Source organism: Streptomyces sp. CNZ301 (assembly GCF_004217425.1).
Window position 1 is genome coordinate 56,054 of record NZ_SHLG01000001.1, and the last position, 114,736, is coordinate 170,789.

General features: G+C 69.0%; 100 protein-coding genes, 5 pseudogenes and 1 riboswitch (1 of these 106 only partly in view). Of the genes and pseudogenes, 61 read left to right on the forward strand and 44 right to left on the reverse strand.

Annotated elements, in window-relative coordinates; genetic code table 11:
* Positions 1–10: 10 nt before the first annotated feature.
* The 4 genes from EV375_RS29480 (at position 11) to EV375_RS00285 (ending at position 3,038) form a co-directional block, all read left to right on the forward strand.
* Positions 11–88: a 50S ribosomal protein bL37 gene (locus EV375_RS29480; RefSeq protein WP_484600488.1), complete on the forward strand. Its 78-nt coding sequence runs from the start codon at positions 11–13 to the stop codon at positions 86–88.
* Between the two features lie 202 nt (positions 89–290).
* Positions 291–2,123 carry a glycoside hydrolase family 43 protein gene (locus EV375_RS00275; protein ID WP_207227954.1) on the forward strand — a complete coding sequence of 611 codons (1,833 nt, stop codon included), beginning with the start codon at positions 291–293 and terminating at the stop codon, positions 2,121–2,123.
* A gap of 163 nt (positions 2,124–2,286) precedes the next feature.
* A complete protein-coding gene (locus EV375_RS00280) occupies positions 2,287–2,691 on the forward strand; it encodes an alpha/beta fold hydrolase domain-containing protein (protein ID WP_130297630.1) in 405 nt (134 codons plus the stop codon).
* A gap of 161 nt (positions 2,692–2,852) precedes the next feature.
* Positions 2,853–3,038: a hypothetical protein gene (locus EV375_RS00285; RefSeq protein WP_130297631.1), complete on the forward strand. Its 186-nt coding sequence runs from the start codon at positions 2,853–2,855 to the stop codon at positions 3,036–3,038.
* Between the two features lie 35 nt (positions 3,039–3,073).
* Here EV375_RS00285 and EV375_RS00290 read toward each other — a convergent pair whose 3' ends face one another.
* From EV375_RS00290 to EV375_RS00295, 3 genes are read right to left on the reverse strand one after another with little or no spacing between them, the layout of a single operon-like run.
* Positions 3,074–4,408 (reverse strand): glycosyltransferase family 2 protein, encoded by a 1,335-nt coding sequence (locus EV375_RS00290; protein ID WP_130297632.1) that lies wholly within the window; start codon positions 4,406–4,408, stop codon positions 3,074–3,076.
* 4 nt (positions 4,409–4,412) lie between these two features.
* Positions 4,413–4,583 (reverse strand): hypothetical protein, encoded by a 171-nt coding sequence (locus EV375_RS28985; RefSeq protein WP_165434659.1) that lies wholly within the window; start codon positions 4,581–4,583, stop codon positions 4,413–4,415.
* Positions 4,584–4,618: 35 nt separating this feature from the next.
* Positions 4,619–5,872, reverse strand: a complete 1,254-nt coding sequence (locus EV375_RS00295; protein WP_130297633.1) for a nucleotide sugar dehydrogenase — start codon at positions 5,870–5,872, stop codon at positions 4,619–4,621.
* A gap of 813 nt (positions 5,873–6,685) precedes the next feature.
* On the opposite strand from EV375_RS00295, the gene EV375_RS00305 reads away from it, so the two are divergent.
* The 3 genes from EV375_RS00305 to EV375_RS00315 all read left to right on the forward strand — a co-directional run bounded on the left by EV375_RS00305 (position 6,686) and on the right by EV375_RS00315 (position 9,429).
* Positions 6,686–7,138 carry an SRPBCC family protein gene (locus tag EV375_RS00305; RefSeq protein WP_130301503.1) on the forward strand — a complete coding sequence of 151 codons (453 nt, stop codon included), beginning with the start codon at positions 6,686–6,688 and terminating at the stop codon, positions 7,136–7,138.
* 40 nt (positions 7,139–7,178) lie between these two features.
* Positions 7,179–7,987, forward strand: a protein-coding gene (locus tag EV375_RS00310) for an IS5 family transposase (RefSeq protein WP_207227955.1) whose coding sequence is annotated in 2 segments (ribosomal slippage) — positions 7,179–7,526 and positions 7,529–7,987 — 807 coding nt in all. Because the reading frame shifts where the segments join, the coding sequence is not laid out codon by codon here.
* 431 nt (positions 7,988–8,418) lie between these two features.
* Positions 8,419–9,429 (forward strand): NAD-dependent epimerase/dehydratase family protein, encoded by a 1,011-nt coding sequence (locus EV375_RS00315; protein WP_130297634.1) that lies wholly within the window; start codon positions 8,419–8,421, stop codon positions 9,427–9,429.
* Between the two features lie 15 nt (positions 9,430–9,444).
* On the opposite strand, the gene EV375_RS00320 is transcribed toward EV375_RS00315, so the two are convergent.
* Both EV375_RS00320 and EV375_RS00325 read right to left on the reverse strand, forming a co-directional pair.
* A protein-coding gene (locus tag EV375_RS00320) for an IS5 family transposase (RefSeq protein WP_207227955.1) occupies positions 9,445–10,253 on the reverse strand; the annotation gives its coding sequence in 2 pieces (ribosomal slippage) (positions 9,445–9,903 and positions 9,906–10,253; 807 coding nt in all).
* 289 nt (positions 10,254–10,542) lie between these two features.
* Complete coding sequence (locus EV375_RS00325; protein ID WP_130297635.1) at positions 10,543–11,160, reverse strand: methyltransferase domain-containing protein; 618 nt, start codon at positions 11,158–11,160, stop codon at positions 10,543–10,545.
* 46 nt (positions 11,161–11,206) lie between these two features.
* Between EV375_RS00325 and EV375_RS00330 the strand changes: the two genes are divergently transcribed.
* The 12 genes from EV375_RS00330 to EV375_RS00390 all read left to right on the forward strand — a co-directional run bounded on the left by EV375_RS00330 (position 11,207) and on the right by EV375_RS00390 (position 26,115).
* Positions 11,207–11,719: a MerR family transcriptional regulator gene (locus EV375_RS00330; RefSeq protein ID WP_130297636.1), complete on the forward strand. Its 513-nt coding sequence runs from the start codon at positions 11,207–11,209 to the stop codon at positions 11,717–11,719.
* Positions 11,712–13,322 (forward strand): FAD-dependent oxidoreductase, encoded by a 1,611-nt coding sequence (locus EV375_RS00335; RefSeq protein WP_130297637.1) that lies wholly within the window; start codon positions 11,712–11,714, stop codon positions 13,320–13,322. The genes EV375_RS00330 and EV375_RS00335 overlap by 8 nt, the downstream gene beginning before the upstream one ends.
* 79 nt (positions 13,323–13,401) lie before the next feature.
* Positions 13,402–13,500: riboswitch (TPP riboswitch) on the forward strand.
* Between the two features lie 1,499 nt (positions 13,501–14,999).
* Positions 15,000–15,323 carry a hypothetical protein gene (locus tag EV375_RS00340; RefSeq protein WP_130297638.1) on the forward strand — a complete coding sequence of 108 codons (324 nt, stop codon included), beginning with the start codon at positions 15,000–15,002 and terminating at the stop codon, positions 15,321–15,323.
* A 485-nt stretch (positions 15,324–15,808) separates the two neighbouring features.
* Positions 15,809–15,988, forward strand: a complete 180-nt coding sequence (locus EV375_RS00350; protein ID WP_130297639.1) for a hypothetical protein — start codon at positions 15,809–15,811, stop codon at positions 15,986–15,988.
* 34 nt (positions 15,989–16,022) lie between these two features.
* On the forward strand, positions 16,023–16,334 hold the full coding sequence (locus tag EV375_RS00355; protein ID WP_130297640.1) for a hypothetical protein: 312 nt from the start codon (positions 16,023–16,025) through the stop codon (positions 16,332–16,334).
* A gap of 354 nt (positions 16,335–16,688) precedes the next feature.
* On the forward strand, positions 16,689–17,141 hold the full coding sequence (locus tag EV375_RS00360; protein ID WP_130297641.1) for a lamin tail domain-containing protein: 453 nt from the start codon (positions 16,689–16,691) through the stop codon (positions 17,139–17,141).
* Positions 17,142–17,418: 277 nt separating this feature from the next.
* Positions 17,419–18,627 (forward strand): TerD family protein, encoded by a 1,209-nt coding sequence (locus tag EV375_RS00365; RefSeq protein WP_486588200.1) that lies wholly within the window; start codon positions 17,419–17,421, stop codon positions 18,625–18,627.
* A 799-nt stretch (positions 18,628–19,426) separates the two neighbouring features.
* Positions 19,427–20,764, forward strand: a complete 1,338-nt coding sequence (locus tag EV375_RS00370; protein WP_486588201.1) for a TerD family protein — start codon at positions 19,427–19,429, stop codon at positions 20,762–20,764.
* A gap of 167 nt (positions 20,765–20,931) precedes the next feature.
* On the forward strand, positions 20,932–21,372 hold the full coding sequence (locus tag EV375_RS00375) for a hypothetical protein (RefSeq protein ID WP_130297644.1): 441 nt from the start codon (positions 20,932–20,934) through the stop codon (positions 21,370–21,372).
* 127 nt (positions 21,373–21,499) lie between these two features.
* On the forward strand, positions 21,500–21,892 hold the full coding sequence (locus tag EV375_RS00380) for a hypothetical protein (RefSeq protein ID WP_130297645.1): 393 nt from the start codon (positions 21,500–21,502) through the stop codon (positions 21,890–21,892).
* Positions 21,893–21,909: 17 nt separating this feature from the next.
* Positions 21,910–22,392, forward strand: coding sequence for a protein NO VEIN domain-containing protein (locus EV375_RS00385; RefSeq protein ID WP_130297646.1), 483 nt, complete (start codon positions 21,910–21,912; stop codon positions 22,390–22,392).
* 201 nt (positions 22,393–22,593) lie between these two features.
* The gene (locus EV375_RS00390; RefSeq protein WP_130297647.1) at positions 22,594–26,115 is read left to right on the forward strand and encodes a PDDEXK family nuclease; all 3,522 of its coding nucleotides are present in this window, start codon (positions 22,594–22,596) and stop codon (positions 26,113–26,115) included.
* A 425-nt stretch (positions 26,116–26,540) separates the two neighbouring features.
* On the opposite strand, the gene EV375_RS00395 is transcribed toward EV375_RS00390, so the two are convergent.
* The 13 genes and pseudogenes from EV375_RS00395 to EV375_RS00460 form a co-directional block, all read right to left on the reverse strand.
* Positions 26,541–27,299: an ATP-binding protein gene (locus EV375_RS00395; protein ID WP_130297648.1), complete on the reverse strand. Its 759-nt coding sequence runs from the start codon at positions 27,297–27,299 to the stop codon at positions 26,541–26,543.
* Positions 27,296–28,858 carry a Mu transposase C-terminal domain-containing protein gene (locus tag EV375_RS00400; protein ID WP_130297649.1) on the reverse strand — a complete coding sequence of 521 codons (1,563 nt, stop codon included), beginning with the start codon at positions 28,856–28,858 and terminating at the stop codon, positions 27,296–27,298. Before EV375_RS00400 ends, EV375_RS00395 begins: the two co-directional genes overlap by 4 nt.
* A gap of 22 nt (positions 28,859–28,880) precedes the next feature.
* Positions 28,881–29,537 carry a type I-E CRISPR-associated protein Cas6/Cse3/CasE gene (cas6e, locus tag EV375_RS00405; RefSeq protein WP_130297650.1) on the reverse strand — a complete coding sequence of 219 codons (657 nt, stop codon included), beginning with the start codon at positions 29,535–29,537 and terminating at the stop codon, positions 28,881–28,883.
* Entirely contained in the window at positions 29,531–30,328 is a 798-nt protein-coding gene (cas5e, locus tag EV375_RS00410; protein WP_130297651.1) for a type I-E CRISPR-associated protein Cas5/CasD, read from the reverse strand. Before cas5e ends, cas6e begins: the two co-directional genes overlap by 7 nt.
* A complete protein-coding gene (gene cas7e, locus EV375_RS00415) occupies positions 30,325–31,587 on the reverse strand; it encodes a type I-E CRISPR-associated protein Cas7/Cse4/CasC (RefSeq protein WP_130297652.1) in 1,263 nt (420 codons plus the stop codon). The genes cas5e and cas7e overlap by 4 nt, the downstream gene beginning before the upstream one ends.
* Positions 31,584–32,168, reverse strand: coding sequence for a type I-E CRISPR-associated protein Cse2/CasB (locus EV375_RS00420; RefSeq protein WP_165434661.1), 585 nt, complete (start codon positions 32,166–32,168; stop codon positions 31,584–31,586). Before EV375_RS00420 ends, cas7e begins: the two co-directional genes overlap by 4 nt.
* A complete protein-coding gene (gene casA, locus EV375_RS00425; protein WP_130297654.1) occupies positions 32,165–33,745 on the reverse strand; it encodes a type I-E CRISPR-associated protein Cse1/CasA in 1,581 nt (526 codons plus the stop codon). Before casA ends, EV375_RS00420 begins: the two co-directional genes overlap by 4 nt.
* A gap of 1,342 nt (positions 33,746–35,087) precedes the next feature.
* Complete coding sequence (locus EV375_RS00430) at positions 35,088–37,961, reverse strand: HD domain-containing protein (protein ID WP_130297655.1); 2,874 nt, start codon at positions 37,959–37,961, stop codon at positions 35,088–35,090.
* A gap of 455 nt (positions 37,962–38,416) precedes the next feature.
* Positions 38,417–39,556, reverse strand: coding sequence for a hypothetical protein (locus tag EV375_RS00435; protein WP_130297656.1), 1,140 nt, complete (start codon positions 39,554–39,556; stop codon positions 38,417–38,419).
* Between the two features lie 378 nt (positions 39,557–39,934).
* Positions 39,935–41,172, reverse strand: a pseudogene (locus EV375_RS00440) (IS256 family transposase).
* Positions 41,173–41,228: 56 nt separating this feature from the next.
* Positions 41,229–41,808, reverse strand: a pseudogene (locus tag EV375_RS00445) (transposase); the annotation flags it as partial.
* A 737-nt stretch (positions 41,809–42,545) separates the two neighbouring features.
* A complete protein-coding gene (locus tag EV375_RS00450) occupies positions 42,546–44,531 on the reverse strand; it encodes a DnaB-like helicase C-terminal domain-containing protein (protein ID WP_130297657.1) in 1,986 nt (661 codons plus the stop codon).
* Between the two features lie 859 nt (positions 44,532–45,390).
* Complete coding sequence (locus EV375_RS00460) at positions 45,391–45,870, reverse strand: Lrp/AsnC family transcriptional regulator (protein WP_130297658.1); 480 nt, start codon at positions 45,868–45,870, stop codon at positions 45,391–45,393.
* 246 nt (positions 45,871–46,116) lie between these two features.
* Here EV375_RS00460 and EV375_RS00465 point away from each other — a divergent pair, with 246 nt between their 5' ends.
* The 5 genes and pseudogenes from EV375_RS00465 (at position 46,117) to EV375_RS00490 (ending at position 54,815) form a co-directional block, all read left to right on the forward strand.
* Positions 46,117–46,593, forward strand: coding sequence for an SRPBCC family protein (locus tag EV375_RS00465; protein WP_486588202.1), 477 nt, complete (start codon positions 46,117–46,119; stop codon positions 46,591–46,593).
* A gap of 973 nt (positions 46,594–47,566) precedes the next feature.
* A pseudogene (locus tag EV375_RS00470) lies at positions 47,567–49,181 on the forward strand (FAD-dependent oxidoreductase).
* Between the two features lie 312 nt (positions 49,182–49,493).
* On the forward strand, positions 49,494–50,762 hold the full coding sequence (locus EV375_RS00475; protein WP_130297660.1) for a C15 family peptidase: 1,269 nt from the start codon (positions 49,494–49,496) through the stop codon (positions 50,760–50,762).
* Between the two features lie 235 nt (positions 50,763–50,997).
* Positions 50,998–53,355: a transketolase-like TK C-terminal-containing protein gene (locus EV375_RS00480; protein ID WP_486588203.1), complete on the forward strand. Its 2,358-nt coding sequence runs from the start codon at positions 50,998–51,000 to the stop codon at positions 53,353–53,355.
* 491 nt (positions 53,356–53,846) lie between these two features.
* Positions 53,847–54,815, forward strand: coding sequence for an IS481 family transposase (locus EV375_RS00490; protein WP_130297661.1), 969 nt, complete (start codon positions 53,847–53,849; stop codon positions 54,813–54,815).
* Here the strand turns inward: EV375_RS00490 and EV375_RS00495 are convergent.
* Complete coding sequence (locus EV375_RS00495; protein WP_130297662.1) at positions 54,812–55,351, reverse strand: flavoprotein; 540 nt, start codon at positions 55,349–55,351, stop codon at positions 54,812–54,814. The genes EV375_RS00490 and EV375_RS00495 overlap by 4 nt on opposite strands.
* Positions 55,352–55,642: 291 nt before the next feature.
* On the opposite strand from EV375_RS00495, the gene EV375_RS00500 reads away from it, so the two are divergent.
* The gene (locus tag EV375_RS00500) at positions 55,643–57,025 is read left to right on the forward strand and encodes an FAD-binding oxidoreductase (protein WP_130297663.1); all 1,383 of its coding nucleotides are present in this window, start codon (positions 55,643–55,645) and stop codon (positions 57,023–57,025) included.
* Between the two features lie 50 nt (positions 57,026–57,075).
* Here EV375_RS00500 and EV375_RS00505 read toward each other — a convergent pair whose 3' ends face one another.
* Positions 57,076–57,846 (reverse strand): FadR/GntR family transcriptional regulator, encoded by a 771-nt coding sequence (locus EV375_RS00505; RefSeq protein WP_130297664.1) that lies wholly within the window; start codon positions 57,844–57,846, stop codon positions 57,076–57,078.
* 180 nt (positions 57,847–58,026) lie between these two features.
* On the opposite strand from EV375_RS00505, the gene EV375_RS00510 reads away from it, so the two are divergent.
* The 6 genes from EV375_RS00510 (at position 58,027) to EV375_RS00535 (ending at position 65,202) form a co-directional block, all read left to right on the forward strand.
* Entirely contained in the window at positions 58,027–59,295 is a 1,269-nt protein-coding gene (locus EV375_RS00510; RefSeq protein WP_130297665.1) for a M20 family metallopeptidase, read from the forward strand.
* A complete protein-coding gene (locus tag EV375_RS00515; protein WP_486588204.1) occupies positions 59,292–60,776 on the forward strand; it encodes an aldehyde dehydrogenase family protein in 1,485 nt (494 codons plus the stop codon). The genes EV375_RS00510 and EV375_RS00515 overlap by 4 nt, the downstream gene beginning before the upstream one ends.
* Positions 60,777–60,808: 32 nt before the next feature.
* Positions 60,809–61,609, forward strand: coding sequence for an SDR family oxidoreductase (locus EV375_RS00520; protein WP_130297666.1), 801 nt, complete (start codon positions 60,809–60,811; stop codon positions 61,607–61,609).
* 67 nt (positions 61,610–61,676) lie between these two features.
* The gene (locus EV375_RS00525) at positions 61,677–62,048 is read left to right on the forward strand and encodes a DUF3311 domain-containing protein (protein ID WP_130297667.1); all 372 of its coding nucleotides are present in this window, start codon (positions 61,677–61,679) and stop codon (positions 62,046–62,048) included.
* Positions 62,045–63,580 (forward strand): sodium:solute symporter family protein, encoded by a 1,536-nt coding sequence (locus EV375_RS00530; RefSeq protein WP_130297668.1) that lies wholly within the window; start codon positions 62,045–62,047, stop codon positions 63,578–63,580. The genes EV375_RS00525 and EV375_RS00530 overlap by 4 nt, the downstream gene beginning before the upstream one ends.
* Complete coding sequence (locus EV375_RS00535) at positions 63,577–65,202, forward strand: amidohydrolase (RefSeq protein WP_130297669.1); 1,626 nt, start codon at positions 63,577–63,579, stop codon at positions 65,200–65,202. The genes EV375_RS00530 and EV375_RS00535 overlap by 4 nt, the downstream gene beginning before the upstream one ends.
* Before the next feature lie 94 nt (positions 65,203–65,296).
* Here EV375_RS00535 and EV375_RS00540 read toward each other — a convergent pair whose 3' ends face one another.
* From EV375_RS00540 to EV375_RS00560, 5 genes are all read right to left on the reverse strand, one after another.
* Positions 65,297–65,506 carry a hypothetical protein gene (locus EV375_RS00540; protein WP_130297670.1) on the reverse strand — a complete coding sequence of 70 codons (210 nt, stop codon included), beginning with the start codon at positions 65,504–65,506 and terminating at the stop codon, positions 65,297–65,299.
* A 201-nt stretch (positions 65,507–65,707) separates the two neighbouring features.
* Complete coding sequence (locus tag EV375_RS00545) at positions 65,708–66,826, reverse strand: LacI family DNA-binding transcriptional regulator (RefSeq protein ID WP_130297671.1); 1,119 nt, start codon at positions 66,824–66,826, stop codon at positions 65,708–65,710.
* Between the two features lie 107 nt (positions 66,827–66,933).
* Positions 66,934–67,380, reverse strand: coding sequence for an SRPBCC family protein (locus tag EV375_RS00550; protein WP_130297672.1), 447 nt, complete (start codon positions 67,378–67,380; stop codon positions 66,934–66,936).
* A 43-nt stretch (positions 67,381–67,423) separates the two neighbouring features.
* A complete protein-coding gene (locus tag EV375_RS00555; protein WP_130301506.1) occupies positions 67,424–67,960 on the reverse strand; it encodes a Dps family protein in 537 nt (178 codons plus the stop codon).
* Between the two features lie 216 nt (positions 67,961–68,176).
* Positions 68,177–69,331 (reverse strand): polyprenyl synthetase family protein, encoded by a 1,155-nt coding sequence (locus tag EV375_RS00560; RefSeq protein WP_130297673.1) that lies wholly within the window; start codon positions 69,329–69,331, stop codon positions 68,177–68,179.
* A gap of 507 nt (positions 69,332–69,838) precedes the next feature.
* Here EV375_RS00560 and EV375_RS00565 point away from each other — a divergent pair.
* Both EV375_RS00565 and EV375_RS00570 read left to right on the forward strand, forming a co-directional pair.
* Positions 69,839–70,183, forward strand: a complete 345-nt coding sequence (locus EV375_RS00565) for a DUF3140 domain-containing protein (protein ID WP_130297674.1) — start codon at positions 69,839–69,841, stop codon at positions 70,181–70,183.
* A gap of 92 nt (positions 70,184–70,275) precedes the next feature.
* The gene (locus tag EV375_RS00570; protein ID WP_130297675.1) at positions 70,276–71,811 is read left to right on the forward strand and encodes an ATP-dependent DNA ligase; all 1,536 of its coding nucleotides are present in this window, start codon (positions 70,276–70,278) and stop codon (positions 71,809–71,811) included.
* Positions 71,812–71,900: 89 nt separating this feature from the next.
* Here EV375_RS00570 and EV375_RS00575 read toward each other — a convergent pair whose 3' ends face one another.
* Together EV375_RS00575 and EV375_RS00580 are read right to left on the reverse strand one after the other, a co-directional pair.
* Positions 71,901–72,953 carry a phosphatidylinositol-specific phospholipase C domain-containing protein gene (locus tag EV375_RS00575; protein ID WP_130297676.1) on the reverse strand — a complete coding sequence of 351 codons (1,053 nt, stop codon included), beginning with the start codon at positions 72,951–72,953 and terminating at the stop codon, positions 71,901–71,903.
* Positions 72,954–73,136: 183 nt separating this feature from the next.
* Positions 73,137–73,403 carry a GlsB/YeaQ/YmgE family stress response membrane protein gene (locus EV375_RS00580; RefSeq protein WP_130297677.1) on the reverse strand — a complete coding sequence of 89 codons (267 nt, stop codon included), beginning with the start codon at positions 73,401–73,403 and terminating at the stop codon, positions 73,137–73,139.
* Positions 73,404–73,621: 218 nt separating this feature from the next.
* On the opposite strand from EV375_RS00580, the gene EV375_RS00585 reads away from it, so the two are divergent.
* Positions 73,622–74,278 (forward strand): alpha-ketoglutarate-dependent dioxygenase AlkB, encoded by a 657-nt coding sequence (locus EV375_RS00585; protein ID WP_130297678.1) that lies wholly within the window; start codon positions 73,622–73,624, stop codon positions 74,276–74,278.
* Positions 74,279–74,356: 78 nt separating this feature from the next.
* Positions 74,357–74,587 (forward strand): DUF6480 family protein, encoded by a 231-nt coding sequence (locus tag EV375_RS00590; protein ID WP_130297679.1) that lies wholly within the window; start codon positions 74,357–74,359, stop codon positions 74,585–74,587.
* A 577-nt stretch (positions 74,588–75,164) separates the two neighbouring features.
* Here the strand turns inward: EV375_RS00590 and gndA are convergent.
* From gndA to EV375_RS00620, 5 genes are all read right to left on the reverse strand, one after another.
* A complete protein-coding gene (gene gndA / locus EV375_RS00600; RefSeq protein WP_130297680.1) occupies positions 75,165–76,607 on the reverse strand; it encodes an NADP-dependent phosphogluconate dehydrogenase in 1,443 nt (480 codons plus the stop codon).
* Positions 76,608–76,703: 96 nt separating this feature from the next.
* Positions 76,704–77,291, reverse strand: a complete 588-nt coding sequence (locus tag EV375_RS00605) for a pyridoxamine 5'-phosphate oxidase family protein (RefSeq protein WP_130297681.1) — start codon at positions 77,289–77,291, stop codon at positions 76,704–76,706.
* A gap of 138 nt (positions 77,292–77,429) precedes the next feature.
* Positions 77,430–78,230 (reverse strand): DUF427 domain-containing protein, encoded by an 801-nt coding sequence (locus EV375_RS00610; protein WP_130297682.1) that lies wholly within the window; start codon positions 78,228–78,230, stop codon positions 77,430–77,432.
* A 131-nt stretch (positions 78,231–78,361) separates the two neighbouring features.
* On the reverse strand, positions 78,362–79,270 hold the full coding sequence (locus tag EV375_RS00615; protein ID WP_486588205.1) for an aminoglycoside phosphotransferase family protein: 909 nt from the start codon (positions 79,268–79,270) through the stop codon (positions 78,362–78,364).
* A gap of 142 nt (positions 79,271–79,412) precedes the next feature.
* Positions 79,413–80,006 (reverse strand): TetR family transcriptional regulator, encoded by a 594-nt coding sequence (locus tag EV375_RS00620; protein ID WP_130297683.1) that lies wholly within the window; start codon positions 80,004–80,006, stop codon positions 79,413–79,415.
* A 144-nt stretch (positions 80,007–80,150) separates the two neighbouring features.
* Between EV375_RS00620 and EV375_RS00625 the strand changes: the two genes are divergently transcribed.
* The 3 genes from EV375_RS00625 (at position 80,151) to EV375_RS00635 (ending at position 81,882) form a co-directional block, all read left to right on the forward strand.
* Positions 80,151–80,528: a dihydrofolate reductase family protein gene (locus EV375_RS00625; RefSeq protein ID WP_486588206.1), complete on the forward strand. Its 378-nt coding sequence runs from the start codon at positions 80,151–80,153 to the stop codon at positions 80,526–80,528.
* A 275-nt stretch (positions 80,529–80,803) separates the two neighbouring features.
* Positions 80,804–81,403, forward strand: a complete 600-nt coding sequence (locus EV375_RS00630; protein ID WP_207227956.1) for a hypothetical protein — start codon at positions 80,804–80,806, stop codon at positions 81,401–81,403.
* Complete coding sequence (locus tag EV375_RS00635) at positions 81,400–81,882, forward strand: GNAT family N-acetyltransferase (protein WP_130297684.1); 483 nt, start codon at positions 81,400–81,402, stop codon at positions 81,880–81,882. The genes EV375_RS00630 and EV375_RS00635 overlap by 4 nt, the downstream gene beginning before the upstream one ends.
* Positions 81,883–82,126: 244 nt before the next feature.
* Here EV375_RS00635 and EV375_RS00640 read toward each other — a convergent pair whose 3' ends face one another.
* Positions 82,127–83,359 (reverse strand): acyl-CoA dehydrogenase family protein, encoded by a 1,233-nt coding sequence (locus EV375_RS00640; protein WP_130297685.1) that lies wholly within the window; start codon positions 83,357–83,359, stop codon positions 82,127–82,129.
* A gap of 154 nt (positions 83,360–83,513) precedes the next feature.
* On the opposite strand from EV375_RS00640, the gene EV375_RS00645 reads away from it, so the two are divergent.
* The 6 genes from EV375_RS00645 (at position 83,514) to EV375_RS00665 (ending at position 88,525) form a co-directional block, all read left to right on the forward strand.
* Positions 83,514–84,161, forward strand: coding sequence for a TetR/AcrR family transcriptional regulator (locus EV375_RS00645; RefSeq protein ID WP_130297686.1), 648 nt, complete (start codon positions 83,514–83,516; stop codon positions 84,159–84,161).
* A 181-nt stretch (positions 84,162–84,342) separates the two neighbouring features.
* Entirely contained in the window at positions 84,343–85,581 is a 1,239-nt protein-coding gene (locus EV375_RS00650; protein WP_130297687.1) for a MurT ligase domain-containing protein, read from the forward strand.
* Positions 85,582–85,612: 31 nt separating this feature from the next.
* Positions 85,613–86,341, forward strand: coding sequence for a type 1 glutamine amidotransferase (locus tag EV375_RS00655; protein ID WP_055488971.1), 729 nt, complete (start codon positions 85,613–85,615; stop codon positions 86,339–86,341).
* Between the two features lie 146 nt (positions 86,342–86,487).
* Positions 86,488–87,438, forward strand: coding sequence for a cytochrome c oxidase assembly protein (locus EV375_RS00660; RefSeq protein ID WP_130297688.1), 951 nt, complete (start codon positions 86,488–86,490; stop codon positions 87,436–87,438).
* Between the two features lie 109 nt (positions 87,439–87,547).
* Positions 87,548–87,709, forward strand: a complete 162-nt coding sequence (locus EV375_RS28990) for a hypothetical protein (protein WP_165434643.1) — start codon at positions 87,548–87,550, stop codon at positions 87,707–87,709.
* Positions 87,710–87,793: 84 nt separating this feature from the next.
* On the forward strand, positions 87,794–88,525 hold the full coding sequence (locus EV375_RS00665) for a lysophospholipid acyltransferase family protein (protein WP_130297689.1): 732 nt from the start codon (positions 87,794–87,796) through the stop codon (positions 88,523–88,525).
* Between the two features lie 105 nt (positions 88,526–88,630).
* On the opposite strand, the gene EV375_RS00670 is transcribed toward EV375_RS00665, so the two are convergent.
* Together EV375_RS00670 and EV375_RS00675 are read right to left on the reverse strand one after the other, a co-directional pair.
* The gene (locus EV375_RS00670; RefSeq protein WP_486588680.1) at positions 88,631–90,277 is read right to left on the reverse strand and encodes an alpha/beta hydrolase; all 1,647 of its coding nucleotides are present in this window, start codon (positions 90,275–90,277) and stop codon (positions 88,631–88,633) included.
* Between the two features lie 249 nt (positions 90,278–90,526).
* Positions 90,527–91,168, reverse strand: a complete 642-nt coding sequence (locus EV375_RS00675; RefSeq protein WP_130297690.1) for a TetR/AcrR family transcriptional regulator — start codon at positions 91,166–91,168, stop codon at positions 90,527–90,529.
* Positions 91,169–91,277: 109 nt separating this feature from the next.
* Here EV375_RS00675 and EV375_RS00680 point away from each other — a divergent pair, with 109 nt between their 5' ends.
* Both EV375_RS00680 and EV375_RS00685 read left to right on the forward strand, forming a co-directional pair.
* A complete protein-coding gene (locus tag EV375_RS00680) occupies positions 91,278–92,294 on the forward strand; it encodes an ABC transporter permease (protein WP_130297691.1) in 1,017 nt (338 codons plus the stop codon).
* Between the two features lie 239 nt (positions 92,295–92,533).
* On the forward strand, positions 92,534–93,484 hold the full coding sequence (locus tag EV375_RS00685; RefSeq protein ID WP_486588207.1) for a M28 family metallopeptidase: 951 nt from the start codon (positions 92,534–92,536) through the stop codon (positions 93,482–93,484).
* 54 nt (positions 93,485–93,538) lie between these two features.
* Here EV375_RS00685 and EV375_RS00690 read toward each other — a convergent pair whose 3' ends face one another.
* Positions 93,539–93,841, reverse strand: coding sequence for a type II toxin-antitoxin system Phd/YefM family antitoxin (locus EV375_RS00690; protein ID WP_130297693.1), 303 nt, complete (start codon positions 93,839–93,841; stop codon positions 93,539–93,541).
* A gap of 73 nt (positions 93,842–93,914) precedes the next feature.
* Between EV375_RS00690 and EV375_RS00695 the strand changes: the two genes are divergently transcribed.
* Both EV375_RS00695 and EV375_RS00700 read left to right on the forward strand, forming a co-directional pair.
* Positions 93,915–94,559: an ATP-dependent Clp protease proteolytic subunit gene (locus EV375_RS00695; protein ID WP_130297694.1), complete on the forward strand. Its 645-nt coding sequence runs from the start codon at positions 93,915–93,917 to the stop codon at positions 94,557–94,559.
* A gap of 6 nt (positions 94,560–94,565) precedes the next feature.
* Positions 94,566–94,892: a hypothetical protein gene (locus tag EV375_RS00700; RefSeq protein ID WP_130297695.1), complete on the forward strand. Its 327-nt coding sequence runs from the start codon at positions 94,566–94,568 to the stop codon at positions 94,890–94,892.
* A 69-nt stretch (positions 94,893–94,961) separates the two neighbouring features.
* On the opposite strand, the gene EV375_RS00705 is transcribed toward EV375_RS00700, so the two are convergent.
* Complete coding sequence (locus EV375_RS00705) at positions 94,962–96,185, reverse strand: 8-amino-7-oxononanoate synthase (protein ID WP_130297696.1); 1,224 nt, start codon at positions 96,183–96,185, stop codon at positions 94,962–94,964.
* 269 nt (positions 96,186–96,454) lie between these two features.
* Here EV375_RS00705 and bioB point away from each other — a divergent pair, with 269 nt between their 5' ends.
* From bioB to bioD, 3 genes are read left to right on the forward strand one after another with little or no spacing between them, the layout of a single operon-like run.
* Positions 96,455–97,537, forward strand: coding sequence for a biotin synthase BioB (bioB, locus tag EV375_RS00710; protein ID WP_130297697.1), 1,083 nt, complete (start codon positions 96,455–96,457; stop codon positions 97,535–97,537).
* Positions 97,530–98,876 (forward strand): adenosylmethionine--8-amino-7-oxononanoate transaminase, encoded by a 1,347-nt coding sequence (locus tag EV375_RS00715; protein WP_130297698.1) that lies wholly within the window; start codon positions 97,530–97,532, stop codon positions 98,874–98,876. The genes bioB and EV375_RS00715 overlap by 8 nt, the downstream gene beginning before the upstream one ends.
* Positions 98,877–98,880: 4 nt before the next feature.
* Positions 98,881–99,579, forward strand: coding sequence for a dethiobiotin synthase (gene bioD, locus EV375_RS00720; protein ID WP_130297699.1), 699 nt, complete (start codon positions 98,881–98,883; stop codon positions 99,577–99,579).
* A 136-nt stretch (positions 99,580–99,715) separates the two neighbouring features.
* Here the strand turns inward: bioD and EV375_RS00725 are convergent, their stop codons facing one another.
* Both EV375_RS00725 and EV375_RS00730 read right to left on the reverse strand, forming a co-directional pair.
* A complete protein-coding gene (locus EV375_RS00725; RefSeq protein WP_130297700.1) occupies positions 99,716–100,087 on the reverse strand; it encodes a fic family toxin-antitoxin system, toxin component in 372 nt (123 codons plus the stop codon).
* Positions 100,084–100,329, reverse strand: coding sequence for a toxin-antitoxin system HicB family antitoxin (locus tag EV375_RS00730; protein ID WP_028437302.1), 246 nt, complete (start codon positions 100,327–100,329; stop codon positions 100,084–100,086). The genes EV375_RS00725 and EV375_RS00730 overlap by 4 nt, the downstream gene beginning before the upstream one ends.
* Before the next feature lie 155 nt (positions 100,330–100,484).
* Here EV375_RS00730 and EV375_RS00735 point away from each other — a divergent pair, with 155 nt between their 5' ends.
* The 7 genes and pseudogenes from EV375_RS00735 to EV375_RS29485 form a co-directional block, all read left to right on the forward strand.
* A complete protein-coding gene (locus EV375_RS00735) occupies positions 100,485–100,865 on the forward strand; it encodes a hypothetical protein (RefSeq protein WP_130297701.1) in 381 nt (126 codons plus the stop codon).
* Positions 100,866–100,944: 79 nt separating this feature from the next.
* The gene (locus EV375_RS00740; protein WP_130297702.1) at positions 100,945–101,367 is read left to right on the forward strand and encodes a GNAT family N-acetyltransferase; all 423 of its coding nucleotides are present in this window, start codon (positions 100,945–100,947) and stop codon (positions 101,365–101,367) included.
* A gap of 267 nt (positions 101,368–101,634) precedes the next feature.
* Positions 101,635–102,999: a hemolysin family protein gene (locus EV375_RS00745; RefSeq protein WP_130297703.1), complete on the forward strand. Its 1,365-nt coding sequence runs from the start codon at positions 101,635–101,637 to the stop codon at positions 102,997–102,999.
* A complete protein-coding gene (locus tag EV375_RS00750; RefSeq protein WP_130297704.1) occupies positions 102,996–104,042 on the forward strand; it encodes a hemolysin family protein in 1,047 nt (348 codons plus the stop codon). The genes EV375_RS00745 and EV375_RS00750 overlap by 4 nt, the downstream gene beginning before the upstream one ends.
* 119 nt (positions 104,043–104,161) lie before the next feature.
* Positions 104,162–104,928: pseudogene (locus EV375_RS00755) on the forward strand (SGNH/GDSL hydrolase family protein).
* Positions 104,929–104,961: 33 nt separating this feature from the next.
* Entirely contained in the window at positions 104,962–106,392 is a 1,431-nt protein-coding gene (gene purB / locus EV375_RS00760; RefSeq protein ID WP_130297705.1) for an adenylosuccinate lyase, read from the forward strand.
* A gap of 50 nt (positions 106,393–106,442) precedes the next feature.
* Positions 106,443–106,586: pseudogene (locus tag EV375_RS29485) on the forward strand (mismatch-specific DNA-glycosylase); the annotation flags it as partial.
* A 223-nt stretch (positions 106,587–106,809) separates the two neighbouring features.
* Here EV375_RS29485 and EV375_RS00770 read toward each other — a convergent pair.
* Positions 106,810–107,250 carry a hypothetical protein gene (locus EV375_RS00770; RefSeq protein ID WP_130297706.1) on the reverse strand — a complete coding sequence of 147 codons (441 nt, stop codon included), beginning with the start codon at positions 107,248–107,250 and terminating at the stop codon, positions 106,810–106,812.
* A 183-nt stretch (positions 107,251–107,433) separates the two neighbouring features.
* On the opposite strand from EV375_RS00770, the gene EV375_RS00775 reads away from it, so the two are divergent.
* Complete coding sequence (locus EV375_RS00775) at positions 107,434–108,597, forward strand: ROK family protein (protein ID WP_130297707.1); 1,164 nt, start codon at positions 107,434–107,436, stop codon at positions 108,595–108,597.
* On the opposite strand, the gene EV375_RS00780 is transcribed toward EV375_RS00775, so the two are convergent.
* Positions 108,584–109,396: a GntR family transcriptional regulator gene (locus tag EV375_RS00780; RefSeq protein WP_130297708.1), complete on the reverse strand. Its 813-nt coding sequence runs from the start codon at positions 109,394–109,396 to the stop codon at positions 108,584–108,586. The two genes, EV375_RS00775 and EV375_RS00780, sit on opposite strands and share 14 nt — an antisense overlap.
* A 207-nt stretch (positions 109,397–109,603) precedes the next feature.
* Here EV375_RS00780 and EV375_RS00785 point away from each other — a divergent pair, with 207 nt between their 5' ends.
* Entirely contained in the window at positions 109,604–110,359 is a 756-nt protein-coding gene (locus EV375_RS00785; RefSeq protein ID WP_130297709.1) for an SDR family oxidoreductase, read from the forward strand.
* Positions 110,360–110,394: 35 nt separating this feature from the next.
* On the opposite strand, the gene EV375_RS00790 is transcribed toward EV375_RS00785, so the two are convergent.
* Complete coding sequence (locus EV375_RS00790) at positions 110,395–111,288, reverse strand: RNA polymerase sigma-70 factor (protein ID WP_130297710.1); 894 nt, start codon at positions 111,286–111,288, stop codon at positions 110,395–110,397.
* Between the two features lie 181 nt (positions 111,289–111,469).
* Here EV375_RS00790 and EV375_RS00795 point away from each other — a divergent pair, with 181 nt between their 5' ends.
* Positions 111,470–112,342, forward strand: a complete 873-nt coding sequence (locus EV375_RS00795) for an alpha/beta fold hydrolase (RefSeq protein ID WP_130297711.1) — start codon at positions 111,470–111,472, stop codon at positions 112,340–112,342.
* 69 nt (positions 112,343–112,411) lie between these two features.
* Here EV375_RS00795 and EV375_RS00800 read toward each other — a convergent pair whose 3' ends face one another.
* Positions 112,412–113,467, reverse strand: a complete 1,056-nt coding sequence (locus EV375_RS00800) for a glutathione S-transferase C-terminal domain-containing protein (protein ID WP_130297712.1) — start codon at positions 113,465–113,467, stop codon at positions 112,412–112,414.
* 168 nt (positions 113,468–113,635) lie between these two features.
* Positions 113,636–114,736 carry the 3' portion of an amino acid permease family protein gene (locus tag EV375_RS00805; protein WP_486588208.1) on the reverse strand. Its footprint extends 426 nt past the window's final position, so 1,101 of the gene's 1,527 nt are visible here — the last part of the coding sequence; its start codon lies off the right edge, out of view; its stop codon occupies positions 113,636–113,638.

The following is a 114,736-nucleotide window of genomic DNA, read 5'->3' on the forward strand; positions in this document are numbered from 1 at the left end:
AGGAGTCGACATGTCGTCGAAGCGTCGTCGCAAGAAGAAGGCACGCCGCAAGAACGCGGCCAACCACGGCCGCAAGCCTCAGACTTGAGGGACGGTCCCGCTCCGGCCGGGCCGGAGCCCGGCCGCCCGGGACGATGAACGGCCGCCCACCGAACGGATTCCGAGCGGTGGGCGGCCGTTGCGTGCGGGGCAATGTGCTCAGAGGCGCAACAGTCACGGTCCACCGTCTTTACAACGTTGTAGCGGACGCAGTACACATGCTCTGCCGCCGACAGCGCCCTGGAGGAGAAGTGACCGTACGGAGAGCCGGATCCCGCATCCGTCAGGCAGTGGCAGGGCTGGCCCTGCTCGTCATCGCCACCCTCCTTCCGCAGGCGCTCGGTTCGACCGCCTCCGCCGACCCGCGGCCGTCACCTGCGGACTCCGCTTACGGCCATACCTACGTCAATCCGGTCTCGCGCGGTTTCGCCGACACCTTCGCCGATCCCGCTGTCGTCCGCGGCAAGGACGGCTACTGGTACGCGTTCGGGACCACCGACCCCCTGCGCAGCGGTGAGGGCAAGGCGCACTCGCTGCCCGTCGCGCGCTCGACCGACCTGGTGCACTGGTCGTACGTCACGGATGCGCTCGGCGACCACAACGAACCGGAGTGGGCAGACAAGGACGCGGCCTACTGGGCTCCGGACATCAGCTATCACGACGGCCGCTATTGGCTGTATTTCGTGGCCACACAGACGAAGGTCACCGGAGAACGGGACGACAGCGCCATCGGCGTGGCCACCGCGCCGAGCCCGGCGGGCCCCTGGCAGAGCCACGGTGAGCCGGTGGTTGCGCCCCGGCACGGCAGCGGCGGCGAGGGTGACTTCCTGTGGACGTTCGACCCGGCCCACGTCGTGACCCCGGACGGGCGGCGCTATCTGTATTACGGCTCGTACTACGGCGGCATTGAGGTGACGGAGCTGTCCGGGGACGGCACGCGGACCAGGGGCGAGCCCACGAAGGTCGCGACGGACAACCGATTCGAGGGCGCCTATGTCATCCGGCGGGGCGGCTGGTGGTATCTGTTCGCCTCGTCCGGGGACTGCTGCGCCGGGCCGACGACCGGCTACTCGGTGTTCGTCGGCCGGTCCCGCTCGGTGCGGGGTCCCTTCCTCGATCGGGAAGGCACCCCGCTCACGGCCTCCCGCACGGGCGGGACGATCGCCCTCACACCCAACGGCAACCGATGGGTGGGCACCGGGCACAACGCCGTGGTGAAGGACTTCGCCGGGCAGGACTGGATGGTCTACCACGCCATCGACCGCTCCGACCCGTACCTCGACGAGCCCTTCGGCATCAACCGCCGTCCGATGCTCATCGACCGTCTCGACTGGAGCGGCGGCTGGCCCGCCGTCCGCGGAGGCAAGGGAGCCTCGGCCGACAGGCAGCAGGCGCCCGTCGCCTCCCCGAAGGCAGTCCCGGACAAGGGTGTTCACCGCTCCGACGGCGGACCGGGCAGCGGCGCAAAGGGCACATGGCCGGGGCGCCTGGACCCCTCCCGCAGCGACGAGTTCGACGGCCGTCCCGGTCCCGGATGGCAGTGGGTGCGCGAGCCCGCGGGCCGCGTGGCCGACGGCCGGTACGTGTGGCCCACACAGGACGCCGAACTGCACAAGGACGAGAACACCGCCTCGCTGATGCTGCGGGACGTGCCGCGCGGCGACTTCACCGTGGAGACGAAGCTGACGATCGACCTGGGCGAGCAGAGCGAACGGAACTATCAGCAGGCCGGCCTCGTCGCCTACGCCGGCGACGACAGGTATCTGCGTCTGTCGCATGCCGCCATCTGGAACACCCGGCAGACCGAGTACGGCAAGGAGCAGCCGTACGCCTCAGGCATCGCCTACGGTTCGACCTCCGTCGGTCCGCCTGCTCGCACCACCTGGCTGCGGTTGAAGCACACCACCGCTCCGCGCAGCGGCGAGCACCGTGTCCAGGCTTTCACCAGCCGCGACGGGAAGAAGTGGATCGCGGGCGGCACCTGGACGGTTCCCGCCGAGAAGCGACTGCGCTTCGGCCTGGCCTCGATGGGCGGGGAGGGAGCGACGGCTCAGTTCGACTACTTCCGCCTCTACAAGCGCTGAGCACCGCGGCCGGGCCGCCCCTCGACAGGCATCGCTAGGGCCGGGAGGCACATCGGCACGGCCCGCTTCGCGGTCACCGCGAAGCGGGCCCGTACGTGCATGACACGGCCGCGATGCGGCTACCCCGGAAGGCACAGATCGCGAGCCGGAAGGGGAAGCACTGATGATCTCGGAGACGGTGTCGGTTGCGGTGCCGGGCAGTGTGGAACTGCCGGGCGACATGAATGTGCCCCCGTCCCCGCGTGGTGTGGTGCTGTTCGTGCACGGAAGCGGAAGCTCCCGGCACAGCCCCCGCAACCGCGCGGTCGCCGAGGATCTGCGGCGGCACGGGTGGGCAACTTTGCTGACGGATCTTCTCAGTGAGGAGGAGGAGCGGGCCGACGCTGCGACAGGCCAGTACCGCTTCGACATCTCCCTGCTCGCCGAGCGGACGGTGGCGACGGTCGACTGGCTCGGCAAGTACCCGCGGACCGAGGCGCTGCCGGTGCATCTCTTCGGTGCGAGCACAGGCGCGGCGGCGGCGCTGGCCGCCGCGGCGGAAGGGCACTGTGTTGTGGGTTTGAAATGACGCGGTAAAATGATCTTGGGTGGTTGGGGGGTTTGCAAGTTGGGGGTCGCACAGCCCTCCGCGCCTAATTTGTCCGGATATACGAATCTTTAGGGTTCTGTGCTCCTCCAACACCACTGGTGCGTGCCGCATCGGTCTCATGATTCACTGCGCTTGTCAGCGTGATCTGGATCATCGGCTCCACCCTGTCGGTGCCTCGCACCATCGATGTCGCCCCGGCGGAGGGTGACGACCTTGCCACCGTCCCAAACGAGTTCTGGCTCGCCGAGAAGGCGGTTGCCACCGAGTACGAGCGTCGGCTTCTCCGACTCCTCAACGGCGGCAAAAGCTCAGCGTGGCGTTGGTGAGGTCCGTGCTGCTCAGCGTGGCGTTGGTGATGCGATCACGTCGACAATGTGATCAGGTCGTCAGTGGCGTGATTCTTGCGGACACGGCGGTGTTTGCCTTTCTTCAGGCCTACTGCCTGGGTGAGTCCGCGGCTTTGCCAGCTGTTGTCGTTGAGCTTCGTCAACGCCCAATAGCGGGTCGGGGTCAGCAAGATGATGTTCATGAACGTGGCCGCCGGCGTTCCTACCAGCCACGACCACAGGCGCTGCTTGGTGGTCATGTCAGGTCGGTGGATGAGATACAGCGCGGACTGTCCGTACCGCACGATCCCGTAGGCCAGCAGGTACATGAACGCGGTGCCCGGGTGTTCGTAGCGGCCTCCCAGGGTGAGGACGGTCATCACGAGTGTCCAGACCACGATCAGCGGTGTGATGACGAGTTGGAGGAGCCCGAAGGTGGGTGAGATCAGCTGCTTCGGTGATAGCCGTGTCATGACGAAGGGGAGCATCCACCACCAGGACCGTGCCCAGCGCAGGCGCTGGCGGTAGGTCTTCTTCAGTGTTGTCGGCATGTCCGTGATGACGCCGGCTTCGTTGACTGCCACTACCTCACCGCGCAGCAGGGCTCGGAGCGCGAGCCACCGGTCGTCGCCGGTGCCGCACTCGACGGCGTATTCGTCGAGGTGGTCGTAGAGGATCTCGGAGCGGTACAGCGCCAGTGCTCCGGAGGTGGTTTCCAGTGCTCCGAGCATGGAGCGGGAGGAGCGCATCATGACGCATGATGCGCCGATGTCGATGTCGGCTGCGCGGGAGACCCACGACTCGTCGAAGTTGCGGATGTAGATCATGCCGGTGGTGGCTTGGATCTTCGGGTTGCTCATCGCCCGGAGCTGCTGTTCCAACGCGTCGGGGAAAGGCTCACCGTCGGAGTCGATGGTCAGGATGAACTTGAAGTTCTTGCCCTGCTTGCGCAGTTTGCGGAGCACGGTGACCTGGGCGCCGCGCTTGCCTGTGTTCTCCTGCCGGTGCCAGAAGACCCGGGGGTGCTCGAAGGGCTCGACGGGGTGCTTTTTCGAACCGTCGTCGATGACGTGGATCTCGTCGATGGGATGGGTCTGGCGCAGCAGGGCCCACACCGTGCGGTGCAGGTTGGCTGTTTCCTCTTCGAAGGAGGGGATGATCGCCACCACCGGGCCGTGGGCCACGGGCAGGTGCGTGAAGGAGCGGCCCTTGATGAACGAGATCAGGCAGAGGGCGATAACGAGGACGCCGACCCACCAGTAGGTGGTGAGGACGGCGCTTTGGGATTGATGGTGGACCACCACGGTGGTGGCGGCCAAGGAGGCCACCACCACGGCAGTGACCGCAGCGTATTTCACGCGGTCAGGCATCGACTCAGACCCGCTTCTTCCGGGAGGAGAAGCGGACCACCGTCACTCCGCCCAGGACCAAGACCAGGCTTGCCAGGACGGCCCAGCCCAGGCCGGTTGCCCCTGTGGTAGCCAGCGCCGCTCCTCCGCCGGCGGCGGCCGCAGCCCCGCCGAGGGTTCCACCACTTCCGTACATCGTGTCCTTCTCCTCTTGGTGTGTGAGCGGGTGCGTCAGAGCCGCTCGAGGTTGCCGTGGAGCGGAACGACTCCACGGGTGTCCAGCACGTAGGCGGCTTTCTCCGCCACCTGGTGCAGGTCGAATTCGGCGTGGGGCGTGAGCACCACCACCGCGTCTGCGTTCTTGGCGTCCACCGAGTCCACCGATGCGTGGACCTCGGCGTGCTCCGCAGCCGCATAAGGGTCCACGACGCTCACCCGGGCGCCCTTGGCGCGGAGCAGGTCCACAACAGCCCAGGCCGGGCTCTCACGGACGTCTGCCGTTCCCGGCTTGTAGGCCAGTCCCAGAGCCACGATGTGGGCTCCGTTCAGGGCTATGCCGCGTTCGTTCAGAGCGTCCTGGAGACGGCGCGTCACATAGGCGGGCTGCTGCTCGTTGATGTCCTGCGCCAGCTCCACGAAGCGGAACGACTCGCCCAGCGTGGTCTTGACGTGGTGGCTGAGATACACCGGATCCACGGGCAGGCAGTGCCCGCCGACGCCGGGACCGGGGGTGAACTTCATGAAGCCGAACGGCTTGGTCTCCGCCAGGTCCAACGCATCCCACAGGTCGATGCCGAGTGTATGAGCAAACCGGCTCATCTCGTTGACGAGGGCGATGTTGACATGGCGGAAGGTGTTCTCCAGGACCTTCGCGAGTTCGGCGCTCTCCAGGGATTTCGCCGGGCAGACCACCTCGGTGATCGTTTGGTAGAAGCGCTGCACCTTGGTCGCGCAGTGGTCCGTCAGGCCGGCGACAATCTTGGGGGTGTTGCTGAAGTTCCAGGTCGCGTTGCCAGGGTCGATGCGCTCCGGGCTGAACCCCACCGAGAAGTCCGTGCCCGCCTGTAGGCCGGAGAGGTCCTCCAGGATGGGGATGAGAACCTCACGCGTGGTGCCGGGATGCGTGGTCGACTCCAGGACGACCGTCTGATCCCCGAAGGCCTCGAGCCCGGCAGCTAGCAACCGGGCCGCGTCCTCGATGTAGCTGAGATCCGGCAACCGGTTCTTCAACGGCGTCGGGACGGCGATGACCGCGACGTCCCAGCCCACCAAGTCCGAAGCATCGCCCGTGGGTTCATACGTACCGGCCCTCAGTCCTCTCTCGATCTGGGAGGCAGGGACATCCTCCACATACGAGAAACCGGACTTGAGGCTCAGACAACGGTTCGCGTCCGGCTCATAACCGATGACATGGTGCCCCGCCTCCACAGCAGCCATGGCCAGCGGAAGTCCCACATACCCCTGCCCCATCACGACAACGCGCATGGGCCCCTCTTTCCGTCTAGTGCGACGCACCTGATTGGCGCCCACGCCGACAGATGCTGATCCCACGGCAACTGCCGGTGGACGCCCCCGCGATGGGGCTGAATGAGTCAGTGGAGGTACGCCCGATCGGCGTGCACCGGCCATCACGGGATGACCCACCTCAAGTGCTTGCGGGCGATCCGTGATCAGGAGTCGCTGTCATCGAGCGGAGATCCGTCAGCTTGCCGCCCTGGCTCCATCGAGGGTCGAACCTGCCGTTGCCGTCTCCGCCAGCCGAAGTCGCCGCCTTGCTAGGCGGTCTGATCACCTCGGCACTCGCGGGCCTGCATCCCGCGTTCGATGAACATTCAACCACCCCGTGACCACCGAAAGAGCCATGTGAGTGTCTCGTAAAGACTCCGTGGTTGAACCGCAACATTTGATGCCTGCTGCGCGAACCGCAAGCCTCGCAACTTCCCTGCAGACACAGGCGGTTGGGCTGCCCCTGAGTCATGCCCGCCCCGAGGTGGCTAGAGACCTCTGGCCTCGAAGCCGAGGCCACGTGGGGGCAGGCCGATAGAGAAACAGAAGCCTGGTTACGACCGTCTTCAACCTGAGGTGGTGACGGATGAAGGTTCGGCGGGTGCGATCCGACGCCTACTTCGCGCCCGGACTGAGGGTCGGGCACTCTACGCCGCAGTGCGGACGCTGCACGTACCCACCGAGCCGCTGGCGCGGCTCCGGCACGGGCCCGATCTGCTGTGCAGCACGGCTGAGGCCCGCATGCCCTCGCCACACCAGGATGGGCCCGGAGCACCGACTACGATGAGACCCGTGCGACCGGTCATTGTGCACATCGAGGTGCCCCAGCCGCGGGAAGAGGTCTACGACGTCCTGGACGTCCTTGCGGCGCACGAGGAGTTCACCGACCACATGCTGCGCCAGTGGCAGTACTCCGGCCCCGCGCGCGGTGTCGGCGCCGCGGCCCGCGTCACCGCCGTCATCGCCGGCCGCAGCGAACGCATCGATATCGAAGTCGTCGCGGCGCAGCGCCCGTTGCGGATCACCGAGCGCAACACCGGCGCCGGCGGACGGCGAGTCGCGACCGGCACGTATCTCCTCAACGAGATTCCAGGCGGCGGCACCCGCATCTTCTTCAAGTACTCGTGGCAGACTGCGCCCCTCAGTGAACGCCTGGCCGCTCCCCTGATCAGGAGGCTGCTGCAGCGCGCCAACCACAAGGCCCTCCGACGCCTGGCCGGCCTGCTCGACAACAGCACGCAGTAAGACGTCGTTTCTTATGGTGTGTTCGCTCGTTGAGTGGTGCATGGGTGTTCTGGTTCAGCGGTTGGTGCCGGATGAGTTGTGGGTGTTGTTCCGGCGGGTGGTTCCGGCGACTGTGGTGATACGTCCGCAGGGTGGTGGCCGGGCTCGGGCGGGTGATCGTGAAGTGCTGGCGGCGATCTTGTTTGTGGCGACGACGGGCTGTACGTGGCGGCAGTTGCCGCCGGTGTTCGGCCCGGCCTGGCCCACGGTCTACCGGCGCTTCGCGCAGTGGAGCCGGGAGCGTGTATGGGCTCGCCTTCACCGCGTGGTTCTGGATGAGCTCGGCTCCCAGGGCGAACTGGACTGGTCTCGGTGTGCGATCGACTCCGTCAGTGTCCGGGCCGCAAAAGGGGGCTTCTGACCGGACCGAATCCGACCGACCGTGGCAAGTTGGGATCGAAGATTCACCTGGTCACCGACCGGAACGGAGTGCCGCTGTCGCTGGGAATCTCTGGCGCCAACATGCACGACAGTCTTGGCCTGCCCCCGCTTGTGCGAGGCATCCTGCCCATCCGCTCCCGGCGCGGTCCCCGTCGCAGACGCCCTGACAAGCTGCACGCCGACAAGGGCTACGACTACCTCCACCTGCGCCGATGGCTCCACGAGCGTGGCATCACTGATCGCATCGCCCGCAAGGGCGTCGAACCCTCGCAGCGGCTCGGTCGCTACCGCTGGGTGGTGGAGAGAACGGTGTCCTGGCTGGCCGGCTGCCGACGCCTCCACCGGCGCTACGAACGAAAGCCCGAGCACTTCCTCGCCTTCGTCGGCATAGCCGCAACCCTCATCGGCTACCGCCGACTCACCAAGTGAAACAACGTCTTAGCCGAAAGCGGTAATTCCGTTGCGTGCTGGATCAGTGTCGTCGAGCCTTCCAGCATGGAGCCGACCGAAGCAGCACGGGCATGGCCCGAGGACGGGTTCGGGATCCTTCCCGGGTCCAGCCGGGCGTGCGTGCCCGAGATCGAGGTGGTGGTCGGGGTGCGGGCGTACGAACGAACTGCTCGGCTATCACGTCCCCGACCGGCGCGAGGGAGGCCTGTTCTACGAGGCAGCCGAGGCGGCCTGGTGCGTGGCCGCCGGCAAGGGGGAGTCGGACCTCACGCCGCTCGACGAGACGCTGCGCGTGATGCGGGCCCTCGACCAGATCCGCGCCGACCTGGGCGTGACGTTCCCCGGCGAGTGACCCCGCGCCTTCCCACCGAGAACCACCGTCCCCCCCACCTCCGAGGAGCGGCACCCTCATGACCACCAATCACATCAAGGGCCGGAGCGTCCTCTTCATCGGCGGCACCGGAGTGATCAGCTCGGCCTGCGTCGCGCGGGCCGCCGAACTCGGCGCCGACGTGCACCTGCTGAACCGGAGCGTCTCCGCCGCGCGGCCCGTTCCCGAGGGCGCCACCGTGATCACGGCCGACGTCCACGACGGTGACGCGGCGCGCGCGGCGCTGGGCGGCCGGGAGTTCGACGTCGTCGTTGACTTCCTGGGCTTCACCAGCGAGCAGGTCTCCCGGTCCGTCGACCTGTTCGCGGGGCGCACCGGCCAGTACGTGTTCATCGCCACGGCCGCCGCCTACCGGAGGCCACCCGCCCGGGTGCCGATCCCCGAGACGGCGCGGCTGCACAACCCGCACTCCGCCTACGCCCGGAACAAGATCGCCTGCGAGGAACTGCTCGCCCGGGCCCGTCAGGAGCACGGCCTGCCCGTCACCGTCGTACGGCCCTCCCACACCTACGACCGCACCGCCGTGCCCTTCGACGGCGGCTGGACGGCGGTGGAGCGGATGCGGCGGGGCAAGGAGGTGATGGTGCACGGCGACGGCACCTCACTGTGGACCCTGACCCACCACACCGACTTCGCGCTGGGCTTCACCGGGCTCCTCGGCAACCCCGCGGCGCTGGGGGAGACCTTCCACATTACCGGCGACGAGGTGCTGAGCTGGGACGACATCTACCGGATCGTGGCCGGCGCCGCCGGTGTGGACGAGCCGCGGCTGGTCCATGTGCCCTCCGACGCGATCGCCGCCGCCGACCCGGCCTGGGGCGAGGACCTGCTGGGCGACAAGGCCCACTCGATGGTTTTCGACACCACCAAGGTCCGTCGGCTGGTGCCCGAGTTCACGGCGTCCGTGCCGTTCACGCAGGGAGCCCGGGAGATCGTCGCCTGGTACGACGAGGACCCCGCCCGGCGGGTCGTGGACACCCGGCGCGAGGCGATCATGGAGCGGCTGATCGAGGCACACCGGCCGCGCTAGTTCTAAGACGTTGTTTCACTTGGTGAGTCGGCGGTAGCCGATGAGGGTTGCGGCTATGCCGACGAAGGCGAGGAAGTGCTCGGGCTTTCGTTCGTAGCGCCGGTGGAGGCGTCGGCAGCCGGCCAGCCAGGACACCGTTCTCTCCACCACCCAGCGGTAGCGACCGAGCCGCTGCGAGGGTTCGACGCCCTTGCGGGCGATGCGATCAGTGATGCCACGCTCGTGGAGCCATCGGCGCAGGTGGAGGTAGTCGTAGCCCTTGTCGGCGTGCAGCTTGTCAGGGCGTCTGCGACGGGGACCGCGCCGGGAGCGGATGGGCAGGATGCCTCGCACAAGCGGGGGCAGGCCAAGACTGTCGTGCATGTTGGCGCCAGAGATTCCCAGCGACAGCGGCACTCCGTTCCGGTCGGTGACCAGGTGAATCTTCGATCCCAACTTGCCACGGTCGGTCGGATTCGGTCCGGTCAGAAGCCCCCTTTTGCGGCCCGGACACTGACGGAGTCGATCGCACACCGAGACCAGTCCAGTTCGCCCTGGGAGCCGAGCTCATCCAGAACCACGCGGTGAAGGCGAGCCCATACACGCTCCCGGCTCCACTGCGCGAAGCGCCGGTAGACCGTGGGCCAGGCCGGGCCGAACACCGGCGGCAACTGCCGCCACGTACAGCCCGTCGTCGCCACAAACAAGATCGCCGCCAGCACTTCACGATCACCCGCCCGAGCCCGGCCACCACCCTGCGGACGTATCACCACAGTCGCCGGAACCACCCGCCGGAACAACACCCACAACTCATCCGGCACCAACCGCTGAACCAGAACACCCATGCACCACTCAACGAGCGAACACACCATAAGAAACGACGTCTAAACCGCAGGCGCGGAGCGGCACAGAGGAAAGAGCCGGCAGGCATGCGGGTCACGGTTGTGGGCAGCGCTGCCTTCGGTTCCGGTGGGCGCTTCCAGACGTGCACCGCCCTCGGACCGACGACGCCCAAGTGGCCTCCCACACGCTCATCGACTGCAGCGCCACCAGCGCCGTCGCGCTCAAGCGGCAGGTCCAGCGGCACGACCGGGGTCAGAAGTGCACCTCAACTAACCATGCGGATCCGGGAGTTCATCGCACCGCGGTGAAAGCGACCAGGTCGCTCAGCTGGCTGCGTCCCACCTCGGAGAACACACTGGCCAGCGCCCCCTCGATACGGTCCAGCTGCTCCTTTGGCAGACGCAGGCTGCGTGCGATACGGCCCGGTGAGCTGCCGCCGTGCCAGGCGATGACCGCCAGCCCTCCCGGACGCAGCACGCGGTGCACCTCCCGCACTCCGGTCTCCAGGTCGGGCCAGATGGCGACGTTGTTGACGCACACGACGCGGTCGGCGCTGCACCCGGCCTCTCCGGTGTCCTGCGCCGTGCCCAGGCCGAGGGCGACCCGCCCCTGACGTACGGCGGCCCGGTTGGTGCGGGTCGCCGCCTGGCACATCTCGGGTGACGGGTCGACACCGCGGATTGCAGCGGCGCCGGTGCGGGCGGCGAGCAGGCGTACCAGGGCGCCGGGCCCGTACCCGATCTCCAGCACGGCGTGGCCGGGCCGCACGTCGAGCAGTTCCAGCACCTCGTCCTGGTTGCTGGTCCACAGCATGAACCTGCCGGCCAGGCGCCCCAGGACGCCGGCGGGGCGGGCGAAGGGCGAGGTGACGGGCCGGTCGAAAGCCCAGGCGCGTGCGTCGTTGTCCATGACGCAACCCTGGCGCTTCAAGTCGGCTTGAAGTCAAATGACGCCCATGGACTTCGTGGAAATCGGCGAAGCGGCCCGGAGGGTCGGCGTGGCCACCTCGGCGCTGCGCTACTACGAGGAGCGGGGCATCGTAACGCCGGCCGCCCGGCACGGGGGCCGGCGCATGTACGGGCCGAGGGAGTTGCAGATGCTGGCATTCGTGCAGTTCATGCGGCATCTGGGACTGAGCCTGGAGGACACCCGTGCCGTCCTGCAGGACTCGGGCGACCAGTGGCGTCAGACCGTGAACGAAACCGTCACCGCGCTGGATGAGCTGATCACGCGGGCCGAGGGGGCGCGGCACTTCCTGCGGCACGCGCTGGAATGCCCAGCTGAACATCCCGTCATGGACTGCCCGTTCATGGTCGAGAACCTCGAGCGCAGCCTCGCGGGTGTCTCCTTCGAGGAACTCGCCGCCGAGCATGGTCATGAAGTGCCCTCACCTGGAAAGGGACTCTTCTGGCCGCCGGTGCGGCGCCCTCACACCAGTACAGAAGGAGAGCACGGCAGGGATGCGTGAGATACGAGTGGACCTCGTCGTCGCCGGCGGGAGCCTGGGAGGTGTGGCGGCGGCGCTGGCCGCGTGCCGCCGCGGGCACCGGGTGTTGCTGATCGAGGAGACCGACTGGCTCGGGGGGCAGCTCACCTCGCAGGCCGTGCCTCCGGACGAGCACCCCTGGATTGAGCAGTTCGGCTGCACGGCCTCCTACCGCCGGCTGCGTGAAGACATCCGCTCCTACTACCGCACCTGGTACCCGCTGACCGAACGCGCCCGCGCCTGGCGTTCCCTCAACCCCGGCGCCGCCCGCGTGTCCGGCCTGTGCCACGAGCCACGCGCCGCGCTGGCCGTCATCGAAGCCTCTCTCGCCCCGCACATGGCGGCGCAGCGGCTGAAAATACTGCTGAACCACCGCGTGACCGCCGCCGTGCGGGACGGGGACTGGGTGGAGGCCCTGCAGGTCGCCGGACCCGACGGCGAGACATTCCCGGTATCCGCCCCGTTCTTCCTCGACGCGACCGAACACGGTGATCTGCTCCCGGCCGCGGGCGCCGAATACGTCATCGGAGCCGAGAGCGCGGACCAGCACGGCGAACCGCATGCGCCGGCCGAGGCGCAGCCCGCCAACATCCAAAGCTTCACCGTCACCTTCGCCCTCTCCCACCACGACGGCGAAGACCACACCATCGACCGCCCCGTCTCCTACGAGCGCTGGCGCGCGTACCAGCCGGACTTCTGGCCGGGCCCGCTGCTCGGCTTCAAGGCGCCCATCCCGAGCACCCTGGAGCCGTACGAGCGGTGGCTGGACCCGAACCCGCCGGGCGACCCGATCGACGAACTCGCCGACCCCGCACGCAACAACGGCGACCGGGAACTGTGGATGTTTCGCCGCATCCTCGCCGCAGGCCTCCACACCCCCGGCTCCTTCAACTCCGACGTCACACTCGTCAACTGGCCCATGAACGACTACTGGCTCGGCCCCATCGTCGAGACTTCGGAGCAGGAAGCCGCCCATCACCTGGGCCAAGCACGGGAATTGAGTTTCTCGCTGCTGCACTGGCTGCAGACCGAAGCACCCCGCAAAGACGGCGGCACCGGCTTCCCCGGCCTCCGCCTACGCGGCGACGTGACAGGAACGGCGGACGGTCTGGCCAAGGCCCCCTATGTACGCGAATCACGCCGCATCCGGGCAGCGCGCACCGTCACCGAGAACCACGTGGCGGCGGATGTGGTGGGGGCCGGCGGCGCCCCGCACTACGAAGATTCCGTGGGCATCGGCTCCTACCGAATCGACCTGCACCCCTCCACCGGCGGCGACAACTACATCGACATCGACAGCGTCCCCTTCGAAATCCCCCTCGGCGCCCTGCTGCCCGTCCGCATGCGCAACCTGCTACCCGCATGCAAAAACGCCGGCACCACACACATCTCCAACGGCTGCCTACGCCTCCACCCCGTCGAATGGAACATCGGCGAGGCATCGTCGCTGCTGGCCGCCTACTGCCTCGAACGCGGCACCGAACCCCATCAAGTCCACGAACAAGCAGCCCTGCGCGAGGAGTTCTGCCGACTGCTCGAGCGCGAGGGCATCCAACGGGAGTGGCCCAACATCCCCGGCCACTGACACGAGATCAGGCACCCCCTGAACAGGAAGCCGCCCCTCCGCTTCAAGCCGTCTGACCGCGTGGGTAGCCTGGCACACGCACACCGGCACGGGGTGCCCCCATACGAGCGGGGCTGAGATCACACCCGTCGAACCTGAACCAGTTAGCGCTGGCGGTGGGATGTCCTCAATGCCATCACACCTGTCATCACCCAGGCCGTCCGCCTCACCGACACCGCGCGGGCCGGACGGCTCAGAGGGACCGGTGGCCGCCATCGGCCCACACCCGTCCTTCGACGCGACCAAGAGCGGGCCCGTCGAAGTGTCGGCGGCGGCGAGGGCGGGGCGCCGACTGACGGGGTCAGGCATCGGTCCGCCGATGTTTCCCACAGCCAGATTGTCCCGTCCAGCCCGGCCGAGAAATCCACGTTGAGGCCCTGGCCGGGCAGAGACAGTCAGGCGGTGGCGAGCAACTTGCCGCGCTGCAGGTCCATGGTTCGCGGTCCGGGCTGATAGCTGTGCAGGGGCCACAGGTGTATCCGCCCCTTGCCATTCCCGACCGCAGCGTACCGGCCGTCTGGTGAGCCGCCGAGGGCGGTGGCTTCGGTGTCCGGGGAGGCCAGGGCTACCGCGCCGTGGAAGGTGGCGATGGTTGGTGAGGGTGTGGTGCGTGCTGGTGTCCTCCGGGGCGCTCAGCGGGTGCAGTCCAGGGCCAGCAGCGATCGACGGTCGCGTATGGCGATCTGGTGGGGGCGCAGGGGCTGCGGGGCGGCTGTCGGGGCTGGGGGGCTCGCCTCCGGGTCCGTATCCGGCAAGGTGGCCCAGCGCGTCGGCGGCCACCAGTTCGGGTGCGCCGTCCGGAGTGACCCCGAGGGCAGCGACTGGGAAGTCGGGGCGGGACCACGCCGCTGAGCAGGTATTCCGCTCGGCGAGGGGGTTGAGGTACTCGGCCAGGCGGTCGTTGGTGCTGAGGGCTGCGGCGTGCAGCAGGGCGGCGTGTTCGGCTGGCTTCCGGTCGGTCGCGGTTAGTTGGGGTGCGGCGCGGTGCCATATGGTGCGGCCGCCCTCGGGGAGGGGTGGACGGTCGTCGGCGATCGCGGCGGTGATCGCGCGGGCCGGGCCGTAGATGAGGTAGCCCGGGTCGGACAGGAGGTGGAGGGCCTGCGGCGTCGGGTGCAACGGTGTCAGCCAGGGGGCTGATCACGGAGGTCGTCTTCGCCCTGGGAGCCCGGGGACGGAGGTGCGCGGGACCTGACCGATGCAGCGTCGAGCGGGGGTCACCGGCACGTCGCTGCCCCCGGCTTCGCGGTTCGCGAAGTCGAGGGCCTGCGCGTCTTGGGCGGGAGTCTGGTGACTCCCGTACAGAAGCCTGTGGCCGGGCTATCCCCGGACGTCTTCCCGGGGCTCGAAGGTCGGACTCTGAGGAGCTATTCTTAAAGGCAAACTCAAGGGAGAAGTCCGGCAGTTCAGCAAGGGGTGCCTCTCCGCACACGCGGGGGTGACTCCCTGTGGCTCAAGGCCCACAAAGCCCACCAGGCGCACCAGGCGTCCTCTCCGCACACGCGGGGGTGACTCTCAACTCCGACCGCATCGTGAGTTTCCAACCGGCGCTCTCCCGCACGCGCGGGAGGCGACGCCGCCTCGCCAGGCGAACGCACTGGGGAAGACGGTTTCCCGTTGGACCCGAAGGACTGAGCCGTGCCCGACCGACCTGAGATTGTCTGCATCTGCGGCTCTACCCGGTTCGTGGACGAGATGAGCGCGGCGAACCGTGATCTGACCTTCGCAGGTGCCATCGTCGTCGCGCCAGGCGTCTTCCCGCGCGCCGAGGACCACGAAGCAGACGAGTTGATCACCAACGAGCAGAAGACCGCGCTGGACGCCCTCCACCTGCGCAAGATCGATCTGGCTGACCGGGTTCTGGTCGTCAACCCAGGCGGGTATGTCGGCGAGTCCACGAGCAGGGAGATCGCATACGCCCATGCCGCAGGCAAGCCAATCTCGTTCACCGATCCCGTCTGACCACAGCCGCACTGGCCTCCGGCGCCGGTGTAAGCGAACGCCACCCGACCCGTCTGTTCCTCCAAACACCTCGGGCAGACCCCGGTCGCCTCCACCACCCTGCCCATGGCCGGCATCGCCACCCGCTGCGGCTTCGGCACCCCCGAAACCCTCCGCCAAGCGTTCATCGACCGATACGGCATCCCACCCTCCCGCTACCGACTCACCCAACCCACCGCACAGCACTCTGCACAGCCGGCCATGTTCGAAGCTCCGCAGGCCGGAGGGCCGACCCCTTGAGGATCACCTTGCCGGCGTGAGCGCTCAGCGACAGGAGCGTGAGGGTCGATGATGTGTGCTCGCAGCACGAGGAGTTCATCGCCTGGAACTACGGGGCCCCAAGTAATCGGCTGCGTGTGACGCACGCAACTTGTTCAGGGTGCAACTATTTTGACGGCGCATCCGTCACACACTTCATTCACTCTCTCTTCATGAATGGAGGCGATGTGCCAAAGATCAGATCCCGCCGGAAACTGGGATGGGTGGCCCTCGGATTCCACTGGACCGCCATGGTGTGCACCGTCGGTTTGTGGACGCCGGTCTTCCTTGCCGCACGCCGCCGCCGCGTCACCGTGATGCACATCCCCGAGGGGCACACCGGCCCCGTGCGCCAGCCCAACGGGTGACATCACCCTTGCTGAACACAGGAACCGATCTGCCGTGAATCGCCGTATCACCGCCGCCGCTCTTGTCGTGCTTGGGCTCGCCGCCTTCACGGCGTGCACCGAAGATCCCGATGCAAAGCCCGCCAACTCGAGGGCGACGCAAAGCACGCCCACCAACGCCCCGACCGGTCCTCCAAGGGCCCCCGCGGGTAAGGACCGCATCGAGTACCTCGCAGCCCTACGCGCCGTTCGACCAACCCTCGTCAGCGACACCGACGAGGCCGTCGAGAACGGCCGCAACCAGTGCAGCGCCTTCACGGGCAACCGCGAAGTGCGGGCCCGCGCAGGAGCGTTTCGGCACATCTGACGTTCGGGTCAGCAAGGCCGAGGCAAGGCGGATCAACAAAGTCGTGCGGACGCACATCTGCCGCAAGGCGTAGCCAGCCGATTTTCGACGCCTGGTAGTCCGTCAGTTTTGTCCGTGTTGTTGCAGCGGTGCGGCACCCGCCTCCGGCGCGGCCGGACTTCACCCATAGCTGCCGGCCTGAACCGGACGGCCGGGAGACGGGTTCCTGGGCCTGATGAGCGGGAACGCGAGCCCCCCGCGAGGTGGGATCATATGTACCAGTTTTGCAACTAGAGAAGTTCGTGCCTGAGTTGACCGTATTCTTAGCATCTGCCGGACGCCGTGAGGGAGTTCGGCTCAACACCAAGGACGCACATGCCCAGAATCCGCACCGCAGCTACCACTGCCGCCCTGGCCTGCTTGGCGGGGCTCGCGATGGTCCCGTCGCAGGCACAGGCCGCTGGCACGGTCTACATCTACAAGGTGTACTACGACAGCCCTGGCAGTGATCGGGGCGGCAGCAGCAGCCTGAACGCCGAGTACGTGCAGATCAAGAACTCCACCGGCTCGTCGTTCCAGATGCAGGGCCACACCCTGAAGGACTCCACAGGACACTCGTACGTCTTCCCCTCCTATCGCATCAGCGCGGGCAAGACCGTGAAGGTGCATACAGGCAAGGGCACCAAGTCCGCCGGCCACCTGTACATGGGCCGCTCCTGGTACGTCTGGAACAACGACAAGGACAAGGCGAGTCTCTACAAGCCCACCGGCGCCCTGCGGGACTCCTGCTCCTACAACTCCACCCGCGCCGACTACAAGATGTGCTGACTGCAGTGCCGGTGGCAGCGGTGCGAAGTTCATACAGGTCGTCACGAGCGGCTTGCCGAAACTACGCACCTTGCCATCGGTAATACACAAACGCCTTCGGGGACGGCCAACCCCAACCAAGGCTTAGCTGTGTCGGATCGTTGGCACATCATCCTCACCGCACACGCTTGTCGTGTAAGCACGCCAGGCATCGCGATGTACACAACTGTGAGAGGGAGCCATGACTACTAATCTGACTAAAGGTGGCAACACGCATCTGGCTACAGGTGTCTGCCGTGTGACCCTTACATCGCGCACAACTGGCATTGACGTTTCTGCCGTTCTCCTCGGCGACAACGGCAGAGTGAGGAACGACGAGGACCTCGTCTTCTACAACCACACGTTCCAGGACGGGGTCACTCTAGATGGGCAAACAATCATCGCGGATCTGGCGGCGGTCCCGCCCGCTGTCGACCACATTGCGGTTGTCGCGAGTATCGATCCTGAACTGCGGGTCACCCACTTCGATGAGGGCAACACCCCCAGTGCGGTCATTGAGTGCGGCAGCTCGCGGATCAATTTCGAGCCCACGCCTCTCACGAATCGGGAGACGGTGGTCGTCCTGATTGAGCTCTATCGACGAGCCGGCGGATGGAAGACACGGGCAGTGGGCCAAGGGTGGGACACAGGATTGGCCGGCCTGGCCGGGGACGTCGGCATCGTGGTGGATGATCCAGGCCCATCCCCGGCGCAGCGAACTCCCTTGGTGCCCCCGCCTCAGCCGCAGCACGCCGTATCTGTCCCGTCACAACCTACCTACGCGCCGAGCATCCCTTCAGTGGTTGCCCCGACCCCGCCTGCGATGATGCCGCACCCTCTCGTCCCTCTGGGCAAGGTCGTCCTCACGAAGGCTGGTCAGGCGACCATCGACATGCGCAAGGAAGACCCAAGCCTCGTCGTGACGGCCACACTTGAGTGGAACGGCGGGAGCGCAGCCCGACGACGGGCCGGCGCTGACCTCGATCTGTATGCCCTCTACGTTCCCGGCAGTCTCGTGACGCCCCATGGAAAGCGTCCGATCAAGTCGGATCAGGTGGTCTACTACCGACAGCTCGGTTCACCGTCGGCGCCGCCCTACATTGCCCTGGACGGCGACTCTCGGGCGCCCGGTCGGGAGACCGTCACAATCCGTCGCCCCGATCTTCAAGGCTACGTCCTCTTGTGTGCCTACAGCGCTGTAGAGAACGGAACCGGATCGTTCAAGTCCTATGGCGCACGCGCAGTCGTCACAGACGGCAGAGGCTCCACCGTGACAGTACCGCTGTTCAACAACCGCAACTTGTCCTACTGGGTAGCAATTGCCTTGATCGACTTCACTGTCCCCGGCGGTGCCCAGATCCGGCACGTGGAGAAGTACAGCGGAAACCATGTCGAGGCCCGTCCCACGCTTTATTCCAATGGGAACTTCAGAATGAGTACGGGAAAAGTCGAGTTCAAGACAAGATAGTCGGCGAGAAATGCGCAGGCCCTCAAGTAGCCGGAAGAGCTTCGACTCCGAGCCGCAGCCCACGTACTCAGGCGGTCTCTGACCCCCGGCCAGCTACCGACGGTTGGCAGGTAAGTGGCCCTCCAATGAGGCATGCCTATTGGCCGACTCGGGTACGGCAAGACGCCTTCTACACGTTCACCTTGTCTTCCGTGGCCACGACGGTTCGGGCGTTCCGGCCCGTACCTGAGGAGTACGCCACCAGCCCTGTCCGACGTGCGAGAAGTATTCGAGATTAGAGGAGTGGATTGTGGGGTTCGGTTTTCGTGTGGGCGTACCAGGGCTCAGCGTTCGGGTTTCAACTCGCGGCGTCAGGACCTCGGTTGGTCCACGGATGGCTCGGGTGAGTGTGGGCAGCGGCGGGACCCGTGTCTCCAGTGGGCTGGGGCCCCTTTACGCATCGAGCAGCCTGGGGGGTGGTCGCAGGAGCACAACGACTCGGCGCTCCACGCAACGTCGATCACTCCCCCCTTCGGCAGCCCAGTTGGCTCGGGCGCAGCGGCAGGCAGAGCGCGCGCAGCAGGAGGCTGAGCGTCATGCTGCGATAGCTCACTTGCGGGCGTTGCGGGAGCGGACGACGAGCGTGCATCTGCAGTCGTTTCCTTACGCTCGTCGGCCCGTGGTGTTGGCGCCTCCAGCTCTGGCGTTGCCGTGGGCGTTGGCGGAGGCGACGGCTTTCCAACTGCAGGGGGTTGGACGGTTTGCTCGGGGTGAGCGGGCTGCGGCTCGGTCGCGTGCCGAGCAGGACGCACCGAGGTTCTTGGCTGATGAGCAGGCGCGCTTGCGTGGCGTGTATGAGGAGCTGTGCACGGGTGCTGAGCAGTGGTGGCAAGCCTTGCGCGGCAATGACGAGGACGTCGTGTGCGAGGCGGTGAACTCGGCTTTCTCCGATAACCCGGCGGCTGGCTGTGCTGTCGGCGTGCAGGGCTCGGTGTTGTCTGTGGTGATGCGGCAGCAGGATCTGGATTCGTTGCCGGCGCAGATGCCGGGCCTCACCCCGAGTGGTCGTCCGACGCTGAAGGCATTGACGAAGCGTGACCGGATGCTGTGGTGGCTGACGGCGATGGGTTCGAACGTCGTGGCCACGCTGAAGGAGGGGTTTGCCACCGCTCCCGGGATCACCGCGATCGATCTGGCAGTGCTTACGCGGATACCAGATACGCAGCGCCTGGGTTTCGTTGTCTACGGCAGGTGGACTCGTCAAGCGATCGAGAACGCTACGTGGCGGGAGCCCGAAGACGCCCTGAGGTTCCTTGATCTGGGGCAGAACGTCGCCTGCTCGGTGACGGTCAACTCATCGGGGAACTACTCGAGCGCCCTGAGGCCGCTGGATCTTGCTGGGCTGTCGGCGCTGCAGGCTCTGCTGGAGAACGCCCAGGATGAAAGCGGCAGTGGCGGCAATTCCCTGGGTGAGCTCGACACCAACCTGGCCCAGGCTTCGGTCGCCGCGCCCGCGACGGGAGCCGACCCTTACCGCCTCCGTCCTTTTGCCGAGTGGAAGAGCCAGACCACTCCCCCACCGCCACAGCCTGTGCCGAACGTCCCCGACAGTGCTCCGACCACCAGGCTCGTCCCGGGACAGAACGTGGTCCTCCCAGACGACGCGTGCCAGGTGCTGACACTGACGTTCAGCTTCGCCGGCGCGGATGCCGACCTCACCCTGCTCCTCCTCAACGCCGACGGCATCGTGCGCGGCGATGAGGACTTCGTCTTCTACAACCAACCTGTTGCCGCCCAGGGTGGAGTGCGCCTACTCGGGAAACACGTCGAGGGCTCACAGGTCGTCGAACAAGCCAGCGTTCACCTGTCCGCGCTGCCTCCAGACGTCTCTCGCGTGGCGGTCTCCATAAACATGGACGTCGACACCGAACTCACCTGCGCTGCCCTGACTGATGCCGCCCTCGCCATCACGACACCCCAAGGCGAAGCCTGGCACTTTCACCCGGCCGCTGAGTCCAACATCCAGGCCATGCTCATGGCCGAGCTGTACCGCCACGCCCTCGAAGGCCGCGAGGTCTGGAAACTCCGCGCCATCGGTCAGGGTTGGGCCGACGGCCTCGATGGGCTCGCCCGAGCTCACGGCGTCAGCATCGCCTGAGATCTCGCGTGGGCCGTCGTTAGCGACACGGAGAGGCGAAGCCGACTGCCTGACAAGCCGACGACATCTCAACGCCCACCACGTCGGCCAGTGAGTCGCGCGAACCCAGCAAGTCCGCCAGCGCCGGCAAGTAGCAGGCACCGCATCCATCAGTAAGGGAGCACCACATGGAAGACGTCCGCGGCGCCATCAACACCATCCTGTACGGGCCGGCCGAGCGGTTCGACGAGGCGCTCGAGGCGATCCGCGCAGCAGGCATCACCGCGCACCGCGACCGCTTCGAGCCCGAGGCGATCTCCGCGTTCCACCACAACGGCAGCGAGCAGCCATCAGCGGACTACGTGCGTCAGTGCGAGGACCGCGTACGGGCCGCTGCCGAAGGCACCGGCTTCTCCGTCAACCGCACCAGCATCTGGGCAAGCAGCGCAGCAACACGGAAGTTGCCATACAACCGGCATACGGGCGAGTGGCTGGAGGAGTTCGTCAACACCGAGACGCCGCTCTGGATACGCGAGGAACAGCTCGCCCGCCTGGCAGAGCGCAAGGCCATCGCAGTGACTGACATCGAGCTGCGGGATCCTCCCGAACTCGACATCCCCAAGAACTGACCGCCTACTCAAGCCGACCCTCGCCAACACCCGCGGCGGACCTCCGCGCATTTCCACCTGCGGCTCATCGTCATCGACGGCTGTCGATGCGTCACATCAGGGCCACACCAACTTCCGGGAGCACCTCATGGACCTCCGTAAGCGGCATGAACCGGACCCCCAGCCCCAGACGTTCAAGGGCTATTCGGCGGTCGCCACGCTCTACCCCGACCGCGTGGAGATCCAACGGAACCAGATCGCGAAACTGGCGGGGCACAAGGACTCCACGACTCTGCTGGTGGATGTCCTTAAGCCTCACGGAAAGGAGCCGACGCGTCTCATCAACGGCTATGTGCACCTAGCCACAGAGGCAGACCCGCCGCACCTGAGGACCCTAACCCTTGACTTGCCGAAGACCTGGACGGGCAACGAGCGCAGCATCCTGTTCACTTGGAATCAGCGGGACACACAGGCGAAGTTCCATGCCGCGGTGCTCGACGCATGGCGTAGGGCTTATCCCGGAAACGAGATTCTGGACTGACAACAGCAGTGAGACCCATGAGCGATACCGAGCGGATCGCGGTGGATCTAGCGGTCCGCTACGAGGAGATGCACGGTCGGCAGGTGATCGACATCGGCCACGGCTGGCCGGTCGGCTTGGGCCCCGAGGTGCAATCATGGGCCATGGAACACCACGGATTCTCGGGTCGGCCCACGTGCGATTTGGTTTCCCGGCACGAGGACGGGAGCATCGCCCGGCTGATCGAGGTGAAGGGCCGAGGCGGGCCAACGTCCATACACCTAGTGGACCGTCAGCGGACGGCAATGCTGGGGCTCAGCCGGGACTGGTGGTTGTACGTAGTGCTCGCCTGCCGGTCGCCGGCGCCCCGGTTGGTGGTAGTGGAGGACCCGGCGCGGCTCCCCTGGCAACTAATCAAGCCTCCGGCTCCTGGTGGTCCGACAGGTCGCGTCGCGGACGAACGCGAGTGGTACGTCATGCCGAACGACGTCCTCGCCGCCGGAGACGAGGTCGCCTACTGACGGGCTCGGCTTTAGCCCGTACCCTTTGCGGCGTTTCTGAAGGTCGATTCTGGCGATTAGCCGTGTTCGTTCACGAGTGTCCGTGGGAACGGCACACAGCAAGTCAGGCAGGGACACGCGGAGGTGGTCCTCCCGAGGTTCGAGCGCAAACGGCAGCGGAAACGGTGACGAGCAGGGTCGCGATGGGAATGGGGACCTGGGGTGGATGACTTCAACGTCGAGCGGGACGAAAGCTGGGAGAACCTGGGACCGGATCTCCCATTGGCATCTCCCGCGGTGCCGTTGCCTCCTCCCCTGCCCAATACCGCGCCCCTCCTGCTCAATACGCACGAGCTCGCTTGGGAAGCGGTTGAGCATCTGGTGGCGGCGCTGGCTCTTGAGGTTGAGCAAGCGAAGGAAGCCCGAGTGTACGGGCGGCCTGGTCAGGGTCAGCAGGGCATCGACGTCGTAGCGTTCTTCGATGGGAAGCCGACGTCGGTGTACCAAGCTAAGCGCTATAAAACCTTCACCGTTGCTAACCTGCGCAAGGCTGTAGCCACTTACGCCAGTGGGCGCCGTCCCTTCAGAGCACGCCGCCTCGTCGTGGTGACCACTGCCAGCGTCGCCGACACCAAGATCGACGAAGCGCTCGCGGTCCTGCGGCAACAGCACAGCGACCTGGTGATCGATCTGTGGGGGCGGCAACAGCTATCAGATATGTTGCACAGAATGCCGAATCTTGTTCGCCGCCTCTTTGGTGCAGCGACCATGGAGGTATTCTGCCGTCCTCTGACCGCCGAGGATCTGCCCCCCGCGAGTGGTGCCGGGCAGCATTCGATTGAGATTGCCAGGCGTGGTTCTGACTGGTCGTCGGTAGACGCGTGTGATCCACTGGTGCTGCGTGTGCACTCCATTTCTGCCTCGCCGGGTGGGCAGCACGACCAATCGACGCCGGAGTTAACGCCGTACATGATGCGCGCGCATGACGCGGAGCTGCGTGATGCGTTGGAACCCGCAGTAGCCGGCCACACCTCAGTGTTCGCTGTGCTGACAGGTGAGTCGACGACGGGAAAAACACGGACCCTATACGAGGCGCTCCTACGGATGGCTCCGCAATGGTCCGTAGCGCGGCCAAGTAGCGCACAGGACTTGGCGGACCTCTTGTCGGGTCCGCCGCTGCCTGCGCGAACGGTGCTGTGGCTGGATGAGGCGCAGCGCTTCTTGGACGGAGAGATGGGCTCCCGGGCTGCCGTGCTGCTGGAGGAGACTCTTAGCCAGGGTCCGGGGCTGCTGGCGGTAGGCACCTTGTGGGCGGAGTACTGGGAGACCTTTGCCACATCATCAGGATCACCTGGGGTCTACGCCCAAGTCCGGCACCTGCTCAGTGGTCCACATACCAAGCGGATCCGAGTCCCGGACCGCCTCACCGCCCGGGAGCAGCAGACATTGCGCGATCTGGCGCGAATTGGCGAGGACACTGATCGTGTGGTGTATGCGCTGGACGCGGGCAGTGATGACGGCCGCGTACTTCAGCGGCTGACGTTCGGCCCGGAGCTGGTGGACGCCTATATGAGCGGAGATCTGTTCCGACCGACGGAATTCGCAGTGCTCACGGCGGCAATTGACGCCCGGCGCCTCGGACACCATGAGCCACTGCCCCTGGCACTGATCACCGCAGGGGCCGATGGTTACCTCGCCGACAGGCAGCGGCCAGGTAATCCTGACTGGGCGAGTACCGCACTGCACGCGGTCTGCGCCGGCGAGCGCCAGGACGGTACCCGCACCGACGTCAACCGTGCGCTGACAGCCATGTACGAGGTCCGGACACGCTCCGGCAGTCCGATGGCTAACTATGCACCGGACGAATACCTTGACCAGCACGCTCGGCTTCACCGCCAGGGATGTCTGGGTCCTGCCGCGCTGTGGGAGGCCTTCGTCGATCACGTCAGTGATCCGCAGAGTCTCACCCGGCTCGCTGAGGCTGCACGGACCCGCGGGCTGTACCAGACGGCAGCTACCCTGTATCGCAGGGCGGTACAGGCGGGCAGTATCCAAGCCGCCCGCCGACTGGTGGGCGGAGCGGTTGACGTGCCTGTGGGCGGGCAGCGTGTCGTCGACTGGGTGGCCCGTCATGTGCCGTTGGACGACCCCCAGCCCCTGGCAGACCTTCTTCGGGAACTGCCGATCTCTGCGCGCGGCATTCTGTTGCGCCGCGGTCTCGTCACCCAGACTGCTCTGAACGATCCGCAAGGCCTCGCCGCGCTACTGCACCAGCTCCGCCAGATGCCTGAAGGAGCAGCAACTCCGGCCTTCCACGACTTGGCTCGCAGAGCCGCCGAGGGAGTCCCGACCACACATCCTGCTGCCGTAGCTTCCCTGTTGCGCGCTATGCGCAACGCTGGCGAGACCGACGCGATACGTACGCTGGCGAGCCGCGCTGCCGCACACGAGCCGCTGGACGATCCCCGGACGGTCGCGGGCTTGTTGAAGGCCCTCCGCAGGGCAGAAGCCCCTTGGGCGGCCTGTGTCCTGCTCGAGCGCATCGATGTTTCGTGCCTTGACCTCACCGAAGCAGGGGCAGTGGCTTCCCTGCTGAACGAACTGCTGATTGCCCCGGCAGCCCACGAGGTCATAACTACGCTGCTGCAACACCTACCGGCCAACTTTCCCGGTCCCGTCACCGCTTTACTCAAAGCACTGCAAACTGCCGACACACAGGCCGCGCGTGCTCTGGCCGAACGCACGGCGGCCAACAGTCCGATCACGGATCCGAAGGCAGTCGCGGACACTTTGCGCCAGCTGAATGAAGCCGGGCAGAAAACAGCGATAAGAGCGCTGTTGTCACGCGATCCTGCCCGCCAGGCTGTCGTGTCATCACCGGTCGACCTGCTTCGCCTGCTACCCGCCTTGAGGCAGGTCCGGGCCTTCGACCCTCTCGACGTCCTCGCACGCCGCATAGCTGAAACGCTGCCCCTCACCGACCCGGCGATTATCGCTGCTGCCCTGCGGACCTTCAGGGAGAACCTCCGTCATCACACCGCCGCCCAAATCCTGCTCGACCGCCGCCCCGACGACAGCGTGCAACTCAATGACCCGAAAGCGCTGAGCATCCTGCTGCGCGAACTGGAACACCTCTTGGCACACGAGACTGTCGGCGCCCTCCTACAGCGCGACCCGATCAGCCAGGTGGATCTCAACCATCCAGCCAGCTTGTATGACCTCATCCACGAACTGCATCGACTCAATGCCCCCGGCACCGCTCGCGACCTGGCACTGCGAGTCGCAACTCACTTTCCCCTGAATGACCCAGCAACGGTGGCACAGCTACTGACAAAGCTTGAGCAAACGGCAATTCCCGAGGTCATCGATCGCGTCATGAGTCGCAACATCGCTGGCCAGGTGAACCGCCGTCGAGTCCGGGGCCTGTCCAAGCTGCTGCGCGCACTTCAGACCCTGGACCACTCTGCCTGCAACCAGCACATCGCCAACTTGCTGCGCGCAAGTTCTACCGCGCTTGTTGTTCCCTACGAGCGCGATGCGGAACGGTTGTACGAACTACACACAGCGCTCGGCATGCCTGGAAGCGACGATTTCCTACACCGACTCGCGAACGCCGGGCTGTTCACGACTTTCCTCCGTCTTGCCCCACCCAGCACTCGCGCCAGCTATCGCTACGGACGAAACCCGGACGGTCGTCCCACCGGTACCTGGGCCTGGCCAGAAGAAGTATCCGAGCAGCTCTGATCGAGAAGCAATCGTCCACCCCAAACAACCGCACCTCAGACCGGAAGCTGCTCCCACAACCAACAGGTCTGAGCGATGTCGGCATGCTCAGGTGTCTTCGCGAATTCATCGATCATGCGGCAGCATGCCTGCCATGGACCGCTGTTGGTCTCAAGCTCCGTACGTGGTCGGCAACGACTGGCATGCCGAGGCCTGACCATGGCAGCCGCCCTGACCTGCTACAAGAGGCTCGCGAAATATTGCCACGTGAGACAACTCCTTAGTGTTACGCGAGGTTGCACGCCTTCCCGTAGTGGCACAGCGGCGACGTCGTAGCTCGTGGCCCTGGTTCGCCTGCAGGGCAGTCCCCTCCAGCAGCAGCGGACCAGACTTCGGCCCACCTACGGCCGATGATCGACCCTTCGGCACCAAGGCCGTGGGGTTGGTCAGCGTCGCACGTTGCTGTCGAGGCGGCTGAAGACCCAGCCAAGCAGCTCTCGGTTGAGTTTTTCGTCGGGGCGTCGGTGAAGGGCGTCTTGGAGATGGAAGGTGACTTTCGCCCAGTTGCGGAAGTTGCCGTGGCAGGCGAGATCGTCGACCCACAGGAGGTCCTCGGGGTCTGCCGGCTCCCAGACGGGGTGGAAACGCGGGATGACGCGCAGCACTTCTTCGGGCCTGAGCGGCTCGAACTGTTGCCAGGTCAGGATGCGGGAGGCGAGTGCGGGCCGGTTGCTGATCTTGCGGTAGCAGTTTTCGGCTCCGATGAAGATGACGGCGACATTGGTGGTGGTCTCCCACAGCGCGCGGAAGTACTCGAATGCTGGCGTGTCGAGTTGTTGGGCTTCGTCGCATACCAGCACGTGGGGCTGTTGGTTGAGGGTCTCGGTGAGGAGGGCGTCTGCAGTGGCGGCTTTGGTGGGTGGGTCGCCGGGGAGTTGGAGTTGGGTGAAGAGGGCGGTGCGGATGGTGGGGAGGCTGCGGGAGGTGAGGTGCAGCCAGATTGTGTGATTGGGGGCTTGGTCGCGGAGGTTGGCTTTGACGGCGAGCGTCTTCCCTAAGCCGTTGGGGCCGTGGACGCACATCATGGCGTTCGCGGAGAGGACGGTGGTGAGGTTGTCTCCTGTCGTCAGACTGGCGGTGGTGGGGACGAGTTGGGCGCCTGGCAGGTTGAGGTAGTGGTCGCTGGGTGTTGTGTTGAGGGTCACGGCTCGCCTTCTGTGGTGGGCGCGTCTGGGTCTTGTTCGACGTTGGATTGCCAAGCGGGCGAGGGGTCAGGTAGGGGGAAGTAGTCCGGGCGCGTGGCCTTGGCGAGGTCGGAGGCGTGTAGTTCGCGTAGTTGCTGTTCTACGTCTTGCGTGGGCAGGGGGTGCTGTTCACGGGGCGGGCCGGGGGTTGTCTGGGGTGCGAAGCGTGCTTTGCGAGCTTTGTCTGCTCGCTTGAGTTGGGCTTTGAGTTCGCTGGCTTCGCGGGCGCGTGCTTGTTGGAGTGCGCGGCGTTTTTCGGGGGCGAGGTCTTCGGTAGCGAAGCCGGGGCCGAGGTAGCGGTCGTCTTTCGCGTCGTAGAGTTCGACGCGGTCGTACTGGTGGGGCACGTATCGCAGGTGGACTTTGTCGCCGCCGCGGCCGTGCATCCAGTCGTCGACGTAGTTGCGTTTGCTCCAGCGGACGCCGTTGGAGGTGATGGTGAGTGGCGTGCCGTGGCGTTCGAGGGTGTAGGTGTGGAGAGCCGCGGGGTCGACGTCGTAGATGGGTGTGGGGTCTGCTTCCCATGCCTGCGCGGGGGTGAGGCCGCCTAGCGCGTCCTTGGTGTATTCGGTGTTCCAGCGGTGGACCCAGTTCAGGAGGTGCGCAATGAAGGCCTCGAGGGAGAGCAGGTCTTCGGCCGGGGGGCGCGCCGGGGGTTTGATGTCTGCTGTGGGTTTCTCGGTGTAGCCGGGCATGCCGCGGAAGAGCATTTTCTTGACGGCTCCGTTGAGAGCTTCGATGGAGCCTTTGAGGTCGGGGCGTCTAGGTGGGAGTTCGACCAGTTCGATGGCGAGGGCGCCGAGCGCGTCGCGAAGGGCGTTGCTGAGGAAGTCTTTGCCGCCGTCGACGCGTACCTTTCGTGGGATGCCGCCAATGGGGCTGTGTGGTGGGTGGCGTAGCAGGGAGTCGCGGAGGGCGACCAGGATGCTGCCGCGGTGGGCCGTTTGTGGTGTGACAGCGAGGCCTGCGATGGCGTCGTGCGCAGCGTCGATGAACCAGGTGATCCAGGGTTTGCGGACGTGTCCGTCGACGTTGACCCACACGCTGGCTTCGACGTGGTCTGCCTCCCAAGCGTCGTTGCGGTGGCCACGTTCGCGGGTGCCGTGGACGTCGAAGCGTCGGCGGGCTGCCTCTCCCCCACGTAGTCCGGCGAGTTGGCCAGCGGTGAGTTCGCGGGTGACGGCGCGGTGGAATGTCGCGAGCGCCGGCAGCGGTGCGTCGTCCTTGTCGCGTTGTTCTCTTAAGTCGCGGTGGGCGGCTGTGACGTTGCCGCACCACTGGGCGAGGACGTCGTGCATGTGGGGGGTGAGGGTGAAGCGGCGGGCCGGTGCGGGGGTGTAGGTGCCGTTGTGGGCTTGGGCGTTGGTGATCCAGCGGTGGATGGTGCGGGGGTGTACTCCGAAGGCTTGGGCCGTGGCGTGGATGAGGGTGTTGGTGAGTTCGTTGTGTTCGCGTAGGTGGAGGAGGCGTCTCACGGCCTGTTCGCGGAGCGTGTCGGTGTTGTGGGGTAGTTGCGGCATTTCCGCTCCGGGGGTGCTGGGGTCAGGCGGGGGCGAGTGTGAGGAGGCCGGCTCCGTAGGGCTTGCCTTTGCCGATGCCGTGGAGAAGGGCGTGGGTGAGGGCTGTGGTGTCGGTGATGGTGGCGTGGCCTTGGAAGGTGGTCAGGCGGTGGAAGGGGGCGCGGTGGTGACGGGGGAAGTGGTGGGGCTGGCTGTCGGTGGTGTGGATGGTGAGTCCTGCTTGGGCGGCTTTTCGTGTCCACCAGGTGAGGGCGTCTGCGCCGGTCAGGGCGGTGATCTTTCCTCGTTGGCGTCGTTGTTCGGGGTGGGTGCGTGGGGGGCTGGGTTGGCTTCGGATGGCGTTGGCGGTGATGCGGTAGTGGACTGCTCGCCCGGGTGTGAGGGCGTGGAACATGGGCGCCAGGGGTTGGGTGTCGGCCGGGCCGTAGAAGGTGGGGAGGGCGGCGAGGTTGGGGGGCTGGTGGGTTTGGATCAGCAGGAGGGGGTTGTGGGGGTCGGGTTCGTAGCGGAAGAGGATGCCGGCGCGTTGGCGGGGGTTGGTGCCCAGGTTGTCGGGTGCGAGGCGCATGAGGGTGCGGTGCAGGCCTGCTCGGTCGGCGAGGTCTGCGCGTACGGCTTTGCTGCGTCGGTTGAGGTGGATGCGGGTGAGCGTCACGGTTTCGGTGGGGGTTGTTAGCACGGGGTGGTTCCGCCTTCGAGGATGTAGTCGGTGAGTTTCTCGAGGGGCTGGGGGCCGGCGTAGAGGGCTGTGGGGAGGTCTTCGGTTGTGCGGTACAGCGGGCGGGAGAGGTGGCTGCGCCGGCTGGGGTGGAAGTTGGTGGGTTCGTCGGCGATGTCGTAGTGGGACAGGGCCCGGGCGGGGGTTGGGGGTTCTTCCCACAGGAAGTCCACGGGGATGGTGTCTTGTCCCGGTGCTGGGGGCTGGCTGGTGGTGAGGGGCACGTGTCGACGTAGGTGGGTGAGGGGGTCGGCGACGGGTGGGCTGAGGACGAGGGGTTCGTCGGGGAGGCATACGCGTCGGCCGAGGTAGGGCGTGTGGTGGGGGTGGATGAGGTGGTCGGCGATGTGGTGCAGCAGGGGTGTGGGGCCGTGTACGGCGACGGTGAAGGCGGCGCCGGTCAGGTAGCAGCGGTGAGTGGTGAAGGTGGATTTCTTGGCGGGTCGGTATTCGCCTGAGCTGGTGCGTAGGCCGGCTTTGTGGGGGCGGCCGCCGCCGGCGGTGTGGAAGTCGGTGTGGAGTCTCCCGGGGCGGTCGATGCGGATGGTGAATTGCAGGTCGGTGTAGCGGGGTGCTCCGGGGAGTTGGTGGTGGGGTTCGAGGGCGGTTTCGCGGGGGCGTCCGGCGGCTGCGGCGAACATGCCGATGAGTGCGGAGCGGGTGGGGTGGGGGGTGGTGGTTCGGTATTGGAAGGTGGCGTGGGTGCCGTAGGAGCTCCACAGGCCTGCTAGGCGAAGGAGGAGGCCGCTCATGCGGCGGCCGCGTTGTGGGCCGGGGCCTGTTGGGTGCTGGCGGCGGTGGTGCTGGTTTCGATGAGTTCGTCGTAGCTGAGGTGGTGATCGCCCAGGTGGGGTGCGGGTTCGTCGTGGGTGCCGGTGTGGCCGTGGGCGATCAGGTGGCGTTTGCCGGTGAGGCGGTTGATGGCGGCGGCGTACTCGCACAGCTGGTTGCGTGCGGGGTCGGTGAAGCCTCCCCTTGGGGCGGCGCGGGTGGGTTCTTCGAAGGCTGCGGCGTAGGAGATGGGGCGCCGGTCGCGGACGGCGTAGTGGACGAGGTAGGGCAGGGTGTGTGGTGCGGTGGCGGTCTTCTTGGCCTGCGGGAGGCTGTAGATGTAGGTGTCGAGGAACAGCCGCATGACCTCGTGGGCGTGGGTGGTGTTCCCGCCTAGGTTGGTGGTGAGTTCGGTGAGGTTGAGGGTGGCGTAGCGGTAGAAGATTCCGTTGGTGAAGAAGGCTGTGTGCAGGTGAGCGGTGCCTCGGGTATCGGGGGTGGCCCAGTCCTCTACGGCGGTGAAGAAGTCGGGCTGGCGGTCGCTGGCGTGGACGGTGACGGCGGGGGCTAGGTCGAGGGCGCTTTCGACGTGGCCGTGGGGGATTTCGGCGAGCATGCGGCCGAAGAGGTTGATGGTGGCGGTGCGCCTGCGGATGATGGCGGCGACGTGCTGGGTGGGCAGCACCGCTGCGGGCGGCTGCTTCTTGTTCCTCTTGGTGGTGCGGTTGAAGTCTGCGGTGTCATCGAGTTCTTCGCTTGCAGTAGCGGCTTCAGCCTTCTCGGCTGCGGCTTGTGCGGCTTTCTGGGCGGCAGCTTCAGCGGCGGCTTCTTCCAGTGCGGGGCGGTGTTTCTCGCACAGGGCGACGAGGTCGTCCAGGGCACTTTGGGGCAGGTAGAGCATGGCTTGAGTGCGCTGGGGCTGTTCCGTGTCGGTCTTGAGGCCTTTGCTGTTTGCGGAGCGCGCGACCTGTGTGGCCGCGAAGTCACCCAACTCCTGTGGCCAGCCGTCTTGTTGCAGGGCTTGACTGACTCGCTGCGGTAGGAGGCGGGTGCGGGCGGCGTGTTCTCCGAGGTCCTCTTCCATGGTGTGGCGAACCGTGCGTTTCCAGCACTGGGGCGAGACATAGGAGCGGGTGGTGTTGCCCCAGCGCATGGTCTTGGGTTCGTCGAAGTCGCCGCGATTGAGGCAGGAAGCGGGAATTTGGTGCAGCAGGTGCAGGTCGAGGTAGCGAGCGTTCACTGGACATCGTCCTCTGCTTGTCGGTCGAGGGTGAGGTAGAAGGCTTCCTGCCAGCGGTATCCGATGGCGTTGCGGTCGTAGTCCCACCAGGCAAGGTCCGCTAGTAGGACGGCCCAGTCGGTGAGTGCGCCAGGGCCCAGGTAGGTGATGAGTCCGGGCAGGCGCGGGTGGAGTTGCTCGTCGTCCAGGCGGACGAAGGTCTCCAGACAGCTGTGCGCCCGGGAGTTGCTGATCAGGCCCCGGGTGAGGGAGTGAGCCAGTGTCGTCCCGAGGTTGGGGCGGGTGTACCAGGAACGCTGAGTGGCGGCAGCGTGGTTGTTGCTGACAGCGGTGGGCTGGGAGGGTCTTGCTTCGGACCCGTTCAGGGCGATGAGTGAGGCGACGGTGTAGTGAGCGCGTTTGCCTGTGTGGCCGGCCTGAAGGGAGGTCAGGTGCCGGTGGAGGCGGGAGCATTCGATGACGGGACGGCCCAGGCCGCTGCTCAAGTCGGCCCGGATACCGGCTTGATGGCACAGGGCGGCAATGTTGGTGACGAAGGTGTCGTAGTGCTTGCGTCGTTGCTCGGTGCTGGCGACGGTCATGCGGCGTCGTGCCTTCCTGGCGTCGCTGGGGTGTGGCATTTCCTCAGGTGGCCGATGGCTTGGGCTACGGCGCGGGCAGCGCTGCGGTGTTGCATGACCGCGGGCGCGGTGGTGTCGCGCAGGCTGGCGATGGCGTCGGCGGTGAAGGCGGGGCCGATGGCCGCGGAGTTTCGGGTGGTCAGGAGACGGTGGAAGGTGGCTTCCGCTCGTCTCCAGTAGGTGGCGCGGGACTGAACGGCCCAGGTACAGGTGCGGTTCAGCCTCTGTGCGCGATCGCTGCCTCTGGTGGCCTGCCAGGCCCGGGCGGCTGCTGTGGTCAGTTCGCGGCCGAGATGTTCTGCGGTGCGGCAGCAGTCGGCGATGTGCTGGGCGAGATCAGGGTCGCCTTCTTGGGACCAGGGCAGGATCGGTGGGGTCAGTGCCGTGTACCAGCAGCGATTTTGTGTCTTGCCGTCCTGGTCGAAGCCGTGGACGCGTACCCGCAGCGTGGAGCGGACCTCGGGGGGAAGGTCGTTGAGGGTGTCGAAGGCGGGCGGGCGCTGGAAGCTGGAGGTCTCGTCGTTGGCGAGGACCAGGCCGTCCAGGTCACGCCACCAGGCGCGGTCCGCGTCGGCGCGTCGAATGGTGCGGCGCCTCGTGATGGGGGCTTGTGGGTTGGTGTCGGTGATGACGTAGGGGTCGGTGGCCGGGAGTTTGGGTTGTTGGGTGGCCCAGGTGATGTAGGCGTCGGTGACCTGTGTGCCGTCGTGGTTGGGGATGAGCAGTAGGGCGTGGCGGGAGCGTCCGGTGAGGAGACCGCCGGGCCAAGTGACGGCTGCGGGTGGGGCTTTCGGGTCGGGCGGAGCGTCGGTTTCCCAGGGGCAGTTGTCGGGCGCGGTGTGAGGGGTGCCGGTGTGTTTGGGGATGCTGGCGAGGAGCGTCTCGAAGAGGGTGCGGCCCAGGGGGTGGAAGGAGACGCTGCTGCGTAGTGGCCCGGCGCTGCCGGTGCCTGATGTGTGCCCGGGGGTGGTAGCGCGGTGTGTGCATTGGCCGGCTGCGCCGTAGTAGTGGTGGATGAGCAGGTGCCAGAAGGCTTCGTGGGTGGGGGCGGGTTGGGGGTCAGCGTCGTGGTGGCGGCTGAGCCAGAGGAGGTTGTTGCCGGCGGGTCGGCCGAAGATCAGGGTGTTGATGCCTGAGGTGTGGGGGCATTCCCTGGTCAGGGTGGGGTCTTGGAGGAAGGGCCGGGTGGGGTGGAAGAGGTCGAAGATGTGGCGGTCGAAGTAGGCGTGGATCGCGTCGGGGTCGAAGCCGGGGTCTTGTTGCAGCAGTGTGCGGCGTTGGTCGTTCCATTCGTCGGCGCTCAGTTCGTCATCGTCGAGGCCGGTGATGCGGGCGACGATCGCGGTGAGGACCCGCAGCAGGGCTGACGCTGCGGGTGGGAGAGGCAGCGCGAGGTCCTCGATGTCGTGCGCGTACAGCAATAGGTCGCGTAGGCCGTAGGACTGGTGATGTCGGCCGGTGCGGGTGGGGATGCACGGCTCGGTGTCGACTGCATAGGTGGGCGGGCTCGGTGGGTGGGGGGCATCAGGCGTAGCCATAGGCATGGGGCGCTCCGCACGGTCGTTGGTGCAGGAACCAGGGCACGGCTGGCAGTTGGGCAGGTCGACGGGCTGACGGCGTGCGGCTACGTAAGCAGCGTCTCGCCAGGTCGGACGAGCATCGATCACACGATCGCGCCGGGAGGGGGCGAGAGCAGGACCTGAGGAAGGCGCGAGGTGTACAGTGCGCGCGCTCCCGGACCACACAGAACCTTGCGAGAGAACAGATCCCCTTCTTCCTGCGGTCCCTTTCGTTGCATCTTCCCCAGCGACTTCATTCAGGCGGGGATGTCACGGGAGGTGCGCCATTGACTGCGCGAAGACAGGCGGGCGCGTCAAAAGGACCTCCCAGGCTCTCTGCAGGCGTGACCGACGCCATCGCTCCAGCTGGTAGTGCCCCACCCCAAGTACCGGTACCGCCCAACCAGGCGAGCCCGCGTGGGCGGACAGCAGCTTCTGGAAGAGCCGCCGAGTGACGCCCATCGGTACCGGCACCTGGTGGACGATGCTCTCGTCCACCAATCCCGTAGCCAGGGTGGCGGTGCACACCCCCAGGCTGCTGGCTACCGGCGGCCAACCATATGCGCGGACGCGGCCACGGGGGACGAGTTCGTATTCATTCCAACGAGCCCTGCACTACTGCCAATTCGCTGCAGTCCCGGGACAGAATTCCCCTTGTCAGGCAAGTACCCAAAACAATCTGCTCCGAAGAAGAAGGGCACGTCACGGAGGGTTTCTCGTTTCTAATCGCGAACACGGGAATGGCCTCTACCTAGCTAGCACGAGACGACGTGCCCGAGCCGGCCACGACCCGCTCCCCTGCACACGTGAGGGTGACGACTCGACCGCGCCCGGCGGCGCCCGGCGGATTGAGGACCTCGTGGCCGTGCTCCCCGCACACGCAGGGGTGACTCGCCCTGCTGCTTGAGTGCGACTGCGCTGGTGGCGTGCTCCCCGCAAACGCGAGGGTGACTCCGTTCTGTGCGCCTCATCGACCACCGCCAGGTCGTGATCCCCGCACCTGCGGGGGTGAGGCAGATTCGATGGCTCGCAGAACGGTATCGCGGCCTTGCACGCACAGGGCGACTCCCGCTGGCGGCTCGCTGGAGCTCACTGCTGACAGAGGGGGCTCAGATGGCTGCGGTGCAGGTGCTGGAAATTGTGAGTCCTGCTGTTCGGTTCCGAACTCGACGCTGCATCCTGCAGATGGCAAAAATCCTCACCAATTGGAACTCCGATGCCTCCAGTTGCGACCTGGAACATCTCGTGCATAGCTAAGGCCGCGGTCGGCGGCGTTGGCAGGTCTGCAACCTTCCAACTGCGTCAGCCTCGCGAGATGGGGCTAGCGACGTCGGCGGTCGCGGTGGAGGAGACCAAGCTCGGTGTCCATGCACAGGGAATGCGGCCCGAAGCGATGCCACGCATCGGGCCCCCCGTTCTCGTGGGGAAGCAGGATCAGGTCGGCCAACAGGGGGTGGTCACGCCAGCCCTCGGGGACGGGGTAGCCGGCACGTCGATTATTGGCGACCCAGGCGGCAGGGACAGGGAGGGTGTGTTGGAGGACCGTGCGTGCAGTACCAGGAGCAGCGAGGGTCTGAGGTAGGGGCTGGTGCCCCTCGGGGTCCAGCGTCAGAGGGCCGGAGGCCTTCCTGTAACAGGGCAGGAGGCGACGCGGGAGTGTTCCCACGCGGGTGACGGCGTGGGCAGTGGTGAGGTATTGGCGGTGCAGGTCTGCGAGGGAGGAGACCTGGCGGGGTGGGGGGATGAGGTGGTTCTCGCTGAGGTGTTGCTCGGCCTGGTCAGTGTGGTGCCGTGTGATCAGGTGCCGTTGTAGTTCTTCGGTCTCCGCGGTGGGTTGGTGGCCGTGGATCGATTCGACCAGGTGAGGTACGTCGTGCGGGAGGGTGACGGCGAGGTGCGGTGAGGCCTCTAGGCAGTCCGCTGTGGCGTGAGTGAGGAAGGCTGGCTCGAGGGTGCGCCAGTTCGCCGGGATTTTCGTGCGGCCTTCAATGGCCGGTCGTAGCACCGTCATGCGTGGGCCCTGGTGCTGGAGCCAGGCAGGTCGGCGTTTGGTGCCGCCGCGCCACAGGTGCTCGAAGCGCCATAGCCGGCCCATGCGTTGGAGCAGGAGCGCCATGGAGGCTAGGTCACTGATGCTCAGATCGAGGTCGATGTTCACGCTAACGTCGAGCATTCTGGTGGTCACGATGACGAGCCGGTGGGGTCGCGAGCCGTCAGGTCCCAGTCGGGAGCGGATCGTGCGCAGCTGTGCTTCTTTGCGGTGGCCTGGTAGGCGGGCGTGCAGGAGGGTCAGTTCGTCTGATTGCAGGTCGAGGGTGTGGCGCAGGTACTGGTAGGTGTCCTGGGTGTCGGCGACTGTGGCGCAGTAGATGGCGGCGCAGCCGCCTTGTGCTGCGAGTGGCGCCATTTCTTGTCTGATGTGGGCGAGTCGTTCGTCGGGGGTGATGGTCCGTTTCAGGTGGCCTAGGGGCTTGTAGGTTGCTGCGGCTGTCGTGAGGTGGGCGGTGCGGCGTTGGGTTTCCGCGTGTGTGTGCCTCACTTCCGGGTCGACTGTGTGCGGTTGTGCCTGGCTGGCGCTGGCGTAAAGCCAGCCGGGATAGGGCGGTGCGTAGTCGCGGGCAGTCAGGTGGCGTCGTCGGTGGCCTGCGCCGGAGAGGTAGGCGGTCACGAGTTCGTTGCTGGAATGGGCTGGGAGTGTGGCCGAGAGGATGACCACGGGGCAGCGCATGGCTCCGAGCCACGTCAGGAGCCGGTGGATCTGGGTTTGGGTGAAGCGTTCGAAGACGTGTGCTTCGTCGATGACGATGGTCTTGCCGGACAGGGCCAGGAGTCGGTGTGTGTTGAACCGAGTGGGCAAGACGGCCATCAGGGCCTGGTCGATCGTGGCGATGGTGAACTGAGCGAGCAAAGCTTGGTCCCAGCCGCGGAGAAACCCATTGGGTGCAGTGGCAGACCTTGGAGGATGAGTGTGCCCGTCTTGGATTTCTGCGCCAGCATCCTGCTGGTCTAGCTCTTCGTCGCCTTCCTCATCGCATGTGGTTCGGCTGAGTGCGCTCAACTGCGCCTCAATATAGGAAGCGTTGAGCCAGCTGTTGCCGTGGACCAGAGACACCGGGACGTGGCGGGGACCGTGCGCGCGTACGTATCGCTCGACTACATCGTAGACGCCGTCGGCCGTGGCAGTTGTGGGCAGCAGAAACCCTGCCCCGTCGCTGCCGCCGTGGCTGGAGAAGATCCGGGCAGCCTCCAGTGCCAGGGTGGTCTTCCCCCCGCCGGTGCCATCGGTGACAACGAGGATGCCCGGGCCCTCCTGGGAGACGATGTCAGGCAGTTGCTTCATCACCGACGCCTGCAGAACGTTAGGGCTCTGAGCGGGAGGATGGACCCTTGCAAAGGGCAACCCGTCGGGGAGAGCTGTCCGCGCCAGCCCCGCCCGCTTCACCAGAGGGCCAGCCGCGGCTTGGGCTCGCGCCCAGTGTTCCGCCGCCCCGTAGGCCGGCATCTGCGCCATGGCCGTCCAGTGGCGATGCTGGCTGACCAGACGGTCAGCGACGATCGTCAGGCCACTCAGCAACACGGCCGCCGGAACCGAGACACGGGTCGGCGCCTCATTAGCTCCGCTCAAGTGCCGCACCAGGGCAAAATAGCGACGCCGAAGGTCCTGCCAAGCTGGCCCACCCAAGCCGGCCCGCACACGCGCACTACTTGCTGTCCCGTGCACGTCGACTTGAGGGAACCGGCCGTGGTGACCTGCCAGAACCTGAGCAATCCGAACGGCCGGACTGGCATTGGTCGTTGCCTCGTACCCTGCCTCGGCAAGCAACTCCAGGCCGCATTCCATGGATGCACGAGCATGCCCGATACGTTGCCATCCGGCAGTGTCAGCCCGCAGTTCCTCACCCACCCGCGCCCAGGGATGAGCTTCCCGCTCTTGAAACGATGACAGCTTCCCCACATCGTGATCTCCAGCGGTGCAGGCCGCCTGGCTCCTCGCCTCCTCCTCCGCCAGACCAAGCCCCTCAGCAATGACGCGTCGTTGCCCAGCGCTGAGAAAGCAGTCCCACAACACCAGAGTCACCGCGGCCGCATCCAGCATGTGAAACAACAGCGGGTAGACGAGCACCTGGGATTCATCGAACTTCCCCCATGGGCTCAGCGGAACACCGCCAAAACGCGCATCCTCGACCACCCCCACGCCCGCTCACCCCTCTCTCTCCCGGCACACCGCAGCGAACTCCCCCCGGCCTACCACGCACCGGTGAAAGCTGCGGGAACAAGAGAGCAGATTCACCCCGACGAGGCCAAACCAGCGCGTACCCGCCGCCAAGTACGACAGAATCTTCGAAGCGCATCGTCTGTCAGGGCCCGGGAAAGTATCCGCAGAACCACCAACCCCGAAGAAGAATTGCACGTCACGGAGGGTGCTCCCCGCACGCGCAGGGGTGACTCCTCGCGCCAGCGGTGACGCACAGGAAGAACTTGGTGCTCCCCGCACGCGCAGGGGTGACTCGAGCACAAGCACGGAGGAGACCACAACTACTACGTGCTCCCCGCACGCGCAGGGGTCTTCGAGCAATGTTGCGGCACCCGCACCACGAGGCCGACGGTGTTACCCCCGGCCAGCAGAATTGCTCTCCGCCAGCACTCAAGTCATCTTTTAGGTGGCCGCTGATTCTTCCAAACGAGTGCTTTGAAGTTTGAGAAACGATAGTCACTGTCGAGATTGGACAGTCTCGACGGAAGTGAGCCGCCGCCGAGGCGAATTGCATCAAGATCTCTGTGCACCTGCTGGCGAATTAGAGTTGCCCGCTCAGGCTTAGCGTTAGCAGCGATCGGATCCTCAAAGCCCTTGATGGAAGCGAGCCCAGTGCCGCGCATGAGCCTGAGGACGTCTTCCCAGATCCTGCTGTACTGGCCGGATGAACTGCCGAGCGCAATGAGTAGACCACCGGGCGTGAGGCTGTTGCTTAGACTTCGGATCTCCTCACGAAACCTCTCGGCTGCAGTCTTATTCGTGAGAAAGTTGCACATGATCACCAGGTCGTAAGCGCTGGGCACGCCAACACCCTCTTCTTGTGCCAATTGCCGCGCAAAGCCGGGGCTGATGTCGTCTTCATCGACCATGACTTCCGACCTATGACGCAAAGCGTGAAGGTGTTTCTGGCGGGGTGAGAACCCGGTCAGTTCTGGGTATTTCACTCCGTATGGGAAAGTGCCCGTTGGGTGCGGTATCCCTGCTCTCTCGACTTGGATGAGTTCGGAGAGGTCATGCAGAAGCCTGCTCCAAGCTGGACCTCTGTCCAGTGCATGCGGCTGTGTCACGGGGGCGAATTCGATCTGCTGCTCTGTTGTCTGAGTCCAAAGCTTCAAGTCATCGTAAAAATCGTGTGCGGCATACAGGCCCGGTGCGGGCCCAGCCCCGACTTCGAGGACCGATAGACCACGGCGGCGGATTGGCAGATGCCCCAAGGTGAACAGCTTCTCCAACACCTGTGTCACACGTCCATACCGGTCGGCCAAGTGAAGGATCATGTACGCGACCACCTGATCCTCACTCTCGAACTCCAGCTCGTCGCAGCGGCCCAGGACCTCCGGCAGTTGAGCTCCCAGCCCGACGGCGCTGGACGCGCGGCTGACAGCGGTGGCACTGATGGCTTGACACAGTGTCGACAAGTGTGGCTCTGTAAGACTCCTTGTCGAGGAGCGCCATTCGCTTAGGTCCGCAGCTTGCGCGCGCTGCCACCGCCCGGCCGTCCACGGCTTATCGCCCGATACACCCACGATCGCCATGCGCCCCCTCCCCGAGTCCGATCGGCAGGCTGCCGACATATCTATTCCCTGGCCCGGCCTAAAGCCTGCGGCCGCCGAGCCGGTCCGCTCATCAGCAAGCCTGTGCGCCGCATAGGGCCCCGTGGATCACACAGTGTAGTGGCCAATGGACTCATTCGGTGCCCTGAAATATTGCTTACCGCCAGCAGGCTCCCGGCGCAGGGGAATACGGGGACTGTGCAGACCGTGCTCCCCGCACGCACAGGGGTGACTCCGGGAGACGTGGCAGCACTATCAGCGCAGGGCCCTCCTTCACGCGCAGGTGACTCCGCGAATCGGCCTATGGTCACGTCCGCTGGAGTGGTGTAGCGACGGCCACACGGCGATCCAGTTGTCAGGCTATGCGGTGAGTTCGGTGGGGAGAGCGGAGTCGTCGCCTTCTCCGTCGATCGGGTGGAGTCGGGCTTTGGCGAGGAACTCGCGGCCCATGTAGCGGCGGGCTTCGGTCCATTCGTCGTTCTGCTCGGCCAGGACGGCGCCGACGAGGCGGATCACTGCCGTGCGGTCGGGGAAGATCCCGACGACGTCGGTGCGGCGGCGGATTTCCTTGTTCAGCCTCTCCTGGGGGTTATTGGACCAGATCTGCTTCCACATCTCGCGGGGGAAGCGGTGAAGGCCAGCAGATCGCTCTGAACCGAGTCGAGGTGTTCGGCGGCTTTGGGAAATTTCACCTCCAGCGCGTCCAGGACGTGCGTCATCTGTGCCCGGACGGCGTCGGTGTCGGGCTGTTCGAAGACCGTTCGCAGCAAGGTCGCCACCCAGGGCTGGGCGGTCTTGGGGACCTGCGAGAGCAGGTTGCGAGCGTAGTGGGTGCGGCATCGCTGCCAGGATGCGCCGGGCAGGGTTGCGCCGATCGCGCTGATCAGGCCGGTGTGGGCGTCGGAGATGATCAGTTGGACGCCCGTCAGGCCGCGGGCGACAAGGGAGCGCAGGAAGGCGAGCCAGCCGGCGCCGTCCTCGGCGGTGGCCACGTCGATGCCCAGGATCTCCCGGTGTCCATCCGCGTTGACGCCGACGGCGACCAGCGCGTGGATGTTGATGATGCGGCCGCCCTCACGGACCTTCTGGGTCAGGGCGTCCACCCACACGAAGGCGTACGGCCCGGCATCCAGTGTCCGGTTGCGGAACGCGGTCACCTGCTCGTCCAGGTGCTTGGCCATCGCCGAGACCTGCGACTTGCTCAGCTGTGTCACGCCGAGGGTCTCGGCGAGTTTCTCCACGCGGCGGGTGGAGACGCCCAGCAGGTAGGCGGTAGCAACCACCGAGATCAGCGCCTGTTCCGCCCGGCGGCGGCGTTCCAGCAGCCACGTGGGGAAGTAACTGCCGTGCCTCAGCTTGGGGATGGCCAGTTCGACCGTGCCGGCCCGGGTGTCCCACTCCCGATTCCGGTACCCGTTGCGCTGGTTGACGCGCTCCTCGCTGACCTGGCCGAACTCGGCCCCGCAGGCCGCGTCGGCTTCTGCGGACATCAGCCCGTCGGCGAACGTTTTGATCATCGCACGGAGCAGGTCCGGACTCGCCGAGGCGAGGTTCTCTTCCGTGAGCGTGTGCAGCGGCACACTGTTGGATGCGGTCATCGTGCTGATCTCCTTCGTGACTCGAACATCTCGAAGACATCTCACGATGCGAAGAGTCAAGCGGCCGCGGCAAGTTGGGTGGGGAAGGCGATGTGTTCGTCGAACACGTGGCGTGTCTGGAGGCAGTGGTAGAGCTGTCCGAGCATGCGGTTGAAGAGGTTGCGTTGGGCGGCTGCGTGCCAGTCGCCGACCTCACGCCTGCGGCGGTAGTGGGCGGCGGCTCCTGGCGAGGCCCGCAGGGCGGAGAAGGTCCATAGATAGCCGGCATGGTTGAGCCGGTCGTTCTTGATCACGCGACGCCCGAGATGATGTTTCTTGCCTGAAGCACGGGTGATAGGTGCTGATCCGGCGTAGGCCTTCAGGCCGGGCGCTGGTGAAGCGGTGAGGGTCATCTCCGATCTCGGCGAGTACCCGTGCGCCGAGCTGATGGCCCAGCCCCGGAAAGCTGAGGAGGATCTCCGCGTCCGGGTGCGTGGGGAAGGTGTCTTCGACCGCCTGAGTGAGATCGGCGACGGCGTCGCAGGCAGCGTCGAGTTGCCTCAGCACCGCCAGCATCTGCCGGCCGAGGGCCTCTTCAACCAAGGGCGGTTGGTGGACGTAGTCGCCGCGGAAGATGTCCCGCAGCCTGTCGGCCTCGGCGTCGATGCCACGAATACCTAATTCCAGGACTCAAGATCGGTCCGACATCTCACAAGCCGTTCGCGGCACCAGCGCGCCGCGCGGGCCTCGCTCTCTGCCAGATCTCCCTGATCGGGACTCATGCAAGAGGTCACCACGCTGCGGGCTCGCACCACGAACGCCAACGAGCTCAAGGGACCATGCGTGGTGGCAGCCATGACGGCCCTCCAGCACCGACTCGCCATGTCGCTGGAGCGTCGGGAGCGTGCGCCACTCTTCGAGCAGGCGTCAACGGCCGGGATCAGCCAAGGCGTCACTGTCCCAACGCTCGAACAGTCCGGCAGCGTCGTCCACGGTCCCGCCAGGCTGTCCACACCGAATTAGGATCAGCCGGTGGCCGTTCTACGTTCGGGCACCACACCGACTACCGGGAGCAAACCCCCGGATCAGGTAGAACCCGTACATCACCTCCAAGGACGCAACCGGGACGCTCCCGGCCGATGTGCAACGTCGACGGGCCCCGTCGGGGGTTAGGGCAAGAGAGACAAAGTACAAGCACTGTTGAGGGCAGTCAGTGCAATCGGCAGTTCAGCACGACCTGCTATTTCACATCCCACTTTGCACTCCTGCATTTTCTCATCACATGCCACCAGTGGTTCTCGCTCTACGCCATCCATAGCCCGCCAAAACTGCGGCTCAGCATGCATAGCTAGTGGACATTGCATCGCTGGCCATTCATGACACCGCGACGGGACTTAGCACATGGTGGAGATGAACTTGGAGTAGGCGGCCTTGAGGTACTCGACTGTGACGTCGTCGCCCTGCTCGATCGCCTCGCGGCGCACCAGCGCGAGCGTGCGCCGCAGCTTCTCCAGGACGTTCTCGGTCGCCCCGGACGTCCACGACTCGCGGATGACAGGGGCGTCGCACAGGCCGTCCCGGGCGCAGCGCTGGAGGAGGCGCAGGGTGGGCTCGGTGATCCACACGTCGCCGGTCTTGCGGCGGTCCCCCAGCGGTGAGGGGAGATCGTCGTGCTCCCAGATGGGCGGGGTGATGCGGTGGATGCCGGCGCGCTTGGCGTCGTGGAGGCCGCTGGTGTCGTGGGTGAGCTGTCCGATCGGCAGGTGCGTCTTGAACGCGGCGAGGTAGGCGGCGTTCGCGTCCAGCGCCGTGACCTCCCGGGGTGTGGCGTTCGTGCGCAGCGGCATGTTCTTCCAGCTCAGTCGTCCTTCCCAGACGGCATCGGCGCCGGACTTCTGGCCTGTCTTCTTCAGCAGGTCATTGACCGGCGGGAAGGAGCTGTGTTCGTAGCGGCCGCCCTTGCGGGTGTGGTCGAACCAGCCCATCACGTCGGGGACGGCGCGTTTGATCAGAGCGTTGGTGGCGGCGTCCGCGTCCCCGCCGGCAGCCTCCAGTGCGGCGGCGATGGTGGCCCGGATCTGGTCAGCTACGTCCGCGTCGACGGAGCCGGATCGGGAGGTGGCAGGGCGCGCCGTGGGGGCCGGTGTCGTGGGCGCGGTGGGCGTCGCCGGGGAGTTGGGCCCCGGCGGGGGCTGCGGCGCGGCAGAGGGCTGCGGAGGGGTCTGTGGGAGGGGGCCGTCGAGGAAGCGGGCGCGCAGGAAGTCGGGGCGCAGCCGGACGGTGGGGCTGCTGGTGTCGGTGCCGAAGTCGCTGTCGGCGATGGTGAGTCGGGCGGTCTCGCCGTCGCGCTCGAGGTGGAGCACGACGTCCGCGCGCAGCCTTGTGAGGACGGCGGGGTCGTCGGTGTCGACGGCGACCAGGACTGGCAGGTGGTGGGTGCGGGCGAGGCGCACCAGGTCGCGTGTCGCGGCCGGGAGGGCGTCGCCGGAGAGCGGTACGGACGGGTCGCCGGCGGTCTGGAGGCGGTCGACCACGAGGAGGGCCAGGCCCTCCACGTCCGCGAGGGTGGCCGCGATCGCGTCGATGTCGAGGTCGTCTCCGTCGTCGACGAACAGGGGAACGTTGCGGGCCGCGTCGATCGCGGCGCGTACCTCGGCGGGCGCGTTGAGGGTTCCGGCGCGCAGCAGCTGGTAGTTGGCGCCGGCGTGGGCGGCGGCGACGCGGCAGGAGATGTCCGTGGCGCTCGGACCGGATGCGGCGTACAGGACGGTGCGGCCGTGCACGACGGCCGCGTCCCGGGCCGCGGATGCGGCGAGGAGGCTGCCGCCCACGCCGGGGGCTGCGGCAATGAGGGTGAGGCGGCCGGGCTGGAGGCCGCCGGTTGCGTCGTCCACGGCGGGCAGGCCGTAGGACAGGGCGGCGCGGCCGGTGGTGGTGAGGGAATCGAGCGCAGCGGCGGGCGCGGTCAGCGTGCGTGCGCGGCGGGCCAGGCGTGAGAGCTGCGTCGACGGACCCGCGTCGGCGGCGGCCGCGGACGCGGGGGCCGGGATCGCGGCGGGGGGCGTCACCTCGACGTCGACGGGGAGCAGCACGGCGACGTCCCGGGCGCGTTTTCGCAGCCGCTGCGGGGCGCCGGCGGCGGCCTGCGTCACCAGGCTGCCCAGTGTCTGGCGGGCCTGGGTGAGGCCGTGGGAGGGCCAGGAGGGCAGGGCCTCGCGCTGCTGCATGGTGAGGGCGTCCAGCGGCGTGAGGGCGGCCCGGGCGACCGTGTCACCGGACTCCCGCGTGATGACCACCGGGGCGCCCGCATCGAGCAGTTGGAACAGCGCCTTACGAGCCGCCTCCGTTCCGTAAGGGCCGGCCTCACCATCCGTGGCCACGTCCGGCCACCTCCTTACAGCTCAACTTGTAAGCCGTAACCTTAACCTCTCGATGCATGTCGCAACGACGCGTCGGAGCAGCGGATTTGCTCGTGTCGGACGCATCATCGTCACGTCAGGCCTGATGACAGGTCAGCATCAGAAGAGTGGCAGGTATCCGTCGGTGCCTGCCACCTCCTACAGAGCGGTCACCGGGCAGCCGGCCGGCGTTGGATGATGATGTCGCGGAAGCACAGCACGCGTCAGGTCAGCAGGGGGCGCGCGCTGCTCAGCCCCGGGACCTGCCCCCGCCGAAGCGGGCCGAGGCGGCCCGGATCGGCGTGAGGAGCGCAGCGCGTGGTAAAGCGGCAGCCCCTGACGTCAGCCGATCGGCGATGTCGCCACCACCAGGCGCCTTTGCGAGAAGGCCGACGCGGCCGTGCGGGCGGTGGTCTTGTTGAGATGTCTGCCGTCGGCGGCTTCGACGACTTCGTTGCTTCGTGCCCGGCATGCTTCAGGCGCTCCACGACCTGCGATCCGATGAGTCCTCTTCCGCCGATGACGGCGATCCTCATCTGCTGCCCTCTCTCCCGCCGGACCCGGACACCCTCTTTTGCGTGTCATACGGATATTCACAGTGCCTGCAGGCGTGGGGCTCGTCGTGACCGGCACGGCACAGGTCCGCTGCACGCTGCACGGCTGCGAGGTCAGGACGACCGCCGTCGGGGGGCGAGGCGCGCGCCTGATCCACAGTTCGCGTGCACCCCGTCGAGGGCCTGTCAGTCTCCAAGGGGGCCTGCTGACACCGACGAACGCACCGAGTGTGGCCGACAGTTGCCTTCCGTGGGCCTGCGCCCGGGCGGCGTGGCCGGGCGGGTCTTCACTCCCCTGCACTCCGCCGCAGCAGCGGAGTGAGGCGGTGACGGACCAGTTCACGCATCACCAACGCGGTGCTCGTGCGCTCCACCCCCGGCGCCGCGAGAACTTGGCCCGCGACGCGGTACAGGTCCTCCGCATCGGTGGCCACGACCCGCACCAGCAGATCGCTCTCACCACTGAGTCCATCCACCTCGACGACCTCCGGGATGCGGGCGAGCGCTTCGGCGACCTCCTCCAGCCTGCGCTGGGTCACACGCGTGGTGATGACGGCCGAGAGCGGGTAGCCCAGGGCCGCCGGGTCGATGCACCGTTCGAAGGAGCGCAGGGCGCCGCGGCGCTGAAGCTTCCCGAGTCTGGCCTGGACGGTGTTGCGGGAGAGCCCGAGGCGCTGAGCCAGCGCGGCCACGGGTGCACGGGGCTCGTCGGTGAGCGCGAGCAGCAGCTTCGCGTCGAGGGTGTCCAGGGGCTCCTCACCTGTCACTGTGCCCCACCTCTCACCTGTCACTGTGCCCCACCTCGCTATCGCGGCCGGCCCACCCCGGTGAGCAGGTTGCTCTGCTCACCGGGCGATGATTGTGCGGTCATCGTCGTCCCGACGTCCCGGTCACGCAATCTGCTGAGCAGCGCGCTGAGGCAGAACGGCGCTGTCGCCCACATCCATCGGCACCACGATCGGAACCCGCATGCCCTCGCCACACCGGGAAGGGGGCCCCGCACACCGACTACGATGAGCTCCGTGCGACCGGTAATTGTGCACATCGAGGTGCCCCAGCAGCGCGAAGAGGTCTACGACGTCCTCGATGTCCTCGCGGCGCACGAGAAGTTCACCGATCACATGCTGCGCGATTGGCAGTGCTCCGGCCCCGCCCGCGGCGTCGGGGGCAGGGCCCGCGTGACGGCCGCTGTCGCGGGTCGCCGGGAGAGCATCGACATCGAAGTCGTGGCGGCGCAGCGTCCGTTGCGGATCGTCGAGCGCAACACCGGCGCCGGCGGCCGCCGCGTCGCGACCGGCACCTATCTCCTCAAAGAGCTTCCCGGTGGCGGGACACGCGTCTTCTTCACGTACGCGTGGCAGAGTGCCCCCCGCAGCGAAGAGGTGGCCGCGCCCGTGGTGAGGTGGCTGCTGCGTCGCGCCAACCAGCGTGCCCTGCGGCGGCTGGCGGGTGTGCTGGCCGCCGCAACGCAGGGGGGAAACCCTGGTTGAGCATGCGTGTCACGGTGGTGGGCAGTGGTGATGCCTTCGGAACCGGCAGTGCTTCCAGACCTGTATCGCGCTCGGGCCCGACGGCGCCTCCCGGCGCCGTCCCCGGCGGCCTCCCCCGGCGCCGTCTCCCGGCGCCGTCTCCCGGCAGCGTCCCACACGCTCATCGACTGCGAAGCCACCACGGCATCGGTGCGGGCGGCGAGGAGACGCACCAGGGCGCCCGGCCCGTATCCGGTCTCCAGGACGGTCGCGCCGGGCCGACGGCCAGCAGGTCCAGCACGTCCTGCTGTTTGTCGCTCCACAGCCCGAACCTCCCCGCCAGGCGCCCCAGGACACCGGCGGGACGGGCAACGGGCGAGGTGACGGGCCGCCCGGGCAGCCCAGGAGTGTGCGCCGGTGTCCATGACACCACTCCGGCACCCCAAGCCTGCCCCAAGCCTGCCCCAAGCCACATGACGCCCACAGGGCTCGCGGGAATCGGCGAAGCGGCCCGCAGGGCCGGCATGGCCACCTCCGCGCTGCACCACTACGACGAACCGGCATCGTCACACCGGCCGCCCGGCACGGGGGCCTGGCACGTACCGGCCGCAAAAGCTGCGCATGCTCGCATTCGTGCAGCTCATGCGGCGCCTCCACCCCGGCCCGCAGGACACCCGTGCCCTCCTGCAGGACCCCCGCCACAGGTGACGCCAGACCCACGAACGCAACCGTCACCGCACTCGAGGAACTGACCGCGCACGCCGAGGACGCGCCGCACTTCCTGCAGCACCCGCTCCGGTGCCCGGCCGAACATCATCCCCCGTCACCCACTGCCCCTTCATCCTCGACACCCTCGATTACCGCCCCGGCGTCCCCTGCGACAAACTCACCGCCGAACACGGTCATGAAGTACCGCCGCCCGGTAAAGGGTCCTTCGTACCGCCGCAACCGGTGCGGCGCCCTCACACCAGCACAGAAAGAGAGCACGGCAGACATGCGTGAGATACGAGCGGATCTCGTCGTCGCCGGCGGGAGCCTGGGAGGTGTGGCAGCGGCGCTGGCGGCGTGCCGCCGCGGGCACCGGGTGCTGCTGACCGAGGAGACGGACTGGCTGGGAGGCCAGCTCACCTCACAGGCCGTGCCTCCCGACGAGCATCCCTGGATCGAGCAGTACGGGTGCACAAGCCTCCTACCGCCGGCTGCGCCAGGACATCCGCTCCTACTACCGCACCTGGTACCCGCTCACCGAACGGGCGCGTGCCTGGCGCACCCTCAACCCGGGCGCCGCACGAGTATCCGGACTGTGCCACGAACCGCGCGTCGCGCTGGCGGTGATCGAGGCCACGCTCGCCCCGCATGTGGCAGCGCAGCGCCTGAAGATACTGCTCAACCACCGTGTGACCGCCGCCGTCCGCGACGGGGACTGGGTGGAGGCACTGCAGGTGACCGGACCCGACGGCGAGACGGTCTGGGCATGCGCTCCGTTCTTCCTCGACGCCACGGAACACGGCGACGTACTCCCCGCCGCAGGCGCCGAGTACGTCATCGGCGCCGAGAGCGCCGACGAACACGGCGAAGCACACGCACCGGCCACAGCGCAGCCGGCCAACATCCAAAGCTTCACCGTCACCTTCGCCCTCTCCCACCACGACGGAGAAGACCACACCATCGACCGCCCCGCCACCTACGAACACTGGCGCACCTACCGGCCGGAATTCTGGCCCGGACCGCTGCTGGGCTTCCTCGCCCCCATCCCCAGCACCCTGGAGCCCTACCAGCGGTGGCTGGACCCCAACCCACCAGGCGACCCCATCGACGAACTCACCGACCCCGCCCGCAACAACGGCGACCGGGAACTGTGGATGTTCCGCCGCATCCTCGCCGCCGGACTGCACACCCCCGGCTCCTTCAGCTCCGACATCACCCTGGTCAACTGGCCGATGAACGACTACTGGCTCGGCCCGATCGTGGACACCAGCGAAGAAGAAGCCGCCCACCACCTGCACCAGGCACGCCAGTTGAGCCTCTCCCTGCTGTACTGGCTACAGACCGAAGCACCACGCACAGACGGCGGCACCGGCTTCCCCGGCCTACAACTACGCGGCGACGTGACAGGCACCACAGACGGCCTCGCCAAAGCACCCTACATACGCGAATCCCGCCGCATCCGCGCACTCCACACCATCACCGAAAACCACGTCGCAGCCAACGTGGTGAAGACCCTCGGCAAAAACCCCCACCACGAAGACTCGGTAGGAATCGGCTCCTACCGCATCGACCTCCACCCCACCACCGGCGGCGACACCTACATCGACATCGACAGCGTCCCCTTCGAAATCCCCCTCGGCGCTCTCCTCCCGGTCCGGATACGCAACCTCCTCCCCGCCTGCAAAAACGCCGGCACCACCCACATCTCCAACGGCTGCCTACGCCTCCACCCCACCGAATGGAACATCGGCGAGGCATCGTCCCTGCTGGCCGCCTTCTGCCTCGAACACCACACCCAACCCCACCACGTCCACCACCACACAACCCTCCGCCACCAATACACCCAACTCCTCAACCACGAAGGCATCCAACACACCTGGCCCCACCCACCCCACCCATAACAACAACCCAAGAATGCCCCGGCCCAACACAGCCACCACCCCGCCGGACCCGCCCGCCAACCAGACACCAACCCCGCGCCAGCGCACTCAAGAACCGAAATCGACACCCCCGCACACCAGCGCAACTACCCTTGAACGCCGAACACCACAGGCGTGTTGACCCCCACGGCCAGAACACCACGCCCATCCGACCACCGCTCCAACCCGCCGGGATCCTCCACCACCGGGGCCACCGGCACCGGTGCACCCGCCCCTCTCCGCACCGGGTTCCCGCCCTCAATCACCTCGACAAAACCCGCAGAGGAGATCCGGATGCGAAGTGCGCGCGCGCAATTGGTCGCCGTCGTGATAGTGAGCACCGCTGTCGTGAGCACCGCTTTGCCCATGACGCCTGCACTGGCCGCGCAACCCGCCGGGTGCAGCGATCTTTCGGCGCCGCTGACTGTGGAGGAGCAGCGCCTGCCCGAACCGGTGCCGCAGGAGATCCTGCACCGTTCCGGCTTCGACTCGGTGGCCTCCGACTTCGCACGGGCTCTGTGCGCTGCCGGCTCCTACGGGCAGGCACAGGAGGTGGTAGCGCGGTGGGGGCATCGGCTGTGGCAGCGGGCGGTTGAGCGGGCTCAGGGCCGCGGCCCGGCCGGCGGGGACCTGAGCCGAGCGGATGACCGGCCCTTGTACTGGGCGCGGCTCGGGATGACGGCGGCGTTGCGGCAGTGGCGGCCCGGCTTTGAGCTCCCCGGTGCCCAACGCTCGGCGCTGCACGAGCGGTTGGAGCAAAGCTCGCGCGGCCACGATGCCATCGACTTCCCGGCCGGTGAGGAGAAGCGACTGAAGCGGATGCTGGTCACCGGGTTCGACCCGTTCACGCTGGACGAGGACATTCGGATCAGTAATCCCTCGGGGGCGAGCGCCCTGGCGATGGACGGCACGGTGATCCGCACCAAGAAGGGTCCGGTCAGGATCGAGACGGCCCTCTTCCCCGTGCGCTGGGCGGATTTCACTGACGGCATGGTCGAGCAGGCTCTGCGGCCGCATCTGCCGGAAGTGAACTTGTTCGCCACCATCAGCCAGGGCCGGCCCGGCCGGTTCGACGTCGAGCGCTACAACGGGGCCTGGCGGGGGACCTTTCCCGACAACAACAACATCTCCGCGACCGGGACGGTCCCGGTGTCCGACGCCCCTGCGCAGCCTCAGTGGACGACCACCACGCTTCCCTTCAAGGACATCGCATCCGCGCCGACGGGCCGCTTCCCCGTTCAGGACAACACGGCGGTGGTCGAGATTCCGGCGGGCGCGAGTGAGCCGGTGAAGCGGCCCGACGGTCCTACCGAGGGCTCCACCGCGCGTGAAGGGGGCGGCGGGGACTACCTGTCCAACGAGATCGCCTACCGTGCGACGCTACTGCGCGACAGGCTCGGTCTGGATATTCCGGGTGGCCATGTGCACACTCCTGTCCTCGAGTTCGGCTCGGAGAACACCGACCCGGCGACGGGCACCATCACCGATCCGGAGTTCCTCAAGAATCGGCGGGCCATCGTCAGCCAGGTCCGCTCACTTCTCCGAGTTGCGGCCGAGCACTGAGCACCTCTCCCGACGGTGGGGACGGCGGATCCAGTCGTGCCTCGCTGGACCCGGGTCGGCCCCGACTCGGAGACCGGCAGGGACTGATCGCCTGTCACAATGCTCAACCTCACGGGCCCGCTCAGCCTGCTTGCTGTGCAGATTGCTCAGTGGCATGCGTCGTGATTGTGCGGCCATCGTCACCCTGCTGTCATATTGATGCAATCTGCTGACTTCGACGCTTCGGACGGGCGGCATGAAGACCACTGACGACATGGCAGGGGCGGCTTCGGCGGCCGGCGAAGGCGCTCGGCGTTCCGGCGCGCCCGACCTGGAGACGCTTGCGGCGGTCGAGCAGCGTGTGCTGTGGCTGGCGACTTCGGTCATCGACCACGCCAACCGCGTACGCCCGAACCCGTCCGGGCTGAAGGTCGGCGGCCATCAGGCCTCCAGCGCCTCCATGACGTCGATCATGACGGCTCTCTGGTTCCACGAACTGGGCCGCGACGACCGCGTGTCGGTCAAGCCGCACGCCTCGCCCGTCCTGCATGCGGTGAACTATCTGCTGGGTGAACTGGACGAGTCGTATCTGACGACGCTGCGCAGTTACGGCGGGCTGCAAAGCTATCCGAGCCGGGAGAAGGACCCGGACCCGGTGGACTATTCGACGGGTTCGGTCGGCATCGGCGCCACTGCCCCGATCTGGGGTGCGATCGCACGCCGGTATGTGAACGGACGCTTCGGCGGCGGCACTACGGGCCGGCAGTACTCGCTGCTGGGGGATGCCGAACTTGACGAGGGCGCCTGCTGGGAGGCGGTGCTCGACCCGGCGGTGGCGGACCTGGGCGAGATCGTGTGGATCGTCGACTTCAACCGGCAGTCGCTGGACCGGGTCGTGCCGAACATCTCGGCGACCCGCCTGCAGGGCATGTTCGACGCGGCCGGATGGCAGGTCCTCACGGTCAAGTACGGGCGTCTGCTGGAGGAGTTGTTCGCACGAACCGGCGGCGATGCCCTGCGCACCCGCATCGACGAGATGACGAACCCGGAGTACCAACGGCTGCTGCGCTGCTCCGCCGCGCACCTGCGGGAGCGCCTGCCGGGGTCCGGGCCCGGGCGCGAGGCGATCGCCCAGCTGCTGGCCGGGCTCGACGACGACTCGGTGGTCTCCCTCCTGCGCAATCTCGGCGGGCACGACCTCGGGGCGCTGATCGACGCCTACTCGAGGATCGACGACACCAGGCCCACCGTCGTCTTCGCCTACACCGTCAAGGGCCACGGGCTGCCCACGGCCGGACACCCGCAGAACCATTCGGCACTGCTGACCGGTGAGCAGATGCAGGAGCTCGCCGCACGCGTGGGCGCCGACGCGGACGCGCCCTGGGCCCGTTTCCCTCGCGGCAGCGCAGAGGCCGCTTTGTGCGAGCGCACGGCGGCGAGGCTGCGCCGCCAGGACACGCCCTCGCAGCAACCCCCGGCACTGCCCTCGGACTTCGGACGCACACCCTCCGGGAAGGGCTCGACGCAGCAGGCTCTCGGCAGGGCTCTGCTGGATCTGACGCGGGAGGCTCCGGAGGCGGCGGGGCACGTGGTGACGGTCTGCCCGGACGTCGCGTCGACGACGAACCTCGGCGGCTGGCTGAACAAGGTCGGCACCTGGTCCGCAACGCAGCGCCGGGACTGGTTCGACGACGATGCCGAGACCATTCTCCACTGGCGCGAGCAGCCGGGCGGCCAGCACATCGAGCTCGGCATCGCGGAGACGAATCTGGTGGGGCTGCTGGGTGAGCTGGGTGCCACGTGGAGCCGGTGGGGAACGCCGCTGCTGCCGATCGGTGTGGTCTACGACCCGTTCGTGGGCCGTGCCCTGGAGCCGTGGTCGTTCGGGATGTACGCGGGCGGGCAGTCGATTCTCGTAGGGACGCCTTCGGGGGTGAGTCTCGCACCGGAGGGCGGCGCCCACCAGTCGGTCATCACACCCTCGATCGGCCTGGAGCAGCCGGGCTGCACCGCGTATGAGCCGGCTTTCGCCCTCGACCTGGAGTGGTGCCTGCTGGCGGGGCTGGCCAACCTCGGCAGGGCCGGGGGCAGTTCGACGTACCTGCGGCTGTCCACGCGTCCCGTGGACCAGTCGTTGGCAGCCGTGCCGGCCGACTCCGCAGCGCGGGAGCGGCGGCGCAGGCAGTCCGTGGCCGGCGGATATCCGCTGCGCCGCCACGCGAATCCGTCGCTGACCATCGCCGCCGCCGGCGTGATGGTCACCGAGGCGGTCGCCGCAGCGGACCGTCTGGAGGAGCTCGGCATCGGCGCGGACGTCGTGTGCGTCACCAGTCCCGACCTTCTCTTCCGTGCCGTGCAGGCGCGGCAGGGCCTGCAGGAGGGTCCGGACTGGATCCTCGGTCAGACCTTTCCCCCCGAGCGTGCCCGTCCGCTGGTGACCGTCCTCGACGGGCATCCGCACACGCTTGCGTTCCTCGCGGGCGTCAACGGGGTGCCGGCGCGCGCGCTGGGTGTCACCGGCTTCGGGCAGAGCGGCAGTCTCGCCGACGTCCACCGCCACCACGGCATCGACGCCGACGGAATCGTTGCGGCGGCGTTGGACCTGGCGGACTGACGGACGGTGCCGCGCGTCTGCGACGGCAGCGGACGGTCATCGGATTCTTCGGCCACCGCGACGACTCCGTCTCGGGCCGGCAGTGCTCGGGAGGGCCCGCCGGGGCCGGACGCGTGAGAGGAACGAGTCTCGTTCGATGTCCTTGTCCCCGGCGGCGACGCCAGGGACAAGGACATCGAGTACGCCACCGGGACCTGGGCCCGCCGGAGCGCAGGCCGAACTGCGCGTGTGGGCCGGAGGTTCCACGGCTTCGATGGGTTCTTCCCGCAGGCGCGGAGCTTCGCAGCCGCACGCTAAACGAGCAACGACTGGCTCGACCGGGCCTGAACCCGCCCGCGGAGCAGGCGTCTCACGAACTCGGCCCGCCTGAGCAGGTGTTCGGCGCTAGCTGTATTGATCATGAGCGTTGTTGACGCCCGCAGGTCTTGATCATGGCGAAGACCTCCGGTGTGGTGGAGGTGTCTAGGCTTCACCGCACAACGGAGGTCTTCGTGTCCCACCGTAATGCCCGGCTGACCGTGCACGGCAGGCGGTTGCTGGTCGAACGTGTCCGCTCGGGGTTTCCGGTAGCGCATGTGGCTGCCCAGATGGGCGTCTCGCGCACCACCGCGCACAAGTGGATACGCCGGTTCGCTGCAGAGGGCGATACCGGCCTGGCCGACCGCTCCAGCCGCCCGCACCACCTGCCGAACCGCACACCGCCGGGCGTTGAGGCCCGCATCTGCGCCTTGCGGGCCGAGCGCAAACTCGGGCCTGCTCGCATCGGCCCGATCCTGGGTATGCCGCCCTCCACCGTCCACCGGGTCCTGACCCGCCATGGCCTGCACCGTCTGTCCTGGCTGGACCGGCCCACCGGCCGGCTCATCCGCCGCTACGAACGCAGCCGGCCCGGCGAACTTGTCCACGTCGATGTGAAGAAGCTCGGGCGCATCCCCGACGGCGGTGGCTGGCGCATCCACGGCCGGGAGGCGGCCCGGGCGGCCCGGCCGCAAAGCCGTCGCCGCACCGGCTACGACTACATTCACTCCGCCGTCGATGACCACACCCGCCTCGCCTACAGCGAGATCCATCCCGATGAGAAGGCCACCACGTGCGCTGCCTTCCTGCGCAGGGCGGCAGCCCACTTCGCCACGCTGGGCATCGACCGCATCGAACGGGTGCTGACCGACAACGCCTGGTCCTACCGCAAGAGCGACCTGTGGAAGCAAGCCCTGACCGATCTCGGCGCGGTCGGCAAGCGCACCCGCATCTACCGGCCGCAGACCAACGGGAAAGTGGAGCGCTTCAACCGCACCTTGCTCGATGAATGGGCCTACCTGCGGCCCTACGCCACCAACGACCAACGCGCCACAGCGCTGACAGACTTCCTCCACAGCTACAACCACCATCGCTGCCACACCGCACTCGAAGGCAAGCCACCGATCAGCCGTGTGAACAACGCATCAGGTCAATACAGCTAGCCCGCCAGAGAACGGGCCGCGTCCAGGGCGAGTGCCCACGGGTAGGTCCTCCGGTCGCCCTCCCCCGGCGGGTCCGGCTCGAAGCCGCCCTCGCCGAACAGCACGCGCACGCCTGCGTTCCGCAGCGTCTCAATGCTGGTGGCGAACTGCGGGTGTGTGGCGTAGGCGCTGTTGACGCACGGCATCATCACCAGCGGCCACTGCTTGCCGACGGCCTCGACCACGCGGCCCGTGACGAAGTTCGTCGTGAGTCCGAGAGCGCTCGTGTTGACGGTGTTGAGCGTCGCCGGTGCCAGGACCGTGACGTCCGCGCCGGGCCACACCTCGCGCTCGTCGAATTTGCGCGGAGTGCTGCGCACCGGGTGCCCGGTCTGCTCCTCGAGCGCGGACACTTGCCCCTCCATCCATTCGGCGGCCGTGGGCGTGAGTCCGACGCATACGGTCCAGCCACGGCTCTGCGCACGCCGGACGATGTCGACGAGGTCGACCACCGGCGGCGCGGCGGAGGCCAGGAGGTGCAGCACAGGGGAAGCCATGCGGATATCCCACCACAGCGGACCGCACCCGGACCTGCTTGCAGGATGAGCCCATCGCTGCCTTGCACCCGGGGCAGCGGCGTCGCACGCGGGCAACCCCGGCCGGAGTCCGACGGCACGCCCACCGCGCCGAAGGGTTCCGGTGGGTGATGGACTCCGCTCCGGGTCCGGTTTCTCCGGAGGCGCCGGGCAGAGCGGGCGCGGCGCCGTCCTGGACGTACAGGACGTACCGGGTCACCCCCGTCACTCCCCGCTGAGCGTTACGGTCGAAAGTAGAGGAAGGGGGACATCATGGCGTCCCGGATGCTGCACGACAGCGCGCTGAACGAGCTGCGCAAGAAGTTCACGGGCGAGATCCTCACGCCCGACGACCCGGCCTATGAGGGGACCCGGCCCGTCTTCAACGCCATGATCGACCGCTCCCCCGCCGTGATCGCCCTGCCCCGCAACGAGGCCGAGGTCGCCCGGGCCCTCGCGTACGGCCGAGAGGAAGGGCTGCAGATCGCCGTGCGCGGCGGAGGTCACAGCGTTGCGGGCAACTCGATCTCCGACGGGCTGGTGGTGGATCTGCGCCATATGAACAGCGTCACCGTCGACCCCGGTGCCCGCACCGTGCGTGTGGGCGGCGGTGCCACCATGGCCGACCTCGACGGGGCGACTCAGCCCTACGGACTGGCCACGACCGGTGGGCGGGTCTCGACGACCGGCGTCGGCGGCTTCGTTCTCGGCGGAGGCTCGGGCTGGCTGGAGCGGGAGTTCGGCCTGGCCTGCGACAATCTGCTGGCCGTCGAGCTCGTGACCGCAGACGGTGAGCTCGTACGGGCCACCGGTCACAACAACCGCGAACTCTTCTGGGCGTTGCACGGCGGCGGGGGCAACTTCGGCGTGGCGACGTCCATGACACTGCGACTGCATCCGCTGCCGGCGCTGACCGCCGCACTGCTGATATGGCCGGCGGCTGCCGGACCCGAAGTCGTGCGCGCCTACCGGGACTTCATGGAGGCCGCGCCGGATCAGGCCGGAGGAGGGCTGATCTATCTCACGGGTGGCGAGGAACCCCCCGTCCCGGAGGATCTGGTGGGGAAGCTCGCGTGCGCGTCGTTGATCACGTACACGGGCCGGGAGGCGGAGGCCCGTGACGTCATGGCTCCCATGCTACGCCTCGGGCACACGGGCGAGCTGATCGAGCAGATGCCCTACGCGCAGGTGCAGCGCATGCTGGACGACCCGCCCGGCTACCGCAACTACTGGTCCGCGGAGCATCTCGACGCCTTCCCCGACGAGGCTGTCGGCCTCTTCTGCGCGCGGGCTCACGACATGGTTGTGCCCTCACCGTCGCAGCACGTGCTCTTCCCGCAGGGCGGCGCGGTCGCCCGGGGCGCGGAGCTGTATCCGCTGCCCTGGCGCAGCGCCGCGTGGACGGTGCATCCGTTCGGTCTCTGGGAGGATCCCGCTGACGACGCCAGGGCGAAGGAGTGGGCCCGTGGCCTGCGCGAGGACATGAGGCCCTGGGCGAGCGGCGCCGTCTATCTGAACTTCATCGGCCAGGAGGGCCGGGACCGGGTCGTCGCCGGTTTCGGGCCGGAGAACTACCGGCGGCTGGCGGCGGTCAAGGCGCAGTACGACCCGGAGAACGTCTTCCGGCTCAACCACAACATCACGCCGGCGGCCTGAACGGTCTCGGCTCTCCGCCCGGCTGCCCGGTCACAGGGTGCAGGCCCGGGTCACTGCTCGTCGAGGGCCGCGCCGAGCAGCCGGCGAGTACCTTCCTCGACGTGGTCGGCGTAGTAGTCGTAGAGCGCCTGCCGCCCCAGGCGGGCGGCAAGCTCGGCGTCGCCGTCGCGGATCGCCGCCAGGACGTGCCGGTGGTGGGTGATGGAGCGCTCCATCCACACGGTCGTCTCACTTGCGGCCGCGATCTTCCCCTCGATGACTTCGACGACGGCGTCGTGCACGGCACGTGCGCACAGCCCGAGCAGCGAATTGTGGCTGGCTTCGGCGACCGCCTGGTGGAAGAGCGCATCGGCCTCGCTGAAGGCGTGCAGACCGGCTTCGTCGGCGCTCAGCGCCTCCATCCGCCGGATCTGCTCCTCCATGCGCTCCAGGTCGCTCTCACTGTGCAACCGGGCCGCGAGCCTGTTGCTCTCGGCTTCGAGCACCATGCGGAACTGCACGAGTTCGCCGAGTGTCGACAGGTGGGAGCGGGCGAGGCGTCCGAGTGTCCGGCTGAGGTTGTCCGGCGTGACACCCAGGACCTCGGCGCCCAGTGGATCTCCCGGGCGGGAGCGCACCAGCCCCGCGGACTGCAATACGCGCAGGGCTTCGCGGACCGTGGAGCGTCCGACGGCGAACTGACTGACCAGCTCGCGCTCCCCCGGCAGCCGTGACCCGGGCGGCAGGTCGCCGCTCAGGATGCGCTCCTCGATCTGCTCCGCGACACGCTGGTACGCGCGCACCGGCTCCACCGGACGGAAGACGGCTCCCTCGGCGGACATGCTTTCCCCTCGTCGTCCCGGTCGATTGCGGCTCTGCTGCTCACGGAGACAGGCACGGTCCGGAAGGACGAGCGCCGTCTTCCCCCTTGACCGACGCGTGAGCGTGCTAGGAGAGTACGGGAAATCAACTGGTCTGACCAGTCGCCCTGGTGCTCTGGCCAGCACTCATGGAGGTCGCGCATGCATTCCGGTCCCGGTGCCGGTCCCGACACAGGTCCCGATGCAGCTCCCGCTGCTCCACCGCTTCCGGCGGTCGACGCGGAGGCCGCTGTCCGTCTCACCCGCGACCTGGTGCGGCTGCGCACAGTGAGCGATGCGGGTGCGCAGGACGTGGAAGGGCCGGCGGTCCGCCTTCTCGCAGCTCTGTTCACGGAGTTCGGCTGGGAGCACGAGGTGACCGAGGTCGCGCCTGGCCGTACGAACCTCGTCGCGTTCGTCGAGGGCGGCGGGGGTGACGGGCCGACGCTGATGTTCGAGGGCCATACCGACGTCGTGACGGAGGGGCGCGAGGAGGACTGGAGCGTCGATCCGTACGGCGGGGAGATCCGCGACGGCAGGCTGTGGGGTCGCGGCTCCGCCGACATGAAGTCCGGTCTGGCGGCGATGATCCACGGCGTGCGGGCCCTGGAGCTGGCCGGCCCGTTCCCCGGACGGATCGTGCTGGGGGTGCTGTGCGACGAGGAGGGGATGATGCTCGGCGCCAAGGCGTTCGCGGCCTCGCCGCACGCCGCCGCGGTGGACGGGGTCATCGTCTGCGAGCCCGAGGGGTACGAGGTGTGTACCTCGGCCCGGGGCGGCATCCGCATCCGCCTCGCTCTCACCGGGGTGATGGCACACGGGGCGATGCCGCAGGAGGCGCGTTCCCCCCTGGTCGCCGGGGCACGGATCGTCGAGGCGCTGGCCGGTGTCGAGGAGTGGGCGGTGCGGCGCTTCGGCACCCACCCGCACGCCGGCTCGGTGACCGTCACTCCGACCGTGCTGCACGCCGGGGACCCGGGCCAGCTGAATGTCATCCCGGCACACGGCATGGTCGGCGTCGATGTGCGGACGGTCCCGGGAACGGACCATGAGGAGCTGATCGGAAGGGTGCGGCAGGCGGCCGACGACGCCGCCGGCACCGTGGGAGTGACGGTCGAGCTGACCGTCGTCGACGACCGGCCCGCCATCGAGATCGACGAGAACCACCCCGTCGTGACGGCGCTGGTGTCGGGGCACCGCGACGAGCACGGCTCACCGCCAGCCTTCGGGGCGGTTCCCGGCACCACGGACGGGACCGTCCTCACGCGGGACGCCGGGCTGCCGACCGTCGTCTACGGGCCGGGCGGCAAGTGGATCGCGCACCAGAAGGACGAGTACGTCGAGGTGGCGGAGATCGGTGAGTACGCAAGGGTCTACGCGGCGGCGGCCCGGCACTTCCTGACGGCCGGAGCGAAGGGGGGCCCGCGGTGACCCCCGCTCCCGGTCCGGGCCGTTCCGCGCATGCGGCCGCGCTCCCGGAGGGCCTGACCGATTCGCTTCCCGTCGGCGACGACCGGGTGCCGGCCTCCCTCAGTGAGCCGGTGCGGTTCCCCTACGACGGCAGCGAAGTCGCTCTCGCCCCGGTCGGCGACGCGGCGCTCGCCCGGCGGGCGGCCGGGCACGCCGCGGAGCTGCGCAGGCAGGTCGCCAAGCTGCCCACGCGGGTGCGCAGGCAGGTTCTCGCCGGTGTCGCCGCCGCGCTGGAGGAAGTCGCCGGCGGCATGGAGGACCTGCTCGTGCTGGAGACGGGCAAGCCCCGCGCGGACTGCCGCACCGAGGTGGTGCGGGCAGTGGCCACCTGGGAGGCCGCGGCCGGCGAGGTCTTCCACGTGCACGGTGAGACGGTGCCGTTGGACGGGCTGGCTTCCGGCGACGGCATGACGGGGTTCTGGACGAGGCGTCCCGTCGGTGTCGTCGTGGGCGTAGCCGGCTTCAACTACCCGATGATGCTGGCCTCGCACAAGATCGCCCCGGCGATCGCCGCGGGCTGCCCCGTCATCGTCAAGCCCGCTCCGGCGACACCACTGGCCACACTGTGGCTGGTCCGTCTCGTACGGGAGCAGCTCACGGCCGCGGGCGCGCCGGCGGGCGCGGTGCAGCTGGTCACCGGCGACGCCGCGGTGGGGGAAGCCCTGACAACGCATCCGCAGGTGGCGGCTGTCTCCTTCACGGGGTCCGCCGAGATCGGGCACCGTATCGCCCGCCAGGCGGCGCCCCGCAGGGTTGTTCTGGAACTGGGCTCCAACGCGGCGCTCGTGGTGGCCGAAGATGCCGACCTCGACGCTGCGGCCGACGCCGTCGTGCGCGGCGGTTTCTACGCCTCGGGCCAGGCGTGCATCTCGGTTCAGCGGGTGATCGCCGTGGAGCAGGTCGCCGGAGACCTGGAGCGGCGAATCGCGGAGCGGCTGCCGCACGTCGTCGTCGGTGATCCGCGAGACGAGGACACGCGCGTCTCGGCGCTCATCGACGAGGCCGCCACGGACCGGGTGTGCTCGTGGATCGAGCGTGCCCGCACGGCGGGGGCACGGGTGGTGCACGGCGGTGAGCGCAGCGGCCGGTGCGTCACACCGGCGCTGCTGACCGGTGTGCCCGACGGTGAACCCGCCTGGGACGAGGAGATCTTCGGTCCGGTGGTGTGTCTGCGGGCAGTGCCGGACCTGGATGCGGCGTACGCGACGGTCAACGCCAGCCGATACGGGCTGCACGCGGCGGTCTTCACCCGGGACCTGGGCGCGGCGTTCGAGGCCGTGGAGGAACTGGAGACCGGAGGCGTGGTGATCAACGACGTGCCCGGCTACCGCTGCGACATCGCGCCGTACGGCGGTGTGAAGGACTCCGGCACGGGCCGCGAGGGACCGCGGTTCGCGATCGAGGAGATGACGGTGACGCGGATGGCGGTGTTCCGCCGGTGACCGCCGCGCACGGCAGGACAGAGGAGGCTTCAGTGGCGTACGCGGACCTGTTCCGGCTCGACGGCAGGCGGGTGGCGGTGGTCGGCGGAGCCAGCGGAATCGGCAGGGAGTCGGCGCGGGCGCTGGCCGCGCAGGGCGCCGAAGTGCTGGTCGCCGACGTCGACTTGCGGGGCGCCGAGGAGACGGCGAGGCTCGCCGCCGGTGAGCGGCCGGCGCCCGGTTCCCGTACGGGTCCGGTCAGCGTGCACCACCTCGACGTGCTGGACGAGGGTGCCGTGCGCAGCGCCGTGGCCGGGTGGGGCCTCCTTGACGGTCTCGTCGTCACCGTGGGCGCCAATGTGCGCAAGCGGATCGCGGACTACACGCTCTCCGACTTCGACCGGGTCGTCTCGCTGAATCTGCGGGCGTACCTGACGCTCGTGCAGTCGGTGGCACCGGCGATGGCCGAGCGCGGCCGGGGCAGTGTGGTGGGTCTGGCGTCGATGCGGGCCTTCCAGGTGGAGGCGGGGCAGAGCGTCTACGCCGCCTCGAAGGCGGGGCTGGTTCAGCTGCTGCGTACCGCTGCCGCGGAGTGGGGGCCGCGCGGGGTGCGTTTCAACGCCGTCGCGCCGGGCGTGGTGCGCACTCCGCTGACAGATCAGATCGCCGCCGATCCCGAGTGGTACGACGCCTATGCGCAGGCGTCGGCACTCGGACGGTGGGCGGGGCCGGAGGAGATCGCGGGCGCCGTGACGTACCTCGTCTCCGACGCCTCGACGTACGTCACGGGCAGCGTCCTGGCCGTGGACGGCGGCTGGACCGCGGTGGACGGCCGCTACGAACCGTCCGTGTGACGGGTTCCTGCGGCGGCCCGGGGCCCGGGCAAGCGAGCAGAGCACAGAGCGCCACAGAAGGAGAGATATGTCCGACAGCCTCCCAGACGCGGAGCAGGAAGGCGCGGGCCGGCAGGCCCGGCTGCCCTTCCGTGCCCTGCCCGCCGCCGACAGGCGCCGCCGTTCGCTGTGGCTGCTGGCCGTGCCGGGGGTGCTGTACTGCGCGGCGCCTGTCGTTGCCAACAGCATCGAGCCGCGCATCCTCGGGTTGCCGTTCCTGCTGGCGTGGATCATCATGGCGTCCCTCGTGAGTCCCCTGATCATCTGGCTCGCGGCCCGCCTCGACCCGGCCTACCGGGCGGACGCGCTGGAGCCGATACCCGCGGACGACGCCGACGACGTCCCCGGCGGGGCCGCAGCGGCCACCGGGGAGCGCGGAACGGCCGGAGGTGCGGCATGAGTTCCTCCGCAGCGACGGCGACGACGATCTTCGGGCTGGCGATGGTGGCGACCATCGTCGTGGGACTGCTCAGCGCACGCGGCCGCGACAAGGGCCTGGCGGAGTGGTCGGTATCCAGCCGCGGTCTGGGCGTGCTGTTCATCTGGCTGCTGATGGCCGGGGAGACCTACACGAGCTTCTCCTTCCTTGGCACGGCCGGCTGGTCGTTCTCCATGGGTGTGCCGATCCTTTACCTGGTGGCGTACCTGACGACGGGCTTCGCCGTGGCGTACGTGGTGGGACCCGCCCTGTGGACGTACGCGAGCCGTCACCGGCTGATCTCGATAGCCGACATGGCCGAACACCGCTTCCGTTCCCGGCCGTTGGGGATGCTCGTCGCGGTGGTCGCGACCGTCTTCATCGTCCCCTACATCCAGGTGCAGATTCAGGGCATGGGCGTCGTGGTCAACGCCATGACGTACGGCAGCATCGATCTGCGTGTGGCGGCGGTCATCTCCTTCGTCGTCGCCGAGGTGTTCATCCTGATCTCCGGTCTGCGCGGCTCGGCGTGGGTCAGCGCCCTCAAGGATGTCCTGGTGATCGCGGTGGTGGTCTTCCTCGCGGTGTACGTTCCCGTCCATTTCGTTGACGGACTGGGCGACTTGATGCACCGGATGGTGACGGAGAAGCCGGAGTGGCTGACCTTCCCCGGCCACGAGTCGGGCGGCCTCGACGGTACGTGGTTCGTCACGACCCTTCTGCTGAACGCCGTGACCATCACGATCTTCCCGACGACGGTTGCCGGCTATCTCAGTGCCAGGTCGCCGAATGCCCTGCGGCGCAACGCCGTTCTGCTGCCCTGGTACCAACTGCTGCTGTTCATACCGATGATGGTCGGCGCGACTGCGCTGTTCGTGGTGCCGAACCTAGAGAACCCGGATCTGGCTCTGTTCGCACTCGTCACCGAGGCGCTGCCCGCTCCCCTGGTCGCGGTCATCGGTGTGGCGGGGGCGCTCTCGGCGATCGTGCCGATGAGTGTGTTCATGCTGGCCATCGGCACGTTGTGGGGCCGCACCCTGCTGGGCGGCGGCAACGGTGCCGACCCGCGCAGCCGCCGCAGCGGCTCGGCACCGGCCGACGACATCCGCACGAAACGGCTCTCGCAGCTGGTGTGTCTCCTGGCGGGGCTGCTGGCGCTGGCGGGGGCACTGTTCTTCCCCAACACGCTCGTCCAGCTGTCCGTTCTCTCCTACGAGGGGCTGGCGCAGCTGGTTCCCGCCGTGCTGCTGGCGCTGTACTGGCGCCGCATGCCGACGTCCGCGGCGGCCGCCGGAATGCTGGTGGGCCTGACGGTGATGACGCTGCTGTGGGCCACCGACAACGACCCGCTGAACGGCATCAACGGCGGCATCATCGCTCTGGCGGCGAACCTCGCCGTGACGGGCGCCGTCACCGCGCTGCGTCCCGCCGCGGGCGGGCCGCCCGCGGGCCGTCGGGAGTCGGCGCAATCAACAGCCGCCCATCCGGCGCCCGTTGCGGGGGAGGTCACATGACCACGGTGCTCGACGAGCTGCGTCCCGTGCTCTACCGCGCCGCCCGCGTGGTCAGCCAGCAGGCGCGCGGAGGCCCCGAGCCGGAGGCAGTCGCCGCCGCCGGCGGGCGGATCACCGCCACGGGCACGGTGTCGCAGCTGCGGGAGCGCTTCCCCGGCGCCGAGGAGGTCGACTTCGGCGACGCGGCGCTCGTGCCCGGACTCAACGACGCGCACATCCATCTCGCCATCGCCGCCGAGGACTTGCTGCATCTCGACCTGTCGGCCGGAGCCGTCTCCGGCGTCGAGGATCTTCTCGGCCAGGTACGGGCCGAGGCGGCGCGGGCGGCTCCCGGGGAATGGATTCGCGGAAGCCGCTACGACGACACGAAGACGGGACCTCTCACCCGCTGGGACCTGGACCGGGCGGCGCCGGGCCACCCCGTGCTCGTCGTGCAGGTCGCGGGCCACTGGGGAGTCGCCAACTCCGCGGCACTGCGGGCCCTGCACATCGACGAGGACTCCGTCCCGCCGGACGGCGGCGACTTCGGACGGGACGCGGACGGACGACTCGACGGACGGCTCGTCGAACGGGCCCTGATGAACGTCGTCTATCCCGCCACGGCTCGTGGTGGCGCCTCGCCGCTGCGGCCCAGCTCACCGCAGGAGAAACTCCGCGGCCTCACACGCGCACAGCAGCAGTGGCACGCGGCCGGGCTGACGTCGGTGTGCGACGCCCTGATCGCTCCGGAGGACATCGCTCTGCTGCGGCAGGCCCGCGCCCGTGGCGAACTGACCCTGCGCGTGGGCATGTTGCTCTCCATCGACCACTACGCTGCAGCGCAGGCCCTGGGTGTCGGAAGCGGTTTCGGCGACGACATGCTGCGGATCGTCGGCGTGAAAGCCTTCACGGACGGTGCGATCGGCGGCCGTACCTGCCTGCTGGCAGAGCCCTACGCGGACTCGGACGACCACGGTCTGCAGACGACACCGACCGAGGAGCTGTTCTCGCAGGTCCGCACCGTGCACCGCGACGGCAGCCGCATCGGTGTGCACGCGAACGGGGACGCGGCGATCCGTCTCGTCCTCGACGCGTTCGAAGCGGCGCAGCGGGAGATGCCCCGGCCCGGACTGCGGCACCGCATCGAACACTGCAGCATCGTCGACGCGGAGATCCTGACGCGGATGCGTGAACTCTCGGCGGTCGCCGTGCCGTTCGCGGGTTACGCGGCATACCACGGGGGTGCGCTCAACCGCTGGTACGGCCCGGACCGCGCCGAGCGGATGTTCGCGCACCGTTCCTTCCTGGACGCCGGTGTCACGGTGGCGGGCTCGTCGGACTACCCGTGCGGTCCCTACCAGCCGCTGCTCGGAATCCAGTCGATGGTCACCCGCGAAGGCATGGACGACGGTGTGACTGTCGGCGCCACGCAGCGGATCAGCGCGGAGGAGGCGCTGGCGGTCTTCACACTCGGCTCGGCCGAGGCCGAAGGCACCGCCGGACGGAAAGGGCGTCTGGAACCCGGATACCTTGCCGACTTCACCGTCCTGGGCGAGGACATACTCACCGCGGAGCCCCACGACATCGCGTCGGTGCCGGTCCGGGCCACCTACGTGGGGGGTGAGTGCGTCCACGAGGCATGAGCTCGGGCGCAATATCCGCGGTACAGGACCTGGTGGAAGGGCCGGGCGGCCCGAAGGGGCCGCCCGGCCCTTCTGCTCCCCCGCCTGCCCTTCCTCACTGGGTGCGCGGCTGGAGCGGCGGGTCGACGCAGCGCGACGGCTCCAGGCGGTCGGCGAGGGATCGCAGCGTCCGTGCGAGCCTCTTCCGCGACCGGTGTGTCTTCGGCGGCTTCTCCTGGTCGGGGACGACTGGTGCGTCGGGCAGCGCGGAGTGTGCGATGTGCCGGGTGGCGTCCGCGACGAGGGGCCCTTCTATCGGGATCATTTCCTCTCCTTTCGGATGAGCGGTTCGGATTCGGCCGGGTGTGGCCGATCTGGTCGCGTGCACGGAGGGAAGGCCTGGGCAAAGCCGTGCACAGGGGCCAAGTCGTCCTGTTCTCCCGCGAATCGGGAACTTCCGGGACCGGGCGGGCCGGGGATCGGCGTCGGCCGAGGGTCGTGGTGGGCTGAGGCGGGGTCGTCCGGGTCAGTGGGGTGCGGGGCCGGTGGTGGCGCGTACGACCAGTTCGGTGGGGAGCTTGATGCGGGGCACCTTCTCCTCCTCCCGCGGTTCGAGCAGCAGCCGCCCGGCGATGCGGCCCTTCTCCCCCATGGGCTGGCGCACCGTCGTCAGCCGGGCCCGCTCCGCCTCGGGGACGTCGTCGAAGCCGGCCACGGAGATGTCGCGCCCCACGACGAGCCCTCGCTGCTCGCACGCGTCGAGCACCCCGAGCGCGAGTACGTCGCCGATCGCGAGCACGGCGGTGGGCCGCTCGGCGACATCGAGGCAGTGGGAGGCCGCGGAGGCCGCAGCGGAGCGGGAGTTGCGGCCCGCGGCGACGACGCGGACGCTCCGCCAGTCGACTCCCACCTCGTCCAGGGCGTCGCGGTAGCCGGCGAGACGGCCGCGCAAGTCCCCGCAGTCGGAGGCGAGTTGCTCCTCCACGGTCGCGGGGCCCGAGGTGCCCGGTGCGACGACCTGATCGACCATCACCGCGATCCGCCGGTGGCCGAGCCGGACGATGTGCTCAGCGGCGAGCCGCGCCGAAGCCCGTTCGTCGATGCCGACGTACGGGATCGAGGGATCGTCCCTCTCGTCGGTGGTCACCATCGGCAGGCCCCGTGCCCGGATCAGTGCCTTGGCGGGATGGCCTACGGGCACGCAGTAGAGACAGAAACCGTCGACCACCGCGTTGCGTACGGCTGTTTCCGGATGGTCGGTGCCGGGCGGCACCGGAGCATCCCTGTCGGCCGTTTTCGGGCCGTAGGCACGGGGCGGCATGGGAATGAGGAGCAGGCCGGTTCCGGAGGCCTCCGCGACCTCGGCGACGCCTTGCAGGAAGCCGACGGAGTACGGATCGGCGAAAGCGTAGGAGAGGGTCTCCGTGAAGAGCAGCCCGATCGCTCCGGCCCTTCCCCGGCGCAGTGAACGTGCCGCCGCATCTGGACCGGGGTAGCCCAGGCGCCGGGCGGCGTCGAAGATCCGCTCGCGCAGGTCCTTGTTGAGCTGGTCGGGACGTCCGTAGGCGTTGGAGACGGTCGTCCGCGACACCCCGACCTCGTCCGCCACGGTCTGCAGCGTGGCCCGCTTTCCCCGCGACTCCATCGCCCCCACCTCCCCGCCCACCGTTCTTCTGTATCGATTAAGTCTGTATCGATACAGTAGCGGGGTACGCCAGGGACTGTCCAACTGTTTTTCTGCGGGCGGCTGGTTCAGGCCGCTTCGACGGCCTGCTTGATGCGCCGGCCGAAGTCGTCCGCGTCCTTGCGCGCGGCGTTCAGCGCGACCCCGGCGATCATCTTCCCGACGCCGTGGCCGGTCAGCGAGTTGAAGAGCCGCACACGCGTGCTGGATTCCCCTGCCGGTTCGAGGTCGTAGCCGCCCTCCTCCGCCGTCACCAGATTCTCCGAGGTCTCCGTCCAGCGGATCCTGGTGGGTGCCTCGAACTCCGTGATGCGGAACTCCCGGCGGGTGCGCACCCCCGCGTCCTTGACGGTGCTCCTGTACACAGTGCCCACCCCGGTCGGCCCGTCCGTCACCTTGACCATCTCCAGCACCCTGGGACTGAACTCGGGGTCGTTCTCGCCGTCGGCGAGGAAGGCGAAGACCTCCTCGATGGGACGATCGACCTCCGTGGTCACCTCGAACTGTCCGGCCATCGTCTCTCCCTGCCTCTGATCGCTCCCTCGCGGCCGACGCCGTTCAGGGCTGCTTGCGGGCCTGCTTGCCGGCCTTGCTCGCGGCGTCCCGTTCGGAACTGGCGCTCGCGGTGCTCAGCGAACCGCCGGCGCTCTCCAGGTGAGCACGGACGAACCACTGGAAGAGTTCGAGGCTGCGCAGCTGCTCGATGAGCATGTCCTGGGTGATCAGGTCGCTCTCTTCGGTGGCGCGCACCGCGCGCCGGTGGTCCTCGATGACCCCGCTGTAGACGAGGTCCAGGGCTCCGAGATGCTCGATGGCTTCGGCGCGGCCGATCGCGTAGTCCTGCCACTGCCGCTCGGCCACGAGAACACCCGGGGTGCCGTGCGGCGAACCGCCGAGGGTGGAGATGCGCTCCGCAGTGGTGTCGGTCATCTCCCGTACGGAGTCCACCTGCGGGTCCAGCATTTCGTGCACCGCGATGAAGTGCGGGCCCACCACGTTCCAGTGGATGTGCTTGAGGGTCAGGGCGAGATCGTTGAGAGCGTGCAGACGCATGGTCAGCAGCCGGATGACGTCTCCGCCCTCCTGCTGGGACATGCCGGGGACCGTGTAGTTCGGTTCGGGTGCGCTCCTTGGCACGGCTGACTCCCTCTCGGCATGGACGGTCCGCCCCGGGCCGGCGGCTTCCCCCCATGCCAACACCGCTCCCGCCCTCCCGCGCGCCGGGAGCGGCGCCGGTCCGCCATTCGGTACGCGCGAGGCCCCGGCTGCCCGTGCGCACCGGCGCCTTGTCACGTGCTGCCGGAGCAACGGTCAGGCGGGCGGCGCCGAGACACTGCGTACGAGCCGGCTGAGCCGCTGCTCGGCGGGCGGCGCCAGGTCCGCCTGGTCCAGGGCGGTGAGTGCGGCCGCGGTGAGCTGGCCGATGCGGGCCTCGACGGCGGCGACGGCACCCAGGCCGGTGAGCAGTTCCCGGATCCGCTGGAGCTCGTCGGTGCCCAGCTCCCGGTTGCCGAGCGCGGCGCGCAGCTGCTGCTCGGCCTCGTGCCTGCCGTGCGCGCGGGCCCGCTGCAGCGCGATGGCCACGAGATACGTGGAGGCACCGTCCCTGATGTCGTCGCCCGCCGGCTTGCCCGTCCGGGCGGGCCCTCCGAAGACACCGAGCAGGTCGTCGCGCAGCTGGAAGGCGACGCCGGCGCTGCGCCCGGCCCGGCGCAGCGCGGCGATGAGGTCGGCGTCGGCGCCCGCCATGGCCGCGCCCAGATGGAGAGGCCGCTCGACGGTGTAGAGGCCGCTCTTGAGGTAGGCGACCCGCAGCGACTCCTCGGGCGAGTCGACGCCGGTTCCCTGCCCGTACAGGTCCAGGTACTGACCGGCGATCGTCTCGGTGCGCATGGCCTGCCAGGCGGGACCGACGGCCCGCCTCGCCCTGCTGTCGAGCCCGGCGGTCTCGAACAGGTCGTCCGCCCACACCAGGGCGAGGTCCCCGGCGAGGATGGCGGCGGAGGCACCGAATGCGTCGGGGTTGCCGCGCAGGCCCGCCGCCCGGTGCTGGTTGGCGAAGGCGACGTGGGCGGCGGGCGCTCCCCGCCGCAGCAGCGACCCGTCCATCAGGTCGTCGTGGATGAGCGCACAGACCTGGATCAGTTCGAGTGCGGTGGCGACCTTGAGGACGGCCTCGGCGCCGGCTCCGTGGGACGCGCCGCCCGCGCCCCGCCAGCCCCACCACAGGAACGCGGGGCGGGTGCGTCTGCCGCCGCGCAGGACGACGTCGGCGAGCAGGTCGATGACGTCCTCGGCGAACCGGTCGCTGCTGCGGGCGGCCTCCTCGCGGCGCACCGCGATGTGCCGGGACAGCAGGGCCTCGATCACGGCCGCCGTGTCCTGGTCGGGGTCGAGGCCGAGCGTACGGACGTCCCGGACGTCCTGGTTCCCCTCGCGCACACGGGCGCTCGGCCGACGCTGCATGGCGGCTCCTTCCCGGGAGATCGGCCCGGCAGCGCAGGCACGCAGTTCGCGCTCACGGACGGTCAAGGAAGATGTACGAGGAGTTTTTCAGCCCTGCTGCCGGGGTGCACGTCCGCACCGTGCGCCTGCCGGACCGCCGTCCGTGGAGGCGTGCGCCCGTACGAGTCGCCGCCGCCGGTGTAGGCGGAGGCATTCACCGCAGCTGGGAGGGCACTCGCCTCCTGAAAGGCACGAAAGGTGTGAAAGGCGGCATACACCCATGTCGAGGGGCAGAAGGAGCGCGGGGCGCAACCGGCCGCGCTGGAGGACTCAGGGGAGCGCGGCGTTCGGCAGGGTCCGTCGCAAGCTCGCCGAAGGGACGCGCACCGTCGCGTGTACGGAGCCCGTCATCCCGTCGGCTTCCGGCTCCGCCGGCACTTCCGGTCAGGGCGGCGGAAGGCCGCGGACCGGTTCCACGGGGAGACCGCGCGGACGTACAGGCACCGGCGGCAGAGGGGGTTGCGACTCATGAGTGACATGAAGCAGCAGGACCAGCACGAGGCGCTCTTCGCCGACTTCGCCAGGGCCGTGAACATTCCCGCGGGCCAGCTCGAGCAGTGGCTGGATACCGAGCGGTCACGCAACGTGGGCCGGCACAAGGGCCAGCGCGAGAGTCACGGTCACGCCGTGGGCCGGCGCATAGTGCGGCTCCTGCGGACTCCGAGGGCGGACTTCACCGCGGACGACCTGATCCACATGCGCAGAGCGATCCATCACATCGACCGGCAGCTCAAGCACCGTCCGCGCGGCGACATCAGCGACACGGACTGGCGCTACGCACTCATGAACTGGGGCCACGACCCGCAGCGCTGACGGCACGGGCGGCCGGGGCGTCCGTGCGCGGCCCGGGCCGCGCCCCTCCGCCGGATGCTGCGATGCCGGGGCGGCGGAGCGACCATGGAGTCATGCTGCTCGCCGACATTGCCCGGACATCGAGGGAGATCACGGAAGTCTCCTCGCGCAAGGAGAAGGTGACGCTCCTGGCGGAGCTGTTCCGCGCCGCTTCGCCCGCTGAAGTGCCGGTGGTCGTCACGTACTTGGCGGGGCGCTTGCCGCAGCGCAAGACGGGGGTGGGCTTCCGTACCCTCGCCGAGTCCCATGTGCCCTCAGCCGAGGCGCGGTTGACGATCACAGGCGTGGACGCCGCGCTGGAGGAGATCGCCGCCGTGCACGGCAAGGGCGCCCAGGCCGAGCGGAAACGGCTCCTGGCGGCACTGATGTCGGCGGCGACCGAGGAGGAGCAGCGTTTCCTCTTCCGGCTGCTCACGGGCGAGTTGCGGCAGGGAGCGCTGGACGCCTTCGCCGTGGAGGGTCTGGCGGAGGCCGTATCTGTGCCTGCGGGTCAGGTACGGCGTGCGGTGATGTTCGGAGGCTCGCTCGGCGCGGTGGCACGTGCGCTCCTGGCCGAAGGGCCCTCGACGCTGGAGGCGTTCCGGCTGGAGACGGGCCGCCCGGTACAGCCCATGCTGGCGCAGAGCGCGAAGAACGTGCTGGAAGCCGTGGACCGGCTCGGTCCGTGCGCGGTGGAGGAGAAGCTCGACGGAATCCGGGTGCAGGTGCACAAGGACGGTGACAACGTCGGGATCTACACGCGCACCCTGGACGACATCACCGCCCGGCTTCCCGAACTCGCGGAGATCGTGACCGGGCTGGATGCGCAGCGGGCGGTGCTGGACGGAGAGGTGATCGCCCTGGGCGAGGAGGGCCGGCCGCGCCCGTTCCAGGAGGTCTCCCAGCGTGTGGGATCACATGTGGACGTGCCGACGGCGCGGGAGACGCTGCCGGTCACGCCGCGCTTCTTCGACGTGCTCTCCGTCGACGGGCGCGACCTTGTGGATCTTGACGCGGAACAGCGCCATGAGGCTCTCACGCAAGTCGTCCCCGAGTCCCTGCGGGTGCGGCGCATGGTCGTCCGTGATCCGCAGGCGGACGAAGAGCGCCGCGCCGCCGAGGAGTTCGCGCGGCGGGTTCTGGAGGAGGGCCATGAAGGCGTCATGGTCAAGGCGCTGGATTCCGCCTACAGCGCGGGGCGCAGGGGTGCCTCCTGGCTGAAGGTCAAGCCCGTCTTCACTCTCGACCTGGTGGTGCTGGCCGCCGAGTGGGGCCACGGTCGCCGCACGGGACGTCTGTCGAACCTGCATCTGGGCGCCCGGTGGCCGGACGGCTCGTTCGCGATGCTCGGCAAGACCTTCAAGGGGCTCACGGACGAGTTGCTGGCCTGGCAGACCGAACAGCTTCGCGGCATCACGGAGCGCGAGCATCCCTGGGGCGTGACGGTGCGGCCGGAGCTGGTGGTGGAGATCGCACTCGACGGGCTGCAGCGCTCCACCCGGTATCCGGCAGGGGTGACCCTGCGCTTCGCGCGCGTGGTGCGCTACCGGACGGACAAGCGGGCCGCGGACGCCGACACGGTCGACGACGTCCTCGCGCTCCAGCGGTAGCCGGACGGAGCGCGAGGACGCCGCCGGAGACCGGTCCATCGCTCCCACGGCCGAGGTGGCTTCAGAACAACGGTCGCGCCGGGGGCCGTTCAGCCGCGCGGGACGACCATCGAGAGGACCTTCGGCAGCGGGTACCAGTCGGAGGTCGTGAAACTCGCGTGCGAGGCGGCGAGTTGGGTGACCCGGTCACGGGCCTCCTGTTCACCCGGCTCGGTGTTGTCGATCTCCGGGGCGACTTTGTGCGCGTCGGTCATGATCGTGAGGTAGCCGTTCTCCTGGTACCAGGCGGTGTCGATGCCGCCGCCCGTGAACGTGGCGGCATCGCCGTCGAAGACGACGAACCAGGGGCGCAGGGCCTCGTCGTAGCGCTCCGTGCGGGGGTCGCCCTTCTCGGCGCCGTGCACCGCGGGGAAGGCGCCGGCCTCGCCGAGTGCGCCCTTGGCGGCGAGGTCCTTGAGGTGGGTGGCGTACTCCTCGTCCGTCCACAGGTGGTCGGCGGGGTTGTCCTCCTCGACGGTGCCCGGGATGAGTTCGAAGAGGAACTTGCCCGCCATGGCTTCCCGGCTGGGCCAGCCTGAAGTGCCCACGGCCTCGTCCAGGTTGGCGTGGGAGCCGGTGACGTCCGCGGGGCGGAAGAGCGCGTCACCCAGCTTCTCGCCGAGCAGCGCGTCGAGTTCGTCCGGACCGCGGTCCGCTTTGTCGTAGAAGCCGTCTTTCATCTCGACCTTGATGAGGACGGGCGGGTGGCCGGGGTGCGCATCGTGCCAGGCCCGGAGGTCGGCGAGGCAGCCGTCAAGGCTCCGGTCACGTTCCTTGGTGCGCAGCTCCTCCGCCGACGCCGCGTTCTCGCAGTTGTTGTCGTTGCCGGTCGGATTGCTGTGGGAGACGCGCCAGCCCTTGCCGAAGACGTTCGTCCACACGTCCAGTTCGAGGAGGGACGCGCCCGAGTCGAGCGCGTCCGCGAAGTACTCGTATTTGTCCTGCTCGTAGGCGTTGTGGACACCGACGCTCGTGGTGTCACCGTAGGTGGCGGCGGCAGCTTCCCCGGGCCCGGCCTGGGCCGTGACGGGAATGGCGAGCGCCGTGGCGGCGGTGACCAGGGCGGCCGTCGATATGGCGACGGCCAGGCGGGATCTGCTCATCGGCTGATTCCTTGGGGTGTGGGGGGTCCAAGAGACCATCAGCGTAGAGCGGTTGAGGCGCCTCGGTACGGTGCCCGGCGAAACTGCGCAGCAGGGAAGAGATCGGAGGCGGCGCGCCGGGGCCCCTTGCCTGAAGACCTTCCCCGGCAAGGGGCCCTGGGAGGGGGCGGGTTGACGGTCCGCTCAGCGGCGGCGGCGCTTCGAGCGGTCGAGGGCAGAGACACCGAGTGCTGCCAGAACGAGCTGTATCAGCCACTCGATCCAGTCGACTCCGTTGGTGTCACCCACGCCGAAGTACGTGGCTATCGCGGAGCCTATGAGGGCGGCCACGATGCCGACGCCGATGGTCAGGAGAATGCCGACGCGCTGACGGCCGGGCACAATCAGCCGCCCCAGTACGCCGATGATGATCCCGATCACGATGGCGCTGACGATGCCTGAGATCTCCATTATCTCCCCTTGAAGGTCGTCGTGTTGTCTCCTTCTGCCCGCATCCCGGGCCCGCACGCAGGGCTTTTCGCCCCGGCCGCCGTGCGGCGCCGGAGCAGCGCGTCCGGTGGCCGCCGGCTCGTGTCACCAGGGGCTGCGACACTGGCCGGTGTCCGTCGGGCCCGCGAGCGCAGCGTGTTGCACGGTCCGCGAGGAGTTGTCGTCACAGGAGGTCCGCAGTGGACGCGCTCATCCCGGCGCCCCCGTCGCGTCCGGCTCCCGGAGCGGTGCATCTGCCCGGGTGGCTCGGCCTCCGGGAGCAGCGTGACCTGGTGTCCGCCTGCCGGGAATGGGCGGCGGGCCCCGTGCCGCTGCGGCACACGAGGCTTCCGCGCGGCGGCGTGATGTCGGTCCGGACGGTGTGCCTGGGATGGCACTGGCAGCCCTACCGCTACACGCGCACCGCAGACGACGTGAACGGGCGCCGCGTCGCCGCCTTCCCCGACTGGCTGGCCCGGCTCGGCCGGCGGGCGCTCGCCGACGCGTACGAGGACGACGCGGCCGCCGGCGACTACGACCCCGACACAGCGCTGATCAACTTCTATGACGGCGCCGCCCGGATGGGCATGCACCAGGACAAGGACGAGAGGTCGCCGGCGCCGGTCGTCTCACTGAGCATCGGCGACACCTGCGTCTTCCGCTTCGGGAACACCGAGTCGCGGGGCAGGCCCTACACGGACGTCCAGCTCGCCTCGGGCGACCTGTTCGTCTTCGGCGGCCCGTCCCGCTACGCGTACCACGGCGTGACGAAGGTCTTCCCGGGCACGGGGACCGCCACGGGAATGGCGTCGGGAAGGCTCAACCTCACCCTCCGGGTGACGGGCCTGACGGATTGAGAAGGCGGCCGGGGCGCGGCTGCGCGGAAATCGCCGTCCGGCACGTATAGGTCGCGCGTTGCTGCTCACCCGGGCCTCATGGACGAGAAGTACCCCGATCCGGACGACCCCCGCCACACGCCAGGTCTGGAGCCGGGCGGACAGGTTCCGCCCGGTGAGACACCACCGGGCGAGGACAGCACGGGCGGCGCCGGCCCGGACGAGCGCCACAACCCGCCCAAGGGCTGGGCGAAGGCACCGGTGATCATTCTGGCGGTGCTCGTCGCCGTCTTCTTCATCTACTTCCTGGCCTGGGCGCTGGAGCTCTGAGCGAACTCCGCGCGGACTCTGCGGCGACCGCGGTGACGGCCGGCCCGCTCTCGCCGGCGGGGAACGCGTTCCCCTTGTTCCGCTTCACACAGACGGGCCCAGGCCGGGGGCCGACAGCAGGAAGGGTTTCGCCTGTCCGCCCCCGGCCTCGGCCCGGGCTCCTCGTCGCGGACCCGCTCTGCCTACGCCGCCGGCGTCACGGCGCCGGCGGCGCCGGCTGCGGTTCCGGCTCCGGCGGGACGGGCTCCGGGGTGGGAGACGGCGGAATCGGATCCGGTGCGGGTCCCGGCGGAGGGGCGGGCGTGGGTGCCGGCACCGGATCGGGTGCCGGTCCGGGTCCCGGCCCGCCGGGCTCGGGCGGCGGGGTGGGATGGGGAGGAACCGGGTCTGGCCGCCTGCAGGCCGGGAACCCCGTGCCTGACTGCTGTGACATCACAACTCCAGCGGATCTACGTAGCGGCATATCCGTCACGGTCCGAGTGCCCGCTCGCGCGGCAGCCACTCCCCCGCCCCGGCCCCGCCGGCACGCACCATCCTGCCCGGCCGGGCAGGGAGGCCGGGCCCTACCGGACGGTGGTCAGTCCGCGGAGACCTCGCTGCGGTCGCCTCCCCAGAGCGTGTGGAAGGAGCCCTCCCGGTCCGTACGCCGGTAGGTGTGCGCGCCGAAGAAGTCCCGCTGCCCCTGAGTGAGCGAGGCCGGCAGGCGAGAGCTGCGCAGCCCGTCGTAGGAGGCGAGGGCGGCGGCGAAGCCCGGCACGGGGATGCCTCGCCCCACGGCGGTGGCCACGACCGTGCGCCAGTCGCCCTGCGCGTCACCGATCTCCTTGGAGAAGTGCTCGTCCGCCAGCAGCGTCGGCAGGTCGGGCCGGGCGGCGAACGCGGCACGGATGCGGTCCAGGAAGACGGCTCGGATGATGCAGCCCGCCCGCCAGATCGCCGCGACGGCACCGGGGTCGATGTCCCACCCGAACTCGTGGCTCCCGCTGCTGATCATGTTCCAGCCCTGCGCGTACGAGGTGATCTTCGAGGCGTACAGGGCCTGCTCGACCTGCTCCGCGAACCGTTCGGCGGCGGCCGCGTCGAGCGGAGCGGCAGCCGGGCCCGGAAGATGGGCGCTGGCGGAGCGCAGGTCGGTGTGGCCGGAGAGCGACCGGGCGAAGACGGCCTCGGCGATGCCGGAGACCGGCACTCCCAGGTCGAGCGCGGTCTGCACGGTCCAGCGGCCGGTGCCCTTCTGCTCGGCCTCGTCGGCGACGACGTCGACGAAGGGCTTTCCGGTGGCGGCGTCGGTGTGTGACAGGACCTCTGCGGTGATCTCGATGAGGTACGAGTCCAGGCGGCCGGTGTTCCACTCCCGGAAGGTCTCGGCGATGCGGCGGGGCTCGTATCCGGCGACATCGCGCAGCAGGTGGTAGGCCTCGCCGATGAGCTGCATGTCGGCGTACTCGATGCCGTTGTGCACCATCTTCACGAAGTGGCCCGCGCCGTCCGGGCCGACGTGAGTGGTGCAGGGGGTGCCGTCCGGGGCCTTGGCGGCGATGCTCTCCAGCATCGGGCGGAGCGACTCATAGGCCTCGGCGGAACCCCCGGGCATGATGCTCGGCCCGTGCAGCGCACCTTCCTCCCCGCCCGAGATGCCGGTGCCGACGAAGTGCAGTCCGCGCTCGCGCAGTGCCTTCTCGCGGCGCCGGGTGTCGGCGTAGTGGGCGTTGCCGCCGTCGATGATGACGTCGCCGGGTTCGAGCAGCGCGGCGAACTCGTCGATGACAGCGTCGGTGGGAGCCCCTGCCTTCACCATGATCACCAGCCGTCGCGGCCGCTCCAGCGCGGCGACGAACTCTTCCGCCGTCTCCGCGGCGACGAAGCTTCCCTCATCGGAGAAGTCGCGCACCAGGTCGCGTGTCCTGGAGACAGTGCGGTTGTGCACGGCCACCGTGTATCCGTTGCGGGCGAAGTTCCGGGCGAGGTTGCGGCCCATGACCGCGAGGCCGGTGACACCGATGTGTGCGCTGCTGCTCATGCTGAAGCTCCTGGGATGAGCGGGCCGGCGGGCCGGTCCGCTCGGCTCGGGATGGACGGATTGCGGATCTTTCCGTGGGTCGTACGGGACGGGACGTCACCGGATGCGTCTCGGAAGGGGCAGGGGCAGAGCGGGCAGGCCGTCGAGGCTGACACCCACGTGCTCCTTCTTCTCGCAGTATGTGGCGAAGGACTCGTCGGTCTCGCGTGCGAAGCGCTGCGTGTGCAGCGGGCGGTCCTCCCGGTAGTCCATGAACGGCACCGCGAAGCCGCACGTGTCGCTGATGCGTTCCGCGCGCACCGTGATGACGGCACGCAGGTCGGTGCGCTGCCGCATGCTCCCGTCGAAGCGCGGGAGCAGTTCCTCCCACCGCGGGTCGTCGCGGAAGACGGGCTCACCGGTTCCGTGGATGCGGACGATGCGGGGCGGCCCCTCGAAGGCGCACCACATCAGGGTGACGCGGCCGTTCTCGCGGAGGTGGGCAATGGTCTCGGCGCCGCTGCCGCCGAGGTCCAGGTATCCGACGGTGACGTCGTCGAGGACGGCGAACGACCCCGCGAGCCCCTTCGGCGAGACGTTGACATGCCCGTCCGCCGCCAGCGGGGCGGTCGCGGTGAAGAAGATGTGCTGCTCCTCGATGAAGGTACGAAGCCGCTCGTCGATTCGTTCGTAGATCGTCCCCATACCGGCATTGTGGGGCCGGGGGCGGGGCGGACGCGCGGAGATCGGCGAAAGCACGCGGCCCCCGCGCACGCGGATCCTTTCCGTCCCGTCACGCCGCGGGTCCCTGCGTCCACGGCCGTGACCCGGCCGTGGCCCGCCTCAGCTCAGAGTCGTGCCGTCCACGACGGTCTCGATGCCGTCCGCGAGGAAGCACAGATGCCCGGCGATGCGCACGGCCTCGTCGAGCGGCTGCTCGTAGCACCAGGCCGCGTCCTCGATGAGGTTGCCGGCGGTGTGCAGCGACCGGTAGGAGGCCTGCCCCTTGTAGGGGCAGTGAGTGTGGGTGGCGCTCGGCCGCAGCAGCTCCGTGCGGACGTCCTGCTGCGGCAGGTAGAAGCGGTTGGGCAGACCCGTCTCGGAGAGCAGGTACGCCCGGCGGCTCTCGGCGATGTCCGTGCCGCCGGCCCTCACGACCACGTGGCGGCTGGTGGGACGTACGTCGATGCGGTGGTACGGGTCGCGCACATGCCCGTGGACCTCTTCGTCCTCGTCGAACCAGGCATCCATGGCGGACCAGTACACGGCCGCACGGCCCTTGAGCCACTCCGCTCCCTCCAGCGGCTCGGGGTAGCTCCACACGGCGTTCTCGACGAGACGGTCCCCCACTCGCACGCTCCAGTAGCGGGCATCCCCCTTGAACGGGCAGTGGGTGGTGTGGGCGCTCTCCTCCAGCATCTCCTCGCACAGGTCGGCGAGGGGCACGTAGAGCTGGGGAAGCAGGTTGCTCTCGTGCAGGAGGGCCGCGTCGGTGGAGTCCAGCAGCGTGCTGCTGCCCAGCAGCGCACGCACGCGGCGCGGGAAGCGCTGCCACAGCAGCCGGTGTGCGGGACCGTCGATCGTGTAGTTGACGGTCTCCGGGGACCGCGATGCGAGCGGTCCGCCGCCGAGCGTGAGGGTCATGGCCTGCGCCTCCGGATCGGTGTGCGATGTGCGCGTCCCACTCTCGCACCGCCGCGGCCCGGCCCGCGCGCCTGATCCCGTACCCGCGCCCGTCCCCTGGCTCGCCCCGCGATGTCCCAGCGGACGCGGACTCAGGCCGGGGTGCCGTCCGCGAGGATGCGTTCCAAGGTGCGGCAGCTCATCCGGCTCATGGCCGGGTTGCTCCGGGCGTAGTACCAGGCCGCGCCCATCGCCTGCTCGAAGGCCCACGCCTTGCCGCGCTCCCACTCGACGACGTCGCACCCGAGCCGGTCGCGCAGTACCTGCCGCGGCCCGGCCCCCAGCAGATGCCATGCACCCACCAGGTCGAGCGCGGGGTCGGCCGGTCCCAGTCCGCCCACGTCGAGGACGCCGGCGAGTCGTCCACGGGACACCAGTACGTTGCCGGGAATGAGATCGCCGTGGCTCATCACGTCCGCTCCCTCGGCGCGCGGAAGCTCCCGCAGGGCCGCCCATATCCGGCGGAGCCGGGGCACATCCAGGAGCCCGGCGCTCTCCTCGAAGCAGGTCCGCATCCACGCGTCATGTGCGCGCAGGTCACCGCCGCGGCCCTCACCGCTCCACGTGCGTCCGCGCGTGCCGATCGTGCGCACGCTGCGGACGAACTCTGCCAGGTCGTGCGCGAACGCGACCGACTCACCCGGGTCCTCGTCGGTGGCCACGACGCCGCCGGGCAGCCAGGTCTGCACCGACCAGGGCAGCGGATAGCCCCGGCCGGGCTCGCCCAGCGCCACGGGCTCGGGCGTGGGGAACGGCGTGCGGCCCGCCAGCTCGCGGGCCGCCTCCGCCTCGGCCTCCAGCTGCCGAAGCGTCGAGGCGACGTCGCCGCTGCGCAGCGGGAACCGGGCCGCGAACCGCTCGCCGATGCGGGAGATCGCGTTGACCGTCCCCTGAGAGGCCAAAGCCCGCAAGGGAAGGTTCCGCCACTGCGGAAACTGATCGTCCACCAGGTGTCGCACCGTCTCACGCGAGACGCTCAGCTGGTCCGGGTGCATGTCCACGCCCAGGAGCCTCGCGCCTCGCGCTGCCGGGCCGCAACCGGTTTCGGTCCCGGCCGCCCGCCCGGCTCGTCCCGCCTTTGCCCCCCGCTCACGGCCGGCGCGCGAACCCGGTGTCCTCAAGGTCGCTCCGGGCGGCGCGGCATCAGTCCGCTTCCGCTCCGGTTCCGGACGGCAGGACGCGCCCCACCAACTCAGCCAGCACGTCGCGGAAGTCGTAGCCCGCGAGGATGCCGGGCACTGTGAGGTCGTCCAGGATCAGCCCGAGCATCGCGAGGTGGAGCAGAACGACCCCCGTGCGGTCACCCGGCAGGCCGGCATCGAAGTGGAAGCGAATGTTGGCTTCGAGCTCCTCGCTGAACGCCCGGGTCAGGTCGGCCCGGAGTTCGGGGCGCCTGGTGGCCTCGAGGCGTAGTTCCAGCATGGCCAGGTGACTGCTGCGATCGCGTCGCATGCGGCCCATGATCTCGTGCATCAGCGTCACCACGAGCTCCGTCGACGCAGGCGCCTGCATGGTGCCGGCGAGCGCGGACTCGTCAGGCGTCAACCGCTCCCGGGTGCGATGCATGACCTGACGAAGCAGTTCGGCCCGCTTGGCGAAGTAGTTGGACGCAGTACCCGAAGGCACACCCGCCTCGGAGTCGACGGCGCGCAGGGTCAGTCCGCGCGAGCCCTCTCGGGCGAGGACTTCAATGGCTGCATCGAGTAGAGCGGCGCGGCGCTCCGGGTTCTGTCGCATCTGCTCCACCTCGTCATCCGAATCACTGCAGGCAGAGTACTGTGTACATACCACTTCAGTTGCAGTACTTTGTCTCCCGGGTGTCGCCGACGCCGAGTCCAACAGGGGTCTTCAGCACACCGCCGGCCCCATGAGGGAGATGCGATGCGAGCACTGACGTACTACGTAGGTGCCACTCTCGACGGCTTCATCGCCGACATCGACGGGCAGTTCGGGTTCCTCCCCGTCGAGTCCGACGTGATGGAGGCGATGAACGCGCAGCACCCGGAGACCGTGCCGGTGCAGGCGCGCGGACCGTTCGGGCTGACCGACGTGGCCAACAAGCGCTACGACACCGTGCTGATGGGCCGCGCGACGTACGAGCCGGCGCTGCGGGCAGGCATCACCAGCCCCTACTCCCATCTGCGGCAGTGCGTGTTCTCCCGGACGTTGGTGCCCGGCGACCCGGAGGTGGAGATCATCTCCAGCGACCCGGTTCCGTTCGTCCGCGACCTCAAGCGCCAGGACGGCATGGACATCTGACTGTGCGGCGGAGGCAAGCTGGCCGGTGCGCTGATCGGCGAGATCGACGAACTGGTCATCAAGCGGTACCCGTTGGCCATCGGAACCGGAATCCCCCTGTTCACCGGCCCGTGCGACCTGACGCCCTTCACTCCGGCGACGAGCCGCCGCTTCGAGTCCGGAGTGGATGTGACGACCTACGCAAGGCGGTGACCGGATGCTCCGCCGTGTGCGGCTGCCACCCGCTCGACCCGACGAAACCGCACCGAGCCGGAGCTCGGGCTGAAGGAGCTGTCATGGCCGAGGTGCACGGACCCCGCACCGGAACCACACCGGCGGCCACCCGCCGACCGGGAGCGCTCTTGAGCCCGGCGGCCCAGACCGCCGCACCGGTCGGGCCTGACGAGGCGGCGCTGCTCGCCCTCGCTGGCGAATACCACGAACGGGCCGTGAGGCTGCTGGGAGTCGAGGAACTGGGCGGTCACCTGATGAAGGTGTACTCGATCGAGGCGCCCGGGCGGAGCGTGCAACCCGGAGAATGGGCCCACGCCACGCACCTCGCGGCCTGTCGGCTCCTCGCTGATCGCAGCATGGGGTCACTCGGACTCGGGTGCGTCATTCTGCACGCGGGCGGAGACGGGGACTACGTGCTCGTGCACAGCTGGGTCGAAGGGTTCATGTCGCGACTGGCCATCTTCAACGGGCCGATCGGGGAACCGGAGTCCCTCCGCCCGGCCTCGTCGGGATTGGCTCCGTGCGTCTGGGAGGCCGCAGTGATCGCCCACGAACGGGATGTGTTCCTCCGCCACGTGCTGGCGGGCACCGACCAGCTCGACCGGCGGCTCGACCTCTGGAGCGGCGACGTGCTGTCGATCCCGCCGGGCGGTGCGTCGTGACCGGAAGCGCCGCGCGAGTCCCCGTCGTCCGGCACGCGATCCGCCACGAGCTGATCGAGGTGGTCGCTCTTGCCGCGGAGCACGCGGCGTACGAGAAGTCCGACCCACCGGCCGCCGACCTCGCCGAACGGCTTCAGGAGGCCCTGTTCGGCTCCGAGTCCCCCCGCCTGCTATGCCTCGTCGCCGAGGTACCGGGCGGGGGGCTTGCCGGATATGCAACCTGCGCCGTCGAGTTCGCCACCTGGCAGGGGCGCGAGTATCTCCACATGGACTGCCTGTACCTGCGCGAAGAGCACCGGGGGAACGGACTCGGCGCACGGCTCATGGATGCCGTCGTCGCCGAGGCGCTGGCCATGGGCCTGGACGAGGTGCAGTGGCAGACACCGTCGTGGAACGAGGGTGCGATCCGCTTCTACGACCGGCTGGGCACCACACGGCAGGACAAGGCACGCTTCACCCTCCAGGTGCCCCGCCACTGAGCACTGCCTCCTTCGCTCGTGATGCTGCGGCACTCGCGGGACGGGGCGAGTCCGGACCGCTCCCGCGGTTGAGGCCGACGAGGAACCAGTTGCGCGAGCGACGGCATCACGAGAAGAGTTGATCTCCCGAGAAGCTCCCAACCGGAAACTCGGGCCTTCTGACACGCGAAGAGGCCTCTCCGGACTCGCCCGGAAAGGCCTCTCACGCCAGTCGGCTCAGGCCGTCCGACCTGCACCTTCGCCCTCAGCGGATGGGGACGCCCGACAGCTGGCGTGCGATGACGAGGCGCTGGATCTCGCTGGTGCCCTCGAAGATCGTGTAAATGGCGGCGTCCCGGTGCATCCGCTCGACGGGGTATTCACGTGTGAAGCCGTTGCCGCCGAGGATCTGCATGGCCTGCGCGGTGACGGTCTTCGCCGTCTCGCCGGCGTAGAGCTTCGACATGGAGCCCTCGGCGGCGTCGAACGGCTTGCCCGCCGCCGCCATCCAGGAGGCGCGCCACACCAGCAGGCGGGCCGCGTCGATGCGGGTGCGCATGTCGGCCAACTGAAAGGCGACACCCTGGTTGTCGATGATGGGGCGCCCGAACTGGACGCGCTCCTTGGCGTAGTCGAGGGCGACCTCGTACGCGGCGCGGGCGATGCCCACCGCCTGCGCACCCACCGACGGCCGGGACGCCTCGAAGGTGGCCATGGCCGCGTTCTTCAGGCGCTCACCGCCCTTCTTGGCGCGTTCGCGTGCGCGGGCCAGGCGCTCGTCCAGCTTCTCCTTCCCTCCCAGCAGGCAGCTGCCGGGGAGGCGTACGTCCTCGAGGACGACCTCGGCGGTGTGGGAGGCGCGGATGCCGTGCTTCTTGAACTTCTGCCCCTGGGAGAGGCCGGGCGTGTCCGGCGGGACGATGAAGGACGCATGGCCCTTGGTGCCCAGCTCCGGGTCGACGACGGCGACGACGACGTGGACATTGGCGATGCCGCCGTTTGTGGCCCAGGTCTTGGTGCCGTTGAGCACCCATTCGTCCTTGGCCTCGTCGTAGACGGCACGGGTGCGCATCGCGGAGACGTCGGAGCCGGCGTCGGGCTCGGAGGAGCAGAATGCGGCGACCTTCACGTCGTCGGGGTCGCCGTACATCTGCGGGACCCAGGTGCCGATCTGCTCCTCGGTGCCGTTGGCCAGCACGCCGATGGCCGCCAGGCCGGTACCCACGATGGACAGGGCGATTCCCGCGTCGCCCCAGAACAGCTCCTCCATCGTCATCGCGATGCCGAGGCCGGTCGGGTCGAAGAACTGCTGCGCGTAGAAATCCAGGGAGTACAGACCGATCTTCGCGGCTTCCTGAATGACGGGCCAGGGGGTCTCTTCGCGCTCGTCCCATTCAGCGGCGGCGGGACGTATCACGTCGGCGGCGAAACCGTGGATCCATTCACGGATCTCCTTCTGGTCGTCATTGAGATCGAGCGCGAATGCGGAGTCGCCCATGACCGGTCCTTCCAGCAGCTGAGTTACCAATGGTAATGGCAAGTCTGTTACTGCTCGGTAATGGATGTCAACTCCCGGTCTCGCCCGGCCGTCCTGCTGCGGCGGGTGTTACGTTTCGCTGGGGAAGCGAGATTGAAAAGGGAGGGGAGGCGCCATGGGGACCGGACAGCCGACGGAGCAGCGAAGCTCCGCCGACCGCCGCCGCAAGGAGTTGCTGGAGGCAGCCGACCGAGTGGTACTGCGCGAAGGTCCCGGTGCCTCGATGAATGCCATCGCCGCCGAGGCAGGAATCACCAAGCCCATCCTCTACCGGCACTTCGGTGACAAGGAAGGGCTCTACCGCGCGCTCGCCGTGCGGCACACCGACGCCCTGATCAGCGCACTGAGAGCCGCTCTCGACGCCCCCGCCGAGCGGCGAAAACGCGTCGAGGCCACGCTGGACACCTACCTCGCCGCGATCGAGACCCGCCCGCAGGTCTACCGCTTCCTCATGCACCCCTCCGAAGGGGCCTCCGGCAGCGACCGCGGCTTCGAAGCCGGACAGCACTCCGCTCCCCTGTTGCGGCGCCTGGGCGACGAACTGGGCAAGGTCATCGAGGAACGTCTCGACCTGGGGCCCGGCCGCCAGGAGTCGGCACGCATCTGGGGCCACGGTGTCGTCGGCATGGCGTATGCCGCCGGCGACTGGTGGCTGCGTGAACGCCCCTGCCCCCGCGCGGAGTTGGTCAGCCAGCTCACCGACCTGCTGTGGGGACAGCTTGCGATGGCCGACGACCGTCCCGGCGCCCCCGGCAGCGTCTGACACCGGCGGGAGGCCCCTCACGCAGGCGGGACACCCGCGTACGCATGGCGGACCCGGCAACCCGGATGCACCGTGCGGGACCGGTTCAGGTCGCGCAACTTCCCTGTGGGTGAGGCGGTTCGGGCACGGCGGCGGACCTAGATAGGCTTCTCCCCACCGAGGGGCAAGGAGGAGCAGGACGATGGCAGGCAACCAGGAGCCGCTGTCTCCGCGGGCCAGGCTGGCCGTGACGGCAGGCAAGGCCGCGGCGGCGGTGTCGCGTGCGGCGGGTCGCGGCAGCGGATCGGTGATCGGCGGCAAGGTCGCTCTCAGACTCAATCCCGATCTGCTGGCCGAAGTGGCCCATCACCTGGACGTCGTCCTGGTGTCCGCCACGAACGGCAAGACGACCACGACGCGGCTGATCGCGGAGGCTCTGCGCGCCAACGGCGGAGTGGTCTCCAACGCCCTGGGCGCGAACATGCCCGCCGGGATCACCTCGGCGCTCGCGGGCGGATCCGAGGCGCAGTACGGCGTGATCGAGGTGGACGAGAAGTACCTCGCCACGGTCGCGCGGGATGTGACCCCCAAGGCGATCGCCCTGCTGAACCTCTCCCGCGACCAGCTCGACCGGGCCGCCGAGACGCGCATGCTGGCCGAACGCTGGCGCGAGGGCCTCTCCGGCACGAAGGCCGTGGTCATCGCCAACGCCGACGACCCCCTCGTCGTCTGGGCGGCCTCGTCCGCACCGAACGTGGTGTGGGTCGCAGCGGGCCAGGAGTGGAAGGACGACGCGTGGTCGTGCCCGGCGTGCGGCGGCGTGATGCAGCGTCCGGACGACGACTGGTTCTGCGCCGAGTGCGGATTCCGCCGCCCCACTCCGAGCTGGGCGCTCTCCGGTGACGAGGTGCTGGATCCGCACGGTTCGGCCTGGCCGATCAAGCTGCAGCTGCCGGGGCGCGCCAACAAGGCCAACGCCACGACGTCCGCGGCGGTCGCCGCGGCGTTCGGCGTGCCTCCGCAGGTGGCGCTGGAGCGGATGCACTCGGTGACCGCCGTCGCCGGACGCTACGACGTGGTGGACTACCGCGGGCGGCAGGTGCGGCTGCTGCTGGCCAAGAACCCCGCCGGCTGGCTCGAGACCTTCTCGCTCATCGACGCTCCTCCCGCTCCGGTCATCCTCTCGGTCAACGCCCGCGGCGCCGACGGCACGGACACCTCGTGGCTGTGGGACGTGGACTACTCACGTCTGGCAGGGCACCCGATCTGCGTGATCGGCGACCGCAAGCTGGACCTGGCCGTGCGTCTGGAGGTCGCCGGCGTCGGCTTCCAGGTCTGCGAGAGCGCAGCCGAAGCGGTCGCGGCGTGCCCGCCCGGACGCATCGAAGCGATCGCGAACTACACGGCCTTCCAGGATCTGCGCCGCGTCGTCGGCAACTGAACCCATCGACCCGCTCAAGGAGTTGGCGAGCATGAGTGACACGGGCCTGCGAGTGGTGTGGGTCTACCCCGACCTCCTCAGCACGTACGGGGACCAAGGCAACGCCCTGGTGGTCGAACGGCGTGCGCAGCAGCGCGGACTGACGGTGCAGCGCACCGACATCCGCTCCGACCAGCAGGTGCCCACCTCCGCGGACATCTATCTGATCGGCGGCGGGGAGGACCGGCCGCAGCGGCTGGCCGCGGAGCGGCTGCTGCGCGACGGCGGGCTGCACCGGGCCGTCGACAACGGCGCCATCATCTTCTCCGTCTGCGCCGGCTACCAGATCCTGGGCCGGGAGTTCGTCAACGACCTGGGCGAACCTCAGCAGGGCCTCGGGCTGCTGGACGTGGTCAGCACGCGCGGTGAGGCGGAGCGCTGCGTCGGTGACGTACTGGCCGACATCGATCCGGAGCTGGGCCTGCCTGAGCTGACGGGTTTCGAGAACCACCAGGGCATCACCAAGGTCGGCCCGGCGGCACGGCCGCTGGCGCGGGTGCGGCTGGGGAAGGGCAACGGCACGGGCGACGGCACCGAGGGCGCGTGGAACGACACCGTCTTCGGTACGTACATGCACGGACCGGTGCTGGCGCGCAATCCGCAGATCGCCGACCACCTCATCAAGCTCGCACTGGATGTGAACGCGCTGCCCTCCGTGAACGACCAGTGGTACGAGGCGCTGCGCAAGGAGCGGATCTCCGCGGCGCTCCAGCCCGCCTGACGCCCCCGCTCGCACTCCCCCGCCGCGGAGGCCGTTCCGGGGCGGGGGATCCGCATGTCCCGGGCACGATCGGGGGCGCCTGACGGCCGCCGAAGCGGAGGGAATACGCTTGCCGGGCAGGACGCCCGAGTCAGGAGAGAACGCGGATGGACCACGGCGGACACGGCATGACGACGGATCTGCCGCCGTTCACACTCGGCCGCGGTCTGGAGTTCACGGGTGAGCCGTTCTTCCTGGTGGGGTGCCTCCTCGCGCTCGTGCTGTACGTCTGCGCCGTGCTGCGGCTGCGGCGGCGGGGCGATGCATGGCCCGTTCTCCGCGTCGTCGCGTGGGTGCTGGGTGTGTTCGCCGTCGCGGTGACGATGTGCACGGCGCTGAACGAGTACGGGATGGTGCTCTTCAGCGTCCACATGGTGCAGCACATGATCATCAGCATGCTCGCACCGATCCTCCTGCTGCTGGGAGCGCCGGTGACGCTGGCGCTGCGATCGCTTCCGTCGGCGGGGCGCGGCCGCAAGGGGCCGCGGGAGCTGCTCGTGGCGGTGCTGCACAGCCGCGTCATGCGCGTGCTGACCCACCCCGGGTTCACGATCCCGCTGTTCATCGCGAGCCTCTACGCCCTGTACTTCACGCCGCTCTTCGACTTCCTGATGAGCTCCACCGTCGGTCACCTGGCGATGATGGTGCACTTCCTGCTGGTCGGGCTGGTCTTCTTCTGGCCGATCATGGGTGTCGACCCGGGCCCGCACCGGCCCGGCTATCTCATGCGGATGCTGGAGCTGTTCGCGGGGATGCCCTTCCACGCCTTCTTCGGGATCGCGCTCATGATGGCCTCGGAGCCGATGATCGCCACGTACGCCAACCCGTCGGCGTCACTGCAGGTCACAGCACTGTCGGACCAGACGGCTGCGGGCGGAATCGCCTGGGCGTTCAGCGAGATCCCCTCGGTGCTGGTGCTCCTCGCACTGGTCTACCAGTGGCACAAGTCGGACGAACGCGAGGCCCGGCGCAGGGACAGGATGGCCGACCGCGACGGCGACAAGGAGCTCGCCGCGTACAACGCCTACCTGGCCTCCCTGCAGGCCCGTCAGCAGTGACTCTTGGGCAGTAGCGCACGGCCGCGCCGCGGGCGACCATGGGAGCCGGGCCCGGTCCCCTTGGTACGCGATCCCCAGTCGCCGGCCGGGTCACCGGGAGGAGGATTCCGTGATGCCTCGCTCTGCCAAGGCGCTGACCGTCGGCACGGCGGCGGCGCTCATTCTCGTGACGGCCTACACAGTGGCTCTGGGGAGCAGCGGGTGGCTCTGGCTCGGGTGGGCCGTTCTGGCTCTGATCACGGTGGGGGCGCTGTCCACGAAGCGCAGCTGAGTCCTGCGGTGGGCCCCCTCCCCCGCAGGCGACGCAGGAAGCTACTCTGCGATCTCACCGGAATGCATGGGGGAAGGCCTTAGCGTGTTCTACAACTTGTTCAAGTACGTATTGCTGGGGCCCCTGTTGCGGCTGTACTTCCGTCCGCGGATCGAGGGGCTGGAGAACATCCCGGACGAGGGACCGGCCATCGTGGCGGGCAATCACCTCTCCGTCTCCGACCACTTCCTGATGCCGGCGATCCTCCGGCGGCGCATCACATTCCTGGCGAAATCCGAGTACTTCACGGGGCCGGGCCTGAAAGGGCGGCTCACGGCGGCCTTCTTCCGCAGCGTGGGGCAGATCCCGGTGGACCGGTCGGGCAAGGGGGCCGGCCAGGCCGCGATCGACGAGGGCCTCGGGGTGCTCCGCAAGAGCGAGTTGCTGGGCATCTACCCCGAGGGCACCCGTTCGCACGACGGGCGGCTGTACAAGGGCCGCGTCGGTGTTGCGTCGATGGCGCTCCAGGCAAGGGTGAAGGTCATTCCCTGCGCGATGGTCGGCACCTTCGAACTCCAGCCTCCGGGACGGAAGATGCCCCGGTTCGGCAGGGTGACGATCCGCTTCGGGAAGCCGCTGGACTTCTCCCGCTACGCGGGGATGGAGAGCGAACGCGCGGTGCTGAGGGCCGTAACCGACGAGATCATCCACGAGATCCTTCAGCTGTCCGGCCAGGAGTACGTCGACTTGTACGCGCCGGAGGCGAAGGCCCTCCAGGCGAAGGAGCGTCAGGAGGCCCGCTCCCGTGGGCGCAGCGGGGAACGCAAGGAATCCTGACTCAGCATTCCCCCGCAGGCGGATGCGGGAGGCCCGCACGCGAAGGGGACGGCCGGAGTTCCGGCCGTCCCCTTCGCGTGGGTGCGGTGCGTGTGGCCCCCGGGGTCAGTGCGGCGCGCGCAGCGAGGCCACACCGGCCTTCGGCCCTGTCAGACCGCCGCCGATGATCTGCGGCACCGGCTTCGAGTGGGGCGCACAGACCGAGTCCTTCTCGCCTGCGTCGCCTTCGAGGAGGTAGGTCTCGACACGCTTGTTGATGCAGGGATTGGGGACGTTCGTGATGCCGTGCGACCCGGCGTCCCGCTCGGTGATCAGGCGTGAGCCCTTGAGCCGCTTGTGCACTTCGAGGGCGCCGGCGTACGGCGTGGCGGCATCCCGCTCGGACTGTGCGATCAGCACCGGCGGCAGCCCCTTGTCCGCACCGACCTCGACCGGCTGCTGCTGCTTGACGGGCCAGGTGGCGCAGGGAAGGTTCAGCCAGGCGTTCGACCAGGTGAGGAACGGGTTCTTCTCGTGCAGCCGGGTGTTGTCCCGGTCCCACTTGTTCCAGCTGGTGGGCCACTTGGCGTCGGTGCACTCGACGGCCGTGTAGACGGCATTGCCGTTCTCCGCGGCCTTGTTGCCGGCCTTGTCGGACATGTCAGGTCCGGCGGCCTCGACGAGGGCCTTCTCGTCGCCCTTGATGTGCGACGACCACGCCTTGGCGACGGGGGCCCACATCTGGTCGTAGTAGGGGGCGTTCTGGAAGAACGCCAGTAGTTCGGCCGGTCCGACGACGCCGCCGATGGGCTTCTTCTTCGCCTCGGCCCGCAGCTTCTTCCACTGCGCCTCGACCTTCGCCGCGGTGTCGCCGATTCCGTAGGTGCTGTCGTGCTCGGCGACCCACTTCGTCCAGTCCTCCCAGCGGCCCTGGAAGGCGACGTCCTGGTCGAGGTTGTTCTTGTACCAGATCTGGTCGCGGGAGGGGTTGACGACGCTGTCCACGATCATGCGGCGCACGTGCGTGGGGAAGAGGGTGCTGTAGACGGAGCCGATGTAGGTGCCGTAGGAGACGCCGAGGTAGTTCAGCTTCTTGTCGCCCAGCGCGGCACGGATGACGTCGAGGTCGCGGACGGTGTTGGGCGTCGTCATGTGCGGCAGAAGGCTGCCGCTGCGCTCCTTGCAGCCGTCGGCGTACTCCTTGGCCAGCTTGCGCTGGGCCTGCTTGTCCGCCTCGTCGTCCGGCACCGGGTCCAGCTTGGGAGCCTTGACGAACTCCTGGGGGTCCATGCACGAGATGGGTGCGGAATGGCCGACTCCCCGCGGGTCGAAGCCCACGAAGTCGTACGCCCTGGCCGTCTTGGTCCACAGGGGGTTGTCCCTGGTGACGCGAGTGGGGAAGGACATGCCGGAGCCGCCCGGCCCGCCCGGGTTGTAGACGAGGGAGCCCTGGCGCTCGTCCTTGCCTCCGGTGCTCTCGGCACGATCGAGGGCGATCTTGATGGTCCGGCCGCCGGGGTCGGCGTAGTCGACGGGAACGGTGACGAATCCGCACTGGATCGGCTTGGCGAGGCCCCAGTCCTTGGGGCAGTCCTTCCACTCGACGCCTTCCTTGGCCGCACGCGCGGCCGCGGCCTTCACCCCACGGGCCTCCGCGGCACCGCCGGGCGAGGCCTGGCCGCTTCCGGAGTCCGCGAAAGCCGACGGGACGGCGAGGAGACTCGCTGTGAGCGCCGCTGCGCCGGCGGCGGCGATGCTTGTGTTCCGTATGATCACTGGGGGCTCCCCTGAAGTGGTGGCCGCTGGACGCAACAGTGATCGTTGATCACAGTTCCGTCGATCCTTCCTGTCCACCGCGGGCAGGGGACAGAGCACGTTTGCGATCTTTACCAAGTCGTGAATCTACCGGCGCTGTCTGCGGCGCGCCTGCGCAGCGCGTCCATCCGGGGCAACGGGTCATCCCGGGCCTGCGGCCGCCGTGTGTGAGTCATTTCCCGTGCGGCGGCAGGGAGTTGCCGGCGGTCACTCCTCGGCTTGTTCCGCCTTGCGCAGGTCGGGGACGTTCATGGTCACCAACGCCCGCAGGCCCTCCTGGAATTCGGACGGGTCCATGCCGCCGAAGAGCGCCTGCTGGACGAAGTAGCCCTGGACGGTACCGATGAGAGCACGTGCCAGATGGTCGGCGTCCACCCCGGAGTCCACCCAGCCGCGGGCCTGGTACGCCTCCACAAGCTGCACCCACTGGCCGCGCAGGCCCTGGTACCCGTCAGCGAGGACCCGCGCCACCTCGGGATTGCGCAGCGTCTCGCCCCACACCTGCACGAGGAGTTGCGGCATCGCGCGCTGGTCGTCGGAGTCGCCCAGCGACTTCCGGAGCCGGGAGAGGACGGCGCCGAAGAGCTCGTCCGGAGTGGGCGGGGGATCCGCTGCGGCGACCGTCGCGTAGGACTCGCGCACGCTCTCCAGCGTCTCGGCGGCGACCGCCGCGACGATCTCCTCCTTGCTGCGGAAGTAGCGGTAGACCGCTCCTGCCGAAAGACCCGCTTCCCTGAGCACGTCCTGCATGGACGTGGCGTGGAAGCCGTTGCTCTTGAAGCAGCGGCGGGCGCCGTCGAGGATCTGCCGGCGCCGTGCGTCGAGGTGCTCCTGGGATACGCGGGCCACGTCCGGAATGCTAAAACGAACGTTCATTCTTGACAACCGCAAACGGACAGGAGGACCGTGGGCATTAATAAAACGAACGATCCTTCTCTTTAGATCGGGAGGCCACATCATGCCCGGTTCCTCGCTCCGGCAGCCGACGGCTCCGCACCCCCGTGCCCTCGTCGCCGTCCTCCTCCTCGCCCCCGTGCTCGTCGCCCTCGCGCTGTGGGCCTTCGCCTGGCCGGCCGCACGTACGGCGCCTCGTGATCTCCCCGTGGGCGTCGCGGGACCGCAGGCCGCCGTCGCACCCGTGGAGCAGCAACTCGGCCGCGACAACGGGGCGTTCGAGATACACCGGTACGGGGACGAGACCGCCGCCCGCGACGCCATCGAACGGCGCGAGGTCTACGGCGCGGTCGTCGTGACCCCGAAGGGACCGCACGCACTGACGGCGAGCGCGGCGAGCCCCGTGGTTGCGCAGGCCCTGCAGCAGGCGGTGGACGGGCCGTCCGTCGCCGGCTCGGAGGCCCTTGCGACGGACGTGGTCGCCGCCCCCGGAGTCGATCCGCGGGGCGCGGCGCTGAGTTCGAGTGTGCTGCCCCTGGCGATCGGCGGGGTGGCGGCCGGCGCCATGGTCGTCGCGTCCGCTCTCCGCGGCACCGGTACGGTCGCCGCGCTGCTGGGTGCAGCGGCGCTTGCCGGCGCGGTGGCCGCCGCTCTCACGCACAACTGGCTGGGCGTGCTCACCGGCAACTGGTGGGCGGTCTCCGCCTCGTTCGGACTGATCTCGCTCGCGGTGAGCGCGAGCGTGGCCGGTCTCGGCACGCTTCTGGGGCGGGCCGGCATCGGATTGGGGGCGATGGTGATGGTGATGTTCGGCAATCCGTTCTCAGGAGCCACCTCAGCACCGGAGATGCTCCCCGAGCCTCTCGGGAGCATCGGCCAGTGGCTCCCGCCGGGCGCGGGAGCGACGCTGCTGCGCTCCGTCGGCTTCTTCGACGGCAGGGCCTCCGACTCGCCGGTGCTCGTGCTCACCGTGTGGGCCGTCACGGGGCTCACGCTCGTCACGGTCGGCGGTCTGCGCAGGCCCGCCGCCGACTCCGCGGACGGCCGGCCGCGGGCGGCGCCCCGGGCGCCGGCGGGCTGACCCGGGACCCGAGGCTTCAAGTACGGGCCGTACGCGGCCTGCTGGGAGGGACAGGCGGCGCATTGCTCCCTTGTTCGTCTGATATCCGGATGTGCCGGCACCTCCGGTCGCGACTCTCCGTATGCCGCAACCCCCCGTCCGGTAAACGCTCTTGACGGCGCGGTGACGGCCGGATGATTCTCTTGTGGACGCAACACCGAGCAGTAACTTCGAACCCCCCACACAGCATCGGAGTACCTGTGATCCGCAAAGAGAAGCGTCGCGTTCTCATAGTCGCCTCCGCGAGCACCGCGTTGGCGGCTTCTCTTCTCGGGGCTGGCGCCGCTCAGGCGGCCAAGCCCGAGCAGGCCGCCGCGCCCGACATCTCCGTCGACAGCGTCCAGAAGGACCTCAAGGAACTGCAGTCGGTGGCCGAGGAGAACGGCGGCAACCGCGCGCACGGCGAACCGGGATTCAAGGCGTCCATCGACCTCATCAAGAAGAAGCTCGACGAGGCCGGATTCAAGACCGAGGTCCAGGAGTTCGACCACGGCGGGAAGACGGGCTACAACCTCGTCGCCGACTGGCCGAAGGGCGGCTCCGAGGACAGCACGGTGATGGCCGGCTCCCACCTGGACTCGGTGGGCACCGGCCCCGGCATCAACGACAACGGTTCGGGCTCAGCCGGAATCCTCGAAGTCGCCCTCGCCGTCGCCAAGGAGGACCTGGAGCCGAAGAAGCATCTGCGCTTCGCATGGTGGGGCGCCGAGGAGGAGGGTCTGGTCGGCTCGCGCAAGTACGTCGACAGCCTCTCCGAGGGTGATGTGAAGAAGATCAGCACCTACCTCAACTTCGACATGATCGCCTCGCCCAACGCGGGCTACTTCGTCTACGACGACGACGCGGCCGTGCAGAAGGTCTTCAAGGACTACTTCGAATCCAAGGACATCGCCACGGAGACGTCCTCCGAGGTCGGCGGCCGCAGCGACCACGCCTCGTTCAAGGACGCCGGGGTGACCGTCGGCGGCACCTTCACCGGCGCAGGCGAGACCATGACCGAGGAGCAGGCCAAGCAGTGGGACGGCAAGGCGGGCGAGCCGTACGACAGTTGCTATCACTCGGAGTGCGACGACGTCTCGAACGTCAACGAGAAGGCGCTCGACCTGAACAGTGACGCCATCGCGCACGCCGTGTGGGAGCTCAGCTCCTAGACCTCTGCACAACTCTCTCCGAGTGAGGCGGCGCGGGGCCTGTTCCCGTGCTCCTCAACTCTCCCGGCCCGGCCGCCTGTTACCGGCGGCCGGGCCGCGGTGCTCCGCGGCGATTCCGAAGCGCTGCCGTTCGCCTTGAGCGGAGGGCACATCACCCACCGCCGAGACGGTGCTGATCACGCCCTCCTCGTCGGCCGCGTTGAGCTTCTCGAGTTTCTCCAGGTCAGCAGCCGATACGAGCGCCACCAGCGGCTTGCCGTGGCGCGTGACCACCACACGCTCGCTGCCGTAGACCACGCGGTTGATCAGATCCGCGAGGGCAGCGCGTGCTTGCGTCACCGGAATCTCGTACGTCATGCTCCCAGCATAACGTCATGTACGTCCTGTACATTTTTGACGTTCCGGCCCTGACCGAGGGAGAGATGTCGCGATGTCCGGCAGACCGTCAGCCCGTTACGTTCTTCCCGAGTTGACCGAGCGCACCAGCAATGGAGTGCGCACCCTCGATCCGTACTCCAAGCTCCTGGAGGAGCGGATCGTCTTCCTGGGCACGCAGATCGACGACGCCGCCGCGAACGACGTCATGGCCCAGCTCATCCACCTCGAGGCGGCGGCCCCGGACCGGGACATCTCGCTGTACATCAACTCACCGGGCGGCTCGTTCACCGCGATGTCAGCGGTCTACGACACGATGCGGTACGTCAGCTGCGACATCGAGACCGTGTGCCTGGGGCAAGCGGCCTCGTCGGCCTCGGTGCTGCTGGCCGCCGGAACTCCCGGCAAGCGTCTGGCACTTCCCGGCGCGCGCATCGTCATCCATCAGCCGGCCTTCGCCGAGCCCGTGCATGGGCAGGCCGACGACCTGGCCATCCAGGCGAAGGAGCTGCTGCGCACGCGGGAGCTGCTGGAGGAGATGTACGTACGGCACACCGGGCAACCCCTGGAGACCGTCCGCGCGGACCTGGAACGCGACAAGATCTTCGACGCCGATGGCGCAGTGGCGTACGGGCTGGTCGACCGTCTCACCGCCGCCCGCGGGACCGGCGGCTCCGGCCGACCGCCGTCCAAGAGGTGAGGGACGGTGCGTCCTCCCGAGCTGCCGCCGCTGCCCGCACTGACCCGGGCGGAGTGCCAGGTGATCGACGCGTATCTGGAGGTCATCGATGCACTGGGACGCATCAACCCGGCGCGGGGCGAGCACACCTACAGCGGACTGCGCGCGGCACAGGCACTGGTGGGAAAGGCAGCGGCGCTGCGCGACGCTCTGACGCTGATGCACGAGCGCGGTGAGAGCGAGCTGCACAGCACGACGATGGCAGCCGCGCTGCGTGTGCTGGACGGTGAGCGGCGTTCCTCGCTGGTGGGTCTGCCGCCCGCCCCTCCGCGCGCGGGCGGAGGGGCGGTCTGACGGAAGGTACGGCCTGAGGGAGTTGCTGCGGAGGCAGCGCCGGAGCCGGGGCTTCGGCCCGCGGCCCGCTCAGCGGGCTCCGGCCGGCGCCGTGCGGGCGATGGTGCCGGCGGCCCACTCCAACTGCTCCTCGCTCAGGCCGGCGTGCGCCGTAAGGCGAAGCCGGGAGATGCCGTCCGGGACCGAGGGCGGCCTGAAGCACCCCACCTGAAGCCCGGCCGCACGACAGTCCGCCGCCCAGCGCACGGCGTCCTCCGGGGCGGGAGCCCGCACGGAGATCACAGCTGCGTCGGGACGGCCGGCGCGCAGCCCGGCGGCACTCAGCCTCTCGTACAGGAGGGCGGCGGCGGCCCGTACGCGGCGGGAGCGTTCCGGCTCGCGCCGCACGATGCGCAGGGCGGCGAGCGCGGCACCGGCGGCCGCGGGGGCGAGGCCGGTGTCGAAGATGAAGGTACGAGCCGTGTCGACGAGATGTCCGATGACGTGGGCCGGCCCCAGGACCGCTCCGCCCTGGCTGCCGAGGGACTTGGAGAGGGTGACGGTGGCGACCGTGCCGGTGGCGCCGGCCAGGCCCGCGGCGTGCAGCGCCCCCCGGCCGCCCTCGCCCAGAACGCCGAGGCCGTGGGCGTCGTCGACGACGAGGGCCGCGCCGTGCCCACGGCACACCTCGGCGAGTGCGGTGAGCGGTGCCGCGTCGCCGTCGACGGAGAAGACGGAGTCGGTGACGGCGAGCGCCTGTCCGCCGTGGCCGTCCAGGACCTTGGCCACGGCATCGGGGTCGGCGTGCGGTACGACAATGGTCCCGGCGCGGGAGAGGCGGCAGCCGTCGATGAGCGAGGCGTGGTTGCCCGCGTCGGAGACCAGCAGACTTCCGGGCGAGGTCAGAGCGGTGAGCGCGGCAAGGTTCGCCGCATAGCCGGAGGAGAAGACGAGTGCCGCCTCGAATCCGCAGAACTCGGCCAGCTCCGTCTCCAGTTCGGCGTGAAGTGCCGTGGAACCGGTGACCAGGCGTGAGCCGGTGGAGCCGGCTCCCCACAGGTGCGCCGCCGCCGCGGCGGCGCCGGTCACCTCGGGGTGGCGGGCAAGGCCGAGGTAGTCGTTTCCGGCCAGGTCGAGCAGCGGTGAGCCGGCGGCGCGGGGGCGCAGCTCACGCACCAGCCCGGCGCGCTGCCGGTCGGTGCGGGCACGTCGGGTCCACGCGAAGGGGTCCCCGCCATGCGCCGGCCGCGCATCGTGCCCGGCGTCGCCGGGCACGTCCGACGGGCCGGTGGCGGCACGGGACTCGTCGGGCATGGGTCGTCCTCCTGGTTTCCGGCCGGCCGGGCTCCGCCCGGCTCAGCGCCGGTTCCGTTTCCCGCCACGGCGGTGCCCGTCCGTGGCGGGAAACGGAACCGGAGGACCGGGACCGGCAACGGGGCACGCGGTGCGGGCTTTTGTCGGCACTCCATAGACGGTAGCCCGTTGCCCGCCGGGTGGTGGTGTGGCGATACACACACCGGCCCCGGCCGGTGTTGTGAGTTCCACCCTTGGCCTTGAGCGGCGAAGTTGCAAAGATCGCCGTCATGGACCTGCTGAATGACTTGGTGGACAAAGGTCTGCGCCGCGAGCTGCCGACACGTGACGAGGCACGCGCCGTTTTGGAGACCTCCGACGATGAATTGCTGGACGTGGTGGCCGCTGCCGGAAGGGTGCGCCGCCACTGGTTCGGGCGGAGGGTGAAGCTCAACTACCTCGTCAACCTCAAGTCCGGGCTGTGCCCCGAGGATTGCTCGTACTGCTCGCAGCGGCTCGGTTCGCAGGCGGAGATCCTCAAGTACACCTGGCTGAAGCCCGACGAGGCGACTTCGGCCGCCGAGGCGGGGCTCAAGGGCGGCGCGAAGCGGGTCTGCCTGGTGGCCAGCGGCCGGGGGCCGACGGACCGCGACATCGACCGTGTCTCCAAGACCATCTCCGCCATCAAGGACCAGCACGAGGGCGTCGAGGTGTGCGCCTGCCTCGGACTGCTCTCCGACGGCCAGGCCGCCCGCCTGCAGCAGGCCGGCGCCGACGCCTACAACCACAACCTCAACACCTCCGAGGCGACATACGGGGACATCTGCACCACCCATGACTACTCCGACCGGCAGGAGACGGTGCGTCAGGCGCAGAGCGCCGGCCTGTCCGCCTGTTCCGGGCTCATCGCGGGGATGGGCGAGAGCGACGAGGACCTCGTGGACGTGGTCTTCGCGCTGCGCGAGATGGACCCGGACTCGGTGCCGGTCAACTTCCTCATCCCCTTCGAGGGGACGCCACTGGCGGGTGAGTGGAACCTGACTCCGCAGCGGGCGCTCCGCATCCTCGCGATGGTGCGGTTCGTGCACCCGGACGCGGAGGTGCGGCTGGCCGGCGGACGCGAGGTGCATCTGCGGTCGATGCAGCCGCTCGCGCTGCACCTGGCCAACTCCATCTTCCTCGGCGACTACCTGACCAGCGAGGGGCAGGCGGGCCAGTCCGACCTGGAGATGATCGCGGACGCCGGGTTCGAGGTCGAGGGCACGGACACCACCACGCTGCCCGAACACCGCGAGCAGCCCGGGCAGCGTCCCGAGGACCTGGTCGCCGTGCGCCGGCGGGGAGCCGGTACCGCTCTGCCGCCCAATGCCTGAGCCCGCCCGCATTCCCGTGGACGCCGCCCCCCTCCCCCAAGGCCCGCTGAGCCCGGGCGAGTTGCTCGACCTGGACCGGCGGCACGTCTGGCATCCGTACGGGCCCATGCCGGGCCGCACCGCGCCGCTGGTCGTCGAGTCGGCTGCCGGGGTGCGTCTGCGCCTGGCCGAGGAGTTCTGCGGGCGGCGGGAGCTGGTGGACGGAATGTCCTCCTGGTGGTCTGCCGTGCACGGCTACAACCACCCGGTTCTCAACGAGGCGGCGCACACCCAGCTGGAGCGCATGAGCCATGTGATGTTCGGCGGGCTGACGCACGAGCCGGCCGTGCGACTCGCGAAGCGGCTCGTGGACATCACTCCGGAGGGCCTCGAACACGTCTTCCTCGCCGACTCCGGGTCGGTCTCGGTCGAGGTCGCCGTCAAGATGTGCCTGCAGTACTGGCGTTCGCGGGGGCGGGCATCGAAACGGCGGCTGATGACGTGGAGGGGCGGCTACCACGGTGACACCTGGCAGCCGATGTCCGTGTGCGACCCGGAAGGGGGCATGCACGAGCTGTGGTCGGGGGTGCTCCCACGGCAGGTCTTCGCGGACGCCCCGCCCTCCGGCTTCGGCACGGCACCGGACGAGAGCTATGTGCGGCACCTCCACGAGACGATCGCGCGGCACGCGGACGAACTGGCCGCGGTGATCGTGGAGCCGGTCGTGCAGGGAGCAGGAGGCATGCGCTTCCACTCCCCCGCCTATGTGCGGGCGCTGCGCGAGGCGTGCGACGAGCACGACGTCCTGCTCGTACTGGATGAGATCGCCACCGGCTTCGGGCGCACCGGAGCCCTCTTCGCCGCGGGGCACGCAGGCGTCACGCCGGATGTGATGTGCGTCGGCAAGGCACTGACCGGCGGTTACCTCACGCTCGCCGCAGCGCTGTGCACCCCGCGCGTGGCCGAGGGGATCTCACGGGGTGAGGTGCCGGTACTGGCGCACGGCCCGACCTTCATGGGGAACCCGCTCGCCACGGCCGTCGCGGACGCCTCCGTCGGTCTGCTCCTGGAGGGGGACTGGGCGGGCGAGGTGCGCCGCATCGAGAACGGACTGCGCGAGGGGCTGGCTCCTGCCTCGGAGCTGGCCGGTGTGACCGACGTACGGGTACTCGGTGCCATCGGTGTCCTCCAGCTCGGCCACGATGTCGACATGGCCGCCGCGACCCGGGCTGCCGCCCGCAACGGCGTATGGCTGCGGCCGTTCCGCGACATGGTCTACGCGATGCCTCCTTACGTGACGAGCGACGAGGACGTGGCGGCGATCTGTACGGCGATGCTGGCCGCGGCGGCGGAGGGCTGAGGCTGTGCGGGGAATCCACGTCGTCACGGGGACGGGCACGGAGGTCGGCAAGACGGTCGCCACGGCGGCGATGGCAGCGGCAGCCCTGGAACGGGGGCTGTCCGTCGCGGTGCTGAAACCCGCTCAGACCGGCGTGGCGGAGGGTGAGCCCGCCGATGTGGAGAAGGTGCGGCAGCTGGCGGGCGAGGAGGTCACAGGGGTCGAACTCGCCCGCTATCCGGAGCCGTTGGCGCCCGGGACCGCCGCGCGGCGGTCGGGCCTCGCCTGCGTGGACCCCGCGCAGATCGCGGAGGCCGCGCGGCGGCTGGCGGACCTGCACGACCTGGTGCTGGTGGAGGGCGCGGGCGGGCTGCTCGTACGGTTCGACGACGCCGGGGCGACCCTCGCTGACGCGGCCCGGCTGCTGGATGCCGAGGTGGCGGTGGTCGCCGCCGCGGGTCTGGGCACGCTCAACGCGACGGCGCTGACCACGGAGGCCCTGCGCGCCCGCGGACTGCGCACGCGCGGCGTGGTGATCGGCAGCTTTCCCGCCGAGCCCGATCTGGCGACGCGCTGCAACGTGGAGGACCTTCCGGCGGCGTCCGGAGCGGCGCTGGCGGGCGTGCTGCCCGCGGGGGCAGGAGCGATGAGCACCCTCGACTTCCGTGCGGCTGCGCCGAGTTGGCTCACCGGCAGGCTCGGCGGCACCCGTAAGGGCATCTGACCCTCGGCAACTGGCCCTCCGACCCGGCCGGCTCCCGTGGCCGCGGCATGCGCGTGCCGTCCGGCTGCTCGGCAGCGCACGCCGGCTACGAGCCCTGCTGCCGCCCGCACCGTCGGCCCGGGGGGCGCTGCCCGGGTCAGCTCGTCCAGCTGCGCAGTTCGAGGGCGATGTCGCGCACGCCCGCAGAGCCGTCCTTGACGAGCCACGCCAGGTCGCGGATCTTCTCGGGCGACGCCTGGACCCGCAGCCCGCTGGCCACGAGGTAGCCGTAGGCGACGGCACACGCGAACAGCGCGTTGCCCCGTTCCAGCGCGGGCACGTGGAGCAGAAGCTGCAGCAGCGCGGCGGCCCGGTCCTGCGGCTCGGCGTAGACGGGGCGCTCGAATATGGTCGCTTCGTGCCTGCTGACGGCGGCGACGAGAGCTCCGTAGTCGGTGACACGGGGGTCACCGGGGGCCTTGGACTCCGCGACCATCAGAAGCCAGGCGAGGTCGATGCGGAGAGTCACGTACGCGGAAGACCCTCGCTCTCGCGGTGGCCGGGCTCCGGGAACTCCTCCGCGAAGACCGACTCGTAGCTCTTCATGAACTCCGACGCCGCTTCGACGAACGTCTGGCCCGCCTCCCCGGCGTCGCGCTCGACCAGCTCCTCGATGTAGCGGTTCATGCTCACTCCCCGCTCGAGGGCGCGCTCTCGCGCCGTGTGTGCGGTCGCTTCATCCACCCGGACGTTCAGCTGAGTCTTCGACACACATCAAAGCTAGCACTCAACTGCTAGCAGTGGCTATGGGGCGGGTTCGGGCGGCTCCTGCACGGTCGGACCCCGCTGTCAGTGCCCTGCCCTACAGTTCCGCGCCGTGACGGACTGCGGGGGGAATCCGCGGACCCGAAGAGGGGGAAGCAGACGTGAGCTGGACGGGATGGGCCGTGGTCGCGCTGGTGGCCGTCGTCGGCGGATGGATGCTCTTCGACGGGCTGCATGCACTGGTCACGGGCGATTTCGTGACGCCCGGCAGCGGAACGCACGCCGGTCGGCTGGGCCCGTGGGCGGACCTGGTCTCCGGCATCGGGGGCGATCCCAGATCGCTGCTGGTCAAGTGGGCTTTCGTCGGGTATGCGGCGGCGTATCTCATCTCGGTGGCGGCGTTCGCAGCGGGAGCGGTGCAGGCATGGTGGGCGGTGGCGCTCCTCGCCGCGCTCGGGCTGTGGTACCTGCCGTTCGGAACGGTGGCGAACCTGATCGTGCTGGTGCTCCTGCTCTCGCCTTCGCTCCGCATACGCAGCTGACCGGTACAGCCCGGCGTCCAGGTGTCCGCATAGTGGAAACCCTTCGCGGTTCCCGGAGTGCCGGTGATCGACTGCCGGAATGAGCGACTTGGTGATACGGGCCGCGACGGACGACGACGTCGACGGCGTTCTGGAGTTCTGGGCGGACGCGGCGGAGGGCACCAGCATCAGCGACGACGGGAAGGGGGTGGCCACGCTGATCGCCCGGGACCCGGGGGCTCTCCTGCTCGCGGAGCGTGGCGCAGAGCTCGTCGGCACGGTGATCGCGGGGTTCGACGGGTGGCGCTGCCACCTATACCGTCTGGCAGTGAGCCCGCGGCAGCGCCGACGAGGCGTTGCCACCGCACTGCTCGAAGCGGCCGAGGAGCGCTTCACTGCGCTGGGCGGCCGGAGATCGGATGCGATGGTGCTCGACCGCAATGCCCCGGGGAGGTCCGCCTGGACCGCGACCGGCTACGCCCCGGAGCCGCAATGGACCCGGTGGGTCAAGCACCTGAACTGAGCGCATAGCGGTGCTCTGCACGGGAACTCGCTCGCGGCCCCGTCCGTCTACGATGAACAACCGCCGTCGCTCCCGGCCGCCGGGCCGGTGACGCCCACGCCCCTCGCAGAGCAGGGCACCCCTGAACGAAAGGTGTGAGAGTCCGCCCATGGGCGACCCTCCCAACAGCACACAGCACCGTGACCGGCACAGCGCGAGCGCCCCGCCCCGCCCCGCGCCGCCCACCGCGTCCCGCCATGCGTTTCCGTCTCCCGCGGAGGCGGCACGGTGACCGAGGTGCTCTTCCTCCTCCTCGCGCTGCTGCTCGCCCTGGCCTGCGGCGCGTTCGTCGCCGCCGAGTTCTCGCTGACGACGGTGGAGCGCGCCGATCTGGAACGCGCCGTGCAGCGCGGCGAGCGGGGCGCCCGCAGTGCGATGGCAGCGGTGCGGTCGCTGACGTTTCAGCTGTCCGGTGCACAGCTCGGGATCACGGTCACCAATCTGGTCGTCGGCATGCTGGCCGAGCCGTCGATCGCGAAGCTGATCGCCGGCCCGCTGAGGGCCCTCGGCGTGCCGTCCTCGGCGGCGCCCTCTGCCGCGCTCGTCCTCGGCACCGCGCTCTCCACGCTCGTGCTGATGGTGGTCGGCGAGCTCGTCCCGAAGAACTGGGCGATCTCCAGGCCGCTGGACATCGCCAAGGCAGTCGCCACGCCGCAGCGGGCCTTCTCCGCGCTCTTCCGTCCGCTGATCCGGCATCTGAACAACACGGCCAACCGGATCATGCACCGGATGGGCCTCGAACCGACCGAGGAGCTGGCCTCGGCCCGGTCTCCCCGCGAACTCGTCGCGCTCGCCCGCCACTCGGCCAAGGAGGGCGCGCTGGAGCCGGACACGGCCGACCTGTTCGTGAGGACGCTGCACCTGCCGGAGCTGACGGCCGAGAACGTCATGACCCCGCGCGTGCAGGTCACGTCGCTGGATGTGCAGGCCAACGCCGAGGACGTCGCCAACGCCACCCGCGCCACGGGCCTCTCCCGTTTCCCCGTCGTGCGTGGCGGCCTCGACACCGTCGTCGGCATCGTCCGGATCAAGGACGTGCTTGCCGTGCCGGCGGATGAGCGTGCGCGCTATCCGGTGACGGACCTGATGCGCGAGCCCCTGCTCGTGCCGGAGTCACTGACCGTGGACCGGCTGCTGGACCGCATGCCGGGCGGGGACAGGAGTATTGCCGTCGTCATCGACGAGTACGGCGGCACGGCCGGTGTCGTCACCCTCGAGGACATCATCGAGGAAGTCGTGGGTGAGGTGCGCGACGAGCACGACCCACAGGAACCTCCGGACCTCGCCCCCGCGGGCCGCGACCCGGACGGGCGGCGCGTCTTCGACGCCGACGGCGCCACGCGCATCGACCAGCTGGAGGCCATCGGCCTGCGGGCACCCGAGGGCCCGTACGAGACGCTCGCCGGACTGGTCGCGACCGGGCTCGGCCGGATCCCCGAGCGAGGTGACTCGCTGGACGTCGCGGGCTGGCACATCGAGGTCGTCGACGCGCGCGGACGCCGCGCCGCCCGCGCGCAGCTGACCGCTCCGCCCGAGCCCGGTGAGGAGCACGGCGCCGACGAGGCAGCCGAGGAGGAGGTGGATCACCGATGACTGCGATCCAGCTGCTCATCGGACTGCTGACGCTCGTCGCCAACGCCTTCTTCGTGGGCGCGGAGTTCGGTCTGATCTCCGTGCGGCGCGCGCAGATCGAACCGCTCGCGGAGAACGGGGACCGGCGGGCGCGCAGCGTCCTGTGGGGCCTGGAGAACGTCTCCGCCCTGCTGGCGGCGGCGCAGCTGGGCATCACGCTCTGCACGCTGGTGCTCGGCATCGTGGCCGAGCCCGCCATCGAGCATCTCCTGGAGCCCCTCTTCCACCTGGTGGGCGTCAGCGACGGCCTCGCCGGCATCATCTCCTTCGTCATCGCTCTGACTGCGGCCACGTACGCGCACATGCTGCTGGGCGAGATGCTGCCGAAGAACATCGCTCTGGCCGGTCCGGAGCGTGCGGCGCTGCTGCTGGGCCCGCCGCTGGTGGCGCTGGCGCGGGCGCTGCGTCCGGTGATCTTCACGGTGAACGCGTTCGCCAACAGCCTGCTGAAGCTGCTGCGTGTGGAGCCCAAGGGCGAAGTCGTCTCGACGTTCTCCGACGACGAACTGGCGCAGATGGTCGCCGACTCCAGCGAGGCGGGTCTGCTGGACGCCGCCTCCACGGAACGTCTGCGTGACGCGCTGGAGCTCGGCCGGCGTCCCGTCGGCGCCATCGCCAAGCCCACCGAGGAGGTCGTCGCCGCCCGCCTGGGAGTAACCCCCGAGGAGCTGGAGCAGCTCGCGGCCAGCTCGGGCTTCTCCCGCTTCCCGGTGGTCGACAGCAAGGGACGCGCTCTGGGATATCTGCACGTCAAGGACGCGCTGGACGCCCTCCCCCGCGACGCGGCCTTCCCCGCCACGGCGATGCGGCCGATCGCCCGGGTCCACGCCTCGATGCCGCTGGACGACGTGCTGGGAGCGATGCGCTCCAGCAGCACGCATCTCGCCGCGGTGATGGACGACGGCCGACGCACGGCGGGAGTGGTCACCATGGAGGACGTGCTGCGCGAGCTGGTGCACCGCAGTCCGGAGGAGGAGCCGACGAGCACTGAAAGGTCGTCCTGAGCAACCGGATACGATGAACGGCCGTGAACACCGCGCAGGACTCCCCAGATGTCTCCCGGGCCCGTGAGACCCCCGTCATACGCAGCTTCGTCGCCATCGGCGACTCCTTCACCGAAGGCATGTCCGACCGCCTTCCGGACGGCAGTTACCGCGGCTGGGCGGACCTGCTCGCGAGGCGCCTCGCCACCCACGCGGCGGGCGCTGCCCCGCGCCCGGCCTCCGGGCAGCCCGCGGAGGAGGAACACTTCCGGTACGCCAACCTCGCGGTGCGCGGCAAGCTCATCGGGCAGATCGCCGAGGAACAGGTGGACGCGGCAGCCGCGATGAACGCCGACCTGGTGACGCTCGTCGGCGGCCTCAACGACACGCTGCGGCCCCGGTGCGACATGGGCAGGGTGTGCGGCGTACTGGAGGAGTGCGTGGGCAAACTGGCGCCGGGCTGCGGGCAGTTGGTGCTGATGCGCAGTCCCGGGCGCAACGGCCCCGGGCTGGAGCGCTACCGGGCCCGCATGGAGCGCCTGTTCGAGTTCATCGACGATCTGGCCGGACGGCACGGTGCGGCAGTCGTCGATCTGTACACCGGAGGGCCACTGGCGGATCCGCGACTGTGGGCCGACGACCGGCTGCACCTGACCGGTGAGGGACACAGCCGGGTCGCCGAAGCGGTGTGCCAGCAGCTGGGTCATTCCGCCGTCTCGGACTGGCGCGCCCCCTCGCTCCCTCCCCCTCACCGTCGTGGACGGCCCGGCGCCGGGCCGATGCGCGCTTCACACGGGAACATCTGCTGCCGTGGGTCGGCCGGCGGCTGACCGGACGCTCCAGCGGCGACGGCCGCACTCCCAAGCGCCCCGAGCTGACGGCGCTGGCCTGCGAGGACACCCCGTAGAGGCCGGGGCGCCACCCCGTAGAATCGGGCGGTGTGACTGACAAGCCCCGCATCCCCGACGTCCTGGCCTCCCGCTACGCCTCCGCCGAGCTGGCCCGGCTGTGGTCCCCCGAAGAGAAGGTGGTGCTGGAGCGGCGGCTGTGGCTTGCGGTGCTGCGGGCCCAGCGCGACCTGGGTGTGGACGTGCCCGAGGCGGCCGTCGCCGACTACGAGCGTGTCCTGGAGAACGTCGACCTGGCGTCCATCGCGGCACGGGAGCGGGTCACCCGGCACGATGTGAAGGCCCGCATCGAGGAGTTCAATGCGCTGGCCGGGCACGAACACGTGCACAAGGGCATGACCTCCCGGGACCTGACGGAGAACGTCGAGCAGCTGCAGATCCGGCTGTCGCTGGAGCTGGCGCGTGACCGCACCGTCGCGCTGCTGGCCCGGCTGGGCCGGCTGGCCGGGGAGCACGCCGAGCTGGTAGTCGCCGGACGGTCGCACAACGTGGCCGCGCAGGCCACCACCCTCGGCAAGCGCTTCGCCACCGCCGCGGACGAACTCCTCGTCGCCTACGAACGGTTGACGCAGCTGCTCGCGCGCTACCCGCTGCGCGGCGTCAAGGGCCCCGTCGGCACCTCGCAGGACATGCTGGACCTGCTCGGCGGCGACGAGGAGAAGCTCGCCGAACTGGAGCGCAGGGTCGCCTCCCATCTCGGCTTCGCGCGCACACTCACCTCGGTCGGACAGGTCTATCCCCGCTCCCTCGACCACGACGCGGTGACGGCACTGGTCCAGCTGGCCGCGGCGCCCTCGTCGCTGGCGAAGACGATCCGGCTGATGGCCGGGCAGGAGCTGGTCACTGAAGGCTTCAAGGAGGGCCAGGTCGGCTCCTCCGCCATGCCGCACAAGATGAACACCCGATCCTGCGAACGCGTCAACGGCCTGATGGTGGTCCTGCGCGGCTACGCGTCGATGACGGGCGAGCTGGCCGGTGACCAGTGGAACGAGGGCGACGTCTCGTGCTCCGTGGTACGCCGGGTGGCTCTGCCCGACGCCTTCTTCGCCCTCGACGGACTGATGGAGACCTTCCTCACGGTGCTCGAGGAGTTCGGCACCTTCCCCGCCGTCGTGGAGCGCGAACTCGACCGCTATCTCCCCTTCCTGGCCACCACGAAGGTCCTGATGGCGTCCGTACGGGCGGGGGTCGGCCGGGAGACCGCACACGAGGTCATCAAGGAGCACGCAGTCGCCTCGGCTCTGGCGCTGCGCGCGGGAGCTGAGCGCAACGAGCTCCTCGACCGGCTGGCCGAGGACGGGCGAATCCCTCTCGGGCACGGGGAGTTGAGCGCTCTGATGGCCGACCGGCTGGCCTTCACGGGCGCCGCCGCGGGTCAGGTCGGTGCGGTCATCGCCCGCATCGAGGAGATCACGAAGGAGCACCCGGAAGCCGCGGCCTACACGCCGGGGGCGATCCTCTGACGCGCCGCACGCCCCGCTTCTCCTTCTGACTTCGAGGGGAGGTGGCCCCATGGCCCGTGCTGCACGCGGCCGGGTTCACACCGCGCCTGCTGCGGCCGGACGAGGAGCGCGAACTGCTCGAGTACGGCCCGGGCATCACCAACGTCGTGCAGCGGGCCAGTGCACAGGGCGACGAGCTGAGCGCCGCGGAGTACGGGAATACGGCGAGTTTAAGCGGCGTGCGGCTGCCGACGAAGAGGACGGGTTGCGTACACCAGGCGCAAGACGGAACTGATCCAACGCGTCGTCGACCAGGAGCGTGCCGCCCGCGGCCTGCCTCTCGTGCCGGTCTGGGAGGAGTGAGCCCAGACCGGCGGCCCCCGCGCGACCCGGCATCCGGCCGGAGTGCGGTCAGAGAGCTGTGGCCCGGCACGACAGCTAGGGAGGGTCGTTGACGGTGACGGCTGCGATCAGCTGGAAGGGAAGTGCAGGGCCCAGCTGCGAGACGCCCACGGCGACCCACCGGCCCTCCGCCTGCCACAGCTCCACGTACGGAACGCCCTCGCTCAGCCCCTGCCACGGCTCGGGTATCTCCTCTCCCTCGGTGCCGCGCATCAGCGCGCCGCTCAGGCTGACCAGCTGCGGCTCCCCCCACCGTCCGGTGAGCAGCACGCTCAACGCCCCGCACTCCGCTTCGTACTGCTCCCCGGTGGTGAGCCGGCGCGCACCGTCGCCCTCCCAGAACTCCTCGCTCGTGGCCAGCTCCGCCAGGTGGTAGCCGGGACCGCTGACCACTTCGGCCTGCCGGCCCCGCTGCTCCGGGAACGGGCGGTCGCGTAACACGTCGATGGTGGCGAGGTGTTGGGCCAGGTCGCTCATTCCTCCAGTAAACCTCCGCCCGCCGACATCCGGGCGGGTCTCCATCCCGCGCACCCCCCGCGTCGGACGCTGCTCCGCACCAAAGTGGACCAACCTCCCTTGCTCTGGGGCGAGTTGGCCCTACTCGCGGTAACTGCGGCTTCCGGATACCATCCGGCTCAGGGCGGAGGCAAGGAGGCGGACTTGACGCGGCTCTCCGGCAGGGATCCCTCTCTGCTGCGACGGATCAACTCGACCGCTGTACTGCGCGTGCTGCGCACCGAGTTCGGCCGGTCCCCGCTGACCCTCACGGACCTGGCAAACGCCACCGAGCTGTCACGCCCCACCGTTGAGGGCGTGATCGAGGGCCTCGTGGGTGCGGGGCTCGCGGCCGAGGCCGAGGGAAGCCCCGCCGGCACGCCGCGCGCGGCGCGGCGCGGCCGCCCGGCCCGGCGATTCCGCTTCAGGGCCGAGGCGGGGCACGCCATCGGCGTGGAGATCGGCGTCCACCGGGTAGCCGCCGTGCTCTCCGACCTGACGGGCGAGATCGCCGGCACGGTCACCCGGGAGGTGGACGAGGACACCCCCGCCGTCGAGCGGCTGGTACAGGCACACAGCACCGTCTCCGAGCTCATCGACGTCAGCGGCACGGGATGCGGCTCGCTGCGCGCGGTGGGTGTGGGCACCCCGGGAATCGTGGAGGCGGACGGCACCGTACGGCTGAGCACGGCACTGCCCGGCTGGACGGGCCTGCCGCTGGGCGAGAAGCTGCGGGAGACGGCCTTCGGCTGCCCCGTCATCGTGGAGAACGACGCCAACTCCGCTGTCGTCGCGGAGCGTTGGCAGGGCGCGGCGGAAGGCGCCGAGGACGTCGTGATGGTGCTCGTCGGGCTGAGCCCGGGGGCGGGCTCGCTGATCGGCGGGCGGCTGCACCGGGGGTTCGGCGGTGCAGCGGGCGAGATCGGTGCGCTGCACCTGCTGGGCCGCGAGGCGACCCCGGAGCGGCTGCTGTCGACCACGGGCGAGCCGCTGCACCCCCTGGACGAGGCCGCCGTCGCGCGCGTCTTCGCCCTGGCGCGTGCGGGCGACGAGCAGGCGGAGCGCGCGATGGAACGGTTCGTTCAGCGCCTCGTGCACGACGTCGCCGCGCTGGTACTGGCCCTCGACCCGGAGCTGGTGGTCATCGGGGGCTGGGCCTCGGGGCTGGACGACGTACTGGAGCCGCTGCGCTGCGAGTTGGAGCGCTACTGCCTGCGGCCGCCGCGTGTCGCCCTGTCGGTACTGGGCGAAGCGGCGGTCGCCACGGGTGCACTGCGGCTCGCTCTCGACAAGGTCGAGAGCGAGCTCTTCAGCGTCAACAGCGACTGAACCGCCCGGCGGCCGCGGCGCGGTGGCGTCGGGGCGCCCCATCGGGAGCGGGGCTCTCGGGGGCCGGCACCACGGGCTCGGGAACCTTGTCTCCGAAGGTGAGGCGGCAGGTGTCTGCACGGTAGGTGGAGACGGAGACGGCGGCGGTCGTGCCCTGTGAGACGTAGCGGGTGGTGACGACCAGCACGGGAGCGCCGGGCAGCCGGTCGAGCTGACGGGCGTCGTCGGCGCGCACGGAGCCGAGTTCCACCGTGCGCTCCTTGCCCTCCAGTTCGAGACGGTGCAGTTCGCGGAGCACGGCTCGGCCACGGGCGGTGCCCCCGGAGTCCATCACGGGAAGCCCGGGCACCGAGGAGTGCGGCACGTACAGCACTTCCGTCGCGACGGGCTGGCCGTGGGTCATGCGACTGCGGCGCACCGAGTGCACCGGTTCGCCGGCGTCCCGGCCCAGCAGCGCCGCAACACCGGCGGGCGGGGTCGCCTCATCGCTCTCGCCGGTCTGCCACGCGTCGTCCGGGCTGCCGGGCCATCCCTGCTCACCCGGGCCGACGTCCACGCCGAAACGGGGCGGTGCGACGGTGGTGCCGACGCCGCGCCGGCGCTGGAGGCGGCCTTCGAGTTCGAGCTGTTCGAGGGCCTGCCGGAGGGTGGCGCGCGCGACGCCGAAGCGGGCGGCAAGCTCGCGCTCGTTGGGCAGGATCTCGCCGACCTCGAACTCGGAGTCCAGCGCGTCCGACAGCACGGTCTTCAAGTGCCAGTACTTCGGCTCCGGCACCGCATCCAGCTGTGTGGTCCCCACTGTGGCTCCGCCTTCCCCTGCATCCACCGGCCCGTGCGGGACGGGGCTTTATACGAGCTTGTTTTTAAAAGGTCCTTGCGTATGGCCGACCCTAGGGCGAGGCCGGGGCTTGGTCAAGACCAATGAGGCGGAGCCTGGGGCTGGTCAGCGCGCACGACGGCTGGGATGATCGATCATCGCTCAATGATGTGCGGAGACGGAGGGCTCATGGCGGAGCAACAGCGGATCACGGTCGTCACCGGCGGGAGCCGCGGTATCGGCTCCGCCGTCGCCGTACGCCTTGCACGGGCCGGCCACGACATCGCCATCGGGTACGAGCGCTCCCGCGAGGCCGCCGAGGAGACCGCACGTGCCGTACGCGCCCACGGCGTGCGGGCGGTGCCCGTGCAACTGGACACCAGCGTCGAGGCAGAGGTGGACCGGCTCTTCGACACGGTGCGCGACGAACTCGGGCCCGTGACGGGGCTGGTGAACAACGCCGGGGTGACCGGGCCCCTGGGACGCTTCACCGAGACACCCACGGACGTGATGCGCCGCGTCCTCGACGTGAACGTGCTGGGAGCGCTGCTGTGCGCACGGCGCGCCCTGCTGGAGATGTCCACGGCGCACGGCGGCGACGGCGGCAGCATCGTGAACATCTCCTCCGGGGCCGCGACGCTGGGCGCACCGGGCGAGTACGTGCACTACGCCGCGTCCAAGGCCGCCGTCGACGCGATGACGGTCGGCCTCGCCAAGGAGTTCGGGCCGGCGGGAGTTCGGGTCAACTCCGTTCAGCCGGGAGCCGTGCTCACCGACATGCACGCCACCATGGGCGACGCCGAACGGCCCTGGAAGAAGGCCCCGGCGATCCCGGCGCGGCGCCCGGGCGAACCCGGCGAGGTTGCGGCCGCGGTGGCCTGGCTGCTCTCCGACGAGGCGTCGTTCACCAGTGGCGCGGTGCTGCGGGTGGCCGGCGGGGCGTGAGGGGCGGACCGCTCATGGCATGCGGGCCGCGTGACTCACCGTGGCCGCAGATGGGCCAGCTTGTCGGGGTTGGCGAGCAGGTACACGCTCTGGATGACGCCGTCCGCCACGTCCAGGAGGATCACGCCGGCGGGTTTGCCGCCGAGCGAACCGACCAGCGCGGCCGCGCCGTTGAGCTCCGCGAACTCGAACTCCAGGTCCGCGACGCCCTGCTGGGCGATGGCGGCCATGAAGCGCCCGACCTTGCGGGCCGAAGTGATGGTGCGCATGGGCGCCTTGGCCTTGCCGCCGCCGTCCCCGACCAGACGCGCGTCGGGAGCGAGCATGGCGAGCAGCCCGTCGAGGTCTCCCCTGGTGGCCGCGTCGAGGAACCGCTGGGTCAGCTCGCGCTGCTGCTCGGGGTCGACCTCGTAGCGGGGCGTGCGCTCCGTCACGTGACTCCGGGCGCGCGCGGCGAGCTGCCGCACGGCTGCCGGGGTACGGTCGAGGGCGGCGGCGATCTCCTCGTACGGGAAACCGAAGGCCTCGCGGAGCACGAACACAGCGCGCTCCAGCGGCGAGAGGGATTCCAGGACCACGAGAACGGCGACGGAGACGGACTCGGTCAGGATCACGCGGTCCGCACCGTCGGGAACCACCTCGGCGCGGACGTCGGTCGGCAGGGGCTCGGGAAGCCACGGCCCGACATAGGTCTCCCGCCGCGCCTGTGCCGAGCGCAGCCGGTCCAGGGCGAGCCGTGTGGTGGCGCGGACCAGGAAGGCGCGGGGCCGGCGCACTTCCGCGCGGTCGGCCGAGGCCCAGCGCAGCCAGGTGTCCTGGACGACGTCCTCCGCGTCGGCGACGCGGCCCAGCATGCGGTAGGCGACCCCCAGCAGAACCGGCCGGTGTTCCTCGAAAACCGCGGTCCCGTCGCTCTCTTCGGCGTCCACGGGCCCATGATGTCACCCCGTGGCGGGCGGCTTGTGCGCACCACCGTGTACCGGCCGGGCCGGCCGCGGGTTCGGCAGAAGGCTTCCGCGCCGCGCCACTTGCTGACATTGTGTCTACGTACGGGTGTGCCCCGCGGGGCCGTCCTGTGCCCGCCGTAGGAGAACCAACGAGGAGTGGACCATGGCCGCCGTCGCCTCCCCCCATGCGCCCGTGCCCGTCACCGAGTCCTTCGTGCACGTATCCCCCGACGGGCGGCCGGACTTCGACCTCGCCTACGAACGCCGTGGGAGCGGGGAGCCGGTCGTCCTGCTGCACGGCATCGGGCACCACTGGCAGGCCTGGGAGCCGGTATTGAGTGTCCTGGCCGCCTCCTGCGAGGTGATCGCGGTCGACCTGCCGGGCTTCGGCGCCTCGCCGAAGCTGCCGGACGGCGTCTCGTACGAACTCGGCAGCGTCATACCGCTGCTGAACGACGCGTTCACCGCTCTCGGCCTGGAGCGCCCCCATGTGGTGGGCAATTCCCTGGGCGGCCTGCTCGCGCTGGAGCTGGCGCTGCACGGGCACGCCCGTTCCGTCACGGCCCTGTCCCCCGCCGGTTTCTGGAAGGGCTGGGAGCGGCGCTACGCGTACGCAGTACTGATGGGGATGCGCGCCGGCGCCAAGGGGATTCCCGACGGAATGCTCCAGGGCATCGCCCGCAGCGCCGCCGGCCGGGCAGCGCTCACCAGCACCATCTACGCGCGGCCGGGCCGCCGTTCGCCCGAGGCCGTGGTGGCGGAGACGCGCTCGATGCGCGCCGCCACCGGGTTCGCACCCACGCTCGAGATCGGACGGCGCCCGGACGTGGTCTTCGACCAGGACATCCCCGGCCTTCCGGTCACGATCGGATGGGGCGAGAAGGACCGGCTGCTGCTGCGCCGCCAGGCCGCGCGGGCGAAAAGGGCGATACCCGGAGCGCGTCTCGTGCCGCTGCCGGGCTGCGGTCACGTCCCGATGAACGACGACCCCGCCCTTGTGGCCCGCCTGGTGCTGGAGACGGTGCGGGCGGCCTGAAACGGACGTCACACGGAGGGACGGACGAGCTGCGGTGCGGGACCCGGCGGGCGCCGGGTCCCGTCCAGTTCAGGGCCGGTGCACCGCGGGCACCTCTTCACCGGCCGGCACCGGGCCGGGAGGAGTGCCGTCGCCGAAGGGCCGGCCGCCCAGCTGCTCGCGATGGTGGGGGGTCAGCCATCCGGACAGGTCCGGCCCGGCGGGCACGATGCCCGTCGGGTTGATACCGGTGTGGACCCCGTAGTAGTGCCGCTTGATGTGATCGAAGTCCACCGTGTCCCCGAAGCCGGGGGTCTGGTAGAGGTCACGGGCGTACGCCCACAGCACCGGGTCCTCTGCGATCTTCGAACGGTTGCATTTGAAGTGGCCGTGATAGACGGCGTCGAAGCGTACGAGCGTGACGAAAAGGCGGATGTCCGCCTCGGTGATGGTCTCCCCCACCAGGTAGCGGTTGTCCGCGAGCCGGGCGGAGAGCACGTCCAGGCGGCGGAAGACATCGCCGTACGCTCTCTCGTACTCCTCCTGCCCGGTCGCGAAACCCGCCCGGTAGACGCCGTTGTTGACGTCTCGGTAGACGCCTTCCATCACCTCGTCGATCTCGTCACGCAGCTCCTCCGGGTACAGATCCGGCGCACCGGAGCGGTGCAGATCCGTCCACTCGGTGGCAAGGTCCAGCGTCAGCTGCTGGTAGTCGTTGGTGACCAGCCGGCCGCTGGGGACGTCGACGATCGCGGGGACGCTCACCCCGCCCGGGTACTCCCCCTCGCGTGCGTCGTACGCCTCGTGCAGGAAGCGGATGCCCAGCACCGGGTCCTTCTCCCCCGGGTCGAGCGTGAAGCGCCAACTGCGGTCGTCCTGAAGGGGATCGGTGATACCGAGCGACAGCGCTCCCTCAAGACCGAGCAGCCGCCGCGAAATCGCGGCCCGGCTCGCCCACGGGCAGGCACGGCTGATGACGAGCCGGTAGCGATCCGGCTCGACGGGCCAGCCGTCGGCGCCGTCGGCTGTGATCCGGTCCGTGAAGTGGCTTCTGGACCGTTTGAAGGGCTTGCTTCCGTACGCGGTGTTGCTCTGCGCGGTACCGTCCTGCGCGGTGGTGCCGGTCGCGTCGCCGTCGCGGCTCAATGTGCGGTTCCTTCCCCTGCGGGTCTCCGGTGGTCCTCTACCCCTGTGCGGTCAGGTCCACCGCTGCGGTCGGCGCCTCCGTCCGGGTGGAGGACGCGACGGCCGTGCGCCGACGGGCCCGGGGAGCTCCACCGCCCCGGACCCGCGACCGGCCGGCCCACGGGGTCGTCAGACGATCTCCTCGCTCATCTCCGCGAGTTCACGGTCGCCGCTGCTGGTGCTGAAGGTGGGCGTGGTGTACGAACCGCGCCCGGCCAGGGCCCACCAGATGGACGCCAGCCCGAGCACGCAGATCAGGGCGACGGGCGCGTAGTTGAAGGAGTCGGCGTTGATGGGGTGCGTCTGCGGGAGGCAGAAGAGCACCGTCACGAGGGCGACCCACACCACGGCCGTCCAGCCGATCGGTACGCCCCAGCGCCCGAGGTTCCACTTCCCCTGCCGGAAGCGCTCCTTGTACCGCAGCCGGAGGAAGATCGGGATGGCGTAGGCCGGAGTGATACCGATGACGGCGATGGCGGTGACCGCACCGTAGGCCGCCTTGCTGTAGAGGGCGGGCAGCGCGAGCAGCGCCGCCACCGCCACGGTCAGCAGCACGGCGGGTGCAGGAGTCCCCGTACGCGGGCTGACACGCCGCCACAGCGCGGAGAAGGGCAGAGCGCCGTCGCGGGAGAAAGCGAAGACCATGCGGCTGGTCGCGGCGACCTCGGCATTGCCGCAGAAGAGCTGGGCGATGATCACGATGAGCAGCAGCAGCTTCGCTCCGGTCAGGCCCAGCGCGTCGAGGAAGATCTGCGCGGGCGGCACGCCCGTGGCGCTGTTCTGAGTGCCCGCGTAGTCCTGGATGGCGAAGGTGACCCCCACGAGCAGCACGAACCCCGCGACCCACGACCAGCCGAGAGCGCGGACGATGCCCCGCGCGGCGCTGACCTCCGCGTCGGTGGTCTCCTCCGACAGGTGGGCACTGGCGTCGTATCCGGTGAAGGTGTACTGCGCCAGCAGCAGCCCGATCATCACGACGTACAGCGAACTGGACCAGCCGGTGTCGTTGACGAATTCACCGAAGACGAAGGAAGCCGGGCGGTGTTCGGAGGGAACGAGCGCCAGCACACCGACGATCACTGCGACACCGGCGAAGTGCCACCACACGCTTACCGAGTTGAGGACGCTGACCAGACGCACCCCGAAGAGGTTGAGGGCGGCGTGCAGCAGGAGGATGCACAGGAAGATCACCATGACGATGCCGGGTGTCGGTTCCACGCCCCACTGAAG

What these genes read in the sequence shown, in the direction of transcription:
- EV375_RS00295 (WP_130297633.1), bottom strand. Translation starts at nt 5,872, where the DNA reads ATGCGCGTTGTCGTGATGGGGCAGGGGTATGTGGGACTTCCGCTGGCC.
- EV375_RS00680 (WP_130297691.1), top strand. Translation starts at nt 91,278, where the DNA reads ATGCCCGGTTCCTCGCTCCGGCAGCCGACGGCTCCGCACCCCCGTGCC.
- bioB (WP_130297697.1), top strand. Translation starts at nt 96,455, where the DNA reads ATGGACCTGCTGAATGACTTGGTGGACAAAGGTCTGCGCCGCGAGCTG.
- EV375_RS00280 (WP_130297630.1), top strand. Translation starts at nt 2,287, where the DNA reads ATGATCTCGGAGACGGTGTCGGTTGCGGTGCCGGGCAGTGTGGAACTG.
- EV375_RS00590 (WP_130297679.1), top strand. Translation starts at nt 74,357, where the DNA reads ATGGACGAGAAGTACCCCGATCCGGACGACCCCCGCCACACGCCAGGT.
- cas5e (WP_130297651.1), bottom strand. Translation starts at nt 30,328, where the DNA reads ATGAGCGGCCTCCTCCTTCGCCTAGCAGGCCTGTGGAGCTCCTACGGC.
- EV375_RS00605 (WP_130297681.1), bottom strand. Translation starts at nt 77,291, where the DNA reads ATGGGGACGATCTACGAACGAATCGACGAGCGGCTTCGTACCTTCATC.
- EV375_RS00705 (WP_130297696.1), bottom strand. Translation starts at nt 96,185, where the DNA reads ATGCCCGACGAGTCCCGTGCCGCCACCGGCCCGTCGGACGTGCCCGGC.
- EV375_RS00620 (WP_130297683.1), bottom strand. Translation starts at nt 80,006, where the DNA reads ATGCGACAGAACCCGGAGCGCCGCGCCGCTCTACTCGATGCAGCCATT.
- EV375_RS00660 (WP_130297688.1), top strand. Translation starts at nt 86,488, where the DNA reads ATGGACCACGGCGGACACGGCATGACGACGGATCTGCCGCCGTTCACA.
- EV375_RS00610 (WP_130297682.1), bottom strand. Translation starts at nt 78,230, where the DNA reads ATGACCCTCACGCTCGGCGGCGGACCGCTCGCATCGCGGTCCCCGGAG.
- EV375_RS00795 (WP_130297711.1), top strand. Translation starts at nt 111,470, where the DNA reads ATGGCCGCCGTCGCCTCCCCCCATGCGCCCGTGCCCGTCACCGAGTCC.
- EV375_RS00625 (WP_486588206.1), top strand. Translation starts at nt 80,151, where the DNA reads ATGCGAGCACTGACGTACTACGTAGGTGCCACTCTCGACGGCTTCATC.
- EV375_RS00325 (WP_130297635.1), bottom strand. Translation starts at nt 11,160, where the DNA reads ATGGACAACGACGCACGCGCCTGGGCTTTCGACCGGCCCGTCACCTCG.
- EV375_RS00525 (WP_130297667.1), top strand. Translation starts at nt 61,677, where the DNA reads ATGTCCGACAGCCTCCCAGACGCGGAGCAGGAAGGCGCGGGCCGGCAG.
- EV375_RS00545 (WP_130297671.1), bottom strand. Translation starts at nt 66,826, where the DNA reads ATGGAGTCGCGGGGAAAGCGGGCCACGCTGCAGACCGTGGCGGACGAG.
- EV375_RS00750 (WP_130297704.1), top strand. Translation starts at nt 102,996, where the DNA reads ATGACTGCGATCCAGCTGCTCATCGGACTGCTGACGCTCGTCGCCAAC.
- EV375_RS00530 (WP_130297668.1), top strand. Translation starts at nt 62,045, where the DNA reads ATGAGTTCCTCCGCAGCGACGGCGACGACGATCTTCGGGCTGGCGATG.
- EV375_RS29480 (WP_484600488.1), top strand. Translation starts at nt 11, where the DNA reads ATGTCGTCGAAGCGTCGTCGCAAGAAGAAGGCACGCCGCAAGAACGCG.
- EV375_RS00480 (WP_486588203.1), top strand. Translation starts at nt 50,998, where the DNA reads ATGAAGACCACTGACGACATGGCAGGGGCGGCTTCGGCGGCCGGCGAA.
- EV375_RS00290 (WP_130297632.1), bottom strand. Translation starts at nt 4,408, where the DNA reads ATGCCTGACCGCGTGAAATACGCTGCGGTCACTGCCGTGGTGGTGGCC.
- EV375_RS00400 (WP_130297649.1), bottom strand. Translation starts at nt 28,858, where the DNA reads ATGCCGCAACTACCCCACAACACCGACACGCTCCGCGAACAGGCCGTG.
- EV375_RS28985 (WP_165434659.1), bottom strand. Translation starts at nt 4,583, where the DNA reads ATGTACGGAAGTGGTGGAACCCTCGGCGGGGCTGCGGCCGCCGCCGGC.
- EV375_RS00540 (WP_130297670.1), bottom strand. Translation starts at nt 65,506, where the DNA reads ATGATCCCGATAGAAGGGCCCCTCGTCGCGGACGCCACCCGGCACATC.
- EV375_RS00475 (WP_130297660.1), top strand. Translation starts at nt 49,494, where the DNA reads ATGCGAAGTGCGCGCGCGCAATTGGTCGCCGTCGTGATAGTGAGCACC.
- EV375_RS00535 (WP_130297669.1), top strand. Translation starts at nt 63,577, where the DNA reads ATGACCACGGTGCTCGACGAGCTGCGTCCCGTGCTCTACCGCGCCGCC.
- EV375_RS00645 (WP_130297686.1), top strand. Translation starts at nt 83,514, where the DNA reads ATGGGGACCGGACAGCCGACGGAGCAGCGAAGCTCCGCCGACCGCCGC.
- EV375_RS00640 (WP_130297685.1), bottom strand. Translation starts at nt 83,359, where the DNA reads ATGGGCGACTCCGCATTCGCGCTCGATCTCAATGACGACCAGAAGGAG.
- EV375_RS00555 (WP_130301506.1), bottom strand. Translation starts at nt 67,960, where the DNA reads ATGTCCCAGCAGGAGGGCGGAGACGTCATCCGGCTGCTGACCATGCGT.
- EV375_RS00360 (WP_130297641.1), top strand. Translation starts at nt 16,689, where the DNA reads ATGCCCAGAATCCGCACCGCAGCTACCACTGCCGCCCTGGCCTGCTTG.
- EV375_RS00770 (WP_130297706.1), bottom strand. Translation starts at nt 107,250, where the DNA reads ATGAGCGACCTGGCCCAACACCTCGCCACCATCGACGTGTTACGCGAC.
- EV375_RS00500 (WP_130297663.1), top strand. Translation starts at nt 55,643, where the DNA reads ATGGCGTCCCGGATGCTGCACGACAGCGCGCTGAACGAGCTGCGCAAG.
- EV375_RS00420 (WP_165434661.1), bottom strand. Translation starts at nt 32,168, where the DNA reads ATGACCGTCGCCAGCACCGAGCAACGACGCAAGCACTACGACACCTTC.
- EV375_RS00330 (WP_130297636.1), top strand. Translation starts at nt 11,207, where the DNA reads ATGGACTTCGTGGAAATCGGCGAAGCGGCCCGGAGGGTCGGCGTGGCC.
- EV375_RS00740 (WP_130297702.1), top strand. Translation starts at nt 100,945, where the DNA reads ATGAGCGACTTGGTGATACGGGCCGCGACGGACGACGACGTCGACGGC.
- EV375_RS00630 (WP_207227956.1), top strand. Translation starts at nt 80,804, where the DNA reads ATGGCCGAGGTGCACGGACCCCGCACCGGAACCACACCGGCGGCCACC.
- gndA (WP_130297680.1), bottom strand. Translation starts at nt 76,607, where the DNA reads ATGAGCAGCAGCGCACACATCGGTGTCACCGGCCTCGCGGTCATGGGC.
- EV375_RS00565 (WP_130297674.1), top strand. Translation starts at nt 69,839, where the DNA reads ATGAGTGACATGAAGCAGCAGGACCAGCACGAGGCGCTCTTCGCCGAC.
- EV375_RS00385 (WP_130297646.1), top strand. Translation starts at nt 21,910, where the DNA reads ATGAGCGATACCGAGCGGATCGCGGTGGATCTAGCGGTCCGCTACGAG.
- EV375_RS00570 (WP_130297675.1), top strand. Translation starts at nt 70,276, where the DNA reads ATGCTGCTCGCCGACATTGCCCGGACATCGAGGGAGATCACGGAAGTC.
- EV375_RS00655 (WP_055488971.1), top strand. Translation starts at nt 85,613, where the DNA reads ATGAGTGACACGGGCCTGCGAGTGGTGTGGGTCTACCCCGACCTCCTC.
- EV375_RS00695 (WP_130297694.1), top strand. Translation starts at nt 93,915, where the DNA reads ATGTCCGGCAGACCGTCAGCCCGTTACGTTCTTCCCGAGTTGACCGAG.
- EV375_RS00575 (WP_130297676.1), bottom strand. Translation starts at nt 72,953, where the DNA reads ATGAGCAGATCCCGCCTGGCCGTCGCCATATCGACGGCCGCCCTGGTC.
- EV375_RS00560 (WP_130297673.1), bottom strand. Translation starts at nt 69,331, where the DNA reads ATGCAGCGTCGGCCGAGCGCCCGTGTGCGCGAGGGGAACCAGGACGTC.
- EV375_RS00690 (WP_130297693.1), bottom strand. Translation starts at nt 93,841, where the DNA reads ATGACGTACGAGATTCCGGTGACGCAAGCACGCGCTGCCCTCGCGGAT.
- EV375_RS00375 (WP_130297644.1), top strand. Translation starts at nt 20,932, where the DNA reads ATGGAAGACGTCCGCGGCGCCATCAACACCATCCTGTACGGGCCGGCC.
- EV375_RS00785 (WP_130297709.1), top strand. Translation starts at nt 109,604, where the DNA reads ATGGCGGAGCAACAGCGGATCACGGTCGTCACCGGCGGGAGCCGCGGT.
- casA (WP_130297654.1), bottom strand. Translation starts at nt 33,745, where the DNA reads ATGGCTACGCCTGATGCCCCCCACCCACCGAGCCCGCCCACCTATGCA.
- EV375_RS00380 (WP_130297645.1), top strand. Translation starts at nt 21,500, where the DNA reads ATGGACCTCCGTAAGCGGCATGAACCGGACCCCCAGCCCCAGACGTTC.
- EV375_RS00550 (WP_130297672.1), bottom strand. Translation starts at nt 67,380, where the DNA reads ATGGCCGGACAGTTCGAGGTGACCACGGAGGTCGATCGTCCCATCGAG.
- EV375_RS00465 (WP_486588202.1), top strand. Translation starts at nt 46,117, where the DNA reads ATGAGCTCCGTGCGACCGGTAATTGTGCACATCGAGGTGCCCCAGCAG.
- EV375_RS00505 (WP_130297664.1), bottom strand. Translation starts at nt 57,846, where the DNA reads ATGTCCGCCGAGGGAGCCGTCTTCCGTCCGGTGGAGCCGGTGCGCGCG.
- EV375_RS00335 (WP_130297637.1), top strand. Translation starts at nt 11,712, where the DNA reads ATGCGTGAGATACGAGTGGACCTCGTCGTCGCCGGCGGGAGCCTGGGA.
- EV375_RS00315 (WP_130297634.1), top strand. Translation starts at nt 8,419, where the DNA reads ATGACCACCAATCACATCAAGGGCCGGAGCGTCCTCTTCATCGGCGGC.
- EV375_RS00495 (WP_130297662.1), bottom strand. Translation starts at nt 55,351, where the DNA reads ATGGCTTCCCCTGTGCTGCACCTCCTGGCCTCCGCCGCGCCGCCGGTG.
- EV375_RS00650 (WP_130297687.1), top strand. Translation starts at nt 84,343, where the DNA reads ATGGCAGGCAACCAGGAGCCGCTGTCTCCGCGGGCCAGGCTGGCCGTG.
- EV375_RS00510 (WP_130297665.1), top strand. Translation starts at nt 58,027, where the DNA reads ATGCATTCCGGTCCCGGTGCCGGTCCCGACACAGGTCCCGATGCAGCT.
- EV375_RS00435 (WP_130297656.1), bottom strand. Translation starts at nt 39,556, where the DNA reads ATGGCGATCGTGGGTGTATCGGGCGATAAGCCGTGGACGGCCGGGCGG.
- EV375_RS00715 (WP_130297698.1), top strand. Translation starts at nt 97,530, where the DNA reads ATGCCTGAGCCCGCCCGCATTCCCGTGGACGCCGCCCCCCTCCCCCAA.
- EV375_RS00580 (WP_130297677.1), bottom strand. Translation starts at nt 73,403, where the DNA reads ATGGAGATCTCAGGCATCGTCAGCGCCATCGTGATCGGGATCATCATC.